This window comes from Pseudomonas sp. LS-2, assembly GCF_003605735.1.
Lineage (GTDB): Bacteria > Pseudomonadota > Gammaproteobacteria > Pseudomonadales > Pseudomonadaceae > Aquipseudomonas.
Map to the genome: position 1 here is coordinate 1 of NZ_QXTJ01000009.1, position 110,586 is coordinate 110,586.

Genomic DNA, 110,586 nt, shown 5'->3' on the forward strand with positions numbered 1-110,586 from the left:
GTGAGAGTAGGTCATCGTCAAGATTAAATTCCGAAACCCCATCTGCGAAAGCAGATGGGGTTTTGTTTTTGCGCGCGAAAAATGCGCATGCACTCTGCGATCAGGCGGCTGATTCTATGCATCGACAAGATGCATGGCTATTATGCGTCCCTTACTGACAGGCGTGATACGAATGCAAACGTTGTTGAGGCTTCTAAGCGATGGGGAATTCCACTCGGGCGAGGATTTAGGGGCTCTGCTTGGTATAAGCCGCAGCGCTGTCTGGAAGAAGCTGCAGCAGCTCGAAGTAGAGACCGGTATCGAGATTCACAAAGTGCGGGGGCGAGGCTATCGGTTGGCGCATTCCCTGTCTTTATTGGATCGAGATCGTTTGAGGGAAGGCCTGGGCGGTGCTAACTGGTTTGTCCATGCATACGACGCTATCGGTTCCACAAACGCCGAAGCCATGCGTCTGGTCGATCGAGGTGATTCTCTACCTCTTATCGTGCTCGCAGAACGGCAAACCGCTGGGAGGGGGCGTCGTGGCCGCAAATGGGTCAGTCCTTTTGCTGAGAACCTTTACTACAGCCTGGCGCTTCGCATTGAAGGCGGAATGCGCCAGTTGGAGGGGCTTAGCCTGCTTGTGGGGCTCGCCGTGGTAAAAATGCTACGTGAGATGGGAGTAGATAACGCCGGTCTAAAGTGGCCTAACGATATCTTGGTGGGTAACCGGAAGCTCGCAGGCGTACTGCTTGAGCTGACAGGTGATCCTGCGGATGTCTGTCACGTAGTGATCGGGATTGGAATTAACGTCAACATGCGAGCTGCCACTGAGGTGGATCAATTATGGACGTCGATGATGCTGGAGACTGGGCACCACCAGGATCGAAATCAGGTCGCTATAAGTCTGAGCCAAAATCTGGACGTGTATCTGGCCCTTCACTTGGAAAAGGGATTCTCCGCTTTCAAGGAGGAATGGGAGGCCAGTCACCTTTGGCAGGGTAAGCCGGTAACACTGCTCGCGGGTGTAAATTCTATAGATGGGATTGTGTTGGGGGTGGACCCTGTGGGAGCGCTCCGTTTGCTCGTAGCAGATCAGGTGAAAACCTTCAGTGGGGGAGAGCTAAGTCTACGGCTCCGCTCCGTCGCCGATCAGTGATTCGCTGTTCCTCCATCTTGGTTGTAAGGACTTTGTGAGTGTGGCGGTGATGCTGCTGGCGTCTCAGGTGTCGTGGGCGATGAGGTTGTTATGCGTTGGGTCTTTTTATTGTTGGTGATGTTAAACGCGTTCTATTACTTATGGCATCAGCAGGAGGCGCCATTGCGCCCTAAGGAGGTCGCACCCTTGTCGCTCTACAAGAGTGACAAAAATGACATTCAGCTCCTTAGCGAGTCGAGTGCAGCGCGATCTGCGAGCAGTCAGTGTGTGTACATTGGAGGCGATATTCAGCAGGGTGAGGCGAGGATTATCGAGCAGCGCCTGACAAGTCTGGATATCCAAACTCAATTTGGTAAGCGTCTGGATGAAGCGGGTTCGGTGTTTTGGCTAAAGGTGGCGCCTGATAGCCGTCGTCTGGTTGATGAATCGCTGTTAGGTGGGTTGAAGCAGGACTTTCCGCAATTAAAAAGTAAAATAATGTCATGTGAAGGCATTGCAACTGCCGATTAGTTTGCATAGAATGGCGCCCGCTTCGCAGTGCAGGACAAACTGAAATGCACGCGAAACGAAGGTCAACGTTTGTAACCTCAAGTTTTTATTGAGAAAAAGGTTGACAGAAGGCTGGCATGATATAGAATGCCGGCTCGCTTAGGAGGGGTTCCCGAGCGGCCAAAGGGATCAGACTGTAAATCTGACGTCTACGACTTCGAAGGTTCGAATCCTTCCCCCTCCACCAAATTTTCGAGCGTAAGCAGCATGCTCGGCGGGTATAGTTTAGTGGTAGAACCTCAGCCTTCCAAGCTGATGATGCGGGTTCGATTCCCGCTACCCGCTCCAAGTTTTGTTGGTTGTGCAATGCGTTTTGCTCTTGTAGCTCAGTTGGTAGAGCACACCCTTGGTAAGGGTGAGGTCAGCGGTTCAAATCCGCTCAAGAGCTCCATTAATAAAGGCAGATATGAAAGTATCTGCCTTTGTTTTAGGCGGTTGGTTGGGTTCGGTGTTTCGGCTTCAAGCCTGGGCCGCAATCAGTCGCTAGCAGTGATTCGGTAGGGTGGAGAGTGTGGCCTTGCCGAATAGCTGTTGAAATCTTCTTGTCGGGTCCGCATAATGGTCGGCCTGATTTTGCTTTTAGGTCAGTAGCTCAATTGGCAGAGCGACGGTCTCCAAAACCGTAGGTTGGGGGTTCGATTCCCTCCTGACCTGCCAGATTCGCTTAACGTATCTGGCTTTCTTTTCACAGGATTTTAGTAGATGAATCCAAAGGCTGAAGCCCCAGACTCCCGTTTTGATCTCGTCAAGTGGCTCGTTGTAGTCCTCTTGGTCGTAGTGGGTGTCGTCGGAAATCAATACTACTCGGCGCAGCCAATCCTGTATCGCGTGCTTGCCTTGCTCGTGATTGCCGCTGTTGCAGCCTATGTGGGGTTGCAGACTGGCAAGGGCAAGGCTTTCTTCGTGTTGGCCAAGGAAGCTCGCGCTGAGATTCGTAAAGTCGTATGGCCTACTCGTCAAGAAACCACCCAGACTACCCTCATTGTGGTGGCTGTGGTTCTGGTTATGGCGCTGCTGTTGTGGGGGCTAGATTCCCTGCTCGGCTGGCTTGTTTCCTTGATCGTCGGCTAAGGGTGTCCCGTGGCTAAGCGTTGGTACGTTGTGCATGCCTACTCGGGTTACGAGAAGCATGTTATGCGCTCTCTGATCGAGCGTGTAAAGCTGGCAGGCATGGAAGATGGTTTTGGCGAAATTCTGGTCCCTACCGAAGAAGTGGTAGAGATGCGTAACGGCCAGAAACGCAAAAGCGAGCGTAAGTTCTTCCCTGGTTATGTGCTTGTTCAGATGGACATGAATGAGGGTACTTGGCACTTGGTCAAGGACACCCCTCGTGTCATGGGCTTCATCGGTGGAACAGCGGATAAGCCGGCTCCTATCACTGATAAGGAGGCTGAGGCCATTCTCCGTCGTGTTGCTGATGGTAGCGACAAGCCGAAACCCAAGACTCTGTTTGAGCCAGGTGAAGTGGTTCGTGTTACCGATGGTCCGTTCGCGGATTTCAACGGTACGGTTGAAGAAGTTAACTACGAAAAGAGCCGGATTCAGGTCGCGGTGCTCATTTTCGGACGCTCTACTCCGGTAGAGCTCGAGTTCAGTCAGGTCGAAAAGGCATAGCTGAGCTGGAAATCCCATACCCCGCAGCCTTGGGCTGTGGGGTTTTTTCGTCACTGGGATAAACGCGCAAGTAACCGGGGAGCCTTTTGGGGCGTTTGAACCCGTAATTGGAGTGCCTCATGGCCAAGAAGATTACCGCTTACATCAAGCTTCAAGTGAAAGCCGCTCAGGCTAACCCAAGCCCACCTGTTGGCCCGGCTCTGGGTCAGCATGGCGTGAATATCATGGAATTCTGCAAGGCTTTCAACGCCCGTACTCAGGGTCTTGAGCCAGGTCTGCCGACTCCTGTGATCATCACTGTTTACAGCGACCGTAGCTTCACTTTTGAAACCAAAAGCACCCCTGCTTCGGTTCTTCTGAAGAAAGCAGCTGGCCTGACCAGCGGCTCGGCTCGTCCGAACACCGTTAAAGTTGGCACTGTTACCCGTGCTCAGCTGGAAGAGATCGCTAAAGTCAAAAACGCGGATCTGACTGCTGCTGACATGGAAGCTGCCGTGCGTACCATCGCCGGTTCTGCTCGTAGCATGGGCCTTAACGTGGAGGGTGTGTAATGGCTAAGCTGACCAAGCGCCAAAAGGCAATCGCTTCGAAAGTTGAAGCTGGCAAGTCCTATAGCTTCAACGACGCAGCTGCTCTGCTGACCGAGCTGTCGACCGTTAAATTCAGCGAGTCCGTGGACGTAGCTGTAAACCTCGGTGTTGACCCGCGTAAATCCGACCAGGTTGTTCGCAGCGCTACCGTGCTGCCACACGGCACTGGCAAGACTGTTCGCGTTGCTGTCTTCACTCAAGGCCCAGCAGCTGAAGCAGCTCTGGCTGCCGGCGCTGATCGCGTTGGTATGGACGACCTAGCTGCCGAAATGAAAGGCGGCGACCTGAACTATGACGTGGTCATTGCATCCCCGGACGCAATGCGTGTTGTAGGTCAGCTGGGTCAGATCCTCGGTCCACGTGGCCTGATGCCTAACCCGAAAGTCGGCACGGTGACTCCAGACGTAGCTAACGCGGTCAAAAACGCAAAAGCTGGTCAGGTTCGTTATCGCACCGACAAGAACGGCATCATCCACACCTCCGTTGGCAAAGTCGGTTTTGATGCTGACAAGCTGCGCGAAAACGTTGAAGCCCTGATCGCTGACCTGAAGCGGATCAAGCCGGCTTCCTCGAAAGGTATCTACGTCAAGCGCGTTACCCTGAGCACCACTATGGGCCCAGGCCTGGTCATCGACCAGGGTTCGTTGAACGCGTAAGACCGCAGGGTGCGGGTAACCGCACCTTTGCAAGTATTGGGGTCCCTGCCTGGCGGGGGCTATCCAAGACCGTAGGCGGCGACAGTCTTAAAACACAAGCCTACGCAGATGGTGCTCCCGGTTCCTTACCGAATCAGACACCAAAACGACATCCGGCTTCGGTCAGATGAAACGGTAACAAGCAGGAGTTAAACCCGTGGCAATTAAACTCGAAGACAAGAAGGCCATCGTCGCTGAAGTCAACGAGGCTGCCAAAGTCGCTCTGTCCGCTGTCGTGGCTGATGCCCGTGGCGTAACAGTAGGCGCGATGACCGGACTCCGTAAAGAGGCTCGTGAAGCTGGCGTTTACGTACGTGTCGTACGTAACACCCTGCTCAAGCGTGCCGTTGCTGACACTGAATACAGTGTTCTCAACGACGCATTCACCGGCCCGACCTTGATCGCTTTCTCCAACGAACACCCTGGTGCTGCTGCCCGTCTGTTCAAAGAGTTTGCTAAAGGTCAGGACAAGTTCGAGATCAAGGCAGCTGCGTTCGAGGGCAAGTTCCTCGCAGCGAATCAGATCGACGTGCTGGCAACCTTGCCGACCCGTGACGAAGCAATTTCCCAGCTGATGAGCGTGATTCAGGGCGCTACCAGCAAATTGGCTCGTACTCTGGCGGCAGTTCGCGAACAGAAAGAAGCTGCTGCAGCCTAAGGCCGCACACCTCTTTTCGCGTATTTTTGTTTATTTCGAAGGCCGCATAGGCCCTCACACAATTCAGGAATTAGAGTCATGTCTATCTCTCAAGACGATATCCTCAACGCCGTAGCTGAAATGTCCGTTCTGCAGGTTGTTGAACTGATCAAAGCTTTCGAAGAAAAATTCGGTGTCAGCGCTGCTGCTGCTTCCGCTGGCCCAGCTGCTGCTGCTGCCGTGGTTGAAGAGCAAACCGAATTCAACGTCATGCTGACCGAAGCTGGCGAGAAGAAAGTTAACGTCATTAAAGCAGTTCGTGAACTGACCGGTCTGGGCCTGAAAGAAGCCAAGGCAGTCGTTGACGGCGCTCCAGCAATGGTTCTGGAAGCAGTGGCGAAAGACGCTGCAGACAAAGCCAAAGCTACTCTGGAAGAAGCAGGCGCTAAAGTCGAGCTGAAGTAAGCATCGACTTTGCGTCTCCAGCCCGAGCGTTTAGCGAAAGGCTGATGGCTGGTGGCTTCTGCCACCGGCCTTTTTCCGTTCTTGGTGATCGATTAGATCGGCGCCATTAACGTGCTTCAACCGCCTCGAACGGTGGCGCAAACCATGGGGTTTGCAAGATTTTCTGGCCGCTCCCGTCGGGGGAGGCCAAACAAGCAGGTGACCAAGCTGGGGAACGCTGATGGCTTACTCATATACTGAGAAAAAACGTATCCGCAAGGACTTTAGCAAGTTGCCGGACGTCATGGATGTGCCTTACCTCCTGGCCATCCAGCTGGATTCGTATCGTGAATTCTTGCAAGCGGGAGCGACTAAAGATCAGTTCCGCGACGTGGGCCTGCATGCGGCCTTCAAATCCGTTTTCCCGATCATCAGCTACTCCGGCAATGCTGCTCTGGAGTACGTCGGTTATCGTCTGGGCGAACCGGCTTTTGATGTCAAGGAATGCGTGCTGCGCGGTGTGACGTACGCCGTACCTTTGCGGGTAAAAGTGCGCCTGATCATTTTCGACAAAGAATCGTCGAACAAAGCGATCAAGGACATCAAAGAGCAAGAAGTCTACATGGGCGAAATCCCCCTGATGACTGAAAACGGTACCTTCGTTATCAACGGTACCGAGCGTGTGATCGTTTCCCAGCTGCACCGTTCCCCGGGCGTGTTCTTTGACCACGACCGCGGCAAGACGCACAGTTCTGGCAAGCTGTTGTACTCCGCTCGCATCATTCCTTACCGTGGTTCGTGGCTGGACTTCGAGTTCGATCCAAAGGACTGTGTATTCGTCCGTATCGACCGTCGTCGCAAGCTGCCTGCATCGGTGCTGCTGCGTGCTCTGGGCTACACCACTGAAGAAGTGCTGGACGCTTTCTACACCACCAACGTTTTCCACGTTCAGGGGGAATCCCTGAGCCTGGAGCTGGTGCCTCAGCGCCTGCGTGGTGAAATTGCCGTTCTGGATATCCAGGATGACAAGGGGAAAGTAATCGTTGAGCAAGGCCGCCGAATTACCGCGCGCCACATCAACCAGTTGGAAAAGGCCGGTATCAAGGCGCTTGAGGTTCCGCTGGATTACGTTCTTGGCCGTACTACCGCCAAAGCAATCGTGCATCCGGCTACCGGCGAAATCATTGCTGAGTGCAATACCGAGCTGAACACTGAAATCCTGGCGAAGATCGCCAAGGCTCAGGTTGTTCGCATCGAGACGTTGTACACCAACGACATCGACTGCGGTCCGTTCATCTCCGACACCCTGAAGATCGACTCGACCGGCAACCAGCTGGAAGCTTTGGTCGAAATCTATCGCATGATGCGTCCTGGCGAGCCGCCAACCAAGGATGCCGCGGAGACGCTGTTCAACAATCTGTTCTTTAGCCCAGAGCGTTATGATCTGTCGGCCGTAGGCCGAATGAAGTTCAACCGTCGTATCGGTCGCACCGAGATCGAAGGTTCGGGCGTGCTGTGCAAGGAAGACATCGTTGCGGTCCTCAAGACCCTCGTTGATATCCGTAACGGCAAGGGCATCGTCGATGATATCGACCATCTGGGTAACCGCCGTGTTCGCTGCGTAGGCGAGATGGCTGAAAACCAGTTCCGCGTTGGCCTGGTGCGTGTTGAGCGTGCGGTCAAAGAGCGTCTGTCGATGGCTGAAAGCGAAGGTCTGATGCCTCAAGACCTGATCAATGCCAAGCCGGTTGCTGCTGCGGTCAAGGAGTTCTTTGGTTCCAGCCAGCTTTCGCAGTTCATGGACCAGAACAACCCTTTGTCCGAGATCACCCACAAGCGTCGTGNCGCAGGCTTCGAAGTCCGTGACGTACACCCGACGCACTACGGTCGTGTTTGCCCGATCGAAACGCCGGAAGGTCCGAACATTGGTCTGATCAACTCGCTCGCTGCTTATGCCCGTACCAATCAGTACGGCTTCCTGGAAAGCCCGTACCGCGTGGTAAAAGAAGGTCTGGTTACCGACGAGATCGTGTTCCTGTCCGCTATCGAAGAAGCCGATCATGTGATCGCGCAGGCTTCGGCGGCGATGAACGACAAGGGTCAGCTGATCGATGAGCTGGTTGCTGTACGTCACCTGAACGAATTCACTGTCAAGGCGCCGGAAGACGTCACCTTGATGGACGTATCGCCGAAGCAGGTAGTTTCGGTCGCAGCGTCGCTGATTCCGTTCCTGGAGCACGACGATGCCAACCGTGCGTTGATGGGTTCGAACATGCAGCGTCAGGCTGTACCAACCCTGCGTGCTGACAAGCCGCTGGTCGGTACCGGCATGGAGCGCAACGTAGCCCGTGACTCCGGCGTTTGCGTCGTTGCCCGTCGTGGCGGCGTCATTGACTCGGTAGATGCCAGCCGTATCGTTGTGCGTGTTGCTGATGACGAAGTAGAGCCGGGCGAAGCCGGTGTCGACATCTACAACCTGACCAAGTACACCCGCTCGAACCAGAACACCTGCATCAATCAGCGTCCGCTGGTGAGCAAGGGTGATCGTGTTCAGCGTAGCGACATCATGGCCGATGGTCCGTCCACCGACATGGGTGAACTGGCTCTTGGTCAGAACATGCGCATCGCGTTCATGGCATGGAACGGCTTCAACTTCGAAGACTCCATTTGCCTGTCTGAGCGCGTCGTTCAAGAAGACCGCTTCACCACGATCCACATTCAGGAACTGACCTGTGTGGCGCGTGATACCAAACTGGGCCCTGAGGAAATCACCGCTGACATCCCGAACGTGGGTGAAGCAGCGCTGAACAAACTGGACGAAGCCGGTATCGTTTACGTAGGTGCTGAAGTAGGCGCTGGCGACATTCTGGTTGGTAAGGTCACCCCGAAAGGCGAGACCCAGCTTACTCCAGAAGAAAAACTGCTGCGTGCGATCTTCGGTGAGAAAGCCAGTGACGTCAAAGACACCTCCCTGCGCGTACCTACCGGTACCAAAGGTACTGTTATCGACGTACAGGTTTTCACTCGCGACGGCGTTGAGCGTGATGCTCGTGCCCTGTCTATCGAAAAGAGCCAGCTGGACGAGATCCGCAAGGATCTGAACGAAGAGTTCCGAATCGTTGAAGGCGCGACCTTCGAACGTCTGCGCTCCGCGCTGGTAGGTCGTACTGTCGAAGGTGGTGCCGGCCTGAAGAAAGGTCAGGAAATCACCGATGAAGTCCTCGATGCTCTTGAGCACGGTCAGTGGTTCAAACTGCGCATGGTCGAAGACGCACTGAACGAGCAGCTCGAGAAAGCTCAGGCTTACATCGTCGATCGTCGTCGTCTGCTGGACGACAAGTTCGAAGACAAGAAGCGCAAACTGCAGCAAGGCGATGACCTGGCTCCTGGCGTGCTGAAAATCGTCAAGGTCTACCTTGCCATTCGTCGCCGCATCCAGCCGGGCGACAAAATGGCCGGTCGCCACGGTAACAAAGGTGTGGTCTCCGTGATCATGCCGGTTGAAGACATGCCGCACGATGCCAATGGCACGCCTGTGGATATCGTCCTCAACCCGTTGGGTGTACCTTCGCGTATGAACGTTGGTCAGATTCTCGAGACGCACTTGGGCCTCGCGGCCAAGGGTCTGGGCGAGAAGATCAACCGTATGCTCGAAGAGCAGCGTAAAGTCGTTGAACTGCGCAAGTTCCTGAACGAGATCGGCGGTCGTCAGGAAAACCTGGACGACCTGTCTGATCAGGAAGTTCTCGATCTGGCGAAGAACCTGCGTGGCGGCGTTCCAATGGCAACTCCGGTGTTTGACGGTGCCAAGGAAAGCGAAATCAAGGCCATGCTGCGCCTGGCGGACATGCCGGACAGTGGCCAGATGCAACTGTTCGACGGTCGTACCGGTAACAAATTCGAGCGTCCGGTAACTGTTGGCTACATGTACATGCTGAAGCTGAACCACTTGGTGGACGACAAGATGCATGCGCGTTCCACTGGTTCCTACAGCCTGGTTACCCAGCAGCCGCTGGGTGGTAAGGCGCAGTTCGGTGGTCAGCGTTTCGGGGAGATGGAGGTCTGGGCGCTGGAAGCATACGGCGCGGCATACACTCTGCAAGAAATGCTCACAGTGAAGTCGGACGATGTGAACGGCCGTACCAAGATGTACAAAAACATCGTGGACGGCGATCACCGTATGGAGCCGGGCATGCCCGAGTCCTTCAACGTGTTGATCAAAGAAATCCGTTCGCTCGGTATCGATATCGATCTGGAAACCGAATAACACGTGACGCGAATCGAGGGTGGGTCGGTATGAACACCCTCTGCTCCGCCAGGAGGAAAGGCCTTGAAAGACCTACTGAATTTGCTGAAAAACCAGGGTCAAGTCGAAGAGTTCGACGCCATCCGTATCGGATTGGCATCGCCTGAGATGATCCGTTCGTGGTCGTTCGGTGAAGTTAAAAAGCCGGAAACCATCAACTATCGTACGTTCAAACCTGAGCGTGACGGCCTGTTCTGCGCCAAGATCTTTGGCCCGGTAAAGGATTACGAGTGCCTGTGCGGTAAGTACAAGCGCTTGAAGCATCGTGGCGTGATCTGCGAGAAGTGCGGCGTTGAGGTTGCACTGGCTAAAGTCCGTCGTGAGCGTATGGCTCACATCGAGCTGGCTTCGCCGGTTGCTCACATCTGGTTCCTGAAATCGCTGCCGTCCCGTATCGGTTTGCTGATGGACATGACCCTGCGTGATATCGAGCGTGTTCTCTACTTCGAGAGCTATGTCGTTATCGATCCAGGCATGACCACCCTTGAAAAAGGTCAGCTGCTGAACGACGAGCAGTACTTCGAAGCCCTCGAGGAGTTCGGTGACGACTTCGACGCCCGCATGGGTGCCGAGGCTGTCCGCGAGCTGCTGCATGCTATCGACCTGGAGCACGAGATTGGCCGTCTGCGCGAAGAGATTCCGCAAACCAACTCCGAAACCAAGATCAAGAAGCTGTCCAAGCGCCTGAAGTTGATGGAAGCCTTCCAGGGTTCCGGCAACTTGCCAGAGTGGATGGTGTTGACCGTTCTGCCGGTTCTGCCGCCAGATCTGCGTCCACTGGTTCCACTGGATGGCGGTCGTTTCGCGACATCCGACCTCAACGATCTGTATCGTCGAGTGATCAACCGTAACAACCGTTTGAAGCGCCTGCTGGATCTGTCCGCTCCGGACATCATCGTGCGCAACGAAAAGCGCATGCTGCAGGAAGCTGTGGACGCGTTGCTCGACAACGGCCGTCGCGGCCGTGCGATCACCGGTTCGAACAAGCGTCCTCTCAAATCCCTGGCTGACATGATCAAGGGTAAGCAGGGTCGTTTCCGTCAGAACTTGCTCGGTAAGCGCGTTGACTATTCGGGTCGTTCGGTAATCACCGTAGGTCCGACCCTGCGTCTGCACCAGTGCGGCCTGCCGAAGAAAATGGCTCTCGAGCTGTTCAAGCCGTTCATCTTTGGCAAGCTGGAAATGCGCGGTCTCGCGACCACCATCAAAGCGGCCAAAAAAATGGTCGAGCGCGAACTGCCAGAGGTCTGGGACGTTCTCGCTGAGGTGATTCGTGAACATCCAGTGCTTCTGAACCGTGCGCCGACTCTTCACCGTCTGGGTATCCAGGCGTTTGAACCGGTGCTGATCGAAGGCAAGGCTATTCAGCTGCACCCGCTGGTCTGTGCTGCGTACAACGCCGACTTCGACGGCGACCAGATGGCCGTTCACGTTCCGCTGACGCTGGAAGCCCAGCTCGAAGCGCGCGCGCTGATGATGTCGACCAACAACATCCTGTCGCCAGCCAACGGTGAGCCAATCATCGTTCCTTCGCAGGACGTTGTACTGGGTCTGTACTACATGACTCGTGAAGCGATCAACGCTAAGGGCGAAGGTCGTGTGTTCGCGGATCTGCAGGAAGTTGACCGTGTATTCCGCGCCGGCGAAGCCGCGCTGCATGCCAAGGTTAAGGTGCGGATCAACGAAACGGTCAATGACCGTGACGGCGGCAGCGTGAGCGGCACCCGTATTGTCGATACCACCGTCGGCCGTGCATTGCTGTATCAAGTTGTGCCAAAAGGTCTGTCGTACGACGTCGTCAACCAGCCTATGAAGAAAAAGGCGATCTCCAAGCTGATCAACCAGTGCTATCGCGTGGTTGGTCTGAAAGAGACCGTGATCTTCGCTGACCAGTTGATGTACACCGGTTTTGCGTACTCGACGATTTCGGGTGTTTCCATCGGCGTTAACGACTTCGTTATCCCGGATGAAAAAGCTCGCATCATCGACGCCGCGACCGAAGAAGTTAAAGAGATCGAAAGTCAGTACGCCTCCGGCCTGGTAACCCAGGGCGAGAAGTACAACAAGGTGATCGACCTCTGGTCCAAGGCGAACGACGAAGTCTCCAAGGCGATGATGTCCAACCTCTCGAAAGAGAAGGTTGTCGACCGTCATGGCGAGACTGTGGATCAAGAGTCCTTCAACTCGATGTACATGATGGCTGACTCCGGTGCGCGGGGTTCCGCAGCACAGATTCGTCAGTTGGCCGGTATGCGTGGTCTGATGGCCAAGCCGGATGGCTCGATCATCGAGACCCCGATCACTGCGAACTTCCGTGAAGGTTTGAGCGTACTTCAGTACTTCATCTCTACTCACGGTGCTCGTAAAGGTCTGGCGGATACCGCGTTGAAAACCGCGAACTCCGGTTACCTGACTCGTCGTCTGGTAGACGTGGCGCAAGACTTGGTCGTTACCGAAGTCGATTGCGGGACCGAGCAAGGCCTGCTCATGACGCCCCACATTGAAGGCGGCGACGTAGTCGAGCCGCTGGGTGAGCGCGTACTGGGTCGAGTGATCGCCCGTGACGTGTTCAAGCCTGGCACTGAGGACGTGATCGTTCCGGCAGGTACTCTGGTAGACGAGAAGTGGGTCGAATTCATCGAGCTAAACAGCATCGACGAAGTGATCGTACGCTCGCCGATCAGCTGTGAAACCCGCTATGGCATCTGCGCCAAGTGCTACGGTCGCGATCTGGCCCGTGGTCACCAGGTGAACATCGGTGAAGCTGTCGGCGTAATCGCGGCACAGTCCATCGGTGAGCCGGGTACCCAGCTGACCATGCGTACGTTCCACATCGGTGGTGCGGCAAGCCGTACTTCCGCAGCTGACAGCGTTCAGGTGAAGAACGGCGGTATCGTCCGTCTGCATAACCTGAAGCACGTAGAGCGTCTGGACGGCAACCTGGTCGCCGTNAAACTGCCTTACGGTGCAGTGATCGCGGTGAAGGAAGGCGACAAGGTCGACGCTGGCTCTATCGTAGCCAAGTGGGATCCGCACACTCACCCGATCGTTACCGAAATGAAAGGTACCGTGACCTACGTGGGCATGGAAGAAGGTATTACGATCAAGCGCCAGACCGATGAACTGACCGGTTTGACCAATATCGAAGTACTGGATGCCAAAGACCGCCCTGCAGCCGGCAAGGACATCCGTCCTGCGGTGAAGATGGTAGGTATCGATGGCAAGGATCTGCTGCTGCCGGGTACTGACGTACCGGCTCAGTACTTCTTGCCTGCCAACGCTCTGGTCGGTGTGGCGGACGGTGCTCAGGTGGGCGTGGGTGACGTTATCGCCCGTATTCCACAAGAGACTTCCAAGACCCGTGACATCACCGGTGGTCTGCCACGCGTTGCTGACTTGTTCGAAGCGCGTCGCCCGAAAGAAGCGTCGATCCTGGCGGAAGTCAGCGGTACGATCGCATTCGGTAAAGAGACCAAAGGCAAGCGTCGCCTGGTGATTACGCCAAACGACGGCAGCGATCCGTACGAAGAGCTGATTCCGAAATGGCGTCACCTGAACGTCTTCGAGGGTGAGCAAGTGAACCGCGGTGAAGTTATCTCCGACGGTCCTAGCGATCCGCACGACATCCTGCGTTTGTTGGGTGTCAGCGCTCTGGCGAAATACATCGTCAATGAGATTCAAGACGTTTACCGTTTGCAAGGCGTGAAGATCAACGACAAGCACATCGAAACGATCCTTCGTCAGATGCTGCGCAAGGTTGAGATCTCCGAGTCTGGCGACTCGAGCTTCATCAAGGGCGACCAGATGGAGTTGACGCATGTTCTGGTTGAGAACGAGCGCCTCGCACAGGACGAGAAGTTCATCTCGAAGTTCACTCGTGTGCTGCTCGGTATTACCAAGGCGTCGCTGTCCACCGAATCGTTCATCTCGGCGGCCTCCTTCCAGGAGACTACTCGTGTACTGACCGAAGCGGCGGTAACCGGCAAGCGCGATTACCTTCGCGGCCTGAAAGAAAACGTGGTTGTGGGTCGTCTGATCCCTGCCGGTACCGGTTTGGCCTACCACAGCGAGCGCAAGCGCCGTCGTGAAGCAGACAAGCCGTTGCGTGTGAGTGCGAGCGAAGTTGAAGCCGCGCTGACCGAAGCGTTGAACTCAAGCAGTAATTGAGAGCAGGGCCCTGATCGTGATGTCCCTCCGCAACTGACAGGCTTGTTCCTGTGAGCGGGTGGGCATTGCGGTCGGGGCTTTGCCTTGACTGGGGGCAGGATCCTCTTTAGACTCTTGTACCCCTAAATCTGGCGGGACTCATGTCCTGCCATTTTGCTTTTCTTGTAAGACAATAGCGTCGCAAGACAACAGTGGAGCTAGTAGATGGCAACTATCAACCAGCTGGTACGTCAGCCGCGTAAGCGTATCGTCGAGAAATCCGACGTACCTGCGCTGCAGAACTGCCCGCAACGTCGTGGTGTGTGCACCCGTGTGTACACCACCACGCCGAAGAAACCTAACTCGGCACTGCGTAAAGTATGCCGTGTGCGTCTGACCAACGGTTTCGAGGTTTCCTCGTACATCGGCGGTGAAGGCCACAACCTGCAAGAGCACAGCGTCGTACTGATTCGTGGCGGCCGTGTAAAAGACTTGCCGGGTGTTCGTTACCACACCGTTCGCGGCTCCTTGGATACTTCCGGCGTTAAAGGTCGTAACCAGGGTCGTTCGAAGTACGGTACCAAGAAGCCTAAGTAGTAGCGGCTTTTTGAAACAACTGAATCATCTTATTTTCTGAGTCGATAAGAGTAAGGTCGGAGGCGTCCCGAAAGGGCACCGATTCCGAGCGAACCTGAAGACCGTTTGAGGGCTTATCCATGCCAAGAAGACGCGTAGCAGCCAAGCGCGAAGTGCTTGACGATCCAAAATACGGAAGCCAAATCCTGGCCAAGTTCATGAACCACGTGATGGAAAGCGGCAAAAAAGCCGTTGCCGAGCGTATCGTTTATGGCGCGCTGGACAAGGTTAAAGAACGCAAGAACAGCGACCCCCTGGAAATCTTCGAGAAAGCTCTCGACGCCATCGCTCCGCTGGTCGAAGTAAAGTCGCGCCGTGTAGGCGGTGCTACTTACCAGGTTCCGGTTGAAGTTCGTCCGTCTCGTCGTAATGCTCTGGCAATGCGCTGGCTGGTAGACTACGCGCGCAAGCGCGGTGAGAAGTCTATGGCTCTGCGTTTGGCTGGCGAACTGTTGGACGCCGCTGAAGGCAAAGGTGCTGCGGTTAAGAAGCGTGAAGACGTGCACCGTATGGCTGAAGCCAACAAGGCTTTCTCGCACTACCGCTTCTAATTTCAGCGTCACTAATTTTGCGAGGGCTTTATGGCTCGTACTACACCGATCAACCGCTACCGTAACATTGGTATCGTTGCTCACGTGGATGCTGGTAAAACCACCACCACCGAGCGCGTCCTTTTTTACACTGGCAAAAGCCACAAGATGGGCGAAGTGCATGACGGCGCTGCGACCACTGACTGGATGGTTCAGGAGCAGGAGCGTGGTATTACCATTACTTCTGCTGCCATTACCGCCTTCTGGCAGGGTTCGGCCAAGCAGCACAAAGACCAGTACCGCTTCAACGTCATCGATACCCCGGGTCACGTAGACTTCACCATTGAAGTTGAGCGTTCCCTGCGTGTACTCGACGGCGCTGTCGTTGTGTTTTGTGGCACTTCCGGCGTTGAGCCGCAGTCCGAAACCGTATGGCGTCAAGCCAATAAATACGGTGTTCCACGTATCGTTTACGTGAACAAGATGGACCGTGCTGGCGCCAACTTCCTGCGCGTGATCGCTCAGATCAAGCAGCGTCTGGGTCACACCCCGGTGCCAATCCAGTTGGCTATCGGTTCCGAAGACAACTTCCAGGGTCAGATCGATCTGATGACCATGGAAGCGGTTTACTGGAACGATGCTGACAAGGGCATGACTCCACGCCGCGAAGCTATCCCTGCAGAACTGCAGGAGCTGGCTGAAGAATGGCGCAGCAACATGGTTGAGGCTGCGGCCGAAGCCAGCGAAGAGCTGATGAACAAGTACCTGGAGGGTGAAGAGCTCACCATCGAGGAAATCAAGGCCGCTCTGCGTCAGCGTACTATCGCTGGCGAAATCGTCTTGGCTGTTTGCGGTTCTTCTTTCAAGAACAAGGGCGTTCCGCTGGTTCTCGACGCCGTTATCGACTACCTGCCGGCTCCAGTCGACATTCCTGCTATCAAGGGTTCCAACCCTGATAACGAGGAAGAAGAGATGGAGCGTCATGCAGACGACAACGAGCCGTTCTCGGCTCTGGCGTTCAAGATCGCTACCGACCCATTCGTGGGTACCTTGACCTTCGTCCGCGTTTACTCGGGCGTATTGGCCTCCGGCGACGGCGTGATCAACTCGGTTAAAGGCAAGAAAGAGCGCGTGGGTCGTATGGTGCAAATGCACGCAAACGCCCGTGAAGAGATCAAGGAAGTGCGCGCTGGTGACATCGCGGCCCTGATCGGCATGAAGGACGTCACCACTGGTGAAACCCTCTGCAACGCTGACAAGCCAATCATCCTGGTTCGCATGGACTTCCCGGAACCGGTTATTTCGGTTGCCGTTGAGCCAAAGACCAAGGATGACCAGGAAAAAATGGGTATCGCACTGGGCAAGCTGGCTCAGGAAGACCCTTCTTTCCGCGTTAAGACTGATGAAGAGACTGGTCAAACGATCATCTCTGGCATGGGCGAGCTGCACCTGGACATCCTGGTTGACCGGATGCGCCGTGAGTTCAACGTCGAAGCCAACATCGGCAAGCCTCAGGTTTCCTATCGTGAACGCATCACGAAGAACTGTGAAATCGAAGGCAAGTTCGTTCGTCAATCCGGCGGTCGTGGCCAGTTTGGTCACTGCTGGATCCGTTTTGCACCTGCTGACGAAGGTCAGGAAGGTCTGCAATTCGTGAACGAAGTAGTGGGTGGTGTGGTTCCTAAGGAATACATCCCGGCTATCCAGAAGGGTATCGAAGAGCAGATGAAGAACGGCGTTGTTGCCGGCTATCCGCTGATCGGCCTGAAGGCTACCGTGTTTGATGGTTCTTACCACGACGTCGACTCGAACGAGATGGCGTTTAAGGTGGCTGCCTCCATGGCGACCAAGCAGCTAGCCCAGAAGGGTGGTGGTGAGTTGCTTGAGCCGATCATGGCGGTAGAGGTTGTTACGCCTGAAGACTATATGGGTGACGTGATGGGCGACCTTAACCGTCGTCGCGGCATGATCCTGGGTATGGAAGACACGGTTTCCGGCAAGGTAATTCGCGCCGAGGTTCCGTTGGGTGAGATGTTCGGTTATGCGACCGACGTTCGCTCCATGTCCCAAGGTCGCGCAAGCTACTCTATGGAATTCAAAAAATACAATACAGCGCCGTCGCACATCGTCGAAACTGTAACCAAAAAACAAGGCTGATTCAGCGCCTTTAGGCTAGGAGTTATTTGTCGTGGCTAAAGAAAAATTTGAACGTAACAAACCGCACGTCAACGTTGGCACCATCGGTCACGTTGACCACGGTAAAACCACTCTGACCGCTGCTCTGACTCGCGTCTGCTCCGAAGTTTTCGGTTCGGCTAAAGTCGATTTCGACAAGATCGACAGCGCGCCAGAAGAGAAAGCTCGTGGTATCACCATCAACACTGCTCACGTTGAATACGATTCGGCCGTTCGCCACTACGCGCACGTTGACTGCCCAGGTCACGCCGACTACGTAAAAAACATGATCACCGGTGCTGCTCAGATGGATGGCGCTATCCTGGTTTGTTCGGCTGCTGATGGTCCGATGCCGCAAACCCGTGAGCACATCCTGCTGTCCCGTCAGGTTGGCGTTCCGTACATCGTTGTCTTCCTGAACAAGGCTGACATGGTTGACGACGCTGAGCTGCTGGAACTGGTTGAGATGGAAGTTCGTGACCTCCTGAGCACTTACGAGTTCCCAGGCGACGACACTCCGATCATCATCGGTTCGGCTCTGATGGCTCTGAACGGCCAAGACGACAACGAAATGGGTACCTCGGCTGTCAAGAAGCTGGTTGAGACTCTGGACAGCTACATCCCAGAACCAGTTCGTGCTATCGACAAGCCTTTCCTGATGCCAATCGAAGACGTGTTCTCGATCTCGGGTCGCGGTACTGTTGTTACTGGTCGTGTTGAGCGTGGCATCATCAAGATCCAGGAAGAAGTCGAAATCGTGGGTCTGCGTGACACCACCAAGACTACTTGTACTGGCGTTGAGATGTTCCGCAAGCTGCTGGACGAAGGCCGTGCTGGCGAGAACTGCGGCGTTCTGCTGCGTGGTACCAAGCGTGACGACGTTGAGCGTGGTCAGGTTCTGGTCAAGCCGGGCACTGTTAAGCCACACACTCAGTTCGAAGCTGAAATCTACGTTCTGAGCAAGGAAGAAGGCGGTCGTCATACTCCGTTCTTCAAAGGCTACCGTCCACAGTTCTACTTCCGTACTACCGACGTAACTGGTAGCTGCGAACTGCCGGAAGGCACCGAAATGGTTATGCCAGGTGACAACGTTAAAGTTTCCGTCACTCTGATCAAGCCAATCGCAATGGAAGACGGTCTGCGTTTCGCTATCCGTGAAGGCGGTCGTACCGTCGGCGCTGGCGTCGTAGCCAAAATCATCGCCTAAGCGTTGATTTAAGAAAAAGCCCCCGCTCGCGGGGGCTTTTTTATTGGGTTGACACTCTGTTAGCTCGTCTATAGAATTGCGCCTCCTTTTAACGGGCGTATTGCGCTCGGTGGGAAGTAGCCTGGAGTCTGAAATCCAATGCAAAATCAGCAAATCCGTATCAGGTTGAAGGCTTTTGACCATCGCCTGATCGACCAATCCACCCAGGAAATCGTGGAAACCGCGAAACGTACTGGTGCTCAAGTGCGTGGTCCTATTCCACTGCCTACCCGTAAAGAGCGGTTCACCGTTCTGGTCTCTCCGCACGTCAACAAAGACGCGCGTGACCAGTACGAGATCCGTACTCATAAGCGTGTACTGGACATCGTCCAGCCAACGGATAAAACCGTTGATGCGCTGATGAAGCTTGATCTTGCGGCAGGTGTGGAAGTGCAGATCAGCCTCGGCTAAGACTTGGGTCTTAGTCGTGTAACGCTCTGAAATGGGCGGCCATAGCGGGTGAAAGCCCCGTACACTCATGAGGTTTACAACATGACTATTGGTGTAGTCGGTCGTAAATGCGGTATGACCCGTATTTTCACCGAAGAAGGTGTCTCCATTCCGGTCACGGTCATTGAGATCGAGCCGAATCGCGTCACCCAGTTCAAAACCGAAGAAAGCGATGGCTATCGTGCAGTGCAAGTCACTGTTGGTGAGCGTCGTGCTTCGCGTGTGACTGCTGCTCAGGCAGGTCACTTCGCTAAAGCGAACGTTGCCGCTGGTCGCACTGTTCTGGAATTCCGTCTTGAAGAAGGCGAATACCAGGCTGGCGATCTGATCAATGCTGAAATCTTCGCTGCTGGTCAGCTGGTCGATGTGACCGGTCAGTCCAAGGGTAAGGGTTTCGCAGGTACTATCAAACGCCACAATTTCCGCGGCCAAGATAATACCCACGGTAACTCCGTTTCCCACCGCGTCCCAGGCTCTATCGGCCAGTGCCAGACTCCTGGTCGTGTATTCAAGGGCAAAAAAATGTCCGGTCATATGGGCGCTGAGCGCGTGACCGTGCAGTCCCTGGAAGTAGTGCGCGTGGACGCTGAACGCAATCTGTTGTTGGTCAAGGGCGCCGTTCCTGGCGCTACTGGCGGCAATCTGGTTGTACGTCCAGCAGCCAAGGCTCGCGGTTAAGGGGAAGCTGACATGCAATTAAATGTAAATGACGCTCAAGCGATCGAAGTTTCCGAACTGACATTTGGCGGCGAGTTTAACGAGACGCTGGTTCACCAAGCAGTCGTGGCCTACATGGCTGGCGGCCGTCAGGGCAGCAAGCAGCAAAAGACCCGTTCCGACGTTTCCGGTGGCGGCAAGCGCCCATGGCGTCAGAAGGGCACTGGCCGTGCTCGTGCCGGTACTATCCGTAGCCCAATCTGGCGTGGCGGTGGTACCACATTCGCAGCGCGTCCTCAGGATCACTCTCAGAAGCTCAACAAGAAAATGTATCGCGCAGCACTGCGCTCCATTCTTGCTGAACTGGTTCGTACTGATCGTCTGGTCGTGGTTCAGGATTTCGCGGTTGAATCGCCGAAAACCAAAGACCTGCTGGGCAAGCTGAACGACATGAGCCTGACCGACGTTCTGATCGTGTCTGACGCTGTTGACCAGAATCTGTACCTGGCTGCTCGCAACCTGCCGCACGTAGATGTACGTGACGTTCAAGGTTCCGATCCAGTTAGTCTGATCGCATACGACAAAGTGTTGATCACTGTGTCGGCCGTGAAGAAATTCGAGGAGCTGCTGGGATGAACCAGGAACGCGTATTTAAAGTTCTGCTTGGCCCGCACGTTTCCGAGAAGGCTACGGTTCTGGCAGACAAGAAAGGTCAGTTCGTTTTCAAGGTTGCTACTGATGCAACCAAGCTGGAAATCAAGAAGGCCGTCGAAAGCCTGTTCAGCGTGAAAGTAGAGCGTGTGACTACCCTGAACGTTCTGGGTAAGACCAAGCGCACTGCTCGCGGTCTGGGCAAGCGTAATGACTGGAAGAAGGCAGTTATCTCCCTTCAGCCAGGCCAAGATCTCGATTTCAGCAGCAGTGCTGAGTAAGGAAGGGGTGCATCATGGCAATCGTTAAATGCAAACCGACTTCCCCTGGCCGCCGTTTTGTGGTCAAGGTGGTCAACCAGGAGCTGCATAAAGGCGCTCCTCACGCACCGCTGCTCGAGAAAAAATCGAAGTCTGGTGGTCGTAACAACAATGGCCGCATCACTACACGTCACGTTGGTGGTGGTCATAAGCAGCATTATCGTTTGGTCGATTTCCGTCGCAATGACAAAGATGGCATCGCTGCCACTGTCGAGCGCATCGAATACGATCCAAACCGTACTGCTCACATCGCACTGCTGCTGTACGCAGACGGCGAGCGTCGTTACATCATCGCGCCTAAAGGCGTGAGTGCTGGCGACCAGCTGATTGCAGGCGCTCTGGCTCCAATCAAGCCAGGCAACTCCCTGCAGCTGCGCAACATCCCAGTGGGTTCCACTGTTCACGGTATCGAGCTGAAGCCTGGTAAAGGTGCTCAGATCGCTCGTTCCGCTGGTGCTTCGGCTCAGCTGATCGCTCGTGAAGGTGTGTACGTGACCCTGCGTCTTCGCTCCGGTGAAATGCGTAAAGTCCTGTCCGAATGCCGTGCAACTCTGGGTGAGGTTTCGAACTCCGAGCACAGCCTGCGTTCGCTGGGTAAAGCTGGTGCCAAGCGCTGGCGTGGCGTTCGCCCAACCGTTCGTGGTGTTGCCATGAACCCGGTTGACCACCCACATGGTGGTGGTGAAGGTCGTACCTCTGGTGGTCGTCATCCGGTATCGCCGTGGGGCTTCCCGACTAAGGGCGCGAAGACTCGTGGTAATAAGCGTACCGACAAAATGATCGTCCGTCGTCGCAAGTAAATAGAGGGATACGACAGTGCCACGTTCTCTGAAAAAAGGTCCTTTTATTGATCTTCACCTACTGAAGAAGATCGAAGTGGCGGCGGAAAAGAACGATCGCAAACCAGTTAAAACCTGGTCGCGTCGTTCGATGATCCTGCCACAAATGGTCGGTTTGACCATTGCTGTGCATAACGGTCGTCAGCATGTTCCTGTTCTCGTGAACGAAGACATGGTCGGCCACAAACTGGGCGAGTTTGCCGGTACCCGCACTTATCGTGGGCACGTGGCAGACAAGAAAGCCAAGCGTTAAGGGGTAAGGAACGATGGAAGTAGCCGCTAAGTTGTCGGGCGCTCGAATCTCCGCCCAGAAAGCCCGCTTGGTCGCCGACCAGATCCGCGGGAAGAAGGTGGGCGAAGCGCTCAACCTGTTGGCTTTCAGCAGTAAGAAAGCCGCCGAGATCATGAAAAAAGTGCTGGAGTCGGCCGTAGCCAACGCCGAGCATAACGAAGGCGCAGACGTTGATGACCTGAAGGTCTCCACCGTTTTCGTCAACGAAGGGCGTTCGCTGAAGCGCATCATGCCACGTGCCAAAGGCCGTGCTGATCGCATCGTCAAGCGGTCTTGCCATATCACTGTCAAGGTTGCTGACAAGTAACGGAGTCGAAGAGATGGGTCAGAAAGTACATCCCATTGGCATTCGCCTGGGAATCGTCAAGGAGCACACCTCCGTCTGGTACGCAGACGGTCGGACTTATGCGGACTACTTGTTCGCTGATCTGAAGGTGCGTGAGTATCTCCAAGACAAACTAAAAAGCGCGTCCGTAAGCCGTATCGATATCCATCGTCCGGCTCAGACTGCACGTATCACCATCCACACCGCTCGTCCCGGCATCGTGATCGGCAAGAAAGGTGAAGATGTTGAGAAACTGCGTCAGGACCTGACCAAGCAAATGGGTGTGCCTGTGCACATCAATATCGAAGAGATCCGCAAGCCGGAACTCGACGGTATGCTGGTTGCGCAGAGCGTAGCTCAGCAGCTGGAGCGTCGCGTAATGTTCCGTCGCGCTATGAAGCGCGCAGTACAGAACGCCATGCGCATTGGTGCCAAAGGCATCAAAATCCAAGTGAGCGGTCGTCTCGGCGGTGCTGAAATCGCACGTACTGAATGGTATCGCGAAGGTCGTGTGCCTCTGCACACCCTGCGTGCCGACATCGACTATGCCAACTACGAAGCTCACACCACTTACGGTGTGATCGGTGTAAAGGTTTGGATCTTCAAAGGCGAAGTAATCGGTGGGCGCCAAGAAGAGCAGAAGCCACAAGCACCAGCGCCTCGTAAAAAAGCTGCTAAGTAAGGGGTACGCCAAATGTTGCAACCTAAGCGTACGAAGTTCCGCAAGCAGATGACCGGCCACAACCGTGGTCTGGCACTGCGCGGTAGCAAAGTCAGCTTCGGCGAGTATGCGCTGAAGTCTGTTGCTCGTGGTCGTCTCACCGCTCGTCAGATCGAGTCAGCGCGTCGTGCTCTGACCCGTCACGTAAAACGTGGCGGCAAGATCTGGATCCGTGTATTCCCGGACAAGCCTATATCCAAAAAGCCCCTCGAAGTTCGTATGGGTAAAGGTAAGGGTAACGTCGAATACTGGGTTGCCCAGATTCAGCCAGGCAAAGTCCTGTATGAAATCGAGGGTGTTTCCGAAGAGTTGGCGCGTGAGGCTTTCGCCCTGGCTGCTGCAAAGCTGCCGCTCGCCACCTCCTTTGTTAAGCGGACGGTGATGTGATGAAAGCGAATGAACTTCGTGAAAAATCAGCACAGCAACTGAACGAGCAACTGCTCGGCTTGCTGCGCGACCAGTTCAATCTGCGTATGCAGAAAGCAACTGGCCAGTTGGGGCAGTCTCACCTGCTCTCGCAAGTTAAGCGTGACATCGCTCGCGTGAAGACTGTGCTCAACCAGCAGGCAGGTAAGTAATCATGGCTGAAGCCGAAAAAACCGTCCGTACGCTGACTGGCCGTGTTGTCAGCGACAAGATGGACAAGACCATCACCGTTCTGATCGAACGTCGCGTTAAGCACCCGATCTACGGTAAATACGTTAAGCGTTCGACTAAGCTGCACGCGCACGACGAAACCAACCAATGCCACATCGGCGACAAGGTCACTATTCGTGAAACTCGTCCGATGGCCAAGACCAAATCTTGGGCCCTGGTTGATGTTCTCGAACGCGCTGTGGAAGTCTAAGGGCTAGGGGTCGGAGAAATTATATGATTCAGACTCAATCCATGCTCGATGTGGCCGATAACAGCGGCGCTCGCCGCGTTATGTGCATCAAGGTGCTTGGTGGCTCTCATCGTCGTTACGCTGGTATCGGTGACATCATCAAAGTGACCGTCAAGGAAGCGATTCCGCGCGGTAAGGTGAAAAAAGGCCAAGTGATGACTGCTGTTGTAGTCCGCACTCGCCATGGTGTACGTCGCGCAGACGGCTCCATCATCCGCTTCGATGGCAACGCTGCTGTTCTGTTGAACAACAAGCAAGAGCCGATCGGCACCCGTATCTTTGGGCCAGTGACCCGTGAACTTCGTACTGAGAAGTTCATGAAGATCGTCTCGCTCGCCCCAGAAGTGCTGTAAGGAGATCCGACATGCAAAAGATTCGTCGTGACGACGAGATCATCGTGATCGCCGGCAAAGACAAAGGTAAGCGCGGTAAGGTGCTCAAGGTTCTCGCTGACGACCGTTTGGTCGTTGGTGGGATCAACCTGGTGAAGCGTCATACCAAGCCTAACCCGATGTCGGGCGTACAGGGCGGTATCGTCGAGAAAGAAGCGCCACTGCACGCTTCCAACGTCGCCATTTTCAACGGCGCAACCAACAAGGCTGACCGCGTTGGTTTCAAAGTTGAAGACNATGCTTGAACACTGCTAGGTAGAAGACCATGGCACGACTGAAAGAGATTTACTGGAAGGAAATCGCACCCAAGCTTAAGGAAGAACTTAAGCTTGCTAACGTGATGGAAGTTCCACGCGTAACAAAGATCACCCTGAACATGGGTCTGGGCGAAGCGATCGGCGACAAAAAAGTCATCGAGCACGCTGTTGCTGACCTGGAAAAGATCACCGGTCAAAAAGTCGTTGTGACTTACGCTCGGAAATCCATCGCTGGCTTTAAAGTCCGTGAAGGATGGCCGATCGGCGTCAAAGTGACTCTCCGCCGTGAGCGTATGTATGAATTCCTGGATCGTCTGCTGTCGATCTCCCTGCCTCGGGTTCGCGACTTCCGCGGCCTGAATGCCAAGTCCTTCGATGGTCGTGGTAACTACAGCATGGGCGTGAAAGAGCAGATCATTTTCCCGGAAATTGACTACGACAAGATCGATGCTCTCCGCGGTCTGGACATTACCCTGACCACCACTGCCAAGAACGATGACGAAGGCCGCGCTTTGCTGCGTGCATTCAAATTCCCGTTCCGCAACTGATTGGAGTAGGAAAATGGCTAAGAAGAGCATGAAGAACCGTGAGCTGAAGCGTCAGCTCACCGTTGCCAAGTACGCTACCAAGCGTGCAGCACTGAAAGCGATCATCGTCGACCTGAACGCAAGTCCAGAAGCACGTTGGGAAGCAACAGTTGCCCTGCAGAAGCAACCACGTGACGCAAGCGCTTCGCGCATGCGTAACCGTTGCCGCTTGACTGGTCGTCCGCACGGCGTCTATCGCAAGTTCGGCCTCGGTCGTAACAAGCTGCGTGAAGCTGCAATGCGTGGTGACGTGCCAGGTCTGGTTAAAGCCAGCTGGTAAGCCGCATTTCTCGTTCCGCGCCGGCCGGTTTCCTCGGAAAGCGACCAGCGTGGGGCCTGAATTTGAATCAAGCCCCTTTTGGGGCTTGATTCGTTTCTGGCGTACGTCTAGAATTGCCGGCTCGCCTGAGTCCGTGTTTTTTACGTGCCCGAGTTTTTTGGCGACAAGCAGTAGCCGCAAGGCTAATTATTTTGTATTAGGAGCGTCTAGCCCATGAGTATGCAGGACCCGTTAGCGGACATGCTAACTCGTATCCGTAATGCCCAGATGGCTGAAAAGCCCGTCGTAAGCATGCCATCCTCCACTTTGAAGGTGGCTGTAGCTAAAGTCCTGAAAGACGAAGGCTACATTGCGGGTTATCAGATCAGCAGTGAAACCAAGCCCTTGCTGTCTATCGAGCTGAAATACTTCGAAGGCCGTCCGGTCATCGAGGAAGTCAAGCGCGTTAGCCGTCCAGGCCTGCGTCAGTACAAGTCCGTCGATGATCTGCCGAAAGTTCGTGGCGGTCTCGGTGTGTCTATCGTCTCCACCAACAAGGGTGTGATGACGGATCGTGCTGCGCGCGCTGCCGGTGTCGGCGGCGAAGTGCTTTGCACTGTGTTCTAAGGGGGGATAAGCATGTCACGCGTAGCTAAGAACCCCGTTAAGTTGCCAGCAGGCGTCGAAGTCAAACTCGTCGGCCAGCAGCTTTCGGTGAAGGGTGCCAAGGGTACTCTCGACCTGAACATTCATTCGTCCGTTGAAATCGTTGAAGAAGCTGGTGAGCTGCGTTTTGCTGCTCGCAATGGCGATCAACAGACTCGCGCAATGGCCGGTACCACTCGTGCGTTGGTAAACAACATGGTCCAGGGCGTAAGCCAAGGCTTCGAGCGTAAGCTCCAGCTGGTCGGTGTTGGTTACAAAGCGCAAGCAAAAGGCACGGTGCTGAACCTGGCCCTTGGCTTCTCGCACCCAGTGGACTACGAATTGCCAGCAGGCATCACCGCTGAGACCCCCAACCAAACCGATATCTTCATCCGTGGTATCGACAAGCAGTTGGTTGGTCAAGTGGCCGCTGAGATCCGCGACTTCCGCCGTCCAGAGCCATACAAAGGCAAAGGCGTGCGTTACGCGGACGAAGTCGTCCGTCGTAAAGAAGCCAAGAAGAAGTAGGGCATAGCAAATGACCGTCAAAAAAGTTACCCGACTGCGTCGCGCTCGCAAAGCACGCCTGAAAATGCACGAACTCGAAGTCGTGCGTCTCTGCGTGTACCGCTCTTCGCAGCACATTTATGCCCAGGTCATTTCGGCCGACGGCAGCAAAGTCCTGGCGAACGCCTCGACTTTGGACAAAGAACTGCGTGATGGCGCCACTGGCAACATCGACGCGGCCACTAAAGTTGGCCAGCTGATCGCTGAGCGTGCGAAAGCCGCAGGCGTATCGCAAGTGGCTTTTGATCGTTCTGGCTTCAAGTACCACGGTCGCGTCAAGGCGCTGGCTGATGCTGCTCGTGAAGGCGGGCTGGAGTTCTAAGTTATGGCAAATAACGACCAAAAACGCGACGAAGGCTACATCGAGAAGCTGGTTCAAGTTAATCGCGTAGCAAAAACCGTAAAAGGCGGCCGTATCTTCACTTTCACCGCGTTGACCGTGGTGGGTGATGGTAAGGGCCGTGTTGGCTTCGGCCGTGGCAAGTCGCGTGAAGTGCCTGCTGCGATCCAGAAGGCAATGGAAGCTGCGCGCCGCAACATGATCCAGGTTGATCTGAACGGCACCACTCTGCAATACGCCATGAAGTCCGCCCACGGCGCTTCGAAGGTTTACATGCAGCCTGCTTCTGAAGGTACTGGCATCATCGCCGGCGGCGCAATGCGTGCTGTCCTGGAAGTTGCTGGTGTTCAGAACGTTCTGGCCAAATGCTACGGCTCGACCAACCCGGTAAACGTTGTTCACGCAACGTTCAAGGGTTTGAAGGCCATGCAGTCTCCTGAGTCCATCGCTGCCAAGCGCGGCTTGAACGTTGAGGAGATCATCTGATCATGGCTACCGTAAAAGTTACTTTGATCAAAAGCATGACCGGCCGCATCCCTAACCACAAACTGTGCGTTAAGGGTCTGGGTCTGCGTCGCATCGGTCACACTGTAGAAGTCGTTGATACCCCGGAAAACCGTGGGATGATCAACAAGGCTTACTACATGCTGCGAGTCGAGGGTTAATCGATGAAACTCAATGATCTGAGTCCAGCGCCGGGTTCCCGTCGCGAGAAGCATCGTCCGGGCCGTGGTATCGGTAGTGGTTTGGGCAAGACCGGTGGCCGCGGCCACAAAGGTCAGACCTCCCGCTCCGGTGGCACCATCGCTCCGGGCTTCGAAGGCGGCCAACAGCCGTTGCATCGTCGTCTGCCTAAGTTCGGCTTCGTCTCTTTGAAAGCTATGGATCGTGCAGAAGTTCGCACCTCCGAGCTGGCTAAAGTAGAAGGCGTTGTAACTGTGCAGTCCCTGAAGGATGCCAACGTGATCAACCAAAACGTACAGCGCGTCAAAATCATGCTGTCCGGTGAGGTTACTCGCGCGGTCACCCTCAAAGGTATCGCAGCCACCAAAGGTGCGCGTGCGGCTATCGAAGCAGCTGGCGGCAAGTTCGAGGAATAAATGGCTAAGCAAGGTGCTCTCTCAGCGCTCAGCAAAAGCGGCGGGTTGTCCGAGCTCTGGGCTCGACTGCGTTTTCTGTTCCTGGCGATTATCGTCTACCGGATCGGTGCGCATATCCCAGTTCCAGGTATCAACCCTGACCGGCTGGCGGACCTGTTTCGACAGAATGAGGGGACCATTCTTAGCTTGTTCAACATGTTTTCCGGTGGTGCGCTGGAGCGCATGAGCATCTTTGCACTGGGGATCATGCCGTACATCTCGGCATCGATCATCATGCAGCTCATGACCGCTGTCAGCCCACAGCTGGAGCAGTTGAAGAAGGAAGGTGAGGCTGGTCGTCGCAAGATCAGCCAATACACCCGCTATGGCACCGTCGTTCTGGCCTTGGTTCAAGCTATTGGCATGTCCATTGGCTTGGCCGGTCAGGGCGTTGCTTTCTCTGCAGATATCGGCTTCCACTTCGTGGCGGTCACCACCTTTGTGGCTGGTGCGCTGTTCATGATGTGGCTGGGCGAGCAGATCACAGAGCGCGGTGTTGGTAACGGTATCTCGATGTTGATTTTTTCGGGTATCGTCGCCGGTCTTCCGAGAGCGATCGGGCAGTCCTTCGAGTCTGCGCGTCAAGGTGATATCAACATTTTCGCTTTGGTCGCCATCGGTTTGCTGGCAGTAGCGATTATCGGTTTCGTGGTGTTCATTGAGCGTGGTCAGCGTCGTATTGCTGTTCACTACGCCAAGCGTCAGCAGGGCCGTAAGGTCTTCGCTGCGCAGACCAGCCACTTGCCGCTGAAAGTGAACATGGCTGGTGTTATTCCGGCCATTTTTGCGAGCAGCATCTTGCTGTTTCCGGCTTCGTTGGGTGCCTGGTTCGGTCAGTCTGAAGGTATGGGCTGGTTGCAGGACATCTCGCAGTCGATCGCTCCTGGTCAGCCGTTGAATATTCTGCTGTTTAGTGCAGGGATTATTTTCTTCNAACCTGAAGAAGTCCGGTGCCTTTATTCCGGGCATTCGTCCTGGTGAGCAGTCTGCGCGCTATATTGATGGCGTTCTGACTCGTCTGACCATGTTCGGTGCTCTTTATATGATGGCCGTGTGCTTGCTGCCCCAGTTCCTGGTGGTTGCTGCAAACGTGCCGTTCTACCTTGGCGGGACCTCGTTGCTGATCGTGGTCGTGGTTGTGATGGACTTCATGTCCCAAGTGCAATCTCACCTCGTTTCGCACCAGTATGAATCCCTGATGAAGAAAGCCAACCTGAAGGGCTACGGCAGCGGCATGCTGCGCTGAAGCACCCATAAGGTTCGAGGAGTTGGTGATGAAAGTTCGTGCATCGGTGAAAAAGCTGTGCCGTAACTGCAAGATTATTCGCCGCGAAGGTGTTGTTCGAGTAATTTGCAGCGCGGAACCACGTCACAAGCAGCGCCAAGGCTGAGTGTGATCTGTGCTAAAAGCCCAGCAGCTAGTGCGCTGCTGGGTTGATTATTTGTTATTACAGCGATATTATCTCGCGCCCTATTTCTTGGCTTCCGGGGCGTAGGTAGCTGTCAATTGGAGTCCCACTGAATGGCCCGTATTGCAGGCGTTAACATTCCAGATAACAAGCATACTGTTATCTCGCTGACCTACATCTATGGTGTTGGTCGCACGACTGCACAGAAAATCTGTGCTACCACCGGGGTTAACCCGGCGGTAAAGATCAAAGATCTGAGCGACGAGCAGATTGAACAGCTGCGTGGCGAAGTCGCGAAGTTCACCACTGAAGGTGATCTGCGTCGCGAAATCAACATGAAAATCAAGCGCTTGATGGACCTCGGTTGCTATCGCGGTCTGCGTCATCGTCGTGGTCTTCCAGTACGCGGTCAGCGTACCAAGACTAACGCGCGTACCCGTAAAGGTCCGCGTAAGCCGATCCGCAAGTAATCGCCCCAGCGAATCGACAGGAATTAAATCATGGCAAAACCTGCTGCTCGTCCTCGTAAAAAAGTTAAAAAGACAGTGGTTGATGGCATCGCCCACATCCATGCATCTTTTAACAACACCATCGTGACCATTACCGACCGTCAAGGTAACGCTCTTTCCTGGGCTACTTCTGGTGGTTCGGGTTTCCGCGGTTCCCGCAAGTCCACCCCGTTCGCTGCTCAAGTAGCTGCTGAGCGTGCTGGTCAAGCTGCGCTGGAATACGGCCTGAAAAACCTCGACGTCAACGTCAAGGGTCCAGGTCCAGGTCGTGAATCTGCAGTTCGTGCTTTGAACGGCTGTGGCTACAAGATCGCCAGCATCACCGACGTGACGCCGATCCCGCACAACGGGTGCCGTCCGCCGAAGAAGCGCCGCGTGTAATCCAGGAGATTGTAAAGAATGGCTCGTTACATTGGTCCAAAATGCAAACTCGCTCGTCGCGAAGGCACCGATCTCTTCCTGAAGAGCGGCGTGCGCGCGATCGAATCGAAGTGCAACATCGAAGCTGCACCAGGTATCCACGGCCAGCGCCGCGGTCGCCAATCCGACTACGGCACCCAGCTGCGTGAAAAGCAGAAAGTCCGTCGTATCTATGGCGTTCTCGAGCGTCAGTTCAGCGGTTACTACAAAGAAGCTGCCGGCAAGAAAGGCGCTACTGGCGAGAACCTGCTGCAACTTCTCGAATGCCGCCTGGACAACGTCGTATACCGTATGGGTTTCGGTTCTACTCGTGCCGAATCTCGTCAGCTGGTATCGCACAAGTCGGTTAGCGTAAACGGCAAAACCGTTAACGTTCCGTCCTACCAGGTTCGTGCCGGTGATGTGGTCGCTATTCGCGAAAAAGCGAAAAACCAACTGCGTATCGTCCAGGCTCTCGATCTGTGTGCCCAACGTGGCCGCGTAGAATGGGTAGAAGTAGACACTGAGAAGAAATCTGGCGTTTTCAAAAGCGTTCCAGCTCGCAGTGATCTGTCCGCCGACATCAACGAAAGCCTGATTGTCGAGCTCTACTCCAAGTAAGGGCTAGAAAATAGGTGCATCCATGCAGATTTCGGTAAATGAGTTCCTGACACCCCGCCACATTGATGTGCAGGTTGTCAGTCCAACCCGCGCCAAGATCACTCTCGAGCCTCTCGAGCGTGGTTTTGGCCATACCCTGGGCAACGCGCTGCGCCGCATCCTGTTGTCCTCCATGCCCGGCTGTGCAGTAGTCGAGGCCGAGATTGACGGTGTACTCCATGAGTACAGCGCTATCGAAGGTGTACAGGAAGACGTCATTGAAATCCTGTTGAACCTTAAAGGTCTCGCTATCAAGCTGCACGGTCGAGACGAAGTTACGCTGACCTTGTCGAAGAAGGGTTCGGGGGTGGTTACCGCTGCCGATATTCAGCTGGATCATGATGTCGAGATCGTTAACCCCGATCACGTAATCGCTAACCTGGCGTCTAACGGCGCCCTGAACATGAAGCTCGTTGTAGCTCGTGGTCGCGGTTATGAACCAGCAGACTCGCGTCAGAGCGATGAAGACGAAAGCCGCAGCATCGGTCGCTTGCAGCTCGACTCTTCGTTCAGCCCGGTTCGCCGCATCGCATACGTGGTGGAAAACGCCCGTGTCGAGCAGCGTACCAACCTGGACAAACTGGTTATTGATCTGGAAACCAACGGTACTCTGGATCCTGAAGAGGCAATCCGCCGCGCTGCAACCATCCTGCAACAGCAGTTGGCTGCGTTCGTCGACCTCAAAGGTGACAGTGAACCAGTGGTAGTCGAACAGGAAGACGAGATCGATCCGATCCTGCTTCGTCCGGTTGACGATTTGGAACTGACTGTACGTTCGGCCAACTGCCTTAAGGCGGAGAACATTTACTACATCGGCGATCTGATTCAGCGCACCGAAGTAGAACTGTTGAAGACTCCGAACCTGGGCAAGAAATCCTTGACTGAAATCAAGGACGTTCTGGCTTCTCGTGGTCTCTCCCTCGGCATGCGCCTCGACAACTGGCCGCCTGCAAGTCTTAAGAAGGACGACAAGGCGACTGCCTGATCGTCGTAATCACCGAACGTAGTGTTTGGTAAGGAATGAACCATGCGTCATCGTAAAAGTGGACGTCACCTGAGCCGTACCAGCTCTCACCGTAAGGCCATGTTTCAAAACATGGCGGTGTCGCTGTTCGAGCACGAGCTGATCAAAACTACCCTGCCGAAAGCCAAGGAACTGCGCCGCGTTGCCGAGCCGCTGATCACCCTGGCCAAGGAAGACAGCGTTGCTAACCGTCGTCTGGCTTTCGACCGTACTCGTTCGAAAGAAATCGTTGGTAAGCTGTTCAACGATCTGGGCAAGCGCTACGCCACCCGTCAGGGCGGTTACCTGCGCATCCTGAAGTGCGGTTTCCGCGCTGGCGACAACGCGCCAATGGCGTACGTCGAGCTGGTTGATCGTCCTGTCGGTGGTTCTGTAGAAGCCGCTGAATAAGACATCAGTCTTTACAAAGAACCGGGCCTAGTGCCCGGTTTTTTGTTGCCCGCTCGCCAGCTAAATACAACGCGTTATCAGTTACTTTGTGCATTTATTGCGCGAACTCTAAGTGATAAACAGAACTTCCCTCATTTACCCGATTTTTCGGCACCAAATGTCAGAAAATCGCGTTTTATCTTCGCTTTTCTGCCTCTCGCCGAGTGACCTTCGAACGATGTTGGTTCAAACTATCGTCTTTCATGAAGGAGATTCACGGCGATGCAAGGCCACCCGGACGTCATCGATTACCTCAACACGCTGCTGACCGGCGAACTGGCTGCACGCGACCAGTATTTCATACATTCCCGCATGTATGAGGATTGGGGGTTCAGCAAGCTGTATGAGCGCATCAACCATGAGATGGAAGAAGAGGCGGGGCACGCCGATGCCTTGATGCGTCGGATTCTGATGCTTGAGGGGACGCCGCGTATGCGTCCAGATGACCTGGACGTAGGCACTACCGTCCCTGAGATGCTCGCCAGCGATCTTCGGCTGGAATACAAGGTACGTGCCGCCCTGTGCAAAGGCATCGCTCTCTGTGAGCAACACAAGGACTATGTCAGTCGCGACATTTTGCGTGTTCAACTCGCGGACACCGAAGAAGATCACACCTATTGGCTTGAGAAGCAGATCGGCCTGATCAAATCCATTGGCCTGGATAATTACCTGCAATCCCAGTTCTGAATTTGGGTCAATTAAAAGCCCCCGCCACGATCCTCGTGACGGGGGCTTTTTCATTTTGACGAGCGCTTAATTCATCAGGCGCGATCCCGCTCTAGCAGCGGCTTCAAGTAGTGGCCGGTGTAGGATTGTTTCATCTCGGCAACCTGCTCGGGCGTGCCCGTGGCAATGATCTGGCCTCCTTTGGAACCGCCTTCCGGCCCAAGATCAACCAACCAGTCAGCAGTCTTGATCACGTCGAGGTTATGCTCGATCACCACGACGGTGTTGCCGTGGTCTCGCAGACGGTGCAAAACGTCCAGCAGCTGTTGAATATCGGCGAAATGCAGTCCAGTGGTTGGCTCGTCGAGGATATAGAGCGTCTTGCCGGTATCGCGTTTGGACAGCTCACGTGACAGTTTCACCCGCTGCGCTTCACCGCCGGAGAGGGTTGTCGCGGACTGACCGAGCTTTATGTACGAAAGCCCGACATCCATCAGCGTCTGGAGCTTGCGCGCCAGTGCAGGGACCGCGTCAAAGAATGCCCGTGCCTCTTCAATAGTCATTTCCAGCACTTCGTGGATGTTCTTGCCCTTGTATTTGATCTCAAGGGTCTCGCGGTTATAGCGCTTGCTCTTGCAAACATCGCACGGCACGTAAATGTCCGGCAGGAAGTGCATTTCGACCTTGATCAAGCCATCGCCTTGGCAAGCCTCGCAACGGCCGCCTTTGACGTTGAACGAAAACCGGCCCGGGCCGTACCCGCGCGAGCGTGACTCCGGTACTCCCGAGAACAATTCGCGAATCGGCGTGAACAAGCCGGTGTAGGTTGCCGGGTTGGAGCGGGGTGTGCGTCCAATTGGGCTCTGGTCGATGTCCACGACCTTATCCAGATGCTGCAACCCATCGATACTGTCGTGTGTGGCGGCCTCGAGGGTAGTGGCCCCGTTCAGCTCGGTCGCGCTGAGAGGGAACAATGTGTTGTTGATCAGCGTCGATTTACCTGAGCCCGATACACCCGTTACACAGGTCAGCAGGCCGATCGGGATTTCCAGGTCGACATTGCGCAAGTTGTTGCCGCGCGCGCCCTTGAGCTTGAGCGACAGTTTCTTGTTGCGCGGGGTGCGTTTGGCAGGCACTTCAATCTTCACGCGCCCGGAGAGGTATTTTCCGGTCAGCGAATCTGGATGATCCATGACTTCCTGTGGCGTGCCCTCAGCGACGATGTTGCCGCCGTGGACACCAGCTCCGGGGCCGATATCGACCACATAGTCAGCCAGACGAATCGCATCCTCGTCGTGCTCGACGACGATCACTGTGTTGCCGATGTCGCGAAGGTGGCGCAGCGTATCCAACAGACGATCGTTGTCGCGCTGATGCAGTCCGATGGAGGGCTCATCGAGGATGTACATCACACCTACAAGACCCGCGCCGATCTGGCTGGCGAGACGAATGCGCTGAGCTTCGCCACCCGATAACGTGTCCGCACTTCGATCCAGAGTCAGATAATCCAGACCCACGTTGACCAGGAATTGCAGACGTTCGCGTATTTCCTTAAGGATCTTGTCGGCGATTTCGCCGCGTCGGCCGGTGAGCTTCAAGCTACCGAAATAGTCTGTGGCGTCTCCGATTGGCAGGTTAGTCACGGCAGGAAGCGTTTTCTCGCCGACCCACACGTGGCGGGCCTCACGACGCAGACGAGTGCCTCGGCAATCAGGACAGGGCTGGGTGCTCAGGAACTTGGCCAGTTCTTCCCGGACGGACGCCGATTCGGTTTCACGGTAACGGCGTTCAAGATTCGGCACGATGCCTTCGAACGGGTGCGCACGCTTGACGATGTCGCCCCGATCATTCAGGTAGCGGAAATCGACATTCTGGCTGCCACTGCCATTGAGGAGAATCTTCTGCTGGTCGGCGGGAAGCGCTTTGAACGGGACTTCCAGGCTGAATCCATAATGCTTGGCAAGCGACCCAAGCATCTGGAAGTAATAAACGTTGCGCCGGTCCCATCCGCGGATCGCTCCTTCTGCGAGCGTGAGGTCTGCATTGACCAGACGCTTGATGTCGAAGAATTGCTTCACGCCCAGACCGTCGCAGGTAGGGCATGCGCCGGCAGGGTTGTTAAAGGAGAACAACTTGGGTTCCAGCTCGCTGATGGCATGACCACAGATGGGACAAGCGAAGCGGGCGGAAAAGATCATTTCTTCGCCGGGCTCGTCATCCATCGGCGCGACCAGTGCAATACCGTCCGCCAGCTTCAGCGCTGTTTCAAAGGATTCTGCCAGGCGCTGCTGCAGATCGGCCCGGACCTTGAACCGGTCGACAACGACGTCAATGGAGTGCTTCTTCNTGCGCGCACGAAGCCTTGAGCGCGCAACTCTTCGAACACTGCCAGATGCTCGCCTTTGCGTTCTCTAACCACAGGTGCGAGCAGCATCAGCTTGCTGCCTTCCGGCTGGGCCAGCACCAAATCGACCATCTGGCTTACGGTCTGGGCTTCCAGCGGAATATCGTGGTCCGGGCAACGCGGCTGACCTACGCGTGCATAGAGTAGACGCAGGTAGTCGTAGATTTCGGTGATGGTGCCCACGGTCGAGCGCGGGTTGTGGGACGTCGACTTCTGCTCAATGGAGATGGCAGGTGACAGACCTTCGATGGTGTCGACATCAGGCTTTTCCATCATCGACAGGAACTGCCGCGCGTAGGCCGACAGCGATTCGACATAGCGACGCTGGCCTTCGGCGTAGAGCGTATCGAATGCCAGAGACGACTTGCCTGAACCGGAGAGGCCGGTAATGACGATCAGCTTGTCGCGCGGCAGGGTCAGGTCGATGTTCTTCAGGTTGTGGGTTCGAGCCCCACGAATCAGGATCTTGTCCAAGGTGGCCTCGCACGGCGGGCGTCAAAACGCAGAAGTATACGGCCAAATACTGGATGGATGCACACTATCGAAGTGCATGGCTTTAGCGAAGGCGAAAAGAAAATTCCCGCGATGCGCGGCAATGCGTCGTATGTGCTGTACATCGATGGGACTGGTAGAATCGCCGCCGGTTCACATGAGGTTCTTCCATGCACGATTCTCACAGCGAGCGCATGAGTGGCAGCGAAACCCGCGCGGCGGGCGGTCTGGCGCTGGTTTTCGCGTTCCGTATGCTTGGCATGTTCATGGTGCTGCCGGTGCTGGCAACCTATGGCATGGACCTGGCTGGCGCCAGCCCCGCACTTATAGGCCTGGCGATTGGCGCTTACGGCCTGACTCAAGCAGTGCTGCAAATTCCGTTCGGCATCATTTCCGACCGCATCGGGCGTCGCCCCGTGATTTATCTAGGGTTGATCGTATTCGCGCTGGGCAGTGTGCTGGCCGCTCAATCCACGTCGATCTGGGGCGTCATCGCCGGCCGGGTTCTGCAAGGTGCTGGTGCGATCTCCGCAGCGGTAATGGCGCTGCTGTCCGATTTGACCCGCGAACAACACCGAACCAAAGCGATGGCCATGATTGGCATGACCATTGGCGTATCGTTTGCCGTCGCCATGGTGATCGGCCCGATACTGACCAGCGCGTTTGGGCTGTCCGGGCTGTTTCTCGCCACTGGCGGGATGGCGCTGATCGGCATTGTGATCGTTGCGTTCGTCGTTCCGAAATCGACCGTGACCTTGCAGCATCGTGAATCCGGCCTTGCACGGCAGGCGCTTGGCGCGACCCTTCGTCACCCGGACCTGCTGCGGCTGGATTTGGGTATCTTTGCGTTGCACGCCATGCTGATGTCCAGTTTCGTAGCGTTGCCGCTGGCGCTGGTTGAGAAAGCCGGTTTGCCCAAAGAACAGCACTGGTGGGTCTACCTGACCGCCTTGCTGATCTCCTTCTTCGCGATGATCCCTTTCATCATTTACGGTGAAAAGAAGCGTCAGATGAAGCGTATTTTGCTCGGTGCCGTATTGGTGCTAATGCTCACTGAACTATTCTTCTGGGAGTTCGGCGACACGCTTCGGGCGTTGGTGATCGGCACCGTGGTGTTTTTTACCGCATTCAATCTGCTGGAGGCATCGCTGCCTTCGTTGATCAGTAAGGTTTCTCCGGCGGGCGGTAAAGGCACGGCAATGGGGATTTATTCCACCAGCCAGTTCCTCGGTTCCGCCGCAGGTGGCATCCTCGGCGGTTGGCTGTTTCAGCACGGAGGATTGGGAGTCGTGTTCCTCGGCGGGGCTGGTCTGGCCGCCCTCTGGTTGGCGTTTGCTGTTACCATGCGCGAACCTCCGTACGTGACCAGCCTTCGCCTGCCGTTGTCGCCCGAGGCTCAACGTGACACAGGCCTTGCCGATCGCGTGTTGGCCGTACGTGGAGTAACAGATGCAGTAGTGGTGGCCGAAGAGGGCGCCATCTATATCAAATTTGACAAAGAACTGTTGGATCGGGCGTCTTTCGACGAAGTGGTCAATCCAGCGTCGGAAACGTGTGAAGCCTAGGAGAACGTTATGGCCCGTGGGGTTAACAAAGTCATATTGGTCGGCACGTGCGGCCAGGATCCCGAAGTTCGCTACTTGCCTAACGGTAATGCCGTGACCAACCTGAGTCTGGCGACAAGCGAGCAGTGGACCGACAAGCAGACCGGTCAGAAAGTCGAGAAGACTGAATGGCACCGTGTTTCGATGTTCGGCAAGGTCGCAGAGATCGCCGGCGAGTACCTGCGCAAAGGTTCGCAGGTCTACATCGAAGGCAAGCTGCAGACCCGCGAATGGGAAAAAGACGGTATCAAGCGTTACACCACTGAAATCGTTGTGGACATGCAGGGCACCATGCAATTGCTGGGCGGTCGTCCACAGGGCGACGCTCAACAAGGTCAAGGCGGTGGCGGGTACCAGAATTCCGCACCTCGTCCACAGCAATCGCGTCCGCAGGCTGCTCCTCAGCCGCAGCGCGAGTCTCGCCCGGCTCCGCAACAGGCGCCACAACCGGCTCCTGATTTCGACAGCTTCGACGACGATATCCCGTTCTGATCCCACGGGATCGAACGCGGTAGCGATCAAAGCAAAAGCCCCCGAACAGTTGCGCCTGTCGGGGGCTTTTTTTTGAAGTCTGCGCGCGGATTACAATCCCAGATCCGACAGTCCAGGGTGATCATCCGGGCGACGGCCCAGCGGCCAGTGGAACTTACGCTCGGACTCCTTGATTGGCATGTCGTTGATACAGGCAAAACGGTTGGCCATCAGCCCGTCTTCTNCGAAACCAGTTGCCCGAGTCGTCGTGCCATTCGTAGGCATAACGCACGGCGATGCGGTTGTCCGTAAAGGCCCACAGTTCTTTGATCAGGCGGTAGTCGAGTTCCTTTTTCCACTTGCGGGTCAGGAAGGCCTTGGCTTCTTCGCGATCGGTGGCGAACTCAGCGCGGTTACGCCATTTGGTATCGAGGGTGTAAGCCAGCGAAACCTTTTCAGGATCACGACTGTTCCAGCCATCTTCGGCCAGGCGGACCTTTTCGATGGCCGATTCGCGGGTGAAAGGGGGAAGTGGCGGGCGAGTTTGGGCATTGGATGACATAGCGAAGCCTCCAGACAGTAGTGAGTTTGGCGATGAGTGATGCGTTTTTTGAACTCCAGGCCCCTAAGGCGAGGCCTGTTTCAGCAACATCTGCGCAACGTCCTTTGCGCCGTCGGCGGCAGTGTAGTCGCCCATGACGCGGGCCACCGTGATGGCGCCTTCCATCAAAATCAGCAGCTGTTTAGCCAGAACTGAAGGCTGCTCGATTTCTAACTGCTCGCACAGTTCGAGCGTGTAGTTGAATAACTTCTGTTTGTGCAGCTTGGCGATCAGCCGAATCGGGTCATTCGGATTGCCAACCTCTCCCGCTGTATTGATGAAAGCGCAGCCGCAAAATCCTTCGGATTCAAACCAGCCCTTGAGCACAGTGAACATGTTCAGAATGCGGGATCGGGGCGTTTCAGCCTTGTTCGACTCCGTTCTGAACCACTGCATCCAGCGAACATCGCGTGCGTTGAGTGCGCAGGCTGCCACTTCGTCTTTCGTGGCGAAGTGGCGATAGATACTTTTCCTGGCAACTCCGGAAGTCTTCACCAGAAGATCCATGCCCATGGCGTGAATGCCGTTCTGGTAAATCAGGGATTCGGCGGTCGCGAGGATTTTTTCTCGTGTGTCGGTTGTAGTCGTATTCATTGGGTTTAAGGTAGAACGGTCATTCTCTATGGTCAAGCGACTTGCTGAAAATAACTTTCCCCATTGGTCGGCGAGACGAGGCGCAGATGAAGCTTTCCCCGTGCCGGCGAACTTGCCGGACCAAATTCGATCAGTTTCTTTGCGCCTTGTTTGGGCGCCCCCAAGACTGAAAGGAGTGACCTGAGTTTTGTCTAACTTCAAATCCGTCCTGCTGTTATGCCTGACGCTCTGCGCTGGCAGTTTCAATGTTTTGGCGGCCGACGCACCTGCTGCAAGCACTGCGCAATCGGCAGCGTCCACTGATTCGGCTCCCGCCGCTGACCCTGCAAAACCGGAGATCCTCGTCAAGGGCGGGTTGCTCGGCGTGATCAGTACCAGTATCGACAGCGTGCAAGACAAACTCGATCTGGACAGTCATTTTCTTGACTCCTGGAGATTGCGTGCTGACCGAGCGGCCGACGAGTTGGACACGTTGGTCAACAAGCCTCTGGCGCGAACACCCTGGAGCATCGCCAGTGATTTCCTGATCCTTTCGGTGGTGTGGATCGGGACGTTTTTGATCTTGAACCGTCTTGCGACATTCATGGTCGGACGCATTTCGCGGCGACCGTTGTTGCTCAAGCGGGAACGGGTTCAGGGTGTCTTGGGCTATGTCCTGCCGTTCACGATTCCAGCTGTGATCTGTTTACCGCTGACGTTGTACGCCAGTCATTTCATGTCGCCATCGATAGGACGTGCGCTGGCGCTGTGTCTGGCGTATTCGACCAGCAGCGGTATTTTTTCCACATCAGTGCTGATGTCGGTCATCGTGTTGTTCAACGCCGGACACAAGCGCACGGCGGTGCGGATCATTCGTGGATACGCGCCCCATCCACTATTCATCATCGGATTTCTCGCGGCGTTGAGCGATGCGCTGACCAGCCCGCAGATTGCCCGTCAGTTTGGGGGCAACGTCACCACCAGTGTTGCGGCGTTTACCGGCTTGATGGCTTCAGTGATGTTCTGCATCGTGGTCATCCGCATGCGCCGTCCTGTGGCGCACCTGATTCGTAACCGGTCTCTGAGCGCACGCCTTGCGCGCCCGGCTTTGCAACAGACGCTGAAAATCTTTTCGAGCCTTTGGCACCTGCCGATTCTGCTGATGATTCTGGTGTCGGCGGTCAGTCTGATCGGCGCTGGCGAGGACAGTCAGGAAGCTCTGCGGTGTGCCTTGCTGACCACGGTTCTGCTGATCGGCACGGTGTTTCTCAGCACTCTATTCCAGCACATGTTCAAACCTGCCGAAACGCATACCGGGCGGGTTTACAAAGAGCGTTTGCTGAGCCTGCTACACGCCGTTTTACGCATCGCGCTCGCGGTCGGGTTTATCGAACTGCTGGGGCGGATCTGGGGCTTTTCGCTGTTCGAATTCGCACAGCGCAATGCACTGGGCAAGGTGATCAGCGATTCGCTGAGCAGCATCGGGCTGATCTTCCTGGTGACGTGGTTACTGTGGGTGGTGATGGACACCGCAATTCAGGAAGCTCTCAAGCCGCCGGCGAACAATCGTTCCACGCGGCAGCCGAGCACGCGGGTCAAGACCATCCTGCCGCTGCTGCGTAATGCGATCAAAATCATTCTGGTGGTGATTTGCACCATCACGACGATGGCGAATCTGGGAATCAACGTAGCGCCACTGCTGGCGGGCGCCGGGGTAGTCGGTCTGGCAATCGGTTTCGGCTCGCAGCAATTGGTTCAGGATGTGATCACCGGTCTGTTCATCATCGTCGAGGACACCATCTCCATCGGCGACTGGGTGGTGCTGGATTCCGGCCATGCGGGTACGGTGGAAAGCCTGACCATCCGTACGCTGCGTCTGCGGGACGGCAAGGGTTTTGTGCATTCGGTGCCGTTCGGGCAGATCAAGGCGGTGACGAACCAGTCCCGTCAGTTTGCCTATGCATTTTTCTCCTTCCAGTTCACCTATGACTCGGATGTGGATTCTGCGACTTCGCTTATCCGTGAAGCGGGGCAGGAAATCAGCGATGACTTCTTGCTGGCGAGCAAGCTGCAAGGGCCGCTGGAAGTGTTCGGTCTGGATCGCATGGACATGAACGGGATCGTGATCACTGCGCAGTTCAGGACTTCTTCCGGCGGGCAGTATGCGGTGAGCCGTGCATTCAACGACAAACTCAAACGTCTTGTGGATAAGTCGACTGACGTACGCTTCGCCCAAACTTATCCACAACTGGTGATGAGTCCGCATAAAGGGCAGTTGCCGCTGATGGACGAGGGCGATGAGCAACAGCCTGTGCCGGGCAAGGCTTCGGTGGTTAACAAGGATGGGTCCGAGAGCCCGGCGTAATCAGTAAACCTTCGACGGTGAGAGCCGGCAAGCCGGCTCTCACGAATCAGTTCATGCTGCGGTCTTGCATTCACCTGAACAACCGATCCCGCACTTGCAGCATCACCGGTGCATCCAGTTCTCCCCAGTACTGCGGTTTGCCTGCGACCACTGCGGCGATGGGTACGCCATCGCGATAGACCAAACGATTGCCGACCACCGCGGGCACTTTCGCGCCCGGTAACAACGTACCGGCCAGATTCAGCGGGTCGACGCCGCTCACCCCGATCAAACTCCCATCCAGCGTGCGCTTGCGCACCTCCCGCAGCAGAGGAATCGCCTCGGGCAGAGCGAACTGCTCGCCTGCCAACCCCGCGACGAAACGACCGCCACGGATGTCACCTCGTGCTTCGAGGCGATGGAACGTCCTCAGCAATTCGCGCCAGCTCGGGAGCCAGTCTGCCTCGCGCTCCAGCAAACGCCAGAACACCACGCCGTAGCGACGCAACAGGGTCATGGCGATGTGTTCCAGAGTGTCGCTGTCGAGACGCGGGGAGGGCGATGCAGCGTTGGCGGGCGCTCGTCGCAACAAGGCCCATCGCCCGGCATCATCCATCCCGCCGATGAAGGCCCCGCGATTGCGTCGGCTGGTGTGCGCCGCGCGTTTGCTGGCGGGGGTAACCAAGGCGCGGAGTCCGGCGAAGCTGTCGGCGTTCACCAGCCCGGCGCCGACCAGTTCCTGCAAGGCGTTTTCCAGTTCTGTGCGCAGCAGGTGGGCTTCGCTGGTCAACTCGTCGAAAAACATAGCGCCATGGGTGCAAAGGACTTCATGCACCTTCTGCGCGCGCAATGACAATTCGGTGGGCGCAGGTTGTTCGGTCAGGCCGCTCCACAGACGCACCTGAGGGCGCGGCAGCAGCACAATCGGCGTACTGCGCAAAGCGGCGCTGCCCACTTTGTTGCGGCTGGTCAGACGCATCCATACCACTTTGCCGGACCGGCACAGGTCATCCAGCCAGCTTTGGGAATAGTCCATCAGGCGCGCGGGAAGAATATCGCTGTCCCATGCGCCTGCGGCTGCGGAGAATCCCTCGAGCTGATCGACCACCTCTGGCAACGCAGCCTTGCCCCGGCTCTGTGTGGCGGAGGAAAGGTGCTGCCAGTCGAAAAGAAAACGCGTGAAGTCTTGCAGCGACACCGGTTCGATCTCTCGACGCAGCCGCTTGACCGTGTAGCGATGAATGCGTGAAAGCAGATGCCGCTCGCACCATTGTTCCTCATGGGCGCCGGGACTGAAGCGACCTCGCAGGACATAGCCTTCATTTTCCAGCTGAGACAATGCCTGAGTGACCTCGCCGGGCGGCAATGCCAGTGGCTCGGAGATATCTGGCAATGTCAACGGCCCGAAACCACTCAAACGCGCCCGGACGATCTCGACCCTTGCGTCATCCTCGTTCCAGGTCTCATCGAAACCCTCCATGGCAGCCAGCGGAGGGTGCATTTCAGCAGCAGGGTAGATAGCGTGCAGACAGGTGAGGCGTTCCAGTGGAATCCACAGGGCCTGTTCGGGCGACACCTGAAGGCGAGTGGCGCGGCCCGAGCGAGCGAGACTTTCCAGCCAGTTCATCCACTCTCGTTGATCCCGCGCTTCCGCACCGCTGACGCACCCCAGACTCATCAAGGCCTCATGCATCTCGTCGATGTTCTGCGGTCGCGGCCACGCCTCGTCGCTGACAGCCACGATGGCGTCGGCGTCGAGAGCACCCAGGTCATCGGCGGACTCGGGGTCGCTCCAGCGCCGGTTGAGTACGGCCTGGGTCCGGCGTTCCTCCAGCGGCGCGTCGTCGAGGAAGCTGTAAGGCTTGGCGTTCAGGATCTCGGCGGCCAAAGGGGAGGGCGCAGGCAGGTCACGGCTGATCAGGCGCACTTCGCCTTTTTCCATGCGTCGCAGCAATGCCAGCCAACCGTCGGCGTCCATGGCTTCGTGCAGGCAGTCGTCCAGGGTTTGTTCGACCAGCGGATGCGCCGGGACTTCCCGTTCGCCGACCAGATTTTCAAGGCAGGCAATTTGATCGGGGAAGACTGTCGCTATCAAGTCCTCACTTTTCATGCGCTGCAGTTGTGGTGCGACCTTGCGACCGCCCGTGTAGCGTGGCAAGGCCAGCGCAACGCCCGCGTTCCAGCGCCAGCGGACGCCGAATAACGGCGCGTCGAGCACGGCTTGAATCAGCAGATGCTCGGCGGTGTTGGAATTGAGGTAGCGCCAGACTTCCTCCAGCGCAAAGCTGTGGCTGGTGGACAGTGACAGGACGATGGCATCCTCGCTGGCAGCGGCCTGCAATTCAAAATTGAAGGTACGGCAAAAACGCTTGCGCAGTGCCAGGCCCCAGGCCCGATTAACGCGGCTGCCGAACGGGGTATGAATCACCAGTTGCGTGCCGCCGGATTCGTCGAAGAAACGCTCCATCACCAGCGTGTCCTGCGATGGCAAGGCACCCAGGGCCGAGTGGGCACGGGCCAGATAGTCGACGATCTGCTCGGCACTGGCGCAGTCCAGCCCCAAGGTGCTGATCAGCCAATCGATGCATGGCCGCAGATTGCCCGGATGAGCGCTGAACTGCTGATCGATGTCCGATTGCAAGCGAGCGACGGCAAAGGAGAGTTCGTCGCTGCGCCCCGGCGCTTCGCCCAGCCAGAACGGAATGTTCGGAGGTACGCCTTGGGCGTCTTCGACGCGTACGCGACCGGCCTCGATACGCAGGATCCGGTACGAGGTATTACCGAGCTGAAAGATGTCTCCGGCGATGCTTTCCACAGCGAAATCTTCGTTGACCGTGCCGATGTTCAATGCCTGGGGTTCGAGGATCACGCTGTAGTCGGCGTTGTCCGGGATCGTCCCGCCGCTGGTGACAGCCGTCAGCTTGCTGCCGCGTCGTCCGCGCAATGTGCGGGTCACGGCATCGCGATGGAGGTAGGCGGCGCGCACGCCCTGACGCCCGCTGTAACCTTCGGCGAGCATGCTCAGCAGCGCCTGATAATGGCCTTCATCGAGTTCGGCATAGGGCCAGGCCTTGCGAAACAGATCCAGCAAGGCCTGCTCCTGCCATTCCTGACAACTCACCTCGGCAATGATCTGCTGGGCCAACACATCCAGCGGCGCCTTGGGGATGACCAAGGTGTCGAGTTCGCCCCGTCGCACGCAGTCCAGCAGCGCTGCGCATTCGATCAAGTCGTCACGGGACACTGCAAACAGCCGACCCTTGGGCGTTCCACCGACCTGGTGGCCAGAGCGCCCGACCCGTTGCAGGAATGCGGCGATAGAACGTGGTGAACTGATCTGACAGACCAGATCGACATCGCCGATATCGATACCCAGCTCCAGCGACGCCGTGGCGATCAGGACCTGCAAGTCGCCGCGCTTGAGGCGCTGCTCCGCGTCCAGACGCTGCTCCTTGGCGAGGCTGCCGTGGTGCGCCGCCACGGCCTCTTTGCCAAGACGCTCGCTCAGATGCCGAGCCATGCGCTCGGCCAGCCGCCGAGTATTAACGAAAATCAGTGTGGTGCGATGTTCCCGCGCTAGCTCGGCCAGGCGGTCATAGACCAACTGCCAGACATCGTTGGCCATAACGGCGGTCAGCGGCACGGGCGGAACTTCGATGGCCAGATCCCGAGGCCGGGCATGGCCGATGTCGACAATGGCGCAAGGGCGGCTGACCGGGTCGCTGCCCACCAGAAAGCGTGACACCCGCTCGATGGGTTTTTGCGTCGCCGAGAGCCCGATTCGCAACAAAGGCTTTTCACACAGCCCCTGCAGGCGTTCGAGGCTCAACGCCAGGTGACTGCCGCGCTTGCCGGCAGCAATGGCGTGGATCTCGTCGACGATCACCGTTTGCGTGCTCGACAGCATGCGACGACCCGAATCCGAACCCAGCAGCACATACAGCGATTCCGGGGTGGTCACCAGAATATGCGGTGCCGTTTTGCGCATCGACGTGCGGTCTTTTTGCGGGGTGTCGCCGGTACGCACGGCCGTACTGATCCGAAGTTCAGGCAGACCCTGTTGTACCAACTGCTCGGTGATGCCGGTCAATGGATTTTGCAAGTTGATCTGAATATCGTTGGACAAGGCCTTGAGGGGCGAGATGTACACCACGAAGGTCTGGTCCGGCAATTCGCCGCCCGTCTTCAGCCCCTGATGAACCAGATCGTCGATCACTGCCAGGAAAGCCGTAAGGGTTTTCCCGGAGCCGGTGGGCGCTGCGATCAGCGTGGACTGGCGTTGCTTGATCAGCGGCCACGCCTGAGCCTGAGCAGCAGTAACCGCCGGGAACGTGTTGCGAAACCAGGCGCTCACGGCCGGGTGAAAGCCGTCGAGGACTGGGTCAAGCGTCTGGGAAACATTCATGGGTAAATTTATGCGGGCGCAAGGCTAAGGATGCAAGGGCCGGTGATCGGGGGCTTTGCCGGTAGACCTGTTGGGACTTATCCACTGACGTGTTATGTTTGCGAGCGTTTTTCACCTATTTTTTCTAAAGACTGAGCCTGCTGACTCTATGCGAATGCGCCTTATGCTGTTGGGCGGCGGGAATGCCCTTGGGCAGGCGTTGATTCGTCTGGGTGCCGAGGAGGACATTGGATTCCTCGCACCGCGTCCACCGCAAGACGGTTGGGATGCGGCAAGCCTGACGCAACTGCTCGATGACACCCGCCCGGATGCCTTGATCAATCTCGCTTACTACTTCGACTGGTTTCAGGCGGAGAGCGTGAGCGCAGAGCGGCTGAACACTCAGGAACGCTCGGTCGAGCGCCTCGCTGAACTGTGCCAGCACCACAACATCGTTCTGGTCCAGCCTTCCAGCTATCGCGTGTTCGATGGCTCGCGGGCCACTGCCTACAGCGAAAAGGACGAACCTGTTCCGCTGGGCTACCGTGGTCAGGCACTGTGGCGCATCGAACAAAGTGTGCGTGCCACCTGTCCGCAACATGTGCTGCTGCGTTTTGGCTGGCTGCTCGACGACAGCGCCGACGGCGTACTCGGGCGCTTTCTGACTCGCGCCGAATCCCCTGACGAACTGCTGATGGCCGATGACCGCCGCGGCAATCCGACACCGGTCGACGATGCCGCACGCGTCATCATCTCCGTGCTCAAACAACTGGATTGCGCCGCGCCGCTGTGGGGCACCTATCACTATGCCGGTCACGAGGCGACCACGCCGCTGGCGTTGGGGCAGGCTATCCTGACGGAGGCTCGTCTGATGCGTCCGTTGGCGGTCGAAGCCCCGACGGCTCAGGCTCATGCGGCGAGTCCCGACGTTGCCGAAGAGCCGCAGAACGCCGTGCTCGCCTGCAAGAAAATCCTTCACACCTTTGGTATCAAGCCTCGCGCATGGCGTGCCGGTTTGCCCAGCCTACTGGACCGCTATTACCGCCATGTCTGATGCTCCTGTCCTGATCACCGGCGGTGCCGGTTTCATTGGTTCCCACCTGGTCGACGCCCTGCTCGCCAAGGGTTACTCGGTGCGCATCCTCGATGACCTGTCCACCGGCAAACGCAGCAACCTGCCGCTGGACAATCCCAGGGTCGAACTGATCGAAGGCGATGTTGCCGATGCTGCCCTGGTGGCGCGCGCTGCAATTGGATGTCAGGCGGTTGCGCATCTGGCGGCTGTGGCTTCGGTACAGGCGTCGGTCGACGATCCGGTAAAGACGCATCAGAGCAATTTCATCGGCACACTGAATGTCTGCGAAGCCATGCGCCAGGCGGGCATCAAGCGTGTGGTGTTTGCGTCGAGCGCTGCGGTCTACGGCAACAATGGCGAAGGCGAAGCAATCACCGAAGACACACCGAAAGCGCCCCTGACGCCTTATGCGTCGGACAAGCTGGCCGGCGAGTACTATTTCGATTTCTACCGTCGCCAGCATGGTCTGGAACCGCTGGTATTTCGTTTTTTCAACATCTTCGGGCCGCGCCAGGATCCGTCATCGCCGTATTCCGGTGTGATCAGCATTTTTGCCGAGCGCGCCGAGAAAGGCCTGCCGATCTCGGNCCTGGTCGATCTTGTTGTGCAGGGTTTCGAACTGCCAGTGGTGGAGGCGGGTGCGGTGAACGTCGGGTTGAACGCGACCACTTCGCTCAATGAACTGCTGGCGGCGTTCGAGCAGGTGGTCGGCAGTCTGCCCCCGGTCACCTATCTGCCTGCGCGATCAGGGGATATCAAGCATTCCCGAGCCAACAATCAACGGCTGCTGGAGCGCTTCAACGTGTCAGAGCCGACACCGCTGAAAGTCGGGCTGGCGCGGTTGTTGGGGCGCTGAATCCCGCAACGCAAAAAGGCACCCTCAAGGTGCCTTTCACGTTTGCGGACAACTGAATTCCAGCAGCAGTCCGGCTTGCCGGCGGTGGGGTTTTCGAAATCGCGAACGCCCGGGAGCCAGATTGCTACAGAGAGCCATCAACCCGGGGTGGTGACGTGCCTCAGAACTTGTAACCAAACCCCACCATGTAAACCCATGGATCGACATCCACGTTGACCTTGGTGCGTCCCACACCCAGCGCCGATGGGCCATCCAGCGACGCTTGAGTGTCGATGTCGACGTACCACACTGCAGCGTTGACCATGACTTTGTCGGTCAGCATGTAGTCCATCCCGACTTGCCCCGCCCAACCCCATGAATTCTTGATGTGCAGGTTGTTCATGCCCTGACCTTTGCGGTCAGTGCTCAGGTTTTCATCGTAGAACCAGGTGTAGTTCACACCCAGACCGGCGTAGGGCTGGAACTTCGAGTTCGCTTCCATCGGGTAGTACTGCAGAGACAGCGTTGGAGGCAACTGTTTGACGTCCGCCAATTTGCCATCAAGGCCGGCGCCCAGGCCCTTGAGGGCGACGGTGTGTTGGAACGGCGTGGAAGCCAGCAGTTCCACCCCAACGTGATCCGTCAGCATATAGGCGAAGGTCAGGCCCAGTTGGGTATCGCTGTCCAGCGTCGCTTTGGTGCCCGGGGCCTTTACACCGTCGAACTTCAGATTGCCGCTGTCTTCGTTGGGCGCGGTAGTGGCCGCCCCCGCGCGAACAATGATGTCACCGGCCTGGTGAGCGTGGGCAATGAGAGGGACGCCGAGTGCGAGCGCAACGAGCGATGCGCCGAGCAGGGACTTGTTCATGGGGGCTCCGTAAAGGCATTGGAAAGGGATGCCTTGATGTTACGGAGTCCATGAAGCGCGGGTTTTGACCTGGCTCAATGAAACGTTGATCAGAACGCACGTAGCGGCACGGCTTGCGGGCGGAGGGGGCCTTGAAATCACCACCGTCGGCAAGCCGTGCTGCTACAAGAATTGTTCGGTGAGTAGTCGCTCACTGGTCCGGCAGCTCATACACCAGAATCTTGTCGGCCTCCATTTGATACCCGGCATCGGCCAGCTCGCTGGTCGATGATTTGACCTGCATTGGCCCCTCGATCCAGTAGGGTTGGTACAGTTCGTCGACCTTCACGCCCAGCTCGCTGGTGACGTGGACGATCTGGTTCGGCGGCGGCGGTGGGACGTGGATGCAGGCGCCGAAGTAAGGCACCAGCAGAAACTCCGTTACCCGGCCTTCTTCGCTGACCTCCAGCGGCACGATATAGCCCGGCAGCCGCACCATCTGGCCATCCAGCGATTTGACCACCGGTGCATGGGGTGCCAGTTGATGTGCCGCAGGGGCTGATTCCACTGAAAGCGCGTCGGCCATTTTCGACAGGTCGTGAATGGGCGCCGTGATCAGCTTCACCGGCGGCGCATCGGGCGGGATCATCTCCTGCCAGGTCAACACGCGCAGGTCCTGCGCCCATATCGGGGTCACGATCAACAATGACAACAGCACCCACAACGCTCGCATCAGAACATCCTCACAAACGAATCGACAGGCCATCGGCCAACGACTGGCGATACGCGCGCCAGGCTGGCACCACGCCCATCAGCAGTGCTGCGCCTAGAATGCCACCCAGCAGCGTCCATTCATAAGCGCTGGGCAGGGACAGCGGCAAGTACAAACCGTAGTTGGCCTGCACGTAACCTTGAGCGGCGGCGATGCCGACGTACAGCAACGCCAGACCGCTGACCGCGCCAGCCAGTGCCAGGGCGAAGGCTTCCAGAATCAACAGACTGGCGATATGCCAAGGCCGAGCGCCGACAGAACGCAGAATGGCCATTTCCCTACGACGCTCGTTCAGGCTGGTGAGAATCGCCGTCAGCATCCCGATCAGGCCCGTCAGCACCACGAACAGAGAGATCACGAACAGGGCTTTCTCGGCAGTGCCCATCAGGCTCCACAGTTCCTGCAACGCCACGCCGGGGAGAATCGCGAGCATCGGTTCGCCGCGGAATTCGTTGATCTCCCGCTGCAGGGCGAAGGTTGAGATCTTGTTGTTCAGCCCAAGCATGAACGCAGTGATCGCGGTAGGTGTGAGGTCCATGTTGCGCGCCTGATCGGCCGTGATCCTTCCAGCGCCTTGAGCGGGAACGCCGTTATGCCAGTCGATGTGAATCGCTTCCATGCCGCCGAGACTGATGTGCAACGTGCGGTCCACCGGCGTGCCGGTGCGCTTGAGAATGCCGACGACGGTAAATGGCTTATCGTCATGTTTGACCAGGCTCACCACCGCCACACCATGGGCCAGCACCAGTTTGTCGCCGAGTTTGTAATGCAGTGCATCGGCCACTTCTGCGCCCAGTACCACCTCGAAAGGGTCGGTGGCAAAGGGGCGGCCATCGGCCATTTCCAGATGCTGCTGGCGGCCGTACTGGTAATGCTCGAAATACGATTCGTTGGTGCCCATCACCCGATAGCCGCGATGGCTGTCGCCCAGGGAAATCGGGATCGCCCATTTCACCTGTCTGCTGTTGGCAAAATGCTCGAAGCTGTGCCAGCGAATGTTGTTGGTGGCGTTGCCGATGCGAAACACCGAGTACAGCAACAGATTCACCGATCCCGAACGCGCACCCACGATAAGGTCGGTGCCGCTGATGGTGCTGGCGAAGCTGGCGCGGGCTTCGGTGCGCACGCGCTCCACCGCCAATAACAGGCAGACCGACAAAGCGATGGCGAAGGCCGTGAGAAAAGCGGTAAAGCGGCGGTTGGCGAGACTGGCCAGCGCCAGGCGAAGAAGATACATCTCAAACCTCGGTGACGACGGCGGCGCGATTGAGTTCGGCCAGCGACAGATGACGGTCGAACAGCGGTGCCAGGCTCTGATCATGGCTGACGAACAACAGGCTGGCGCCCGCCTCGCGGCATTCGGCGAACAACAACTGGAGGAACGCTTCGCGGGCGTCGGCGTCGAGGGCCGACGTGGGTTCGTCAGCGATGACCAGTTCAGGCTGACCGATCAGTGCGCGCGCGGCGGCGACCCGCTGTTGTTGGCCGATGGACAGCGAGTCGGCGCGACGGCCGAGCAATTGCGGATCTTTCAGGCCCAGATGCGCGAGCAACGTCGCGGCGGCCACATCGACGCTGCCATGGCGTTGCGTCGCCCTTTGCGCACGCAGTTTAGAAAAGTGGCAGGGCAACTCGACGTTCTCGCGCACCGACAGAAACGGCAGCAGGTTGAACTGCTGGAAGATATAACCGGTGTGATCGACCCGGAAGCGATCGCGGGCGCCCGCCGACAGTTGCGTCAGTTCCTGGCCAAGCAGACGAATGCTCCCACGGTTGGGTGTCTGTACGCCGCCCAGCAATCCCAGCAACGTTGTTTTGCCGCTGCCGCTTGGGCCTTTGAGAAAAAGCGTTTCGCCAGCTTCCAGACGAAATGCCGGTACATCCAGCAACTCTGGATGGCCCGGCCAGGCAAAGCCGAGATTGGACAGTTCGATAAGTGCTTGAGTCATGGCCTCAGTCGCTTCTCAATAGTGAACGACCGGGAAGTCCCGGTCGCATGTGAAGCCATGTTGGTTAAAACTTGACCACTGGGTTGCTCGGGCGAACTTCCGCGCCCATCTGGCGTTTCGGTGTCACCAGTTGTACCTGAATGGTCTGAGTGGCCGGGAAGCTTTTGAACAGTTGGGTCAGGTCCAGTTTGTTCAGCACTGCCGGGACGTTGCAGGTGAACTGGTAGTGACCGTGGATTTCGCTGTGCTCGTGTTCGTCAGCATCGCCGTCGTCGTCCTTGTCGCCAAACAGCGGGCTTTCCAGCTTCTGTTTGGTCACCGTGCAACCTGCCGCTTCGGGAATGCTGAACAGACCGTGGGGCTTGAGCAACGTTTCGCGTGCCTGCGCCAGGGTCGCCTTGTCTGCATCGGAAGTGGCGGCATGTTCGAAGCCGACGATGTTCATCGCCGGAGTGTCCAATTCCAGCTCCAGCGTACGGCCGTCAAGCGCCATGTCCAGTCGCGCGACGCCGTGCACATGCGCGCCGAGGCTGCCGTGCTCATGATCGTGGTCATGTTCATCGGCAGCGTGAGCGAGAGCAAGGGGCAGTAGCGCGAAGGGCAGGGCGAGAAACAGACGACGCATAGGGGAGGGCTCCGAAGAAGAATGGAAAAGTTGTTATGTGATCTTATAACAAGCAGTCACGCCGTTTATTAACTTTTTTGCCATGGCGCAGCATCAGGTGATTACGTGCAGCGTGGGGAGTCCTGTGGGACCATGCCGCTCAGTCAACCAGAGGACACACATCATGCTGCGAATCCGTGGAACCGTCGGCGATCTGGCCGTGGATCTGACCGTGGAAATGGACGAAAGCGATTGGGCTCGGCTGGGCACGCAACTGGCCGTGCAATTGCAGGAAAGCAAACCCGCAAGCGAGTCAGCGACCAAGCCGGTTGCGAGTCGCAACGACGCGGTCTGGGATATTGCTCAGGACCTGCTGCGCAAGGCTGGGCACATGAGCGGGCCGGACCTGCTCGGGCAACTGGAAGGGCTGGCGGGAAGTACGGCGGCGGGCAAGCGCCTGATGGTGCGCATGCGCCATAGCGCCAACGTGAAGGTTGAGAGCCATGGCGATGCGCCGGAGTATTACTGGGTCGATCAGTAAAGCGCGGCAAACAACTTGCGGCGGTAGGTCGTGACCAGCGGGTGATCGTTGCCCAGCAGGTCGAATACCTGCAGCAAGGTCTTGTGTGGCTGACCTTCGTTGTAGCTGCGATTGCGGATGAACAGCTTGAGCAGACCTTCCAGCGCAGCGTCGTATTGCTGACGGGACAATTGATGAATCGCCAGTTGATGCGCGGCTTCGTCGTCCTGCGGGTTCTGCGCCAGGCGGGTCTTCAGGTCGGCCACATCAGGCAAGGATCTGGCTTCGCCGAGGAAGGTCAGTTGAGCTTTCGCACCGGCCAGCGCGGCCTTGTGATCGTCGCTCTTGACCGCATCCAGCACGGTACGCGCTTCGTTCAGCTCGCCGCGCTCAGCCAGGCAGCGTGCGTATAGAATCAACGCGGCGGCGTTGGTGTTGTCCTCGGCCAGAATGGTCTGCAGCACCGCTTCGGCTTCAGCGAAATGGCTGGCGGCGAACATCTCCTGAGCGGTTTGCAGCGGATCGGCCGCAGCGGGTGGCGGCATCTGCACATGAGGTTCGAGCAGCGCGCGAATTTGCGATTCAGGCTGCGCGCCGGCAAAGCCGTCCACCGGCTGACCATCCTTGAACAGCACCACGGTCGGCAGGCTGCGAATGCCGAAGCGGGCAACGATGTCCTGCTCGGCGTCGCAGTCGACCTTGGCCAGCAGCAACTCGCCCTGATAGCTCTCGGCGATTTGCTGCAGCAGCGGCATCAGCACTTTGCACGGCGCGCACCACTCGGCCCAGAAATCCACCAGCACTGGTTTGTGAAAGGAGTTCTCGATGACCAACTGATCGAAAGTGGCAGTGGTCGCATCGAAGATGTACGGCGTGTCCTGGCTCATCGTAACTCTCGAAAAAAGGCTCAATGGCGCCAACTATAAAGGGCTGGCGGGATTGTCGGAAGCGGGGTGGGGGTATCTGCGCGTAATACGTGTCCTGCGCAGTGGCTTTTGATTCTGGCCGAAGGCCGTAGGAGCAAGCTTGCTCGCGATCTGCCGAGAACCGGCAGTAAAACCGGACAATCTGGCGGCTCAGGCATACCGCATCTGCCGGGATTGCTGCCGGTTCCCGGCAGATCGTCGGCAAGCCGGACTCCCACGGCCTCTGGCCAGAGTCAAAACCGGCGCAATCAGGTCAACGCACCGCGTGATACAGGCTCACGTTGCGAAACTCCCAGGGCTCCGCCAGATCCGGCAAGGTCAGCGCTTCAAGAATCCCCAGTCGCTCATAAGCCGCATGCTGAAAATCCCGCACCCGTGAATCCGCCACCAGCGCCTGTTTGCCGCGACTCAGAAACTGGTCCAGCAACGGCAGGTTAGCGCGGTCGTACAGCACGTCGGCCACCAGAATCAGATCGAAACGGTCGTCTTCGGCGAAGAAGTCCGCCGAGTAATTGAGCGTGACGCCGTTGAGTTCAGCGTTGGCCTTGCACGATGCGATGGCAACGGGATCAAGATCGCATGCCACCACTTCCAGCGCGCCCGCCTTCATCGCGGCGATTCCCGCAACACCCGAGCCCGCGCCAAAATCCAGCACGCGCTTGCCCTCGACCCAATGCCGATGCGCGGCCAGAAAACGTGCCATTGCCAGGCCACTGGCCCAGCAGAAACTCCAGTAGGGTGGTTCCTCGAGGATGCGCCGTGTCTCTTCCGGGCTGAAGGCACGGTCCATATTGTCCGCGTCGATCAGCCATAATTTGAGATTGGTCCCCGGTAGCGGCTCTGCAACCAGTCTGGCGTCGCCCAACAAATCGCTCAGTGCCGCCTGCAGATGGGGCGGGGGTGTCATGGTGCGGTGACGAATTGCAGCTGGCCCAGCGATTGGGTGTCAGGCTTGGCGATCAACACCGACGGCAAATGGAGGATCAACTGCCCCGACTGGCTGGCGCGGCCACGCAGTTCAACGCGCGCGCCTTGCGGAAAGGCTTCCGGGTTGAAGCGCAACTGGAACGGCAGCGACTGGTTGTTCCCCGTCAGCTTGGTGCTGCTCAGCAGTTTTTGCGGGCGATTGCGGTCGTCGATGACCAGCAAGGCCAGTTCCACCTCCGCGCCTGCTGGCACGCCGAGCAGTTGGCCGCTCAATTCGCGCTGATAAGGCAGCAGCGGGCCCGGACCTTCCGGCAGTTTGATCGCATTGGGCGCAGGTTTGGCGGGGGTGGCGGGCTTGGGCGGCTCAGCGGTGCTACAGGCGGCGAGCAGGCCGACCAGGCTGATTACAGCGAGCGAACGTAGCGTCATGAACGGCTCCGGCAGAAACAGAATCGATTGGGATATGCGAGATATGACGCAGTATCGCCGAGGGTGACAGCTTTCGCTGCACCGGATGCGCGTCTATATACCTCAAACCCCAAGACTTGTCTTGCCGGCGGGATGCGCTACCATGGCCCTCCCTTTTTTTGTTGCCTGCCACCATGCACTGTCCCTTTTGCGGTGCCAACGACACCAAAGTCATTGACTCGCGCCTCGTTGCCGAAGGCGATCAGGTTCGCCGCCGTCGTGAATGCGTTGCCTGCGGCGAGCGTTTCACCACTTTCGAAACCGCTGAACTGGTTCTGCCCCGGCTGATCAAGCAGGACGGCAGCCGACAGCCCTTCGATGAAGAGAAGCTGCGGGCCGGCATGCAGCGAGCGCTGGAAAAGCGCCCCGTCAGCGTCGAGCGTCTCGAGGCGGCCCTGGCCCATATCAAAAGCAAACTGCGCGCAACCGGCGAGCGTGAGGTCAAATCCTTGATCGTCGGTGAGCTGGTGATGGGCGAGCTGCAAAAACTCGACGAAGTGGCCTATATCCGCTTTGCTTCGGTGTATCGGCGGTTCCAGGATCTCAACGAGTTCCGCGAAGAAATCGATCGACTGGCCCGCGAGCCGGTTAAAGAGTGAGCATGTCCTCCACAGAGCAAAGCGTGCTCGACGCCTTCTACATGGCGCGAGCGCTGGAACTGGCGCGCAAGGGCGTCTACTCGACGCACCCCAATCCTCGGGTCGGTTGCGTGATCGTGCGCGATGGCGAGGTGGTTGGCGAGGGCTGGCATGTCCGTGCCGGCGAGCCCCACGCCGAAGTCCACGCTTTGCGTCAGGCGGGTGACAAGGCCCGTGGCGCGACCGCCTACGTCACCCTCGAACCTTGCAGCCACCATGGACGCACACCGCCCTGCGCCGAAGCGCTGGTCAATGCCGGTGTTGATCGAGTGGTCGCCGCGATGCAGGACCCCAACCCCGATGTCGCCGGACGCGGCCTGCTGCGTTTGATGAGCGCCGGTATCGCGGTGCAGAGCGGCGTGCTGGAGACCGAGGCTCGGGCCATCAACAAGGGGTTTCTCAAACGCATGGAGCACGGCCTGCCGTATGTGCGGGTCAAGCTGGCGATGAGTCTCGATGGCCGCACGGCCATGGCCAGTGGAGAAAGTCAGTGGATCACCGGCCCCGAAGCGCGCTCGGCGGTGCAGCGTCTGCGTGCCCAATCCAGCGTGGTGCTGACCGGAGCCGACACGGTACTCGCCGACAACGCGCGTCTCACTGTTCGCCCCGATGAGCTGGGCCTGAATGCCGAACTGACGGCGCTGGCCATGACCCGTCCGCCGTTGCGCGTGCTGATCGACGGGCGCCTGCGGGTGCCACTGGACTCGCCGTTTTTCAAGGCGGGCAGTGCGTTGGTCGCGACCTGCGCGGCAGCCTCAGCCCGCGAGCGATATCACGACGAGGGCCATGAAATGCTGGCGCTGGCGAGCAGCGGTGGGCATGTCGATCTGCGCAAGTTGCTGGTCGAACTGGCCGCTCGTGGCGTCAACGACGTGCTGGTCGAAGCCGGTCCCAAACTCGCAGGCGCGTTCACTCGTCTGGGTCTGGTCGATGAGTTCCAGATTTTCATTGCGGGCAAGTTCATGGGCTCGTCAGCCCGGCCATTGCTGGACCTGCCACTGGCGCAAATGAACGAGGCGCTCGAACTGAAGATCGTCGAAATGCGCGCAATCGGAAATGACTGGCGAGTCATCGCAATACCTGCGGCGAGCGCGAGCGTATAATTTTCGGCCATCGTATCTACGCTGGCCCTGTTCTCCCGGAGGACCCATGTTTACCGGCATTATCGAATCCATCGGCAGCATCCGCGCCATTACTCCCAAAGGCGGCGATGTCCGCGTTTATGTAGAGACCGGCAAACTCGACCTTTCCGACGTCAAGCTGGGCGACAGCATCGCCGTCAACGGCGTCTGCCTGACTGCAGTCGAACTGCCCGGTGACGGTTTCTGGGCTGATGTCAGCCGCGAAACCCTGGACGTCACGGCCTTCGTCGATCTGAAAACCGGCAGCCGCGTCAATCTGGAAAAAGCCCTGACGCCGACCACTCGCCTGGGCGGTCATCTGGTCAGCGGCCACGTCGATGGCGTCGGCGAGGTTCTCTCCCGCGAAGAAAACGCCCGTGCGATTCAGTTCCGCATGCGCGCCCCCCGTGAGCTGGCCAAGTACATTTCCCACAAGGGCTCGATCACTGTCGATGGCACAAGCCTGACCGTGAACGCCGTCAACGGCGCCGAGTTCGAGCTGACCATCGTGCCGCACACCCTGGCCGAGACCATCATGGGCGACTACCGCCCGGGTCGTAAGATCAACCTGGAAGTCGATCTGCTGGCGCGTTACCTGGAGCGCTTGCTGCTCGGTGACAAGGCTGCCGACCCGACGCCTGCCCAGGGCGGCACCATCACCGAAAGCTTTCTGGCCGCCAACGGCTACCTCAAATCCTGAATCGAAGGGGGTGCCGCGTGGCGCTCAATAGCATCGAAGAACTGGTTGAAGACATTCGCCAAGGCAAGATGGTCATCCTCATGGATGACGAAGATCGCGAGAACGAAGGCGATCTGATCATGGCCTCCGAGTGCGTCAAGGCCGAGCACATCAACTTCATGGCGCGTTATGCCCGTGGCCTGATCTGCATGCCGATGACCCGCGAGCGCTGCGAAGCCCTGAAGCTGCCGCTGATGGCACCGCGCAACGGTTCGGGGTTTGGCACCAAGTTCACCGTTTCCATCGAAGCTGCAGAAGGCGTGACCACCGGCATTTCCGCCGCTGACCGTGCGCGCACCGTCCAGGCTGCCGCCGCCAAGGACGCCAAGGCCGAAGACATCGTCAGCCCTGGCCACATCTTCCCGTTGATGGCCCAGGCCGGCGGCACCCTGTCTCGCGCTGGCCACACTGAAGCGGCGTGCGATCTGGCGCGAATGGCCGGTTTCGAGCCAACGGGTGTGATCTGCGAAGTGATGAATGATGACGGCACCATGTCCCGTCGTACAGAACTGGAAGCCTTCGCTGCCGAGCACAACATCAAGATCGGCACCATCGCCGACCTGATCCATTACCGGATGATCCACGAACGTACCGTTCAGCGGATAGCCGAGCAGCCGCTGGATAGCGAGTTGGGCCACTTCAATCTGGTCACCTATCGTGATTCGGTCGAAGGTGACGTTCACCTGGCGCTGACCCTGGGCAAGATCTGCGCTGAAGAGCCGACCCTGGTTCGCGTCCACAACATGGACCCGCTGCGCGACCTGCTGATGGTCAAACAGCCCGGTCGCTGGAGCTTGCGCGCCGCCATGAGTGCGGTTGCAGAGGCGGGCAGCGGTGTGGTTCTGCTGCTCGGTCACCCGCTCGATGGCGACGCGGTACTGGCCCATGTGCGTGAAACCGCAGGCGCGGCACCGGTCAAGACACCGACCACTTACAGCACGGTCGGCGCCGGTTCGCAGATCCTTCGCGACCTGGGTGTGCGCAAAATGCGTCTGTTGAGTTCGCCAATGAAGTTCAACGCGATATCCGGTTTCGATCTGGAAGTTGTAGAATACGTGCCCTCCGAATAAAGACCGGCAGGTCATGTACCGTGCAAACCTCGGGTTTTCACGGTTTTTGTCCCTGCGGTCGCCGATTCGTGGCCTAAAATCCCTGCAAGCGCGCCTGATGCGCGCTTGCTTGCTCTTTAATACGAAACACGAGACTCAGCCGAATGACCCTGAAGACCATCGAAGGTACCTTCATCGCCCCCCAAGGTCGCTATGCCCTGGTGGTTGGCCGCTTCAACAGCTTCGTCGTGGAAAGCCTGGTGAGCGGTGCCGTTGATGCCCTGGTTCGCCATGGCGTGAGCGAAAGCGACATCACCATCATCCGCGCGCCGGGTGCTTTCGAAATCCCGCTGGTTGTGCAGAAAGTCGCTCAGCGCAGCGAATTCTCCGCGATCATCGCCCTGGGCGCCGTGATCCGTGGTGGCACTCCGCACTTCGAATACGTGGCGGGCGAATGCACCAAGGGCCTGGCTCAGGTTTCCATGGAGTTCGGCGTTCCGGTCGCCTTCGGCGTGCTGACGGTCGATTCCATCGAGCAAGCCATCGAACGTTCCGGCACCAAAGCCGGTAACAAAGGTGCCGAAGCTGCCCTGTCCGCTATCGAGATGGTCAGCCTGTTGGCGCAGTTGGAGGCCAAGTGATTAACGACGAAAGCGATCAGTTCAATCCGCGCGAACCTCGCCCGGCCGACGCTGGCAAACCATCGAAGAGTGAAAAGCGCCGTGCTGCGCGCAAGCTTGCGATGCAGGCGCTCTACCAATGGCACATGGCCAAGCAGTCGCTGAACGAGATCGAAGCCCAGTTCCGTGTCGACAACGACTTCAGCGATGTCGACGCCGCCTACTTCCGTGAAATCCTGCATGGGGTTCCTGCGAAGAAGGCTGAGATCGATGTCGCGCTGACGCCATGCCTGGACATCACCATCGACGAGCTGGACCCGGTTGAACTGGCCGTATTGCGCCTGTCCACCTGGGAGTTTCTGGAGCGCATCGATGTGCCGTATCGCGTGGTAATCAACGAAGGCATCGAGCTGGCTAAAGTCTACGGTTCGACCGACGGCCACAAGTTCGTCAACGGTGTTCTCGACAAGCTGGCTCCGCGTCTGCGCGAAGTCGAAGTCAAGGCCCACAAGCGCTGAGGCGTCTGGATTTCTCCAGAACCTTGAGCTGTCCAGAACATTGGAAACGTGCGACGCCATGGGCGAGTTCGAGCTGATCCGCAACTACTTCGCCGCTGCGCCATGTGCGCAGCCTGGCGAAGGTGTCGCGTTGGGGATCGGCGACGACTGCGCCCTGTTGTCGGTAGACGCCGGCGAGCAATTGGCGATTTCTACCGACACGCTGGTCGCCGGGGTGCATTTTCCCGACGGCTGCGATCCTTTTCTGTTGGGCCAGCGAGCCCTGGGCGTCTCTGCCAGCGATCTGGCGGCGATGGGCGCCAAACCCCTTGCACTCACCCTTGCCCTGACCTTGCCGGACGTGTCCGCCGACTGGCTGCAGGCGTTCGCCCGTGGTTTGAACGCAATGGCCCAAGGCTGCTCGATGCGCCTGATCGGCGGCGATACCACTCGCGGACCGCTGAGCCTCACCGTCACGGTGTTCGGTTCGGTGCCGGCGGGGCAGGCACTGAAGCGCAGCGGCGCACGCCCGGGTGATTTGCTGTGCGTAGGCGGTCCACTCGGTGACGGCGCGGGCGCCCTACCGCTGGTGTTGAACCAGCGCAGCACCGAGGCGTCTACCACACAGGCTCTGCTGGCGCGCTACTGGTCGCCGCAACCGCAGCTCGAGCTGGGCATGGCGTTGCGCGGCAAGGCTACGGCGGCGCTGGATATCTCTGACGGGCTGCTTGCCGACTGTGGACATATCGCGGTGGCATCAGGTGTACGGTTGCTGGTCGAGCGTGACAAAGTGCCGATGTCTGACGCGCTGCGGGCGTTCTTCGATCCTGAAGCGGCGCTGAATGCCGCGCTCAGTGGTGGAGACGACTACAGACTGGCGTTCACACTGCCGGCATCATTGCTGGCCGATCTGGTCTGCGCTGGCTGGCCGGTCTTCGTGATCGGTCAGGTGGTCGAGGGGCAGGGCGTAGCGCTTATCGATGAATATGGACAGGACGTCACTCCGTTGACTCGGGGTTATCAACATTTTCGGGAGACACGGTGACAGACCATCCTAATCAGGTCCCGGCGGAAAACGTTCCGCCGTCGGTATGGACCAACCCCTGGCATTTCCTGGCCTTCGGCTTCGGTTCCGGCACCTTGCCCAAGGCGCCCGGCACGTGGGGTTCCATGGTCCCCGTGCCGTTCATTCCACTGTGGCAAATGCTGCCGGATTGGGGCTACTGGCTGATGCTGGGGCTGACCATGCTGTTCGGCTTCTGGCTGTGCGGCAAGGTGGCGGACGATCTGCGCGTGCACGACCATGAAGGCATTGTCTGGGACGAAATGGTCGGCATGTGGATCACTTTGTGGCTGGTTCCCGAAGGCTGGGTCTGGCTGCTGGTGGGGTTCCTGGTGTTTCGCTTCTTCGACATTCTCAAACCGTGGCCCATTCACTGGATCGACAAGCACGTTCACGGCGGCGTCGGCATCATGCTGGACGATGTTCTGGCGGGGGTTTTTGCGTGGGTGGCGATGCAGGGGCTAGTCTGGGTGTGGGGAGTGATATAGGAAACCTCTCATGGGCCGCATTGGGATGAAATGTCTCCCTGGCGTGGTGATCTTGTTGGGGTGCTGGATGGCGAGCGTCGCAGTCGCCGCCGACGTGCCCGCAGACAAGCCCGACGACATCGTGCTGGTGAGCGAGCAGTGGATCGCCTACACCAAAGCGAACGGCACCGGCCTGGGTTGGGACTTGATGCGCGAGGTGTTCGAGCCCGCCGGTATCAAGGTTGCCTTGCGAACCGAACCTTACACGCGGGCTGTCGGTCTGGTGCAACGTGGCGAGGCCGATGCCTGGGTGGGCGCTTACCAGGATGAGGTCGAGGGCACGCTCTATCCCAAATGGCACTACGACACCGACGAGATCTATGCGCTGGGCCTGGCCTCCAAGCCGGCTCCGACGTTGAAGACCCTGGGCAATTACCGTCTGGCCTGGGTACGCGGTTACGAGTATCAGCACTACCTTCCCAACGTGCTGCATTTCAATGAAGTCGCCAGACGCGATCACATTCTGTCGATGCTCGATCACGCCCGCGCTGATCTGTACATCGATGCCAGGCCCGAAGTGGACTTCATCCTTGGGCAGACCAAGGAACCGCAACGTTTTCGTATGACGTATCTGACCGCGATCCCGCTGTTTCTGAGCTTTGCCGACAATGCCCGAGGACATTTCCTGCGTGATCTGTTCGATCAGCGCATGGCTCAACTGGTGCGCTCCGGCAAGCTGCGGCCGATTTTCGCTCGCTGGAAACAACCTTATCCGTTCAATGCAGATGAAAGTACGGGCAAGACCGGGGCCATTCAATGATCAAGCTTCCTGATCTGAATGGCCGACAATTCAGCCTAAGCGCCTGCGGGAACCTGCTGTTACAATGCTGCCTTGCTAATCTCCAGCCCTCATACTGATCAGGAGCACACGGTGCCCGTCGTATTTGTCGCGGCTTCCAAGCTGCCTACCCCTTTTGCCACCTTCAAAATGAACGGCTTTCTCGAGCAGGAAACTGGTCGCGAGCACGTAGTCCTTACCCTTGGCGATGTATCGGATGGCGCCCCTGTTCTCGGTCGTGTGCATTCCGAGTGTCTGACTGGCGATGCCTTGTTCAGCCAGCGTTGCGATTGCGGCTCTCAGCTCGAAGCTGCGTTGCGTGCCATTGCTGCCGAAGGCCGGGGTGTTCTGTTGTACTTGCGTCAGGAAGGACGCGGCATCGGTTTGATGAACAAGATCCGTGCCTATGAATTGCAGGATGGCGGTGCTGATACCGTCGAAGCGAACGAACGTCTGGGGTTCGCCGCTGACCAGCGCGATTACGCCATTTGCTCGCCGATGCTCGAGCATCTGGGCATCAAGTCGCTGCGTCTTATGACCAACAACCCGCGCAAGGTCAAAGCCTTGACCGACATGGGTATCACCGTTGCCGAGCGCGTGCCGCTGCACACCGGCCACAACCCGCACAACAAGCTGTACCTGGCGACCAAAGCGGGCAAACTCGGCCACATGATGGGCAACGAGCATCAGAGCGAGGTCGATCCGGCGTGACACGCGGCAACGTGCGCCGTCGTCTGGCGCTGGCGTGGTGGCGGCAACTGGCATTGACGCTGGGGCCGCTGGTGGTGGTCTGCGTGTTTTTCGGCGGCGACACGGCGAGCACTCCGTCAGTGTTCGCCATGCCACTGTTCATCGCAGGCATCGCCTCAATGTTCCTCAGCCTCAAGCCATTCGGCGTCTACATGCGATCTTTGATCACTACCCAGAAAGCGCTCGATAGCCCTGAAGAGCCCACTGCCTGGCTACGCCTTGCAGCTGATCGACGCATGGCATTCCTGTATGCCGGTCTCCCTGCATGGATCGCTGCGCTGGCCGTGTTCGCCGATCTGGAAGCCGTTGCACTGGCTTTGCTGGCGCTGTCCAGCGTCGTTCTCCTTTACCTCTATCGCATTCCACGCCAGTTAGCCTGATGCGTCTGCTCATCGCCTCTGTGCTGTTGCTGATGGCCGGGCAGAGTCTTGGTGCCGAGCGCGTGATCAGCCTTGCGCCTTCGCTGACTGAAATCGTCGTTGAGCTCGATGCCGCGGACCTGCTGGTCGGCGTGCTCGATGGTGGACAGCGTCCGGCTCAGGTCGCGGCAGTGCCGACGGTTGGGCATTACGGGCAGCTGGAAATGGAGCGGTTGCTGAGTTTGCAGCCCGATCTTTTGTTGCTCTGGCCGGGCAGTGTCAGCGTTGCCCAGCGCGATCAGTTGCGCCGCATGAACATCCCGACGTTCACGGCCGAGCCGCATTCGCTGTACCAACTGGCAGATCAGATCGAGCAGATTGGTGAACGTCTGGGGCGTGGCGAGCGCGGGCGCCAGGTCGCGGGAGATTTTCGTCAGCGCTTGACCGAGTTGCGCCAGCGCTATCACCGCGACGTGCCGATGAGCGTGTTCTATCAGGTGTGGGACCAGCCGCTATATACGGTGGGTGGCGGACAGATCATCAGTGACGCGTTGAGCGTTTGTGGCGCACGTAATGTGTTTGCCGATCTCAGTCAGCCAGCGCCGCAGGTGAGTCTGGAAGCGGTTTTACAGCGCGATCCTGAGTTGATCCTGGCGAGCGATGCCCGGTTGTTGAAGGCCTGGAACAACTGGCGGCAGCTAAAGGCCGTCAAAACGCAGCATCTGTTGGCGGTGCCAGACAAAGGCCTGGAGCGGGCCAGTGGGCAGATGCTGGAGGCGGTGGCGAAGTTGTGTGAAATCCTTTCGCCAAACCGCTGATATCGACTGTAGGAGCGAGCTTGCCCGCGATTTCGGTTCACCCGTTGGCGCATTCGTCGCAGACCCACCACCATCGCGGGCAAGCGCGTTCCTACAGGTGAACAGTCACAGTTCCGGCGTCCAAGTCACGCCGAACATCCAGGTCCGGCCTTCTTCGCGATACCCGTAATTGCTGCCGTCATAGCTGTACAGCGTGCGGCTGTAGTGCTTGTCCAGCGCATTGTCCAGCTTGAACTCCGGCCTCACTTCGTCACTGGCCTTCCAGCTGCTGCGCAACCCGAACAGCGGGTAACCGCCGATGCGCTGGGTGTTGGCTTCGTCGTTGTAGCTGTCGCTGACCGCTTGCCAGCTGGCGCCGATGCCAAGGCGATCAAACTGACGATCAAGATCAAGATTCATCGTACGGCGCGCCCGGCGATTGAGCGTGTGGCCGGTGTCGCGGTCTCGAGGGTCGATGATCGAAGCGCCGAGTTTGCCGGTCCAGCCGAACAGTCGCTGCTCAAGCGACGCTTCCAGGCCGTTGATTCGCGCTGATCCAATGTTCTGCGGGGTGAAATCCGCGTCTAGCGCAATCGCGTCTTTCAGATCGGTGCGATACAGCGACGCTTCAAGTTTGCTAGTGTCGCTCAGCCGACTGCGCCATTGCACTTCGTAGCTCTTGGAGTGCTCGGCCTTGAGATTCGGGTTGCTGAACCCCGGGTAATACAGATCATTGAACGTGGGCGCGCGAAAGCCTTCGCTGTAGGAAAGCAGCACATCGTTAGCTTCGTTGAGTGGCACTGTCAGCGTGCCGCTCCAGGTGTTCTGGCTGCCGAACTGCTGGTTGTCGTCGTGGCGCAGCCCCAGTTCGGTGGAAAACCCTTTGCCCTTGTAACGATGCTGAATGAACGCGGCCCGGTTCCAGCGGCTGTCTTCGTCGAATGGCGTGCTGCTGTTGACCCGGTCTTCGTACCAATCGCCGCCCAGCATCAAGCTGTTGCGATCATTGAGGGTCAGGTCGTTCTGCCAGTTCACCGAATCTCGGTAGGTGTTGAACACGTAGCGGTCGTCGCTGAGCTTGTCGAAGGTCTTCTCGCGGTTTTCGCTGTGGCCGAGTTCAAGGCGGGTTTTCCAGCGGTCGTTGATTCGCGCATCCAGGTAGGTGCCGAGCGTGCTCAGTTCGAAATCACTGTATTGCTGCTGGCCGACGCTGTTGAACGTGACGGGGTCGAACAGACCGAACGGGTTGTCGAATTCGGTTTTGCCCTTGTTATCCAGCGCGTTGAAGCCGATTTCCACATCGTCGGTCAGCCAATGGCTGAGGTTCACGCTGTAGGACTTGTTGCGATAGGCATCGTGGTCTGCATCGCTGGAGAAGGAAGGTCCAGTGCGGTCGATGCCGGCGGTTTCGTCGAGGCTGGTGCTGAGATTGAAGTGGGTCTGCTCATCGCCACCGGATACACCCAGGCTCTGCTGCCAGGTGTCACGGTTGCCAAACCCGCTGTGCAGTCGCGCCTGGAGGCCCTGATCGGCGCCGCGCCGGGTGAATATCTGAATGACCCCGCCGATGGCGTCCGCCCCATAGATCACCGAGCGCGAACCACGCAGGACTTCCACACGCTCGATCTGGTCGACGTTGAGGTACTGCAAGGCGCTGTCGGCGGAAGTGGCGTTGGCGATGCGCTGCCCGTCGACCAACACAAGACTTTGCGCCGCTTTGGTCCCGCGAATGTAGATCCCCGGCAGACTGCCCCGTCCGCCGGTTGGTGAAACCTGAACGCCCGGCACGCGATTGAGCAGGTCGGTCACGTTGCTGGGTTGCAGGCGCTCGATGTCGTCGCGGGTGAACACGGTGTTGGCGGCCGTACTGGCGTCGCGCGGCTCAACCTGACGGTTGGCACTGATGACCACATCGGACAGTTTCAGGGCCTGTTCCCGATCAGGCAGATCGGCGAAGGCTTGGGTGACGGGTAGCAGCGAGAGGGCAAAGACGAGGCGGTGCAGGTTCATGTTCGTTCGTTTCAGTGATCGTTCCCACGCTGCGCGTGGTAACGCTGCCCCGGGCGCTCTGCGTCCAGCGCAGAATGACGCGGAGCGTCATGGGATGCATTCCCACGCAGAGCGTGAGAACGATCAGATCAGGGGTTAGATTTTCCGCAGGCGCTCGGTGATGGACGCTTCGATCCCTTCCGCATCCAGTCCACACTCAGCCAGCATCTGTGCAGGCTTCGCGTGTTCGACGTACACATCCGGCAAGCCCAGATGCAGCACCGACTTGAGAATGTTCTCCCGCGCCAGAAACTCGCTGACCGCAGCACCCGCGCCGCCCATGATGGCGTTTTCTTCGATGGTCACCAGCAGGTCGTGGCTGGCGGCCATTTCGCGCACCAGCGCCTCGTCCATGGGTTTGACGAAACGCATGTCGACGACGGTGGCATTGAGCTTTTCAGCGACCTTGAGCGCGTCGGCCAGCTGTACGCCGAACACCAGCATGGCGACTTTGCTGCCTTGACGGCGGATGATCCCCTTGCCGATTTCCAGCGGCTCGAGGCTGCTGTCGATCACGGCGTTCGGGCCGGTGCCACGCGGATAGCGCACGGCGGCCGGGCCATTGAACAGGTGACCGGTGCTGAGCATTTTGCGCAGTTCGTTCTCGTCACTCGGTGTCATCACCAGCATGCCGGGGATGCAGCGCAAGTAGGACAGATCGAAGCTGCCCGCATGGGTCGGGCCGTCTTCGCCGACCAGACCGGCGCGGTCAATGGCGAACAGCACGTCGAGGTTCTGCACCGCGACGTCGTGAATGAGTTGGTCGTAACCGCGCTGCAGGAAAGTCGAATAAATCGCCACCACCGGTTTGGCGCCTTCACAGGCCATGCCTGCGGCCAGCGTCACGGCATGCTGCTCGGCGATGGCGACGTCGAAATAGCGCTCCGGATAACGTTCGCTGAACGCCACCAGATCAGAGCCTTCTTTCATCGCCGGGGTAATGCCGACCAGACGCTCATCGGCGTCGGCCATGTCGCACAGCCACTGGCCGAACACACCGGAATACTTCGGTCCGCTGGCCTTTTTCGGCGCGGCGGGAGCATCCAGCGGGTCGAGCTTGGTGATGGCGTGGTAGCCGATCGGATCGACTTCGGCTGGCGCGAAACCCTTGCCCTTCTTGGTGACCACATGCAGGAACTGCGGGCCCTTGAGGTCGCGCATGTTGCGCAGGGTGGCGATCAGCGTCGGCAAATCGTGGCCGTCGATAGGGCCGATGTAGTTCCAGCCCAATTCTTCAAACAGGGTGCCGGGCACCAGCATGCCTTTGGCGTACTCTTCGGTGCGACGGGCGATTTCCCAGGCGCCGGGAAGGCGCGACAACACTTTCTTGCTGCCTTCGCGCATGCTGGCGTAAGTGCGGCTGGAAAGAATTTTCGCCAGATAGTTCGACAGCCCGCCGACGTTGCGCGAGATCGACATGTCGTTGTCGTTGAGGATCACCAGCATGTCAGCGTTGACCTCGGGGGCGTGGTTCAACGCCTCGAAGGCCATGCCCGCGGTCAGCGCGCCGTCACCAATGACGGCGATGGACTTGCGTTCGCTGCCTTGCAGCCGGGCGGCAATGGCCATGCCCAGCGCGGCGCTGATCGAGGTGCTGGAGTGACCGACGCCAAAGGTGTCGTACTCGCTCTCGCTGCGACGCGGGAACGCCGCCACGCCGCCTTTCTGACGCAGGGTCGACATCTTTTCACGGCGACCGGTAAGGATCTTGTGCGGATACGCCTGATGCCCGACGTCCCAAACCAGCCGGTCATCGGGGGTATCGAAGACGTAATGCAGGGCAACGGTCAGCTCAATGACACCAAGGCCGGCACCGAAGTGTCCCCCGGTCTGGCCAACGGTATAGAGCAGCTCCAGGCGCAGTTCATCAGCCAGGGCTTCGAGCTCTGCTTCACCTAACCGGCGCAGGCCGTCCGGCGTCGCTGCTTTGTCGAGCAGTGGCGTGGACGGGCGCTCGCGGGGAATCTCTTTGAACGTCGTGGGCATCAGGCGAATCGTTATAAGTAAAAGAGGCGGCAGTTTACCTGATGCATCGCAAGCTGCACATGAACAGCCGCCGATGGATGATCAAATCTGCGTGGTTGGAATGCAGCATGCCTTGTAGCAGCACGGCTTGCCGGCGGTAGCGATCTTACGGACGAGACCGCCAGCAAGCCGTGCTGCTACGGGGCGTGTTTGCCGGGTCATTGTTTGATGAGCGCCGGGACAGGGTGCAGCCGAACGATCAGTTGCGGCGTTCGACGATATAGCGCGCCAGTGCGCGCAGCGGCTCTGCGGCCGCGTCGAAAGGTCGCAGGGCCACCAACGCCTGATCGCGCAGCTCCAGCGCGTATTGCTTGGCTTCTTCGAGCCCCAGCAATGCAGGATAGGTCGGCTTGTCACGGGCAATATCGGCGCCCTGGCGTTTGCCGAGGGTCGCGGTATCGCTTTCGACGTCGAGAATGTCGTCCTGCACCTGAAACGCCAGGCCGATGGCGCGGGCGTAGATCTGTAGAGAGTCGAGTTGAACCTGCGTTGCCTGACCGCTGGCCAGGGCGCCGAGTTTGACGCTCGCTTCGATCAATGCGCCGGTCTTGTGCCGGTGCATGAATTCCAGCGCCCTCTGATCGAGCTTCAGGCCTACCGAACCCAGATCGATGGCTTGCCCGCCGACCATGCCGGCAGGGCCTGCGGCGTGGGCGAGGGTGGCGACCATCTTGAGCCGCGTATTGGCGTCCTGGGGTGTCAGCTTGCTGTCGGTCAGCACGCTGAACGCCAGGCTTTGCAGGCCATCACCGGCCAGAATCGCGCAGGCTTCGTCGAAGGCCTTGTGAGTGGTCGGCAGGCCGCGACGCAGATCGTCGTCGTCCATGGCTGGCAGGTCGTCGTGTACGAGCGAATACGCGTGAATCAATTCAACCGCGCAGGCTGCGCCGTTGGCGTGCTCTGCATCACCACCCAGAGCTTCGCAGGCGGCGTAGACCAACAACGGACGCACGCGTTTGCCGCCATTGGTGACGCTGTAGCGCATGGCTTCGTAAAGGCGGTTCAGTTCGGGGGCCGGGGCGTTGAACAGGCTGTCGAGCGCCGCGTTGACGCGAGCCTGACTGAGGGCCTGATATTCGGCGATCATTCGGGTTGTTCCGCGTCGAAGGGTTCCTCTGCCAGTTCGCCATCGCGCTCCAGCAGTACCTGGACCTTCTGCTCGGCCTGCGCCAAGGCGCTCTGGCATTCGCGGGTCAGGCGAATTCCTTGTTCAAAGGCCGTCAACGAATCTTCCAGCGACAGCTCGCCGTTCTCCAGACGCTCGACCAGCGTTTGCAAATCCGTGAGGGACTGTTCGAAATCCAGTGCAGCTTTCTTGCGGGCCATGGCGGCTATCCCGGTAGACGTTAAACCGGCGCGACACTAGCAGAGCGAGGGCATTGGGGCAAATGAGAGGTGCCGGGTGGAATGGGTAGTTCGCGCCAAACAACCGCTCGCCAGCGACTTCACTGCGTAGCAGCACGGCTTGCCGGCGGCGGCGTTCTCAAGATCGATACCGCCGGCAAGCCGTGCTGCTACGCCATTACAGATTCATAGATAGGTAAACACCGTCTCGGCCGGCAGACGCGACTTCGGCAGCTTGGCGTTGAAGTCGGTGTCGCTGCGATACCCCAGCGCGACGATGACCAGACTGGTGAAACCCTTCTCGCGCAGGCCCAGTTCGGCGTCGAGTTTCTTGAAGTCGAATCCTTCCATCGGCGTGGCGTCCAGACCCAGCGATGCAGCGCCCAGCAGCAGGGTGCCGAGGGCCAGATAGGTCTGCTTTTCCATCCAGTGCTGTACGTCTTTGAGGTCATGCTTGTGCATGTTCACGTAGCCACGACGGCTGTTGTTCTGTCCGGCCTTGGCGTCGGCATTCGGGAAACGCCCGTCCTGCTCCTCTTGCGCGAGCACGCTTTGCAGGTGCTCTTCCGTCATTTCAGTACGAGTGCACAGGACGATGGCGTGGGAGGCATTGAGGATCTTGGCTTCGTTGTAGGCAAATCCCCCTTCTGCACCCTTTGCCAGACGTGCCTTGCCCTGCTCGTCAGACGCGACGATGAAATGCCATGGCTGGGAGTTCACCGATGAAGGGCTGTGACGCAACTGGTCGAGCAGGCTCTCGATGGTTTCCTGCGGAATCTTGCGGCTGTTGTCGAACGCCTTGGTGGTGTAGCGGGATTTGGCAAGTGCGGTAAGTTGCACGGGTGATCTCCTGAGTAAAAAGTGCCGAAGTGAGAAATGAGGGGCGAAAGCCGGCGCCGACGGGGCGCCGATCTTCACATGCAGCAAGTTGGATGAACAGTTGGATCAGAACCCTTCGAGCACGATCTTGCCGCGGGCCTTGCCGCTTTCGATCACAGCGTGGGCGCGACGCAGGTTTGCGGCGTTGATGGCGCCGAAGTGCTCGCCCAAAGTGGTCTTGAGCACGCCTTGGTCGATCAGGGCCGATACGCGATTGAGCAGCTCATGCTGGGCGATCATGTCCGGGGTTTCATACAGCGAGCGGGTGAACATCAGTTCCCAGTGCAGCGACAGCGCCTTGCGTTTCATCGGCACCACGTCGAGGGTTTTCGGGTCGTCGATCAGCGCCAGTTGCCCTTGTGGACGCAGGGCTTCGATCAGCTGCGGGAAGTAGCAGTCGGTGTGGGTAAGGCTGGCGACATGGCTGACCTGGCCGACGCCGATCTTTTCCAGCTGCTCCACCAGCGGTTGGCTATGGTCGATCACGTGATGTGCGCCAAGGCTTTTCACCCACTCCTGGGTTTGCGGGCGTGAAGCGGTGCCGATGACGGTCAGTCTGGTCAGTTGACGGGCCAGTTGGACCAGAATCGATCCCACGCCACCGCCTGCGCCGATGATCAGCAGGCTGTCGCCTTCACCACCACCTTCCTTTACGCCAAGGCGGTCGAACAGCAACTCCCAGGCGGTGATCGAGGTGAGCGGAAGTGCAGCAGCGTGGGCATTGTCGATGGATTTGGGCTTGCTGCCGACGATGCGCTCATCCACCAGGTGGAATTCGCTGTAGTTGCCGGGGCGTGCAATGGAGCCTGCGTAGAAGACCTCGTCTCCGGCCTTGAACAGCGTGACGTCGCTACCGGTTTCGCGAACGATTCCGACCGCGTCCCAGCCCACAACCTTCGGATCAGTGGCCGCCGAGCCTGCACGGATCTTGGTGTCCACCGGGTTGACCGAAATTGCGCGGACTTCGACCAGCAGATCGCGGGGGCCGGGCGTCGGTTTTGGAAGGTCCATGTCCATCAGTGATTTGGGATCTTCGATGGGCAGACCGTGCTGGGTAAAAGCGATGGCTTTCATGGCGTTCTCTTGTGAATGCAAATGGCTAAAAGTTGGGTCTATCTTGTTCTTCTCCATCGCTGGGAAAAACCCGCACAATGCGTCAACACTTTCACAGCTGGAGTGAAAATGATCCGCATTGATGATCTGGCGCTATTCCTTCGTACCGCTGCGCTGGGCAGCTTTTCCAATGCGGCGCGAGAAGTGGATCTGTTGCCGGGGCAGGTGGCTGCTGCTATCAAGCGTCTGGAGCGCGAGCTGGACATTCGCCTGTTCGCCCGCTCCACCCGCAGCCTGCGCCTGACCGCTGAAGGCGAGCAATACTTGCCGACCGCGCAGGCCGTGCTCGACGCCTTGAGAGAGGGGCGGGAGAAGCTGCGTCGCGAGAGTTCGGAACTGCAAGGCTCGTTGCAAGTGGCGATGCCGTCCGATCTGGGGCGCAATGTGATGTTGGAGTGGCTGAGCGATTTTCGTCGGCAGCACCCCGCGCTGACGCTGCGCCTGTTCGTCTCCGATCAGGTGGCTGACATTTTTCGGGATCCGGTGGATGTGGCGATTCGCAGCGGCGTGATCGAAGACGCCAACTACATTGCCTTGCCGCTCGCTGCGTGGAATCGCCGGGTGCTGGTGGCATCGCCCGACTACCTGGCGCGCAAGGGTCGCCCGCAGGTGTCCGATGATCTGCTGCGCCACGACTGCCTCATGTACATCCTCCATGGGCGGGTCTATGACAAATGGCCGGTGGGCGGTCGGGTCTTTAGCGTTTCCGGCCCACTGCTCACCGACGACGCGGATCTGGTGCGTCGATGGGCGGTGGCTGGCGAGGGCATCGCGTACAAGTCGTGGGTGGACGTGCGGGAGGACGTGCTGGCGGGAAGGCTCGAATTGTTGCTCCCGGATTATCCCGGCGAACCCGCGCCAGTGAATCTGGTTTATCCACACCGCAAACAGTTTTCGCCCGCCGTGCAGCAGTTGCACTCGATGTTGAAGGCAAAGTTTGTGGGGATGGAGAAGGGGTTGCCGAAGATGTTGTAAATGGCTCAATCGCAAGATCGAGCCGAATCCTATAGGCGCGCGCTTGCCCGCGAAGACCGGGTCCATTCGACGTATTGTTGTCGATAGATGAGTCTTTCAAAGGCAAGCGCGCTCCTGCAGGTTGTTGGTGCAGTCCGATCAAACCGGCTGGCTCAATGCGAATGCCGAGGCTCGCCGCTTCTGGCGATCACTCGCAAATGCAAGGTTGCCGGCTCCAGGCAACCTCCGGTGGATAACTGCCCGACCAGCTGCCGGTACAGCTCCTGCCAAGGGGTTTGCGAAGCAGGCATTTTCGGTTCGAACTGCGCGCGGCGCTCGGCCATTTCTTCGTCGCTGACCAGCACGTTGACGCTGCGGTTGTTCAAGTCCACACGCAGCCGGTCGTTGGTTTTCAGCAGCGCCAGCCCCCCTCCGACGGCTGCCTCTGGCGACATATTGAGGATCGACGGGCTGGCCGATGTGCCGCTCTGACGACCATCGCCCAGGCACGGCAATGAGTCGACACCGCGCTTGATCAGCTCGGCCGGTGGCGCCATGTTCACCACTTCCGCACTGCCCGGGTAGCCCACCGTGCCGGCACCGCGAATCACCAGAATGCAGCGCTCATCGATGTCCAGCGAAGGATCGTTGATGCGTGCGTGATAGTCCTCGGGGCCTTCGAACACAATCGCTCGCGCTTCGAAGCTGTTCTCCGCGCCGGGCTCCGACAGATAGGTCTTGCGAAACGCCTCGCCGACCACCGCCATCTTCATGATCGCGCTGTCGAAGAAGTTGCCGCTGAGCACGATGAAACCGGCGCGGTGCTTGAGCGGATCTTCGTAGGGGCGAATCACGTCGGCGTCATGGGCAACGGCATTGCGCACGATCTCACCGATGGTTTTTCCCGAGACCGAGCCACAGTCTTCATGCAGCTTTCCGGCTTTTTGCAGTTCGTGCATCACGGCCGGAACGCCGCCGGCGCGGTGGAAACCTTCCCCCAGGTATTTCCCGGCGGGCATGCAATTGACCAGCAACGGGACGTCTTCGCCGATGCGCTGCCAGTCGCTCAGGCTCAAATCCACGCCCATGTGGCGCGCGATGGCGATCAGGTGGGGCGGACAGTTACTCGATGCGCCCAACGCCGAGGCCACCGCAATCGCGTTCTCGAACGCTTCGCGGGTCATGATCTGCGAGGGACGAACGTCCTCGCGCACCAGATCACAAATGCGTTTGCCGGTCATGTAGGCCATCTGGCCGCGCTCGCGGTAAGCCGCTGGAATGCTCGCGCAGCCGGGCAATGACATGCCCAGCGCTTCGGCCAGCGCGTTCATCGACAGCGCTGTACCCATGGTGTTGCAGTGGCCCACCGAAGGCGATGCTGCGGTGGTCATCTCCATGAAGCCTTCGTAATTGATCTCGCCCGCCGACAGCAGATTGCGCGCATGCCAGAGCACCGTCCCGGAACCGATCAGTTCACCTTTATGGCGGCCGTCGAGCATCGGCCCGCCGGACAGCACGATGGCTGGCAGGTCAGTGGTGGCGGCGGCCATCAGACAGGCCGGGGTGGTTTTGTCGCAGCCAGTGGTCAGAACTACGCCGTCGAGTGGGTAGCCATGGAGGATTTCGACGAGGCCCAGATACGCCAGATTTCGATCCAGCGCAGCGGTCGGACGGCGCGTTTGCTCGGCCATGGGATGCACCGGAAACTCCATGGGAATCCCGCCCGCATCGCGAATCCCGGCCTTTACCCGTTGAGCAAGCTCCAGGTGATGCCGATTGCACGGCGCAAGGTCGCTGCCGGTCTGGGCGATGCCGATGATCGGGCGGCCGGATTGCAGTTCTTCGCGGGTCAGGCCGTAGTTCATGTAGCGCTCGACATAGAGCGCGGTCATGTCGGCGTGATCCGGGTCGTCGAACCATTGCTGGCTGCGCAGGGGGCGTTTGGGCGTATCGGACATGATTCGGGTCTCTCTTGGAATTGTGGGTCGTGCGATGTCCCTTGGCGGTCAGCGCGTCAGCAGATCGCGCGCCGCGAGGTTGCGAATCAACGCGCCAACCCCGAAGGTCCACGGCGTCGCCTGACTGCTGTGGGTCACTTCATTGTGCAGACCGCCGAGCAGGCGACTGCTGATACTGACCTGATCCCCGAGCTTGTGGGTGAAACCGCCGCCGACGTGATCGCGATCTTCTGTCGGAGCGAAGAGAGTGCCCAGATAGAGCAGGAAGCCATCGGGATATTGATGGTTGGCGTTCAAGGTCTGTGCGGCAATGTCTTCAGGATCGCGGCTGATCTGCGACATCGAGCTCGAACCCTTCATGACGTAGCCATCGTCGCCTTTGACCTGCAGATCCACGACGCAGTTGCGCACATCGTCCATGGAAAACGTTTCGTCGAACAGGCGAATGAACGGGCCGATTGAGCATGAGGCGTTGTTGTCCTTGGCTTTGCTCAAGAGCAGCGCGCTGCGGCCTTCGAAATCACGAAGATTGACGTCGTTGCCCAGGGTTGCGCCATGAATCGTGCCGCGGCTGTTCACGGCCAATACCACTTCTGGCTCCGGGTTGTTCCATTCGGACTTGGGATGAATACCGATCTGACTGCCGCTGCCGACTGCCGCAAGCACCGGTGCTTTGGTGAAGATTTCCGCGTCCGGGCCGATGCCCACTTCCAGGTATTGCGACCACATTTTCTGCTCGATCAGCAACGCCTTGAGTGTGCTGGCCTGCTCGGAGCCCGGCTTGATGCTGCGCAGGTTGTCGCCAATTGCGTTGTGCACGATGGCGCGCACGTTTTGCGCTTTGGCCGGGTCGCCTGCGGCCTGTTCTTCGATGACCCGTTCGATCATGCTGGCGGCGAAGGTCACCCCGGCCGCCTTGATGACTTGCAGGTCGGCGGGGGCGAGCAGGAAAGGCTTGCTTGTATCAGGACTGGCGGTCGAATTGGCCAGCAGTTCTTCAACGCTGGCGATCAACGTGCCCTGGGTTTCGCGTACCGCCTTGAGTGGGGACTCGGATTCCAGCAACTCGCTCAGGGTCGCGAAGCGCGCCGATAAATCGAACACCCCGTCACTGCGCAACACCACGGGCGAAGGCCCGCTGACCTTGCCGGGCACCCAGGCACGGCCAATCAACGTGCCGTTCAGGCCGTCGGCTGGCAAGGTATTTTCAGGGGTGAGATGAATGGGCATGGGCGAGTCCTCAATGATTTTTATGCTTGTTCTGCCGACACTAATCAGCCGCGCCGATAAACTCCAATGACATCTGCTCAATTATCGATAACACTGGGTTATCGCGAATTGAGGCGCTCTCATGTCTGACATTTCCTTCTCGACGGTCTGTAATTGGCTGAAGTTCAAGCATCTGGTGCTCATCGACACGTTGGCGCGTACCCGCAACATGCACGCAGCCGCGCAGCACATGAACCTCAGCCAGCCTGCGGTCAGCAAGATGCTGCGCGAGATCGAGCGGTTGATGGGCTTCGATCTGTTCGAGCGCTTGCCGCGCAATATGCCGCCCACGGCACTGGGCGAGCATGTGGTGCGCTACGCGCAGATCGCGCTGAACGACGCGAACAAATTCGTCGATCAGATCAGCAGCCTGCGCGAAGGCGGGCATGGGTTTCTCAAGGTGGGTGCGATCTTCGCGGCCACCGCGGTGGTGTTGCCGGATGCCATCGTCCAGCTCAAGCAGCGCTGGCCGCTGTTGTCCATCGAGATCGTTGAGCAGACCAGCGATCACCTGATGGAGATGCTGGACGACAAGAAGCTCGATCTGGCGGTGGCCCGTTACACCGATGAAAACCAGCAGCAGGTCTATGATTTCCAGGCGCTGGCGCCAGAGCCGTTCTGCATGGTGGTCAACAGTCGTCATCCCTTGACGGAACTGGAGCAAACGCCGTTGCAGGAGCTGGGCAAATGGCCGTGGATTCTCTACCCGGTGGGTACGCCGATTCGCGCTCGCATGGAGCAGGCCTTTGCCCAAGCCGGCATCCCTACGCCAAAGAACACCATCGATACCATCTCCATGCAGACCTTCCTGCAGGTCCTGCAGTCCGGCCCGATGATCGCCATGCTGCCCGCTTCCATGGCTCAACCACATCTCGACACCGGGCTGCTGAAAGTGCTGAACACGCCGCTGAAACTGGCGCCCCAGGATTACGGAATTCTGACGCGCCGAGGTGAGCCGCTTCTGGGCGCCGCGTCGGAGTTTGCCGAGATCCTGCTGGCGAATGCGCAGTCTTCGGGCGAGAGCGTGCTCCCCTTGTAGTTGCCATCGCCATCCGCGATGGCAGGCTCGCCAATGCCTGATATACGCCCTTTGTCGTCACTCCTAACATCGGTCGCACTTGACCCCTCGCCCCAGGCGAAATGAAAGGAGCACTTCATGAAAAACTTTCGAATCGGCCAAATCGTCCCCAGCTCCAACACCACCATGGAAACCGAAATTCCGGCGATGCTGACCTCGCGCTATTCGCTGTTTCCGCAAGAGCGTTTCACGTTCCATTCCTCGCGCATGCGCATGATGCATGTCAGCCCCGAAGAGCTGAAAAAGATGGACATCGACAGCGACCGTTGCGCGCTGGAGCTGAGCGATGCGCGTGTGGATGTCATGGCCTACGCGTGTCTGGTGGCGATCATGTGCCAGGGCGCGGGGTATCATAAAGTCTCGCAGGAGCGCCTCGGCAAAACTGTCGTTGGCAACAAGTCGAATGCGCCGGTGCTCAGCTCTGCTGGCGCTCTGATCGACAGCCTGAACCTGCTGAACTACAAGAAGGTCTCGATCATCACGCCGTACATGAAACCGCTGACCCAACAGGTCATCGACTACATCGAAGCGGCCGGTATCGAAGTGGTCGATTCCATTAGCCTGGAAGTTTCAGACAACCTTGAGGTCGGCCGTCTGGACCCCATGAACCTGGTCGCCCATGCCGACAAGTTGAACATCGGACAAGCCGATGGCGTGGTGCTGTCGTGCTGTGTGCAGATGCCGTCTCTGCCTGCTATCCAGGTCGTACAGGATCGTCTCGACAAGCCAGTGCTGTCGGCGTCGGTCGCCACTGTCTATCAGATGCTCAAGACCCTCGGTCTGAAGGCCCAGGTGCCGAACGCAGGGCATCTGTTGTCCGGCGCGTTCTGAGTCGATGACGGACGAGGTACTATGGCGGCCATTCTGGCCAGCACGCCCGGTACCTCACATGAAGCTCGATCCCGTCTCGTTGCGCCTGTTCGTCAGTGTCGTCGAAGAAGGCACCATCGCAGCCGCCGCCAAGCGAGAACACATTGCGGCGGCAGCGGTGAGCAAGCGACTGAGCGAGCTGGAAGAGTTGCTCGACTCTCGACTGCTCAACCGCACCAACAAGGGCATCACGCCGACTGACGCGGGTCTGTCGTTGCTGTTCATGGCCCGCAGCGCCCTGAACAACCTCAACGAAATCGTCGTGCAGATGCGCGACTACTCCCATGGGCGTCGCGGCTCGGTCCATGTGCTGGCCAACATTTCCGCGATCACCCAGTTCATGCCGAGCCTGATCAAATCGTTCATGGCGCTGTATCCGCTGATCAACGTCGGCCTTGAAGAGCAGCAGAGCCTGGCGATCACCAAAGCCGTGGCGGAAAACCGCGCTGACATCGGCATCTTCACGCGCCTGCCCCATGGCGCCGACATTGAGGTCTTCCCGTTTCGCACCGACCGCCTGGTCTTGCTGGTGCCCAACGATCACCCGCTGGCCGGGAGAGAATCCGTCGGTTTCAACGAAACCCTGGACCACGAATACGTCACGCTGCGCAGCGGCACGCACCTCAACTTCCAGCTGATCAAAGCGGCCAATGATCTGGGCCGCTCGCTGAAAATCCGTATGGAAGTTTCGAGCTATGACGCGCTCTGCCTGATGGTTCAGGCCGGTGTCGGAATCGGCATCATGCCGGCGGGGAGCGTGGAGATTTACAAGATGGACGGCGCGACCGCCGTGCATTTGAACGAGGACTGGGCCAGCCGCGAGCTCTCAGTGTGCGTGAGATCGCGGGCAGGTTTATCCACAGCGGCGCAGCTGTTTCTGGAGCATTTGTTGGGCGGATAGTCGTGGCTACGCGAAGCCGCGGGAGCGACTCTGCGAGTTACTCATAAAGCCAGGGCTTCAACTCATCCAGATTCTTCACCACGATCTGCTGCGCTGCAGCTTTCGGGTCGAGCTTTTTCGGATCGATCTGGAATCGCTGCAACACATACTTCACCAGCGCCCGACGCGTCGGAATCTCCAGCACGCCGTTCTGCATGCCGAAATCGGCTTCGATGATCGCCTTCTGCTCCGGCTTTAGGCGCGAGTCAGGCTCGATGATCACCGCGACCTCAGTCTTCCAGTCCTCATCCGCATCGATCAGGTTTTCGGTCTTGTGTTCGTACTCGGGGCGTCCGCGCAACCGGCTCAAGACGAAATCGCGGTACATGCGGTTCTTCTCGCAATAGGCCCGAACGTGCCAGCGCATGCCGGTATAGATGAGCGTGTGCGGCGCGATCAGGCGGGTTTCCGGAATCGGATTGGCGAGTGACACGTACTCCACCGAAATCACCTCACTGTCCCGGCAGGCCTTGAGCAGCGGGCGCAGGACTTCGGGCCGTATGGTGCGATCCGGCACCTCCAGCACCTTGGTATGCGCATACGCCAGCGCCAGGCCTTCGATGTGCGGCGCGCGGGAGTGGGTCTGATTCAGCAGGTGCAGGTAGGCGTTGGCACTGTCGTCGATGAACAGCGGCGTGAAGTCTTCACTCGGTACATAGCCCTTCAGTTTCTTGTCATATGTAAGATTTTCAGACGCATGTTCGTTGATGTACGTATTGATGTCTTTCGACGCCTGCTGACGGCTGATTCCGAAGCTCTGGATCAGGTGTCCCGTGGTCAGCCGGCCTTCCCACCATGCAACGGTCTCGATCAAGCGGTAGCGAAGTGCCATATCCCAGCGAACCTGCTTGATGTCTTGCGTGCGTTTCATGACCGCTCCATGTGCGTGATTTGTTTACCTGTATAAGTCTACATTCTATACGTGTAAGGAAACACTACATATTCTTGGCTCGTCTTCGCGATGAAGCGAACCGGTAAAAAGGAAGTGGACATGACAACGTCGGATGCGATTTCGACAGGGGCTTTGTTGACGATGGCGGCGATCGCCGCAGTGATGCTGATTCAGTATCTGAAGCTGCAGGACATCTGGCAGTTGCTCCTGGACTGCAAAACCTCCACCCGCTGGGCGCAGATACAGGAAGTGGAGAACAAGGAACTGCGTTCGGCGCTGCGTGCGGAAAAGGCCCACGTCGAACAGTTGAGAAGAAAGCTGGAGTTGTTGCAAGCACTGATTCCGGCAGCGTAAGGAAACACACATGAACAGACTCGAACGGATCAAAGGCTGCCTGCTCGGTGGCGCAGTGGGCGACGCATTGGGCGCGCCCGTCGAATTCCTCGAATGGAATGCCATCCGTGCCACCTTCGGCGCACAGGGCATCCGCGACTTCACGCCGGCATACGGTCGCGTCGGCGCCGTCACGGACGACACACAAATGATGCTCTTCACCGCCGAAGGCCTGCTGCGCGCTTATGTGCGCGGTAGTTCACGCGGCATTTGCCACGTCCCGAGCGTCATTCACCACGCGCTGCTGCGCTGGCTGATGACCCAGGATTACCCGCCGGCCACCCACGTCAGCCTCAATGGCTGGCTGGTGAACGAGCGCGCGCTCTGGTCCCGTCGCGCCCCCGGCAACACCTGCATCAATGCGCTCAAAGCCAGCAAACACTTCGGCTTCCTCGCCGAGAACAACAGCAAAGGCTGTGGCGCAGTCATGCGTGTCGCCCCCTGTGCCTTTTTTGGCAACGCCTTCGACTACGCCGCCGATTCCGGTCGTCTGACACACGGGCACCTAACCGGCTACCTGGCCGCTGGCCTTTTTGCCGACATCCTTCAGCGAATCGCCGACCGCCAGGACAGCCTCGAACACGCCATCACCGAAAGCCTCGCCGAGCACGGCGACAAACCCGGCCTGGAAGAAACCCGAACCCTCCTCGAACGCGTGCTCTTTTACTACTACGAAGGCTATCGACCGACTCCCGAACGCATCGACGAATTCGGCGCTGGCTGGATCGCCGAAGAAGCCCTGGCCATCGGCGTCTGGTGCGCGCTGACAGCGACATCGTTCGAGCAAGGCGTGATCAGCGCGGTAAACCACAGTGGCGACAGCGACAGCACCGGCCTCATCGCCGGGCATCTGCTCGGGATTCAGTACGGGCCAGAAGCGATTCCAGCGCGTTGGCTGGAGAAGCTTGAACTGCGCGGCGTGATCGAGAAAGTTGCTGAGGATATTGAACGCGTGCCCCGGGATTATTCAGGGTATGGCGGGGAGTTCGATCAGGTCATCGAAGCGGAGTATCCAGGGGATTGAACATGCCGGTAAGACCTCAGCCGTTCACCTTCGAATGCGGCGATTGTGGTTGGAAAAAGACCGTGGCACCGCAGAGCGATTGCCTGCGACCGGGGGAGTGGGTTGCGACGTGTCGGAAGTGTGGAAACGAACACTTGAAGATGCGTGCGGCTAGCAGGTTAGAGCGGTTTTTGATTGGGGAGTGGGTGCGTCGATAGAACGCCTTTCCACCGGATCTGCCAGCCAGCGCACGGCGCTGGCTGGCACGGATCAGACCACTTTGTATTCGCCCTCGATCACTGATTGCTCACCAAACGCTTGGCGCAGGTGCGCGTCCAGTTCAGACAGCTGCTGGCCTCGCGTACTCAGTCTTTGAAGATTTTCCTGTTGCTCCAGCAGAATTTTTTCGAAAATCCTGATTTGCGGAGCAAAAGTGTCTAGAACTTTTTCCTGATCCATCAGGATTTTCATTGGCTCGGCGAAGTGGCTTTTCACTACTTCAGCCAAATCACCTTGCAGCGCCTTGAGCTCATTTTCTGCGCGCTGCTGTTGGGCCACGGCGATGACATCGGTTAGCACCTGAATGCCAGCACCGATGGGACCTGCCCATTTACTGATATTGGCTGCCAGTTTGGTGGCTTCCCATGGCTTGAACTTGTAAACGTAGCCAGTAAGATTTTTCAGCGTTTCCCGGGCCAGGAATACGCCGCTCTTGATGCTTTCCACCGGGATTTTGGACACAGCACCCAGCGCCTTGCTCGACGCTGACAGCGCTGAAGCAGTAATGCTGTCTGCAAAATCGGACGAGATGTCGAGTTGATGTTCGATGCTCGCGCTAATGCCATTCATGATCGACGAGGACTGATTAAACGCTGTGCTGAACAGGTGATTGATACGAAAACGCAGCTTTTCTCCAATGTCTGTTTTCGAGTACCCGATCTCAGCCTCAAGAAAACCGTGAACCTGGTCCCGTGGCAAGGTACGGATGCTGTTAAGCAGATCCTTTTCCATGTTGTTCAGTTCTTGGTAAAGATCCCCGACGGTGGCGATGATCTTGCGTTTCCCTTCATCGATGTCTTCTGTGATACGCGCCGAGTCACGGGCCTGGTTATCGGCCAGCAACTTGAACTTGATCAGCTCGTCTTGAGCGACCGCGATCTTTTTGGACAACACGTCGCGTACGACATCGATGCCTGTCTTTCGGATCAGAGTTTCACGCCCGCTGCCATCGAGGACCTGCTGAGTGATCTGTTTGAGCTCGCTGATTCTTGAACGCTGGTCATAGAGATCTTTTTGCTCCAGCCAGAACTCAAGTCCTCGACTGTTCGGATTGGAGGCGACGCAAACGACGTTGATCGCCTGGCGCTCAGTTGGGGTCAGGTCTACAAAACGCTGCAACTTATCGAGCAGGTTGTTTTTCTTGATGCTGCTCTGCTCTGCAAACTCTTCTGCATCGCGCAGATCCGCGACCTCGTCCATTTTGTTGATGACGAAAATGGTGGAGCTCAGTTTGTTGAGGTCACGCAGGACCCATCGAACGATATCCTGATGGCTCTCTTTGAGGGGGTTGGTGGCGTCGACGACATAAAAGATGAGATGCGCTTCGGAAATATAATTCTTGGTGATGTCTCCGTATTGCACGAGCGCACCGCCATCGATGGTTTTTTCCTTGTCACCAAACAGCCCGGGGGTGTCGACGATTTCGCATTTGTCCTGGAGGTTGTCAGGCCGGTAGATGGCCAGTGCATCCGAAGATTCGTTGGTGTCGATCTTCATGTCTTTCATGACCTGGCCGAGCCATCCGGCCACCACACTGGTCTTACCGTCAGAGAATGCACCGAGCAGGGCAATCCGTAGCGCGTCCGATTCAACGTCGCCAATGGCTTTTTTGATCTTCGTGATGTCTTGGGAAACGTCCAGCCCCAGTCTTTCAAGCGATTCGACAAGTGTGTTTAGGTTGTCCAGTGACTTGATGACTTCGGACTTGCTGGCGTTGAATTGCTTAAATTGTTCCATAAGGCTTGGCTTCCACTTGGTTTCTGAGTGCCTGAATAGAGGCAATTTTGTCGTCGAAAAGAGCACTCACTTCCCGCATGTTGCGGCGCTCATCGTCCAGTTGGCTTAACGTTGAGCCCTCGATCTGCTCGCTGATTTTGGCAAGCATCGACCGCGTATCGTCTTCAAACGACTTCTTGCTCTTTAGGCGCTCGGCCTTGATCGCCTCCGTCACCTTGCTTTGAGCCTCGGCGATTTTTTTGTTGCGTCCACCGAAAAAGTAACTCAACCCCGCCGCAAGCAGCCCGATGACACTCCCCACGACAGCTCCGATTATGTTGCCGACCCCGGGAATCACAGAACCGATGGCAAAACCACTCATGGCGTATCCGCCGACGCTGAGCAGCAAACCGCCCACATCGGAGAAATTGAAACTGATAGCCTCCATTGCGCTGGAAAATGAAATTGAACTGTTGGCTGCCTGGCTCAACCGCTGTTGAAAACTCACTCGCTCGGCGTTTTCCTGAAGGCGCTTAAGGGCGCGCTCAATACTTTCCGACAATTGATTAAACAGCCGCTGCTGACTTTGCTCCACGCGATCCGCAAGCTGAGCCTGACCCGTAACTATGAACTCCTGGATCGCCCGTTCTACATCATCCTTGTCGGTGAAATGCTCTTCCACCGCTTCACGTGCCGCATCAGTCAAATCGTTGAAGAATTGATCAAGTGCGTTATTTCGCTGCTTGGTGAAGTTGCTCTTTAGCTCTTCGAAGCTGCTACGAATAGACTTCTGACACTCCGCAATTTCGGCATCTATCTTATCTGAGAAAACCGTGTGCTCATCTCGTTGCTGCTTCAGGTCATTGAGTGTGTCTTGCAGGAGGCGCAGCACTTTGCGCTTGTTACTTTCTACGATGTCTACTTCAAAATTTGCGCAGCCGTTCCCGATGACTTGGTGGAGCTGATCCAGTTGACTGAACTCGCGCATCGCTGTCTGGCTGACAAAGTCCTGCTTGTAGCTTCTTTGCGACTTCAGCAAGTCGGCTCGGCTTGGGTGGATGCTGGTCAGGCCACGCTCATCGAAAGCCACGCCAGTGAACCCCAGCAATCCTTGTAGACTCTGACAACCGCTGACCAATTCCGGCCCCAGAATGTCCTCAAGTACACCACGGGTTTGCTCCCGGGTGGCGACAGCGTCTTTGTGTGTTCGCTCAAGTGATTCACGATCCGTCTCGAACTCGTACGAGTCTGCTTTGCCCCGCAGATTGCAGATGGCGTAGACCTTGGCGTCGCGGTTGAGGTAGTGCTTGATTTTCTGAGCGGTTTCCGCCTCGGGCTTTTTGTTGGTGCCATTGACATAGAAAACCAGATGCGCCTTGGCGATGGCAGCCTGAACCATTGCTTCATACTTCGATTCATTACCTTCGATACCCGGTACATCGATCAGATGAAAGTTCTTCCCCTGATGGTTGAACTCGTAAATCACGTTGTCTTGGGTGAAGTCCGCCCGGCCGGTCCCGACGATTGCCCCGTCGACCTGTTGCGCCGTGCGTTGATGATGTTCCAGTTCTTTTTGTTGTTTCAGCAGGGTCGGCAACCTCTCGCTGACCAACTCGCTCAGTGAATGCTGTTCGCGCATAGGTGGGTCTCGGTTTGACTAGGAGGAAAGGTGCTAAAAGAAGCGCCATCGGCTCACAGCAGGTGTGCACAACCCAGTGCACCTGCGATGGCGCCAATAGCCGCGCCCGCCACCAGCCCAACCCATAACTTCACTTTTGCCTGACGTTCAAGCGACGTTCGCATCTGCTCGGCCTGACTCTGGCTTTCCACCAATTGCGACTGACACGCCTGAAACTGCGCGCTCTGTTCCGCCAACTGTTGCTGGCTGATCAAGAAACCGTTACGCAAGGTTTGCAGTTGTTCAGCCGATTGCTGCAACTCTGCCTGTGCTTGCGTGAGGTTTTTCTGGGTGTCGCCAAGGCGTGATTCCGCGCTCGCGAGCGAATGGCGCGCGTTTTCCAGCTCACCCGATGCATGGCTTAGCCGATCCTTACAGTAGTTGTACTCCTGCTGCGTGCTATCGAGTTGTTGCCGGGTACGTTGCAGGTCACGTTGGGTTTGATTGACCAGTGCGCCGATATCGTCTCCCAAGGTCGCAATGTCCTCACAAAAACTGACATATCGCGTACTCAGTTCATCGATCAGCGCGTCACTCTTCTCGGAAAACACTTCGCGGATGTCGGAGGCAGAAGCCTGATTTTTCTCGATGAGCGCTTGGCGTTTCTTCTCTTGGAAAAGAATGCGCAGGCTTTCGATGATAGTGCTCTTTCCAGCGTTCGTTTCGCCGAAGAACGCGATAGTGAAGTTATCCCATTCAGCATGCTTCTCAAGATATGAGATCTCACCATCGAAGCGGGCCTTCATCTCGCCGAGCTTTTCCTTGACGTTGGCGAGGTGAGCGTTGCCTTTGTCATTGCTCACATCCAGTCTGGACACGTCATCCAGCGCGGTGGCGATATCGCTGGCCACTCTGGCGTACAACTTGGAGAAGTCCTGAGCCTTACTCATATCTATCCCTAATTGATTTCTGACTGCACACATTCGAATAGTCGTAAATCGCATTTTGCCATCATGGCTGTCAAGTCAGGTGCTCTAAATCGTGGCCCGCGCAGACACGTTTGTCGCATAGGCAAACTCCTCATAACGGGCGCCAAGCGAGCTGAGCATCGTCGTACGTTATCGAATGAAAGGTCCGTCCTGTTCTGTGCAGCAAACGTTACGCCGGATACGGCTCCCATTGGATTTCTCGGCGGCGTTTGTGTCAGTCTCCCATGCATCTCACGGATACCCGGCTTCCCCATGTTGATCTTCGACTGCACCCAAGCCGCCTGCGACTTTTTTTCCAGCAAGGTCAAAGGCAAACGCATCAGCTATGTTGAACCCGCGTCCGCGGCTGAGGCGCTTGAAAATGGAAGCGCTGTCTGGCCAGCAGTTGATCGTTGGCAACTGCACTGTGTGAAATTCGGACGAACCAATGTATTGGTCGCCGCCCAGATCGACACGCGCTTCGCCATGATGTTCGCCAAGCTGAAGCCCGGGGACGTCAAAGGATTTCTGGAGCAGTTCTGCGGCCGCTATCAGGCTGAAATCCTGGCACTCGCACTCAATACCCAAGTTCCGCTGCCGCCTCAGCCTGACCGTCAGCGGCATCTCATATCGTGGGGGGAGAGCCTGTCGCCTGCGTACTTCTTCAAACGAAATGATCGCAGCGTGCAAGGGCATATCAACCAAGTGCTGGAAATCGCGGACTTCTACGCTTTTGAAAAAGGGCAAGGTTTGCCGGTTGAGGCGCAAGATTTGATCGCTTTCGACGAGCGCATCAATCGGCACCTACGCCAGATCGCTGGCAAGGGCGATTACTTCCATCCGGATGAGGAAATGCTTCTGCGGGTTTATCCGGTTTTGGGAGGGGCGCTTTCGTCTGATGAAGTGAAGAGCCTTTACAGACAGGCGAGGCGGGCTTGATTTAATAGCTCCGGAGTTCAGCGATTCAAGACCTCTGGATACCTACATAAAGGATTAAAAAGCCGGCTTGTGGCCGGCTTCTCGGTGACAGGTTTGGTTAGTTTTTGGCTATCCGCACCCATCCGCAAAAGTGCGCGCTACGAAGAGGCGCTTGTGAGGTAAACCAGGCGGGGCCTTGGGCGATCGCCAGGTCTGTCACCCACCAGCGGGTAGCCGATGGGTGTTGAAACGAAGGCGTGCAGGATACTCATGTTTGCCGCATCTGCCCACCCTTGATCCGCTGCCATTTGTCCTTTTCCTTTTGGATCAAGGCATTGTCGCAGGGTGGCGGCGGTTGTTGAGGGTGGACCACCAGAAGATCCAGCCGAGGATGTGGATGTTCTGTTCGTGGATCTGTTCGGCGGTGAAGATTTCGTCCGGGTATTCGGTGGCGTTGTGGCTGCGCAGGCGCAGGGCGCCGCCGGGAAGGCGGTAGAGGTATTTCACGCGCAGCATGCCGTCGTGTTCGAGGGCGTACATTTCGCCGTCGATGACGTGGGTGCGGCCGCGGTCTACGCCGATGAGCGAGCCGTCCTGAATCTTGTCGGCCATGCTGTTGCCGACCATGGCGACGCAGATGGCGTTGTGTTGTTCGACGTCCATAGCTTCTAGCACGCGCCGGGCTAGCCGGACTTTGTGGTTGGGGATTTCGCTCACGGCGCTGCGGCCGGGGCTCTGGGTTTGCAGTTCGGTGTAGACGGGCATGTCCAGTTCGTCGCGCCCGTTGATGCGTTCGGGGCGTGGGTTTGACAGGCCGTTCATGGCGGGTCTGTAGCGGCCTTCTCCGGGGTGTTTCGGGCCGTCGCCACTGCGCAGCCAACGCACGTTGACGCTCAGCAGTTCGGCGACTTCCTCCATGCGCGCCATGGGGATGCCGCGTTTGAACCAGTTGTTCACGTGTTGCGGCGTCACCTTGCGATTGGCGGCGAAGTCTGTCGCGGAGAGATGGCACTCCCGCAGAAGGATGCGTAGTCGATCACCTGATGTATTCATGGGTCGAATTTTACGGAAGGTTCAAGTTTGTTTAAATGAACGAAGTGTTCAAATGAGTGGAGTGTCAATGTTGCGTTTGTGGGTTTGTATTACAGCGGCAGACAGTGCATGTAGGCCGATTCTTCAATTGTTTTGTTTTGAATCAACAGTGCCGTAGTGCTTTGCAAGTGGCAGAAATACGGGCTGATCTTGATTGAAGCCGCTATTCAGGGCGGTCGGGGAAAGTTTAACTAACGAGGAGGCACACCGTTTGTTGTCAGAAAGAGAAACGGACTTTAATGGGTTAAACAGAGTGTTTGCGTTGAAAAATATTTAAACGTCTGGCGCTTATTAAGTGCCGAAAAAAGCTGCGGTGATGGTTGGCGAGGGAGTATCAGGGGGAGTGCAGGGCGGGGAGCAGCCCTTCAGAACGCTCAAGACGAGCGTTCTGAAGGGTGCGAATCGAATCAGCCTTTGTAGGCAGCGACCGATTTGGTGATGGCTTCGCGAGCGGCGTCTGCGCCGGCCCAGCCTTCGATCTTCACCCATTTGCCTTTTTCGAGGTCTTTGTAGTTAGCAAAGAAGTGCTCGATCTGCTGGATCAGCAGCGGTGGCAGGTCGGTGTATTCCTTCACGTCGACGTACAGCTGGGACAGCTTGTCGTGTGGGACTGCGATGACTTTGGCATCGCCGCCGCCGTCGTCGGTCATGTTCAGGATGCCGACTGGACGGGCGCGGATGACCGAACCTGGGGCAACCGGGTAAGGGGTCACGACCAGCACGTCGAGGGGGTCGCCGTCGTCAGCCAGGGTGTTCGGGATGTAACCGTAGTTGGCCGGGTAGAACATCGGGGTGGCCATGAAACGGTCAACGAACAGGCAGTCGCTTTCTTTGTCGATTTCGTACTTGATCGGCGCGTGGTTGGCCGGGATCTCGATTGCGACGTAGATGTCATTCGGCAGGTCTTTGCCGGCCGGAATCTTGCTGTAGCTCATTGGGCTTTGCCCCCTTGGTTGACCATTCAGAATCTGGCGTGCAACACCCATGTGCGACGCCAAAAGTGGGCCGGATTATAGGCATATTTGGTACCGGTTACCACGTGCGCCGATCGGCCATGGACGTTGGCAGAAGCATGATAGACCGGCGTCTTAGCCTAAAGTGCCGGCCTGAAGTGCCGTCAGGCGCGCCAATGGGTCCTGGCGATAGAAAGCCTGCAACTGTCGATAGACCTCTGGATACGCCTCGACCAGCAGATCCGGGGCGCTGAAGAAGTATTCGCTGGTCACGGCGAAAAACTCGGCGGGGTTCTCGGCGGCGTAAGGATCGATGGCAGTTTGCGCATCGGGATCGGCGTCCAGTTGACGGTTGAGGTCGTCATAGGCGCTTTGCATCACGCTCGCCCAGTCACTGACGCGCATGTTGTTGTGCAGCGGTGGGTGGCCGTTGGCGTCGCCGTTGAGCATGTCCAGCTTGTGCGCCAGTTCATGGATGACCAGGTTGTAGGCTTCCCACCCGCCGCTCGACAACACGCCCGGCCAGGCGAGGATGACCGGACCTTGCGACCAGGCTTCGCCGCTGTGTTCACCGTCCCACTCGTGCTCGATGCCGTTGGCATCGCGGTGTTTTTGCGGGCTGATGAAGTCATCGCCGTACAGGATGATTTCGTGAAATCCCTGATACCAGTTCAGGTCGTCCAGCGCCAACAGGGGCAGTTGAGCCTGCGCGGCGAGGAACAGCCGGGACTCATCGTCGAGGTTGACGCCTTCCAGCGCGGTGAGGTGTTTGGCTTGCAGAAACAGCACGCAGCTGTCGAGCAGGTGGCGATCCTCGTCGGCACTCAAACCGTCGAGGATCGGCAGTCGCTGGCGCACCCGTTCCCACAGCTGCGGGTCGACGGGGTTGCGCGCCAGTGTGCGGCGGTTGAGCCAGCCGCGCAGCGACCATCCCATGAATCAGCGCGCTTCGGCGGAACGGCCCATGCGGCTGCGGACCAGGCCGATGATCATCGGCAGTAGTGACAGCAGAATGATCGCCAGTACCAGCAGGGTCAGGTTCTTCTTGATGAACGGGATATTGCCGAAGAAGTAGCCCAGGGTCACCAGACCACCGACCCAGAGGATCGAGCCCAATACGCTGAAGCCCAGGAAACGCAGGTACGGCATCTTGCCCAGCCCGGCCACAAAGGGGGCAAAGGTGCGGATGATCGGCAGGAAGCGCGCCAGGGTCACGGTCTTGCCGCCATGGCGTTCGTAGAATTCGTGGGTTTTGCTCAGGTAGTCGCGGCGGAAGATTTTCGAGTCGGGGTTCTTGAACAGCTTGTCGCCGACCGTTCGGCCAATCACGTAGTTGGTGCTGTCGCCCAGAATCGCCGCCGCCATCAGCAGACAGCCCAGCAGCACAGGGTCCATGGCGCCGCCCGCAGCAACGGCACCGGCGATGAACAACAGGGAATCGCCCGGCAGGAACGGCATCACCACCAGACCGGTTTCGCAGAAAATGACCAGAAAGAGAATGGCGTAGACCCAGGTGCCGTAGTTGGTCACCAGCATGTCGAGGTAGACGTCGAGGTGAAGAATCAGGTCAAGCGGGTTGAAATCCATGTACGGCACCTGGTTGAGAGACCCGGACGGGGTCATGCGCGGGGTCGATAAGTAAGGCCGATGTGGGCCGCATTATAGAGGGAAGAAACAGGATGTTGCTCAGAGCCATGTCGCGATAGAAACATTTGGTAGTGATGGAGCGGCAGACCCATTGTAGGAGAGCGCTTGCCCGCGATTGCGGCGTGCCCGCAACGCAGATGTTGATCGACCCGGCGCCATCGCGGGCAAGCGCGCTCCTACGCCTGAGACCGGCGCAATTTCCTTAATTTATCGGCAACACATAGTTCTTGAACTGGGTGTCTTCACGAAAACCGATCGACTCGTAAACCTTCTGCGCGACGTCGTTGTTGGCGCTGGTGGAGACGCGCATGCGCACGGCCTGGGTTTCCCGGGCCATCTTCTTGGCTTTCTGGATCAGGTGATCGGCGACCAGTTGGCGGCGGGCGTCTTCGGCGACGTAGATGTCGTTGAGGATCCACACGCGCTTGAGCGAGAGCGAGGAATAGCTTGGATACAGCTGACAGAAACCGAGCAACTTGCTGTCATCGTCGTCATGCAGGGCCAGATAAATGACCGATTCGTCGCGGCGCAGGCGTTTTTCGAGAAAGGCGCGGGAGGAATCGGGGAAGGGCAGCTCGCCATAAAATTCGCGGTATTTGACGAACAGAGGGGTCAACAGGTCCAGGTGCTCCAGAGTCGCTTGGATGATCCGCATGGTTGGGCCTCAGCTTCATTGTGCAATTCATGAACGGGGGAGGACGCGCCTGGCACGGGGACAGACGGTTCTGACTGTGCCTAAGCGGTTTAGAAAGCGCAATCCAAAGTGGCGGTGCTGCGGCTGACAGGAACTGATGACCCCTATGCATTGCCCTCTGTAGCAGTCCGGCTTGCCGGCGGTAGCGATAGCAAGGACGCCACCGCCGGCAAGCGGGACTGCTACAGGGGCCGTGCTTTAGCTTCTGAAATAAAAACGGCCTCCGAAGAGGCCGTCATCTTTGCGGGCTAACGCTGAATCAGAAGAAACCCAGCGGGTTGATGTCGTAGCTCACCAGCAGGTTTTTGGTCTGTTGGTAGTGCTCGAGCGCCACCTTGTGGGTTTCGCGGCCGACGCCGGATTTCTTGTAGCCGCCGAACGCAGCGTGCGCCGGGTACAGGTGGTAGCAGTTGGTCCACACACGACCGGCCTTGATCGCGCGTCCCACGCGGTAGGCACGGTTGATGTCGCGGGTCCACACACCTGCGCCCAGACCGAATTCGGTGTCGTTGGCGATGGCGACGGCTTCGGCTTCATCTTTGAAGGTGGTGACGCTGACCACCGGGCCAAAGATTTCTTCCTGGAACACGCGCATCTTGTTGTTGCCTTTGAGCAGCGTCGGCTGGATGTAGTAACCAGTCGCCAGCGAGCCTTCCATTTTCTCGACCTTGCCACCGGTCAACAGCTCGGCGCCTTCGCCCTGGGCGATGTCGAGGTACGAAAGAATCTTGTCGAATTGCTGCTGCGACGCCTGAGCGCCGACCATGGTGTCGGTGTCGAGCGGGTCACCGCGTTTGATTTTCAGGACCTTCTGCATCACCACTTCCATGAACTGCGGATAGATCGACTCCTGAACCAGGCAGCGCGACGGGCAGGTGCAGACTTCGCCCTGGTTGAAGAACGCCAGCACCACGCCTTCTGCGGCCTTGTCGATGAACTCGGGCTCGGCGCTCATCACGTCTTCGAAGTAGATGTTCGGCGACTTGCCGCCCAGCTCGACCGTCGACGGAATGATGCTGTCGGCAGCCAGTTTCATGATGTGCGACCCCACCGGCGTGGAGCCTGTGAACGCAATCTTGGCGATGCGCTTGCTGCTGGCCAGCGCTTCACCGGCTTCGCGGCCATAACCTTGCACCACGTTCAGCACGCCTTTGGGCAGCAGATCGCCGATCAGTTCCATCAGCACACTAATGCCCAGCGGTGTTTGTTCGGCAGGTTTAAGCACGATGCAGTTACCGGCTGCCAGTGCAGGGGCGAGTTTCCACGCGGCCATCAGCAGCGGGAAGTTCCACGGAATGATCTGGCCGACCACGCCCAGCGGTTCGTGAATGTGATACGCCACGGTGTTGCCATCAATCTCGGCTGCAGTGCCTTCCTGAGCACGCAGCACGCCTGCGAAATAGCGGAAGTGGTCAACAGCCAGCGGGATGTCGGCGTTGAGGGTTTCGCGTACGGCCTTGCCGTTGTCCCAGGTCTCGGTGACGGCGAGCAGTTCGAGGTTCTGCTCGATGCGGTCGGCGATCTTCAGCAGGGTCAGCGAGCGTTCCTGAACGGAAGTCTTGCCCCACGCATCGGCAGCGGCGTGGGCGGCATCCAGGGCTTTATCGATGTCTTCGGCAGTGGAGCGAGGGAATTCGGCGATCAGCTTGCCGGTGATCGGCGAGGTGTTTTCAAAATACTGGCCTTTGACCGGCGGCACGAACTCGCCACCGATGTAGTTGCCGTATTGGGTCTTGAAGGTGACGATCGAGCCTTCAGTACCGGGATGGGCATAACGCATGGTGAATATCTCCTTGCTCTTGTGATTGTGTGGGGATAACGCGCTGCTGCACTTGATGTAACGACGCTTGATGAAAGCGTAGAGCAAAGCGCGGGCCATTGCCGTGTAGCGCCCGGTTTATAAGGGGTTTGGCTGGGAAACGGACGCCTGGCGGGTGTCCTTGTGCCAGCCTCGGGACGGCGAGGGTGACAGTTTGTATCGAATGTGGGACAGGCGACCGGCTTGCGGCTTTGGAATCATTGCAATGCACAGAATCGAGGAGGATGCTGGTCGGCAACTCCCCGGGAGCAAACCTTGGAAGAACAATAAAAATGCACAGCAATCCGTTCGCTCGACATGCCCAGCAAGTCCTGACCGTTGCCCAGGGCAAGGCTCATCATCAATACGGCCCCGGCGCCGACCCCTCGATTGCCCGCTCATGGTTGCGATGCCTGGAGGACTATCACCTTGACCCCGCCCAGGCGGTCGCGCCCACTGTGCTGGAACATGCCCGCGTGCTGGAAAGCCGCGAGCGCCTGCAGCAGGTGCTGACCATTGCCGGTGGCGAGATGAACAGCCTGCATCAGCAACTCTCGGGCGGGAACGCGGTGCTGTTGACCGACGCGCGTGGCGTGATCCTCAACTGCGTGACCGAGCCCGGCGAACGCAGGATTTTCGAGCGTGCCGGGTTGTGGCTGGGTGCTGACTGGAGCGAGGCGCGGGAAGGCACCAACGGCATCGGCACCTGTCTGGTGGAGCGCCAGTCGGTGACCATTCATCGTGACGAGCATTTTCGAGGGCGTCACACCGGGCTGACGTGTTCGGCCAGTCCCGTGTTCGACCCTCACGGCGACCTGCTTGCGGTGCTCGATGTTTCCTCCGCGCGGCATGACGTCTCGCGGCAGAGCCAGTTTCACACCATGGCGCTGGTCAATCTTTCGGCAAAGATGATCGAAAGCAGCTACTTTCTGCGCCATTTCGATGATCAGTGGCTGCTGCGTTTTCATCTTCAGGCAGGGTCGGTGGGGCTGTTCAGCGAAGGATTGCTGGCGTTTGACGGGGAAGGGCGGGTTCGTGCCCTCAACCAGAGTGCGCTGAATCTGCTGAGCCTTGGCCGGGCAGATGTGATCGGACAGCCGGTCGAGGCGTTGTTCGATTGCTCGCTCGATGAGTTGATGGGCCGGGCGTCCCCGGACGCGGCCACAAGTTGGCCACTGCGGACCCGGGACGGGCGAGGATTCTTCGCACTGCTGCGTGGGCAGACGCGTCCTGCGCTGAAAATCCTTCCTGCTCCAATTGTCAGCAAACCTGTGTCGAAGCCTGCGCCAAGCGGGATCTGCCTGGGCGATCCTTCGCTGCAATCTGCCTTGCGCCGTGCGGTGAAGGTCTTCGAGCGCGATGTGCCGTTGTTGATCAACGGTGAGACCGGCTCCGGTAAGGAAGCGTTCGCCAAGGCTGTGCATCACGCTAGCCAGCGAGCAGAAAAACCGTTCGTGGCACTGAACTGTGCGGCGATTCCCGAGAGCCTGATCGAGAGTGAGTTGTTCGGCTATCGCGGCGGCAGCTTCACCGGTGCACGCAAGGAAGGCATGCGGGGCAAGTTGCAGCAGGCCGACGGCGGAACGTTGTTTCTCGATGAAATAGGCGACATGCCGGTGGCGTTGCAAACGCGGTTGTTGCGGGTGCTGGAAGACCGGCTGGTGGTGCCGATCGGGGGTGAGCCGCAGCCTGTGGACGTACGAATCATCAGCGCGACGCACCGGCATTTGTTGGGACGTGTGGAGGATGGCAGTTTTCGGGAGGACCTCTACTATCGCCTCAATGGCCTGGAAATCGCGCTGCCGCCGTTGCGCGAGCGAAGCGACAAGTCTCAGTTGCTGGATTTTCTTCTGGAAGAGGAGGCGGGAGGACATCCGGTCGTCCTCGATGCCGAGGCACGGCTGGCGCTGCTGGATTTCCATTGGCCTGGCAATGTGCGACAGATGCGTAATGTTCTGAGAACCCTGGCGGCGTTGTGTGAGGACAATCAGATCGTTCTCGCCGATTTGCCGTCGTTGGTTCGTCACGGCAGCCTTCAGACGCCGACCACCGCTGAGCAAACCGATTCGCCGCTGGATGACGCAGAACGCTCGGCATTGCTCGCGACCCTCGAGGCCCAGCGCTGGCACATGACCCATGCGGCGAAAGAGCTGGGGGTCAGCCGCAATACCCTTTATAGAAAGCTGCGCAAGCATGGGATCAGTAGATAACGAATACCCGATGTAGGAGCGCGCTTGCCCGCGATTGCAACCTTTCTGTGACCAAAATATGCCTGACCCACCGTAATCGCGGGCAAGCGCGCTCCTACAATTGTCCGCGCTTCGCATTGCCCTCCTTCTAAGCTAACCTGCGCCAATGTTTTAAGAGGTCGGTCATGCACATTCATATTCTGGGTATCTGCGGCACGTTCATGGGTTCGCTGGCGGTTCTCGCCAAGGATCTGGGCCACAAAGTCACTGGCTCCGATGCCAACGTCTATCCGCCGATGAGCACGCAGCTTCAGGCGCAGGGCATCGAGCTGATGCAGGGTTACGACCCTTCGCACATGGATCCGGCGCCGGATCTGGTGGTGGTCGGTAACGCCATGTCCCGCGGCAACCCCGCTGTCGAATACGTTCTCAATAAAGGCCTGCCGTACGTTTCCGGCCCACAATGGCTGGCCGATCACGTGCTGCGCGGTCGCTGGGTGCTGGCGGTTGCCGGTACTCACGGCAAAACCACCACCAGCAGCATGCTCGCCTGGGTCCTGGAGCACGCGGGCATGAGCCCGGGCTTCCTGATCGGTGGCGTGCCGCAGAACTTCGCGGTGTCCGCACGCTTGGGCGACACGCCGTTTTTCGTGGTCGAGGCCGATGAATACGACAGCGCCTTCTTCGACAAACGCTCAAAATTCGTCCACTACGGCCCACGCACCGCGATCCTCAACAACCTTGAGTTCGATCACGCGGATATCTTTCCCGATCTGCCGGCTATCGAACGTCAGTTCCACCATTTGGTGCGCACCATCCCGAGCGAAGGCCTGGTGATCCACCCGACGACCGAGCCTGCGCTGCAGCGTGTGATTGAAATGGGTTGCTGGACGCCGGTGCAAACCACCGGGCAAGGCGGTCAATGGCAGGCGAAGCTGCTCAGCGAAGACGGCTCGAAGTTCGAAGTGATCTTCGAGGGCGTTGCGCAAGGTGTCGTCGATTGGGGAATGACCGGGCAACACAACGTTGCCAACGCACTGGCCACGCTCGCGGCAGCGCGACATGTCGGCGTGGTGCCGCAGCAGGGCGTTGAAGCCTTGAGCGCCTTCAAAAGCGTGAAGCGCCGCATGGAGAAAGTCGCTGAAGTGCGCGGCATCACCATTTACGACGATTTCGCGCACCACCCGACCGCCATCGCGACCACGCTGGATGGCCTGCGCAAGAAGGTCGGTGAGGCGCCGATCATTGCTATCGTCGAGCCGCGCTCCAACTCAATGAAGCTCGGCGCGCACCGCGACGGTCTGCCGGAAAGCGTGGAGCAGGCCGATCAGGTGGTGTGGTACTCCCCGGCGAATCTGGGTTGGGATCTGGGCGCCACAGCGGCTCAGTGCACGGTGCCCGCAGTGGTCTGCGACTCGCTGGAAGGCATCATCGAACGCGTGAAAAGCCAGGCCCAGCCCGGCACCCATGTGGTGATCATGAGCAACGGCGGCTTCGGCGGCCTTCATGGCAAGCTGGCCGAGGCGCTGAAATGAGCGGGCCGGAACGCATCACGCTGGCGATGACCGGCGCGTCCGGCGCGCAATACGGGCTTCGCCTGCTCGATTGTCTGGTGCGCGAAGATCGCGAAGTGCACTTCCTTATTTCCAAAGCCGCGCAGTTGGTCATGGCCACGGAAACTGACGTCACGCTGCCACCAAAACCTCAGATGATGCAGGCTTTCCTGACCGAGTACACGGGGGCCGCCGATGGGCAGATTCGTGTATATGGCAAGGAAGACTGGATGTCGCCGGTGGCGTCGGGTTCGGGTTCGCCCGCGGCGATGGTCGTCGTTCCGTGCTCGACCGGCACGTTGTCGGCCATCGCTACCGGGGCCTGCAACAACCTGATCGAGCGCGCCGCTGATGTCACCCTCAAGGAGCGCCGTCAGTTGATTCTGGTGCCCCGCGAGGCGCCGTTTTCCAGCATTCATCTGGAAAACATGCTCAAGCTGTCGAACCTCGGCGCGGTGATTCTTCCGGCATCGCCCGGTTTCTATCACCAGCCGCAAACGATCGATGATCTGGTCGATTTCGTTGTGGCGCGCGTCCTCAATCTGCTGAATATCCCACAGGACATGTTGCCGCGCTGGGGCGAGCATCATTTTGGCGCCGATGAATAAGAAGCTGTTTGTCCTCACCGTCGGCCTGTTGCTCGCCACCGGCTGCTCGACTGTCCGCACACTGGACGCCAATCAACCGGGCGCGCCGGTGGTGTATTCCGGCACTCGGCTGGATCTGTATGCGATTCAGGGCGGCTGCTGCGAGAAAGACCGTTTTGGTGCCGAGGCTCCGAAGTATCCGATGCTCGACCTGCCGGGCAGCGCGTTGCTCGATACCTTGCTGCTGCCGTTGTCGGTTCTGACGGTGCTGGGTGTGGGATTTCAAGCGTCCGGGGGGATGTAGAAGCCCCGTTGCCTCCCGTAGCAGTCCGGCTTGCCGGCGGTGGCGTTCGCACAAGCGCTACCGCCGGCAAGCCAGACTGCTACAGGGTATCTGGCCAGCCAATATGGGCGGTTTATCTCCCCAGACGCCGCAAATCATCCGATTCCACGACCCGCACCCCGTCCTGTTCTTCCAACGCCAGGCGCCAGAGTGCGCGGGCCAGCTGGCACGCTTCGATGCCGCCGTATTTGCCGGGTATCAATTTGGCGATCGGTGCAGCGAGCTGCTCCACCAGGCGCTGATCCAGACGTTCGCCAATCAGCAGTGAGGGCCGGGCGATGGTCAATTGCGGCCAGTTCTGGTCTTTGAGCGCTTCTTCCATTTCGCCTTTGACGCGGCTGTAGAAAATGCTCGATTCAGGATCGGCATTCACCGCGCTGATCACCAGCAGGTGCCGAGCGCCCAACTCCCGGGCCCGCTTGCCGAAGGCCACCACCATGTCCATGTCGACGGCGCGAAAAGCGTCTTGAGAGCCGGCCTGCTTGATCGTGCTGCCCAGACAGCAGAAGGCGATATCCACACGTCCGCCAAGCTCTGCGAGCAGCGAAGTAAAGTCGCCTACCGGGTTTTCCAGGTGGGGGTGATCGGCGAGCGGACGGCGGCTGGGGGCCAGTACGCGGCTGACGGTGGGTTCGTTGAGCAAGCGATCGAGCAAGTGTTCGCCCGTCAGTCCAGTCGCTCCGGCAAGCAGGATGTGTTGCGGCGTCAAGTACATGGTCTTTCTCCCTTGATACGACACAAGCATAGGCGCTCTAAGGAAACAGACTGCGCTGGGACGACGCTTGTTTCACAAAACTCACGAATTTTTCATCACCCGTACAGCTACAGGAAAGGCAATGGGCGGCGAATCAATGACCGACCGCCGCTTTGATGCCCTTACCGACCGATACGGTATTCAACGCCCGCTCCGCCTGGCTTTTGCGCAGCTTCTGCCAATGTGCGATCACGCCCTTGGGGGCCCAGATCTGTGGTTCGGACGGGTCGAAGTTTTCCTCGGTTTCCCGTTGCGCGACGATTGCCTTGGCGTCTTCAAAGGCTTGTAGCAGGTCGTCGGTTTCCACCAGCGCCTTGCCGAACAACGCTTCGCCGAAATAAGTGAAATCCGCTTCTTCCGAACAGCCGAACGACACCCGATCCTCCCTCGACGCGGTGATCACCAGGGTGCGTTCGTCCTTGATCGCCGGAATGAACCCTCCGGAATAACAGGCCGAAATCACGACCACTTTGTCACGGTTCTTCAGGGGCGCCAGCACGCCCGCCATTTCATTGGCAGGCAGATCCGACAGCTCCAGACGCGGCTGGTCGAGCACCAGTTCATGCTCGTGTGTGCCGTGACTGGTGAGATAGATGAAGATCAGGTCTTCCGGGCCGCTGCGTTGAGCGAGGGTCTGCACGGCGCGGCTGATGTTTTCGCGGGTCGCCATTGGACGATCAGTCATGTGGTCGCGATGATTGACCAGCGAAACCTGGCCGAAGGCGCCGAATCGTGTGGACAGCAGTTTGTTGACGTAGTCCGCTTCGCGCAAGAATACGCTCTGCTTGCCATCGCCCCCCACGACCAGGCTGTACAGCTCGATGGCCGGGGTGGAGGCAGGCACTGCGGCGAGGGCTTTTTCCAGCAGCGGCCCTTGAGCGAGCAAACCTATCTCCAGTGGGTCGGGAAGCACCTTGCCCGTCGCGTCACGTATGCGCTGTCCATTGGCCCAGGTGCCGCTCTGCACACTGCCGTCGGCTGACGTGAGACTTCCAGCCCCGTGATAGTTGTCGTTCTCGAACTGCCCGACATAGCGGCTGCCGTCCGGCATCTTCAAGCGACCCTCGCCAACGAACCGCCAGTTGCGAAACTGCCCCTGATAGTTGGTGCCGTCTGATCCGATCAGCTCACCCTTGCCGGTGAAGGCGCCATCCTTGAACTGCCCGGACCAGACATCGCCATCAGCGTTTTCATAGCGCCCGCGACCGTTCAACTGGTTGTTGTGAAAACCGCCCACGTACTGATCGCCATCGGCGCTGGTGAAGTTGCCGGTGCCCTCAAGCTGGCCGTCGACGAACCTGCCGCTGAATTGATTGCCCGCCGCATCGCTGCGTTGGCCTTCGCCGTTGGGTTTGCCATTGGCAAACTCGCCTTGATACTCGCTGCCGTCTNCCTTGAACTCGCCGCGGTAGCTCATGCCATGCTCTTTGAGCGTGCCTTCGCCATCGCGCCGCCCCAGTTTGTAGCCGCCAACGTAGCTGCCGCTGCTGGTGGTCAGGGTGCCCTGCCCCTGGAACAGACCGTCCTGAAAGCCACCCTTATAGACATCGCCGTTGCTGGCGTGCCACTCGCCCTGGCCGTTCCACTGCCCGTTGCTGAACTCCCCGGCGTACCAACTGCCATTGGGGTAGTCGATGCGGCCCTTGCCCTGCAGGACGCCATTGACCACGTCGCCACGGTAGCGGCCGCCATCAGGCAGGCGAGCGTCCGGCGGCAGCAGGGATTCGCCGTCACCGCAAGCGGTAAGCAGAAAGGTAAGGGCCAGAGGGGCAAGCGCGCGCATGGTAAATCCCGAAAATGAGGTATTTCGGCGTGATCGGATTCGCGTACTTGTATCGAGTCGCTCACACAGCCGCAGCGAGTATGCCGCAGCCGGGAAGTGTCATGAAACAGTCAGTTACGACTGTTTCATGTTTTATGAGGTTTACACGAAGGCGAGGGAAAGTGGTTCAGCGATGAACGCCGGCTTGTCCTGACCCTCGATCTCAAGGGTCGCTGTGGCTTTGAGCAGCCATTGGCCGGGTTTCTTCTCGGTGACTTCGGTGAGCGCAACTTTTAGACGAACGCGCGAATCGACCTTGACCGGTTGAATGAATCGCACGCTGTCCAGGCCATAGTTCACCACCATCTTCAGCCCTTCGGGCAGTACCAGCAGCGACTCCATGAGTTTGGGGATCAACGACAACGACAGAAAACCATGAGCAATAGTGGAGCCGAACGGCGTCTGCGCGGCCTTTACCGGGTCAACGTGAATGAACTGGAAATCGCCGGTGGCTTCGGCAAACAGATTGATGCGTGCCTGGTCGATGGTCAGCCAGTCGGAACTTCCCAGTTCCTTGCCTTCATAACTCTTGAGCTCTGCAACAGGTACATACGGCATCGATACTCTCCTTGTGAATCGTCTTCGTCTTGCGGTTTTGTTTTTTCGGGGTTCTGCGGCTATAGGCTCTTTTATTGCTTCCTCTGTAGGCGTGAGCTTGCTCTTCGTCCTGTAAGAGCGCGCTTGCCCGCGAAGGCGGTGTTTCAATCACCATTCAGGCGGCAGACAGATTGCTATCGCGGGCAAGCGCGCCCCTACGGATGCATGTGATCCGGTTTGAAGATCAGCATGCCGCAGAGCGTCGGTCAAGAGAGGGAAAGCTTGCGAATACCGAACCATAGCCGCAGAAGCTGCATGCTTATAATGTCGCCGCGAATTTGCTGGAGTTTTTTATGTTGTTAAGAGGCCTTACCTGGCTGGTGCTGTTCCAATTGGTGGGAACGGCGCTCAATCATCTGTTTCTGTCCGTTCTGCCGGGGCCGATCATCGGGCTGGTGCTGTTGATGATTTATCTGATGGTGCGTGGCGAAGTCAGCGAACCCATCAGCCTCGCCGCCGGCAGTCTGCTGCGTTACCTGCCGTTGTTGCTGGTTCCGCCAGCGGTTGGCGTCATGGTCTATGCCGGTCAGATCGCTGATGATTTCTGGGCCATTGTAGGGTCGCTGGTGCTTTCATTAATGATCTCGCTCACGTTTGCTGGCTGGCTGATGCAGAAACTCATCGACCGCCAGATCAAGCGCCGGGAGCCATCATGAGTCTGGATTGGCAGGGGGCCTGGCTGGCCGTGATTCATCATCCGCTGTTCGGCATCGCCATCACCCTTGGGGCCTACCAGGTGGTGCTGGCCGGTTACGAGAAAACCCGCTGGGTGTTTCTGCAGCCGGTGCTGGTGTCGATGCTGGTGGTCATCGGCGTGCTGGTCAGTTGCGGGCTGGATTACGCCGAATACCGCAAGAGCACCGAAATTCTCAGCATTCTGCTGGGCCCTGCCACGGTGGCGCTGGCGGTGCCGCTTTATCTGAATCTGCGGCGTATCCGGCAGTTGTTCTGGCCGGTCTTGACTACGCTGGTGATTGGCGGCGTGTTTGCAACGGCGCTCTGCGTGGGGCTGGGCTCTGTGTTGGGCGCCGATCACATGATCCTGATGACCATGGCGCCCAAGTCGGTGACGTCGCCGATCGCCATGCTGGTGGCAGAGCAGATTGGAGGCGTGGCTGCGCTGGCTGCGGTCTTCGTGTTGATCACTGGCGTCATTGGCGGCATATTCGGCCCCGGTCTGTTGACGCTGGCAGGTGTGCAAAGCCCGGAAGCAAGGGGCATGGCCCTCGGGCTGACCGCCCACGCGGTGGGTACTTCGGCGGCCTTGCAGGAAGGTGAAGAATGCGGTGCCTTCGCGGCGCTGGCGATGAGTTTGATGGGTGTCGCAACGGCCTTGTTCCTGCCGTTGGCGGTGTCTCTGGTTGCTTGAGGGTGGGTCTATGTCGTTGCCGTTGTTTCCGCTGAACGCTGTGCTGTTTCCGGGGTGTGTCCTCGATTTGCAGATTTTCGAGGCGCGCTACCTGGACATGATTAGCCGCTGCATGAAACAGGGCGAGGGTTTCGGTGTGGTCTGCATCACTGAAGGCAGTGAGGTGGGTGATGTGCCGGAAGGGTTTTCGCAGATCGGTTGCGAAGCGCTGGTCACCGACTTCCAGCAACAGGACAACGGCCTGCTCGGCATCCGGGTCGTGGGCGGCCGGCGGTTTCGCGTGGTCGAGGCCCAGGTTCAGCGGGACAACCTGTTGATCGCCGAGGTCGAATGGCTGGAAGACCCCGACGAGAAGCCGCTTCAGGAAGAGGACGAGGATCTGGTCGCGTTGCTGGCCGCGCTCGCCGAGCACCCGATGGTGGCCGCGTTGAATATGGGGCTGACCGCCAGCGGTCAGCAGTCGCTGGCCAATCAACTGGCCTACCTGCTGCCGTTCGCCGAAGAAGACAAGATCGAGCTGCTAGAAATCGACGACGCCGAAGAGCGGCTCGATGCCATTCAGGATCTGTTGGACGAGATGCAGGGCGACATGCAGGCTTGATCAGGCTCAACACGGAATCTGTAGCAGTCCGGCTTGCCGGCGGTTGCGTATCTGGAATCGCCAACGCCGGCAAGCCGGACTGCTACAGGTCATGTGTATGACATCCCTGCTCGTAGATTCAATACTCATACCGAATCAGCCCATGGGTCAGCGAGTTAAAGGCAAACCCGCCCAGCAGCGCGACCATCGCCGGTAGCAGCAGCCACCACACACGCAGCGGCAGGGCGGGCAGTGTTTGCTTGTTTTGCACGAAGGACAGGCTTGCGGCACAGGCGAAGAACGCCAGCAACATCCCCGCCAGCACGTCGGTTGGCCAGTGAACTCCCAGATAGACGCGCGACATGGCAATCGACGCCGCAGGGATCACGCCCAGTAACAGCCAAGTCAGCCGCAACCGCACAGGCTGCCCGCGACCGGCCAGCACGGCCAGGGTCATGAACAGCGCAAACGACGCAGAAGAATGTCCACTCGGCATGCTGTAGGTGGTCAGCGGTTCGGCGAGCACTTCCGGGCGTGCGCGAGCGAAGGTCTGTTTCATGCCTTGGTTGATGACCGCCGACCCAAGGGTCGTTGCGCAGGCGAAGATCGCGTGTCGCCACTGTCGCGTGACCAACAGAATGATCAACAACAGCCCGGCCGCATAGAACTGAGTTCTGAAATCGCCGAGACCCGTAACCAGCACCACGAAATTTTCCGCTGCTGCGCTTCGATGCTCCTGCACCAGCGTCATTACGCCCTGGTCCAGATGGGTCAGATACGGCCAGCCCAGAAACACCGCGATCAACATGATCAGGCAGGTCAGGGCGATCAATTTGGTGGCGTAGCGCTTGGCCCGCAGGCTGCTCTGAATCGCCACACCCAGAAGCATGGCAAGCCCTGCGGCAACGACGGCAGCTTCTGGCCAGAAGCCCTCCGGCAGCGGTAGACGAATCACCGCGCCCGCCGCCCAGCCCGGCAGAATGTAGGCGAACGACCAGCCCGCCGCAGCGATCACGCTGACCCCGGCGAAGCGCACGAACGGCATGTCGCACATGCCGGCGACCATGGGCAGCATCGGGCGCAGCGGCCCGATGAAGCGTCCCACCAGCAGGCTGGCGATGCCGTACCGCTGGAAATAGGTTTCGGCGCCGCTCATCCATTCCGGATGATGGCGCAAGCCAGGCAGGCGGCGGATGTTCTGGTGGAAACGTCGCCCCAGAAAGTAGGAAACGAAGTCGCCGAGCAAGCCCCCCAGAAAGCCCAGCAACAAGGCCTCACTCAACGGCAGGATGCCGCTGCCAGCCAGTGCCGCGATGGCGAACAGCGCCACGGTGCCGGGTACGATGATTCCGGCAATCGCCAGGCATTCCAGGCACGAAACCAGAAAGATCGCCGCGCCGAGCCACGACGGGTTGACGGTCAGCCACGCAGTGATGCTGTCGAGCCATGCGCCCATGGGTCAGTTTCCTTGCTCGATGATGAGGTAATCGCGACCTTCGACTTGCCCGCGACGAACCGGGTTCCGCGTACAGAAGCGCGCATAGCCCGCATCCACGAAGCGGTACATCAGGTGTTCGTCGCGTCCGGCGGGAATGCCCAGTCGGGTGGTCTGGATGATCTGCGAGGGGGGAGAGCCGACGTCTTCGACAAAGATTTGCTCAGGGTCGAAACGCTTGGCATCCCACATGGGTACTTTGAGGCCCAAGGCTTTGCACAGCAGTGTCTGGCCGGCACACAGCCGCTCGGGCGGGCGCAGATTACCGCTCGCGTCGGGGTTGTTCAATTGCATCTGCGCCAGACTGTTCTGGTCCGAGAAGGCATCGACCCACGGGTAGGCCGATTTGATCAGCACTGCGTTGCCCGGTCCGCCCGCGCTGAAGTTCAGCGAGTCGCCGCCCCGTGCGTAGTACATATAGATGTGGCCGCCATCCAGAAACAAAGCCTTACGCTTTTCCGTGTAGCCGAGGGATGCATGGCTGCCTTTTTCCTCGAGGTAGTAGGCTTCGGTCTCTATGATGCGCGCCGATAGCCATAATTCACCGACCTTGTGCCGAACGACCTTGCCCAGCAAGTCCCGGGCGAGCGTCTGCGCATCGCGGTTGAAGAAACTGTCGGGGAGAGCGCGGGATGGCTGGTCGGGCATGGCTTGATAAAGTCCAGGGGCGGCTGGCGATGATAGCAATCTCGGGCTTAATTGCAGCTGAATGGCGAGGGAGCTTCTGCATGGTTTCTTTGTACAAGCGCGCTTGCCCGCGATGGCGTGTTGTCAGGCAACGCGCCCCGCGCAGGCCGATCGTATCGCGGGCAAGCGCGCTCCTACACCTGAGAGAGTGGGTTTCACCCAACAAATCCGGCTTATATCGACCATCCGCCTGTCGCCGCTGTCGTTCGTCACGCCCGGCAGCTATAATCGGCCGCTTTCCTCTCTGCCAAGACCTCATGAGACCATGACTGAGTCCGTTCTTGACTACATGACCCGTCTGGGTCGCGCCGCCCGCGAAGCTTCGCGCGTGATCGGTCGCGCCAGTACCGCGCAGAAAAACCGCGCGCTGGCGGCTACCGCTGCCGCGCTGGACGCTGCCCGTGACGAACTCACCGCCGCCAACGAGCAGGATCTGGTCGCTGGCCGCGTCAATGGTCTCGAACCTGCCCTGCTTGAGCGCCTGGCCCTGACCCCGGCTCGCATCGACAGCATGATCGCCGGTTTGCGTCAGGTCGCCAGTCTGCCTGACCCCGTCGGTACCCTGCGCGACATGAACTTCCAGCCCTCGGGCATCCAGGTCGGCAAGATGCGCGTGCCGCTGGGCGTGGTCGGCATCATCTATGAGTCGCGCCCGAACGTGACCATCGACGCTGCCAGCCTGTGCCTCAAGTCCGGTAATGCGACCATCCTGCGCGGCGGCTCCGAAGCCATCCACTCCAATCGTGCCATCGCCGCCTGCGTTCAGCGGGGACTGGCTGAAGCCGGTCTGCCCGCTGCTGTTGTGCAAGTGGTCGAAACCACGGATCGCGCCGCCGTTGGCGCACTGATCACCATGCCCGAGTATGTGGACGTCATCGTTCCTCGCGGTGGCAAGGGGTTGATCGAGCGCGTCAGTCGTGAAGCCAGGGTGCCGGTGATCAAGCATCTGGATGGCATCTGCCACGTTTATGTCAGTGCCCATGCCGATCTGGTCGCGGCGCAGCGCATCAGTTTCAACGCCAAGACCTACCGCTACGGCATCTGCGGCGCCATGGAAACCCTGTTGGTGGATCAGGCGATTGCCGCGGATTTCCTCCCGCAGATGGCAGGGCAGTTCCGCGAGAAGGGCGTCGAGTTGCGTGGTTGCGAGCGTACCCGCGACTTGATCGACGCGATCCCGGCGACCGAAGAAGACTGGCACACCGAATACCTGGCGCCGATCCTGTCGATCCGCATCGTGACCGGTCTGGATCAGGCCATCGAGCACATCAACCACTACGGTTCGCATCACAGCGACGCCATCGTCTCCGATTCTCAGGCTCAGACTCGCCGCTTCATGGCCGAAGTCGACTCCAGCTCGGTGATGGTCAACGCACCGACCTGTTTTGCCGATGGCTTCGAGTACGGTCTGGGCGCGGAAATCGGGATTTCCACCGACAAGATTCACGCCCGTGGCCCGGTAGGGCTGGAAGGCCTGACCTGTGAGAAATACGTCGTCGTGGGCGACGGCACCCAGTTGCGCGGTCAGGCCTGACTTGGCCGATAGCCGCCGGCACACAGGCAAGAGTGCAAGTACGGTGAGCGAAGTGGCCGGCAAATCGGGCCAGGCTGCACGCATGCCGAAACGTATCGGCATGCTGGGCGGCACTTTCGACCCGGTGCACATTGGCCATTTGCGCGGCGCGCTGGAAGTCGCCGCGCTGCTTGAGCTCGATGAGTTGCGTCTGACGCCCAGCGCCAGGCCGCCTCATCGCGATATGCCGGGCGTATCTGCGCAGGACCGATTGGCAATGGTCCGGAGCGCGGTACAGGGGGTATCGCCATTGACGGTGGACGACCGCGAACTATTGCGGGACAAACCGTCGTATACCATCGACACGCTGGAATCGATGCGCGCTGAACTGGCGCCCGATGACCAGCTGTTCTTGTTGCTGGGATGGGACGCCTTTTGCGGGCTGCCGACCTGGCATCGTTGGGAAGAGTTGCTGGAGCACTGCCATATCGTGGTGCTGCAACGCCCGGACGCCGACAGCGAGTCGCCGGACGCCATGCGTAACCTGCTGGCGGCGCGCGCAGTCAGCGATCCGAAAGCCCTGAAGGGGCCTGGCGGACACATTACATTCGTCTGGCAGACACCGCTCTCGGTGTCTGCCACCCAGATCCGCCAACTGCTGGCCAGCGGGAAGTCGGTACGTTTTCTGGTGCCAGACGCAGTACTGGCCTACATCGAGGCGCACGGACTGTACCGTGCGCCCAATTGAACTGAATGAGTTTTTTATGACAAAGCAAAAAATTTCCGTTTCCGGCGAAGAGCTGGTTGAACTGACCAAGGCCGCGCTGGAAGACGTCAAGGCTCAGGACATCCTGGTCATCGACGTCAAAGACAAGCACAGCCTGACCGACTACATGGTGATCGCCACCGGTACGTCGAACCGTCAGATCAACGCGATGCTCGACAAGGTTCGCGAGAACGTCAAGGCCAAGGGCGCACAGCCGCTGGGCGAAGAAGGCAAGGGCGAAAGCGACTGGGTGCTGCTGGACCTGGGTGACGTGATCGTGCACATGATGACCGCCGCTGCCCGCCAGTTCTATGACCTGGAACGTCTGTGGCAGGGCGCCGAACAGAGCCGTGCAGCCAGCGGTGCGCATCACACGCCAGGCAACGAATAAGGGCTCATCGTGCGTCTGCGTCTGATTGCTGTCGGTTCACGCATGCCCAAGTGGGTGGAAGAGGGGTGGCATGAGTATGCCAAGCGTCTGCCATCCGAACTGGCCCTGGAACTGGTAGAGATTCCGCTCAATACCCGAGGCAAGAACGCCGACGTGGCACGCCTGATCCGTCAGGAGGGTGAGGCCATGCTGGCGAAGGTGCAGCCGGGTGAGCGGATCGTCACCCTCGAGGTTCACGGTAAACCGTGGAGTACCGAGCAGCTGTCGGTCGAGCTCGATCGCTGGCGCCTCGATTCGCGCACGGTGAACCTGATGGTCGGCGGCCCCGAGGGGTTGGCGCCGGAAGTCTGTGCCCGTGCCGAGCAGCGTTGGTCGTTGTCACCCTTGACGTTGCCGCACCCGTTGGTGCGCATCCTCATCGGTGAGCAGATTTATCGTGCCTGGACCGTGTTGTCCGGTCACCCTTATCACAAGTAGCGCCGCTGCCTTCACTGTGAACACGCCCTAAATGTCTCAGCCGATTCGCCTCAAAGACCACGAAAAGGACGCACGCCTGGTGCGCAGCCGAGTCGTGGTCGGTGCCGTGGCCGTCATCGTGCTGATCTGCGTGTTGGTTGCTCGGCTGTATTTCCTGCAGGTGATCCAGTACGACTATCACTCGACCCTGTCGGAGAACAACAGGGTTCATGTGCAGCCGATTCCGCCCAGCCGCGGCTTGATCTTCGACCGAAACGGCGTGGTCATCGCCGATAACCGCCCCAGTTTCAACTTGAGCATGACCCGCGAACGCTCGGGCGGTGACTGGGCCCAGGTCCTGGACACGATCATCGAAGTGCTCGAGCTGACCCCCGATGACCGGATCATCTTCGAAAAGCGCATGAAGCAGGGCCGTCGCCCGTTCGAGCCGGTGCCGATCCTTTTCGAGCTGACCGAAGAGCAGATTGCCCGGATCGCAGTCAACCAGTTCCGCCTGCCGGGCGTTGAAGTGGTGGCGCAGCTGATTCGACATTACCCGCAGGGCGCTCATTTTGCGCACTCGGTGGGCTACATGGGGCGGATCAACGAGAAAGAACTGAAAAGCCTCGATCCCGTGAATTACAGCGGCACCCACCACATGGGCAAGACCGGTATCGAGCGCTTCTACGAGCCTGAACTGCACGGCCAGGTCGGCTACGAAGAGGTCGAGACCAACGCCCGTGGCCGAGTGCTGCGGGTCTTGAAACGGACCGATCCGGTGCCGGGCAAGGACATCGTGCTCAGCCTCGACATTCAACTTCAGGAAGCCGCCGAAGCTGCACTGGGCGGCAGGCGCGGCGCTGTCGTGGCGCTGGACCCGAACACGGGCGAAGTGCTGGCTATGGTCAGTCAGCCGAGTTTCGACCCGAACCTGTTCGTCACCGGTATCAGCTTCAAGGCGTACTCCGAACTTCGCGATTCGGTGGACCGGCCGCTGTTCAACCGGATTCTGCGCGGCTTGTATCCACCGGGTTCGACCATCAAGCCTGCCGTCGCCATCGCCGGTCTCGATACCGGTGTCGTGACCGCCAGCACCCGGGTGTTCGACCCCGGCTATTACATGCTGCCCAATTACGACCACAAGTACCGTAACTGGAACCGCACGGGAGACGGCTGGGTCGATCTGGACACCGCCATCATGCGTTCCAATGACACCTACTTCTACGATCTGGCGCACAAGGTCGGCATCGATCGGCTATCCACCTACCTGAACAAGTTCGGCATCGGACAGAAGGTCTCGCTGGACATGTTCGAGGAGTCGCCGGGCCTGATGCCGTCCCGCGACTGGAAGCGCATCACCCGCCGCCAGGCCTGGTTCCCGGGCGAAACGCTGATTCTGGGGATCGGCCAGGGCTACATGCAGGCCACACCCCTGCAACTGGCTCAAGCCACTGCGCTGGTGGCGAACAAGGGCAAGTGGAATCGTCCGCACCTGGCCAGAACCATCGAGGGGCAGAAGCCGGTGGACGAAAACCCGATGCCCGATATCGTCCTGCGTGATCCGTCCGACTGGGGCAAGGTCAACCACGGCATGCAGCAGGTGATGCACGGCGCTCGCGGTACTGCACGAAAGGCGGCTATCGGCGCGCAATATCGAATCGCGGGCAAAAGCGGGACGGCGCAGGTCGTGGCGATTCGTCAGGGCGAAAAATACGATCGCTCGAAAGTGCAGGAGCGCCACCGCGACCACGCGTTGTTCGTGGGTTTCGCGCCGGCCGATAACCCGAAAATCGTCGTCGCTGTGATGATCGAGAACGGCGAGTCCGGTTCGGGGGTGGCAGCGCCCGTCGTTCGTCAGGTCATGGATGCCTGGCTGTTGGATCCTCAAGGCCATCTGAAACCCGAATACGCCAGCAATACACTGCCTCCGGAGACCGCGGCCCGTGAAGAGTAATTTCGACCGCATCCTCTCCAGCGAAGATGTGATGCGCCGTCGCGCCACCTTCCTGCAGAAAATCCATGTGGACGGCCCGCTGCTGATCCTGCTGCTGACGCTGGCCGCCGGCAGCCTGTTCGTCCTTTATTCGGCCAGCGGCAAGAGCTGGGACTTGCTGATCAAGCAAGCGACCTCCTTCGGTATCGGGCTGGTGTCGATGTTCGTCATCGCCCAGCTGGAGCCTCGCTTCATGGCGCGCTGGGTGCCAATCGCCTACGTCTTCGGCGTTCTGCTGCTGGTGGCGGTGGACGTCATGGGCCACAACGCCATGGGTGCAACGCGCTGGATCAACATTCCGGGGGTGATTCGCTTCCAGCCCTCGGAATTCATGAAGATCATCATGCCGGCGACCATCGCCTGGTACCTGTCCAAGCGCACGCTGCCACCGCATCTGAAGCACGTCGCGGTCAGTCTCGGGCTGATCGGGCTGCCGTTCATCCTCATTGTGCGCCAGCCGGACCTCGGTACTTCGCTGCTGATTCTGGCCTCCGGGACCTTCGTGCTGTTCATGGCCGGCCTGCGCTGGCGCTGGATCATCGGCGTGATCGCCGCGGCGGTGCCGGTCGCGGTGGCGATGTGGTTCTTCTTCATGCACGACTACCAAAAGCAGCGGATCCTGACGTTCCTTGACCCAGAGAGCGATCCGCTGGGCACCGGCTGGAACATCATTCAGTCCAAAGCGGCCATCGGCTCGGGCGGTGTGTTCGGCAAGGGCTGGCTGCTGGGTACCCAGTCTCATCTGGACTTCCTGCCCGAAAGCCACACCGACTTCATCATCGCGGTTCTGGGCGAAGAGTTCGGCCTGGTGGGCATCTGTGCGCTGCTTCTTATCTATCTGCTGTTGATCGGTCGCGGGCTGGTGATCACCGCACAGGCGCAGACGCTCTACGGCAAGCTGCTCGCGGGCAGCCTGACCATGACGTTTTTTGTTTATGTTTTCGTCAACATCGGTATGGTCAGCGGTCTGTTGCCGGTCGTGGGGGTGCCATTGCCCTTCATTAGCTACGGCGGAACTTCGCTGGTGACGCTGCTGTCAGCGTTTGGGGTTTTGATGTCGATCCATACACATCGAAAATGGATCGCTCAGGTTTGATTACAGTGATTAACCAGTCAGGTTTAAAGGTCAGGAACTCAATGCAAGTAGTGCGTGGCTGGGCTGCTCGATATGCGCCGCT

Annotated in this window: 114 protein-coding genes, 4 tRNA genes and 10 pseudogenes (1 of these 128 only partly in view); 90 read left to right on the top strand and 38 right to left on the bottom strand. The window is 58.5% G+C overall.

Annotated features, from left to right (window positions below; all coding sequences use genetic code 11):
• Nucleotides 1-172 precede the first annotated feature (172 nt).
• The 50 genes and pseudogenes from birA (at nucleotide 173) to bfr (ending at nucleotide 33,150) form a co-directional block, all read left to right on the top strand.
• A complete protein-coding gene (gene birA, locus D3M70_RS05865) occupies nucleotides 173-1,138 on the top strand; it encodes a bifunctional biotin--[acetyl-CoA-carboxylase] ligase/biotin operon repressor BirA (protein ID WP_120124967.1) in 966 nt (321 codons plus the stop codon).
• 90 nt (nucleotides 1,139-1,228) lie between these two features.
• The gene (locus D3M70_RS05870; protein WP_120124968.1) at nucleotides 1,229-1,648 is read left to right on the top strand and encodes a hypothetical protein; all 420 of its coding nucleotides are present in this window, start codon (nucleotides 1,229-1,231) and stop codon (nucleotides 1,646-1,648) included.
• Between the two features lie 141 nt (nucleotides 1,649-1,789).
• Nucleotides 1,790-1,874 (top strand) — tRNA-Tyr (locus D3M70_RS05875).
• A gap of 27 nt (nucleotides 1,875-1,901) precedes the next feature.
• Nucleotides 1,902-1,975 (top strand) — tRNA-Gly (locus D3M70_RS05880).
• 27 nt (nucleotides 1,976-2,002) lie between these two features.
• Nucleotides 2,003-2,078, top strand: a tRNA-Thr gene (locus D3M70_RS05885).
• Between the two features lie 190 nt (nucleotides 2,079-2,268).
• Nucleotides 2,269-2,344, top strand: a tRNA-Trp gene (locus D3M70_RS05890).
• A 45-nt stretch (nucleotides 2,345-2,389) separates the two neighbouring features.
• Entirely contained in the window at nucleotides 2,390-2,758 is a 369-nt protein-coding gene (gene secE, locus D3M70_RS05895) for a preprotein translocase subunit SecE (RefSeq protein ID WP_081569200.1), read from the top strand.
• A gap of 9 nt (nucleotides 2,759-2,767) precedes the next feature.
• Nucleotides 2,768-3,301, top strand: coding sequence for a transcription termination/antitermination protein NusG (gene nusG, locus D3M70_RS05900; protein ID WP_002555501.1), 534 nt, complete (start codon nucleotides 2,768-2,770; stop codon nucleotides 3,299-3,301).
• Between the two features lie 119 nt (nucleotides 3,302-3,420).
• Nucleotides 3,421-3,852 carry a 50S ribosomal protein L11 gene (gene rplK / locus D3M70_RS05905; RefSeq protein WP_081569201.1) on the top strand — a complete coding sequence of 144 codons (432 nt, stop codon included), beginning with the start codon at nucleotides 3,421-3,423 and terminating at the stop codon, nucleotides 3,850-3,852.
• Nucleotides 3,852-4,547 carry a 50S ribosomal protein L1 gene (gene rplA, locus D3M70_RS05910; RefSeq protein WP_062384458.1) on the top strand — a complete coding sequence of 232 codons (696 nt, stop codon included), beginning with the start codon at nucleotides 3,852-3,854 and terminating at the stop codon, nucleotides 4,545-4,547. Before rplK ends, rplA begins: the two co-directional genes overlap by 1 nt.
• A gap of 196 nt (nucleotides 4,548-4,743) precedes the next feature.
• On the top strand, nucleotides 4,744-5,244 hold the full coding sequence (rplJ, locus tag D3M70_RS05915; protein ID WP_062384462.1) for a 50S ribosomal protein L10: 501 nt from the start codon (nucleotides 4,744-4,746) through the stop codon (nucleotides 5,242-5,244).
• A gap of 78 nt (nucleotides 5,245-5,322) precedes the next feature.
• Nucleotides 5,323-5,688: a 50S ribosomal protein L7/L12 gene (gene rplL, locus D3M70_RS05920; protein ID WP_005791984.1), complete on the top strand. Its 366-nt coding sequence runs from the start codon at nucleotides 5,323-5,325 to the stop codon at nucleotides 5,686-5,688.
• 220 nt (nucleotides 5,689-5,908) lie between these two features.
• Nucleotides 5,909-7,511, top strand: a pseudogene (gene rpoB, locus D3M70_RS32715) (DNA-directed RNA polymerase subunit beta); the annotation flags it as partial.
• 1 nt (nucleotide 7,512) lies between these two features.
• A pseudogene (gene rpoB, locus D3M70_RS32720) lies at nucleotides 7,513-9,934 on the top strand (DNA-directed RNA polymerase subunit beta); the annotation flags it as partial.
• Nucleotides 9,935-9,997: 63 nt separating this feature from the next.
• The coding region (gene rpoC, locus D3M70_RS05930) for a DNA-directed RNA polymerase subunit beta' (RefSeq protein WP_256659735.1) at nucleotides 9,998-12,924 on the top strand (2,927 nt) is incomplete at its 3' end.
• Nucleotide 12,925: 1 nt separating this feature from the next.
• Nucleotides 12,926-14,140: pseudogene (locus D3M70_RS32725) on the top strand (DNA-directed RNA polymerase subunit beta'); the annotation flags it as partial.
• A 204-nt stretch (nucleotides 14,141-14,344) separates the two neighbouring features.
• Entirely contained in the window at nucleotides 14,345-14,716 is a 372-nt protein-coding gene (gene rpsL / locus D3M70_RS05935) for a 30S ribosomal protein S12 (protein ID WP_002555494.1), read from the top strand.
• A gap of 119 nt (nucleotides 14,717-14,835) precedes the next feature.
• Nucleotides 14,836-15,306 (top strand): 30S ribosomal protein S7, encoded by a 471-nt coding sequence (gene rpsG, locus D3M70_RS05940; RefSeq protein ID WP_073269011.1) that lies wholly within the window; start codon nucleotides 14,836-14,838, stop codon nucleotides 15,304-15,306.
• A gap of 30 nt (nucleotides 15,307-15,336) precedes the next feature.
• Nucleotides 15,337-17,442, top strand: coding sequence for an elongation factor G (gene fusA, locus D3M70_RS05945; RefSeq protein WP_060541895.1), 2,106 nt, complete (start codon nucleotides 15,337-15,339; stop codon nucleotides 17,440-17,442).
• A 31-nt stretch (nucleotides 17,443-17,473) separates the two neighbouring features.
• Nucleotides 17,474-18,667 (top strand): elongation factor Tu, encoded by a 1,194-nt coding sequence (tuf, locus tag D3M70_RS05950; RefSeq protein ID WP_110948918.1) that lies wholly within the window; start codon nucleotides 17,474-17,476, stop codon nucleotides 18,665-18,667.
• 138 nt (nucleotides 18,668-18,805) lie between these two features.
• Nucleotides 18,806-19,117, top strand: a complete 312-nt coding sequence (gene rpsJ / locus D3M70_RS05955) for a 30S ribosomal protein S10 (protein ID WP_003186070.1) — start codon at nucleotides 18,806-18,808, stop codon at nucleotides 19,115-19,117.
• Nucleotides 19,118-19,198: 81 nt separating this feature from the next.
• The gene (gene rplC, locus D3M70_RS05960) at nucleotides 19,199-19,834 is read left to right on the top strand and encodes a 50S ribosomal protein L3 (protein ID WP_120124971.1); all 636 of its coding nucleotides are present in this window, start codon (nucleotides 19,199-19,201) and stop codon (nucleotides 19,832-19,834) included.
• 12 nt (nucleotides 19,835-19,846) lie between these two features.
• A complete protein-coding gene (gene rplD / locus D3M70_RS05965; RefSeq protein ID WP_037017717.1) occupies nucleotides 19,847-20,449 on the top strand; it encodes a 50S ribosomal protein L4 in 603 nt (200 codons plus the stop codon).
• Nucleotides 20,446-20,745, top strand: a complete 300-nt coding sequence (rplW, locus tag D3M70_RS05970; RefSeq protein WP_008374165.1) for a 50S ribosomal protein L23 — start codon at nucleotides 20,446-20,448, stop codon at nucleotides 20,743-20,745. The genes rplD and rplW overlap by 4 nt, the downstream gene beginning before the upstream one ends.
• Nucleotides 20,746-20,759: 14 nt before the next feature.
• Nucleotides 20,760-21,584, top strand: coding sequence for a 50S ribosomal protein L2 (gene rplB / locus D3M70_RS05975; protein WP_120124972.1), 825 nt, complete (start codon nucleotides 20,760-20,762; stop codon nucleotides 21,582-21,584).
• A 16-nt stretch (nucleotides 21,585-21,600) separates the two neighbouring features.
• Entirely contained in the window at nucleotides 21,601-21,876 is a 276-nt protein-coding gene (gene rpsS, locus D3M70_RS05980) for a 30S ribosomal protein S19 (protein WP_002555486.1), read from the top strand.
• Between the two features lie 13 nt (nucleotides 21,877-21,889).
• The gene (gene rplV / locus D3M70_RS05985) at nucleotides 21,890-22,222 is read left to right on the top strand and encodes a 50S ribosomal protein L22 (protein ID WP_003103908.1); all 333 of its coding nucleotides are present in this window, start codon (nucleotides 21,890-21,892) and stop codon (nucleotides 22,220-22,222) included.
• Nucleotides 22,223-22,235: 13 nt separating this feature from the next.
• Complete coding sequence (rpsC, locus tag D3M70_RS05990) at nucleotides 22,236-22,922, top strand: 30S ribosomal protein S3 (RefSeq protein ID WP_120124973.1); 687 nt, start codon at nucleotides 22,236-22,238, stop codon at nucleotides 22,920-22,922.
• Nucleotides 22,923-22,934: 12 nt separating this feature from the next.
• Complete coding sequence (gene rplP, locus D3M70_RS05995; protein ID WP_019409905.1) at nucleotides 22,935-23,348, top strand: 50S ribosomal protein L16; 414 nt, start codon at nucleotides 22,935-22,937, stop codon at nucleotides 23,346-23,348.
• Nucleotides 23,348-23,539, top strand: a complete 192-nt coding sequence (gene rpmC / locus D3M70_RS06000) for a 50S ribosomal protein L29 (protein WP_002555481.1) — start codon at nucleotides 23,348-23,350, stop codon at nucleotides 23,537-23,539. The genes rplP and rpmC overlap by 1 nt, the downstream gene beginning before the upstream one ends.
• 2 nt (nucleotides 23,540-23,541) lie before the next feature.
• Complete coding sequence (gene rpsQ, locus D3M70_RS06005; RefSeq protein WP_003194644.1) at nucleotides 23,542-23,808, top strand: 30S ribosomal protein S17; 267 nt, start codon at nucleotides 23,542-23,544, stop codon at nucleotides 23,806-23,808.
• A 23-nt stretch (nucleotides 23,809-23,831) separates the two neighbouring features.
• Entirely contained in the window at nucleotides 23,832-24,200 is a 369-nt protein-coding gene (gene rplN / locus D3M70_RS06010; protein WP_002555479.1) for a 50S ribosomal protein L14, read from the top strand.
• An 11-nt stretch (nucleotides 24,201-24,211) separates the two neighbouring features.
• The coding region (gene rplX / locus D3M70_RS06015; protein ID WP_133306441.1) for a 50S ribosomal protein L24 at nucleotides 24,212-24,475 on the top strand (264 nt) is incomplete at its 3' end.
• 29 nt (nucleotides 24,476-24,504) lie between these two features.
• Complete coding sequence (rplE, locus tag D3M70_RS06020) at nucleotides 24,505-25,044, top strand: 50S ribosomal protein L5 (protein WP_062384487.1); 540 nt, start codon at nucleotides 24,505-24,507, stop codon at nucleotides 25,042-25,044.
• A 13-nt stretch (nucleotides 25,045-25,057) separates the two neighbouring features.
• The gene (gene rpsN / locus D3M70_RS06025) at nucleotides 25,058-25,363 is read left to right on the top strand and encodes a 30S ribosomal protein S14 (RefSeq protein WP_003228726.1); all 306 of its coding nucleotides are present in this window, start codon (nucleotides 25,058-25,060) and stop codon (nucleotides 25,361-25,363) included.
• A gap of 213 nt (nucleotides 25,364-25,576) precedes the next feature.
• Nucleotides 25,577-25,969: a 30S ribosomal protein S8 gene (gene rpsH, locus D3M70_RS06030; protein WP_020290698.1), complete on the top strand. Its 393-nt coding sequence runs from the start codon at nucleotides 25,577-25,579 to the stop codon at nucleotides 25,967-25,969.
• Between the two features lie 12 nt (nucleotides 25,970-25,981).
• Complete coding sequence (gene rplF / locus D3M70_RS06035; RefSeq protein WP_074758964.1) at nucleotides 25,982-26,515, top strand: 50S ribosomal protein L6; 534 nt, start codon at nucleotides 25,982-25,984, stop codon at nucleotides 26,513-26,515.
• 10 nt (nucleotides 26,516-26,525) lie between these two features.
• A complete protein-coding gene (gene rplR / locus D3M70_RS06040; protein ID WP_037017727.1) occupies nucleotides 26,526-26,876 on the top strand; it encodes a 50S ribosomal protein L18 in 351 nt (116 codons plus the stop codon).
• A gap of 3 nt (nucleotides 26,877-26,879) precedes the next feature.
• On the top strand, nucleotides 26,880-27,380 hold the full coding sequence (gene rpsE, locus D3M70_RS06045; protein WP_093468883.1) for a 30S ribosomal protein S5: 501 nt from the start codon (nucleotides 26,880-26,882) through the stop codon (nucleotides 27,378-27,380).
• 2 nt (nucleotides 27,381-27,382) lie between these two features.
• Nucleotides 27,383-27,559, top strand: a complete 177-nt coding sequence (gene rpmD / locus D3M70_RS06050) for a 50S ribosomal protein L30 (protein ID WP_028621547.1) — start codon at nucleotides 27,383-27,385, stop codon at nucleotides 27,557-27,559.
• Between the two features lie 3 nt (nucleotides 27,560-27,562).
• On the top strand, nucleotides 27,563-27,994 hold the full coding sequence (gene rplO, locus D3M70_RS06055) for a 50S ribosomal protein L15 (protein ID WP_037017733.1): 432 nt from the start codon (nucleotides 27,563-27,565) through the stop codon (nucleotides 27,992-27,994).
• A pseudogene (secY, locus tag D3M70_RS06060) lies at nucleotides 27,995-28,966 on the top strand (preprotein translocase subunit SecY); the annotation flags it as partial.
• A gap of 1 nt (nucleotide 28,967) precedes the next feature.
• Nucleotides 28,968-29,279: pseudogene (secY, locus tag D3M70_RS32730) on the top strand (preprotein translocase subunit SecY); the annotation flags it as partial.
• Between the two features lie 28 nt (nucleotides 29,280-29,307).
• Nucleotides 29,308-29,424 carry a 50S ribosomal protein L36 gene (gene rpmJ / locus D3M70_RS06065; RefSeq protein WP_002555468.1) on the top strand — a complete coding sequence of 39 codons (117 nt, stop codon included), beginning with the start codon at nucleotides 29,308-29,310 and terminating at the stop codon, nucleotides 29,422-29,424.
• Between the two features lie 131 nt (nucleotides 29,425-29,555).
• Nucleotides 29,556-29,912 (top strand): 30S ribosomal protein S13, encoded by a 357-nt coding sequence (gene rpsM / locus D3M70_RS06070; RefSeq protein WP_002555467.1) that lies wholly within the window; start codon nucleotides 29,556-29,558, stop codon nucleotides 29,910-29,912.
• 30 nt (nucleotides 29,913-29,942) lie between these two features.
• The gene (rpsK, locus tag D3M70_RS06075) at nucleotides 29,943-30,332 is read left to right on the top strand and encodes a 30S ribosomal protein S11 (RefSeq protein ID WP_002555466.1); all 390 of its coding nucleotides are present in this window, start codon (nucleotides 29,943-29,945) and stop codon (nucleotides 30,330-30,332) included.
• Between the two features lie 18 nt (nucleotides 30,333-30,350).
• Nucleotides 30,351-30,971 (top strand): 30S ribosomal protein S4, encoded by a 621-nt coding sequence (gene rpsD / locus D3M70_RS06080; RefSeq protein WP_037017742.1) that lies wholly within the window; start codon nucleotides 30,351-30,353, stop codon nucleotides 30,969-30,971.
• A gap of 22 nt (nucleotides 30,972-30,993) precedes the next feature.
• A complete protein-coding gene (locus D3M70_RS06085; RefSeq protein ID WP_007970428.1) occupies nucleotides 30,994-31,995 on the top strand; it encodes a DNA-directed RNA polymerase subunit alpha in 1,002 nt (333 codons plus the stop codon).
• Between the two features lie 42 nt (nucleotides 31,996-32,037).
• The gene (rplQ, locus tag D3M70_RS06090; protein ID WP_002555463.1) at nucleotides 32,038-32,424 is read left to right on the top strand and encodes a 50S ribosomal protein L17; all 387 of its coding nucleotides are present in this window, start codon (nucleotides 32,038-32,040) and stop codon (nucleotides 32,422-32,424) included.
• 261 nt (nucleotides 32,425-32,685) lie between these two features.
• Nucleotides 32,686-33,150 (top strand): bacterioferritin, encoded by a 465-nt coding sequence (gene bfr / locus D3M70_RS06095; protein ID WP_120124975.1) that lies wholly within the window; start codon nucleotides 32,686-32,688, stop codon nucleotides 33,148-33,150.
• A gap of 74 nt (nucleotides 33,151-33,224) precedes the next feature.
• Here bfr and uvrA read toward each other — a convergent pair.
• Both uvrA and D3M70_RS32735 read right to left on the bottom strand, forming a co-directional pair.
• The coding region (gene uvrA / locus D3M70_RS06100) for an excinuclease ABC subunit UvrA (protein ID WP_256659731.1) at nucleotides 33,225-35,475 on the bottom strand (2,251 nt) is incomplete at its 5' end.
• A 1-nt stretch (nucleotide 35,476) separates the two neighbouring features.
• Nucleotides 35,477-36,007 (bottom strand): annotated as a pseudogene (locus D3M70_RS32735) (excinuclease ABC subunit UvrA); the annotation flags it as partial.
• A 188-nt stretch (nucleotides 36,008-36,195) separates the two neighbouring features.
• Here D3M70_RS32735 and D3M70_RS06105 point away from each other — a divergent pair.
• Nucleotides 36,196-37,590: an MFS transporter gene (locus D3M70_RS06105; protein ID WP_120124976.1), complete on the top strand. Its 1,395-nt coding sequence runs from the start codon at nucleotides 36,196-36,198 to the stop codon at nucleotides 37,588-37,590.
• Between the two features lie 9 nt (nucleotides 37,591-37,599).
• Nucleotides 37,600-38,121, top strand: a complete 522-nt coding sequence (locus tag D3M70_RS06110) for a single-stranded DNA-binding protein (RefSeq protein ID WP_120124977.1) — start codon at nucleotides 37,600-37,602, stop codon at nucleotides 38,119-38,121.
• A 90-nt stretch (nucleotides 38,122-38,211) separates the two neighbouring features.
• Here D3M70_RS06110 and D3M70_RS32740 read toward each other — a convergent pair.
• The 3 genes and pseudogenes from D3M70_RS32740 to D3M70_RS06120 all read right to left on the bottom strand — a co-directional run.
• Nucleotides 38,212-38,344 (bottom strand): annotated as a pseudogene (locus D3M70_RS32740) (DUF1348 family protein); the annotation flags it as partial.
• A gap of 1 nt (nucleotide 38,345) precedes the next feature.
• Nucleotides 38,346-38,662: pseudogene (locus tag D3M70_RS06115) on the bottom strand (DUF1348 family protein); the annotation flags it as partial.
• Between the two features lie 63 nt (nucleotides 38,663-38,725).
• Nucleotides 38,726-39,295 (bottom strand): TetR/AcrR family transcriptional regulator, encoded by a 570-nt coding sequence (locus D3M70_RS06120; protein ID WP_120124978.1) that lies wholly within the window; start codon nucleotides 39,293-39,295, stop codon nucleotides 38,726-38,728.
• A gap of 187 nt (nucleotides 39,296-39,482) precedes the next feature.
• Between D3M70_RS06120 and D3M70_RS06125 the strand changes: the two genes are divergently transcribed.
• Complete coding sequence (locus D3M70_RS06125; protein WP_120124979.1) at nucleotides 39,483-41,639, top strand: mechanosensitive ion channel family protein; 2,157 nt, start codon at nucleotides 39,483-39,485, stop codon at nucleotides 41,637-41,639.
• A gap of 70 nt (nucleotides 41,640-41,709) precedes the next feature.
• Here D3M70_RS06125 and D3M70_RS06130 read toward each other — a convergent pair whose 3' ends face one another.
• Nucleotides 41,710-46,023, bottom strand: coding sequence for a DEAD/DEAH box helicase (locus D3M70_RS06130; RefSeq protein WP_120124980.1), 4,314 nt, complete (start codon nucleotides 46,021-46,023; stop codon nucleotides 41,710-41,712).
• A gap of 148 nt (nucleotides 46,024-46,171) precedes the next feature.
• Between D3M70_RS06130 and D3M70_RS06135 the strand changes: the two genes are divergently transcribed.
• The 3 genes and pseudogenes from D3M70_RS06135 to D3M70_RS32745 all read left to right on the top strand — a co-directional run.
• Nucleotides 46,172-47,056 carry a sugar nucleotide-binding protein gene (locus tag D3M70_RS06135; protein WP_120124981.1) on the top strand — a complete coding sequence of 295 codons (885 nt, stop codon included), beginning with the start codon at nucleotides 46,172-46,174 and terminating at the stop codon, nucleotides 47,054-47,056.
• On the top strand, nucleotides 47,049-47,664 hold a 616-nt coding region (locus tag D3M70_RS06140; protein WP_256659732.1), incomplete at its 3' end, for an NAD-dependent epimerase/dehydratase family protein. The genes D3M70_RS06135 and D3M70_RS06140, both read left to right, overlap by 8 nt.
• A 1-nt stretch (nucleotide 47,665) precedes the next feature.
• A pseudogene (locus tag D3M70_RS32745) lies at nucleotides 47,666-47,933 on the top strand (NAD-dependent dehydratase); the annotation flags it as partial.
• 160 nt (nucleotides 47,934-48,093) lie between these two features.
• Here D3M70_RS32745 and D3M70_RS06145 read toward each other — a convergent pair.
• The 5 genes from D3M70_RS06145 to D3M70_RS06165 all read right to left on the bottom strand — a co-directional run bounded on the left by D3M70_RS06145 (nucleotide 48,094) and on the right by D3M70_RS06165 (nucleotide 52,105).
• Nucleotides 48,094-48,780 (bottom strand): OmpW family protein, encoded by a 687-nt coding sequence (locus D3M70_RS06145; protein WP_120124983.1) that lies wholly within the window; start codon nucleotides 48,778-48,780, stop codon nucleotides 48,094-48,096.
• A gap of 190 nt (nucleotides 48,781-48,970) precedes the next feature.
• Nucleotides 48,971-49,492, bottom strand: coding sequence for a DUF3299 domain-containing protein (locus tag D3M70_RS06150; RefSeq protein WP_165869746.1), 522 nt, complete (start codon nucleotides 49,490-49,492; stop codon nucleotides 48,971-48,973).
• 10 nt (nucleotides 49,493-49,502) lie between these two features.
• A complete protein-coding gene (locus tag D3M70_RS06155; RefSeq protein WP_120124984.1) occupies nucleotides 49,503-50,768 on the bottom strand; it encodes an ABC transporter permease in 1,266 nt (421 codons plus the stop codon).
• 1 nt (nucleotide 50,769) lies between these two features.
• Nucleotides 50,770-51,480: an ABC transporter ATP-binding protein gene (locus D3M70_RS06160; RefSeq protein ID WP_120124985.1), complete on the bottom strand. Its 711-nt coding sequence runs from the start codon at nucleotides 51,478-51,480 to the stop codon at nucleotides 50,770-50,772.
• A 64-nt stretch (nucleotides 51,481-51,544) separates the two neighbouring features.
• On the bottom strand, nucleotides 51,545-52,105 hold the full coding sequence (locus D3M70_RS06165; RefSeq protein ID WP_120124986.1) for a DUF2796 domain-containing protein: 561 nt from the start codon (nucleotides 52,103-52,105) through the stop codon (nucleotides 51,545-51,547).
• A gap of 163 nt (nucleotides 52,106-52,268) precedes the next feature.
• On the opposite strand from D3M70_RS06165, the gene D3M70_RS06170 reads away from it, so the two are divergent.
• Entirely contained in the window at nucleotides 52,269-52,625 is a 357-nt protein-coding gene (locus D3M70_RS06170; protein WP_120124987.1) for a hypothetical protein, read from the top strand.
• Here D3M70_RS06170 and trxA read toward each other — a convergent pair.
• From trxA to D3M70_RS06185, 3 genes are all read right to left on the bottom strand, one after another.
• Nucleotides 52,619-53,491, bottom strand: a complete 873-nt coding sequence (gene trxA, locus D3M70_RS06175; RefSeq protein WP_120124988.1) for a thioredoxin — start codon at nucleotides 53,489-53,491, stop codon at nucleotides 52,619-52,621. The two genes, D3M70_RS06170 and trxA, sit on opposite strands and share 7 nt — an antisense overlap.
• A 292-nt stretch (nucleotides 53,492-53,783) precedes the next feature.
• Nucleotides 53,784-54,437: a methyltransferase gene (locus tag D3M70_RS06180; RefSeq protein WP_120124989.1), complete on the bottom strand. Its 654-nt coding sequence runs from the start codon at nucleotides 54,435-54,437 to the stop codon at nucleotides 53,784-53,786.
• Entirely contained in the window at nucleotides 54,434-54,886 is a 453-nt protein-coding gene (locus D3M70_RS06185; protein ID WP_120124990.1) for a YbaY family lipoprotein, read from the bottom strand. Before D3M70_RS06185 ends, D3M70_RS06180 begins: the two co-directional genes overlap by 4 nt.
• 173 nt (nucleotides 54,887-55,059) lie before the next feature.
• On the opposite strand from D3M70_RS06185, the gene nrdR reads away from it, so the two are divergent.
• From nrdR to D3M70_RS06245, 12 genes are all read left to right on the top strand, one after another.
• The gene (gene nrdR / locus D3M70_RS06190; protein ID WP_165869747.1) at nucleotides 55,060-55,524 is read left to right on the top strand and encodes a transcriptional regulator NrdR; all 465 of its coding nucleotides are present in this window, start codon (nucleotides 55,060-55,062) and stop codon (nucleotides 55,522-55,524) included.
• A gap of 2 nt (nucleotides 55,525-55,526) precedes the next feature.
• Nucleotides 55,527-56,666, top strand: a complete 1,140-nt coding sequence (gene ribD / locus D3M70_RS06195; RefSeq protein ID WP_165869748.1) for a bifunctional diaminohydroxyphosphoribosylaminopyrimidine deaminase/5-amino-6-(5-phosphoribosylamino)uracil reductase RibD — start codon at nucleotides 55,527-55,529, stop codon at nucleotides 56,664-56,666.
• Nucleotides 56,667-56,712: 46 nt separating this feature from the next.
• Nucleotides 56,713-57,384 carry a riboflavin synthase gene (locus tag D3M70_RS06200; protein ID WP_062384719.1) on the top strand — a complete coding sequence of 224 codons (672 nt, stop codon included), beginning with the start codon at nucleotides 56,713-56,715 and terminating at the stop codon, nucleotides 57,382-57,384.
• Between the two features lie 17 nt (nucleotides 57,385-57,401).
• Entirely contained in the window at nucleotides 57,402-58,493 is a 1,092-nt protein-coding gene (ribBA, locus tag D3M70_RS06205) for a bifunctional 3,4-dihydroxy-2-butanone-4-phosphate synthase/GTP cyclohydrolase II (protein ID WP_120124992.1), read from the top strand.
• A gap of 143 nt (nucleotides 58,494-58,636) precedes the next feature.
• Nucleotides 58,637-59,113, top strand: a complete 477-nt coding sequence (gene ribE, locus D3M70_RS06210) for a 6,7-dimethyl-8-ribityllumazine synthase (RefSeq protein WP_074756916.1) — start codon at nucleotides 58,637-58,639, stop codon at nucleotides 59,111-59,113.
• Nucleotides 59,110-59,610: a transcription antitermination factor NusB gene (gene nusB / locus D3M70_RS06215; RefSeq protein ID WP_120124993.1), complete on the top strand. Its 501-nt coding sequence runs from the start codon at nucleotides 59,110-59,112 to the stop codon at nucleotides 59,608-59,610. The genes ribE and nusB overlap by 4 nt, the downstream gene beginning before the upstream one ends.
• A gap of 58 nt (nucleotides 59,611-59,668) precedes the next feature.
• The gene (gene thiL / locus D3M70_RS06220; protein ID WP_120124994.1) at nucleotides 59,669-60,634 is read left to right on the top strand and encodes a thiamine-phosphate kinase; all 966 of its coding nucleotides are present in this window, start codon (nucleotides 59,669-59,671) and stop codon (nucleotides 60,632-60,634) included.
• Entirely contained in the window at nucleotides 60,631-61,140 is a 510-nt protein-coding gene (locus tag D3M70_RS06225) for a phosphatidylglycerophosphatase A (protein WP_120124995.1), read from the top strand. The genes thiL and D3M70_RS06225 overlap by 4 nt, the downstream gene beginning before the upstream one ends.
• A gap of 67 nt (nucleotides 61,141-61,207) precedes the next feature.
• Complete coding sequence (locus D3M70_RS06230; protein WP_120125050.1) at nucleotides 61,208-61,939, top strand: ABC transporter substrate-binding protein; 732 nt, start codon at nucleotides 61,208-61,210, stop codon at nucleotides 61,937-61,939.
• A 111-nt stretch (nucleotides 61,940-62,050) separates the two neighbouring features.
• Complete coding sequence (gene ribA, locus D3M70_RS06235) at nucleotides 62,051-62,668, top strand: GTP cyclohydrolase II (protein ID WP_120124996.1); 618 nt, start codon at nucleotides 62,051-62,053, stop codon at nucleotides 62,666-62,668.
• On the top strand, nucleotides 62,665-63,087 hold the full coding sequence (locus tag D3M70_RS06240) for an MFS transporter (protein WP_120125051.1): 423 nt from the start codon (nucleotides 62,665-62,667) through the stop codon (nucleotides 63,085-63,087). The genes ribA and D3M70_RS06240 overlap by 4 nt, the downstream gene beginning before the upstream one ends.
• Nucleotides 63,087-63,884 (top strand): cobalamin-binding protein, encoded by a 798-nt coding sequence (locus D3M70_RS06245; RefSeq protein ID WP_177418368.1) that lies wholly within the window; start codon nucleotides 63,087-63,089, stop codon nucleotides 63,882-63,884. The genes D3M70_RS06240 and D3M70_RS06245 overlap by 1 nt, the downstream gene beginning before the upstream one ends.
• Nucleotides 63,885-63,989: 105 nt before the next feature.
• Here the strand turns inward: D3M70_RS06245 and D3M70_RS06250 are convergent, their stop codons facing one another.
• From D3M70_RS06250 to D3M70_RS06275, 6 genes are all read right to left on the bottom strand, one after another.
• The gene (locus tag D3M70_RS06250; protein ID WP_120124997.1) at nucleotides 63,990-65,873 is read right to left on the bottom strand and encodes a TonB-dependent receptor domain-containing protein; all 1,884 of its coding nucleotides are present in this window, start codon (nucleotides 65,871-65,873) and stop codon (nucleotides 63,990-63,992) included.
• A 135-nt stretch (nucleotides 65,874-66,008) separates the two neighbouring features.
• On the bottom strand, nucleotides 66,009-67,898 hold the full coding sequence (gene dxs / locus D3M70_RS06255) for a 1-deoxy-D-xylulose-5-phosphate synthase (RefSeq protein WP_120124998.1): 1,890 nt from the start codon (nucleotides 67,896-67,898) through the stop codon (nucleotides 66,009-66,011).
• 238 nt (nucleotides 67,899-68,136) lie between these two features.
• A complete protein-coding gene (ispA, locus tag D3M70_RS06260; RefSeq protein ID WP_120124999.1) occupies nucleotides 68,137-69,024 on the bottom strand; it encodes a (2E,6E)-farnesyl diphosphate synthase in 888 nt (295 codons plus the stop codon).
• The gene (locus D3M70_RS06265; protein ID WP_062384761.1) at nucleotides 69,021-69,263 is read right to left on the bottom strand and encodes an exodeoxyribonuclease VII small subunit; all 243 of its coding nucleotides are present in this window, start codon (nucleotides 69,261-69,263) and stop codon (nucleotides 69,021-69,023) included. Before D3M70_RS06265 ends, ispA begins: the two co-directional genes overlap by 4 nt.
• A gap of 204 nt (nucleotides 69,264-69,467) precedes the next feature.
• On the bottom strand, nucleotides 69,468-70,121 hold the full coding sequence (gene nfsB, locus D3M70_RS06270) for an oxygen-insensitive NAD(P)H nitroreductase (protein WP_120125000.1): 654 nt from the start codon (nucleotides 70,119-70,121) through the stop codon (nucleotides 69,468-69,470).
• A gap of 105 nt (nucleotides 70,122-70,226) precedes the next feature.
• Nucleotides 70,227-71,234 (bottom strand): zinc-binding alcohol dehydrogenase family protein, encoded by a 1,008-nt coding sequence (locus D3M70_RS06275; protein WP_120125001.1) that lies wholly within the window; start codon nucleotides 71,232-71,234, stop codon nucleotides 70,227-70,229.
• A 108-nt stretch (nucleotides 71,235-71,342) separates the two neighbouring features.
• On the opposite strand from D3M70_RS06275, the gene D3M70_RS06280 reads away from it, so the two are divergent.
• A complete protein-coding gene (locus tag D3M70_RS06280; protein ID WP_120125002.1) occupies nucleotides 71,343-72,248 on the top strand; it encodes a LysR family transcriptional regulator in 906 nt (301 codons plus the stop codon).
• 152 nt (nucleotides 72,249-72,400) lie between these two features.
• Here the strand turns inward: D3M70_RS06280 and D3M70_RS06285 are convergent, their stop codons facing one another.
• The gene (locus D3M70_RS06285; protein WP_120125003.1) at nucleotides 72,401-74,185 is read right to left on the bottom strand and encodes an IlvD/Edd family dehydratase; all 1,785 of its coding nucleotides are present in this window, start codon (nucleotides 74,183-74,185) and stop codon (nucleotides 72,401-72,403) included.
• A gap of 48 nt (nucleotides 74,186-74,233) precedes the next feature.
• Nucleotides 74,234-75,415, bottom strand: a complete 1,182-nt coding sequence (locus D3M70_RS06290; RefSeq protein WP_120125004.1) for a fumarylacetoacetate hydrolase family protein — start codon at nucleotides 75,413-75,415, stop codon at nucleotides 74,234-74,236.
• Between the two features lie 121 nt (nucleotides 75,416-75,536).
• On the opposite strand from D3M70_RS06290, the gene D3M70_RS06295 reads away from it, so the two are divergent.
• The 3 genes from D3M70_RS06295 to D3M70_RS06305 all read left to right on the top strand — a co-directional run bounded on the left by D3M70_RS06295 (nucleotide 75,537) and on the right by D3M70_RS06305 (nucleotide 78,303).
• Entirely contained in the window at nucleotides 75,537-76,493 is a 957-nt protein-coding gene (locus D3M70_RS06295; protein ID WP_120125005.1) for a LysR family transcriptional regulator, read from the top strand.
• Nucleotides 76,494-76,610: 117 nt separating this feature from the next.
• Nucleotides 76,611-77,363, top strand: a complete 753-nt coding sequence (locus D3M70_RS06300; protein ID WP_120125006.1) for an Asp/Glu racemase — start codon at nucleotides 76,611-76,613, stop codon at nucleotides 77,361-77,363.
• A gap of 58 nt (nucleotides 77,364-77,421) precedes the next feature.
• Nucleotides 77,422-78,303: a LysR family transcriptional regulator gene (locus D3M70_RS06305; protein WP_120125007.1), complete on the top strand. Its 882-nt coding sequence runs from the start codon at nucleotides 77,422-77,424 to the stop codon at nucleotides 78,301-78,303.
• A 37-nt stretch (nucleotides 78,304-78,340) separates the two neighbouring features.
• Here D3M70_RS06305 and D3M70_RS06310 read toward each other — a convergent pair whose 3' ends face one another.
• Nucleotides 78,341-79,213, bottom strand: coding sequence for a WYL domain-containing protein (locus D3M70_RS06310; RefSeq protein ID WP_120125008.1), 873 nt, complete (start codon nucleotides 79,211-79,213; stop codon nucleotides 78,341-78,343).
• Between the two features lie 120 nt (nucleotides 79,214-79,333).
• Here D3M70_RS06310 and D3M70_RS06315 point away from each other — a divergent pair, with 120 nt between their 5' ends.
• Together D3M70_RS06315 and D3M70_RS06320 are read left to right on the top strand one after the other, a co-directional pair.
• A complete protein-coding gene (locus tag D3M70_RS06315; protein WP_120125053.1) occupies nucleotides 79,334-79,588 on the top strand; it encodes a hypothetical protein in 255 nt (84 codons plus the stop codon).
• Between the two features lie 10 nt (nucleotides 79,589-79,598).
• Entirely contained in the window at nucleotides 79,599-80,651 is a 1,053-nt protein-coding gene (locus D3M70_RS06320; RefSeq protein WP_120125009.1) for an ADP-ribosylglycohydrolase family protein, read from the top strand.
• Between the two features lie 249 nt (nucleotides 80,652-80,900).
• On the opposite strand, the gene D3M70_RS06330 is transcribed toward D3M70_RS06320, so the two are convergent.
• The 3 genes from D3M70_RS06330 to D3M70_RS06340 are packed head-to-tail and all read right to left on the bottom strand — an operon-like array spanning nucleotide 80,901 to nucleotide 85,247.
• Nucleotides 80,901-82,646, bottom strand: coding sequence for a LeoA/HP0731 family dynamin-like GTPase (locus D3M70_RS06330; RefSeq protein ID WP_120125011.1), 1,746 nt, complete (start codon nucleotides 82,644-82,646; stop codon nucleotides 80,901-80,903).
• Nucleotides 82,633-84,264, bottom strand: a complete 1,632-nt coding sequence (locus D3M70_RS06335) for a GTPase (RefSeq protein ID WP_120125012.1) — start codon at nucleotides 84,262-84,264, stop codon at nucleotides 82,633-82,635. Before D3M70_RS06335 ends, D3M70_RS06330 begins: the two co-directional genes overlap by 14 nt.
• A 53-nt stretch (nucleotides 84,265-84,317) precedes the next feature.
• A complete protein-coding gene (locus D3M70_RS06340) occupies nucleotides 84,318-85,247 on the bottom strand; it encodes a hypothetical protein (RefSeq protein WP_256659733.1) in 930 nt (309 codons plus the stop codon).
• A gap of 237 nt (nucleotides 85,248-85,484) precedes the next feature.
• Here D3M70_RS06340 and D3M70_RS06345 point away from each other — a divergent pair, with 237 nt between their 5' ends.
• Nucleotides 85,485-86,150, top strand: coding sequence for a DUF6933 domain-containing protein (locus D3M70_RS06345; RefSeq protein ID WP_120125014.1), 666 nt, complete (start codon nucleotides 85,485-85,487; stop codon nucleotides 86,148-86,150).
• Between the two features lie 306 nt (nucleotides 86,151-86,456).
• Here D3M70_RS06345 and D3M70_RS06350 read toward each other — a convergent pair whose 3' ends face one another.
• The 6 genes from D3M70_RS06350 to D3M70_RS06375 form a co-directional block, all read right to left on the bottom strand.
• Nucleotides 86,457-87,182, bottom strand: a complete 726-nt coding sequence (locus tag D3M70_RS06350) for an XRE family transcriptional regulator (protein ID WP_120125015.1) — start codon at nucleotides 87,180-87,182, stop codon at nucleotides 86,457-86,459.
• A 446-nt stretch (nucleotides 87,183-87,628) separates the two neighbouring features.
• Nucleotides 87,629-88,156: an inorganic diphosphatase gene (gene ppa, locus D3M70_RS06355; protein WP_120125016.1), complete on the bottom strand. Its 528-nt coding sequence runs from the start codon at nucleotides 88,154-88,156 to the stop codon at nucleotides 87,629-87,631.
• A gap of 153 nt (nucleotides 88,157-88,309) precedes the next feature.
• Entirely contained in the window at nucleotides 88,310-89,110 is an 801-nt protein-coding gene (locus tag D3M70_RS06360) for a zinc-dependent peptidase (protein ID WP_120125017.1), read from the bottom strand.
• 3 nt (nucleotides 89,111-89,113) lie between these two features.
• A complete protein-coding gene (locus tag D3M70_RS06365) occupies nucleotides 89,114-89,761 on the bottom strand; it encodes a DedA family protein (RefSeq protein WP_120125018.1) in 648 nt (215 codons plus the stop codon).
• A 262-nt stretch (nucleotides 89,762-90,023) separates the two neighbouring features.
• On the bottom strand, nucleotides 90,024-90,476 hold the full coding sequence (locus tag D3M70_RS06370; protein ID WP_120125019.1) for an N-acetyltransferase: 453 nt from the start codon (nucleotides 90,474-90,476) through the stop codon (nucleotides 90,024-90,026).
• 298 nt (nucleotides 90,477-90,774) lie between these two features.
• Nucleotides 90,775-92,295, bottom strand: coding sequence for an aldehyde dehydrogenase family protein (locus tag D3M70_RS06375; protein ID WP_120125054.1), 1,521 nt, complete (start codon nucleotides 92,293-92,295; stop codon nucleotides 90,775-90,777).
• Nucleotides 92,296-92,606: 311 nt separating this feature from the next.
• Here D3M70_RS06375 and D3M70_RS06380 point away from each other — a divergent pair, with 311 nt between their 5' ends.
• The 4 genes from D3M70_RS06380 (at nucleotide 92,607) to D3M70_RS06395 (ending at nucleotide 96,946) form a co-directional block, all read left to right on the top strand.
• Complete coding sequence (locus D3M70_RS06380; RefSeq protein WP_120125020.1) at nucleotides 92,607-94,523, top strand: sigma-54-dependent Fis family transcriptional regulator; 1,917 nt, start codon at nucleotides 92,607-92,609, stop codon at nucleotides 94,521-94,523.
• A 164-nt stretch (nucleotides 94,524-94,687) separates the two neighbouring features.
• Nucleotides 94,688-96,037, top strand: a complete 1,350-nt coding sequence (mpl, locus tag D3M70_RS06385; RefSeq protein ID WP_120125021.1) for a UDP-N-acetylmuramate:L-alanyl-gamma-D-glutamyl-meso-diaminopimelate ligase — start codon at nucleotides 94,688-94,690, stop codon at nucleotides 96,035-96,037.
• Nucleotides 96,034-96,663: a flavin prenyltransferase UbiX gene (gene ubiX / locus D3M70_RS06390; RefSeq protein WP_120125022.1), complete on the top strand. Its 630-nt coding sequence runs from the start codon at nucleotides 96,034-96,036 to the stop codon at nucleotides 96,661-96,663. The genes mpl and ubiX overlap by 4 nt, the downstream gene beginning before the upstream one ends.
• Entirely contained in the window at nucleotides 96,656-96,946 is a 291-nt protein-coding gene (locus tag D3M70_RS06395; RefSeq protein WP_120125055.1) for a YceK/YidQ family lipoprotein, read from the top strand. Before ubiX ends, D3M70_RS06395 begins: the two co-directional genes overlap by 8 nt.
• Nucleotides 96,947-97,058: 112 nt before the next feature.
• On the opposite strand, the gene D3M70_RS06400 is transcribed toward D3M70_RS06395, so the two are convergent.
• The 4 genes and pseudogenes from D3M70_RS06400 to D3M70_RS06410 all read right to left on the bottom strand — a co-directional run bounded on the left by D3M70_RS06400 (nucleotide 97,059) and on the right by D3M70_RS06410 (nucleotide 100,119).
• Nucleotides 97,059-97,700 carry an NAD(P)H-binding protein gene (locus tag D3M70_RS06400; protein WP_120125023.1) on the bottom strand — a complete coding sequence of 214 codons (642 nt, stop codon included), beginning with the start codon at nucleotides 97,698-97,700 and terminating at the stop codon, nucleotides 97,059-97,061.
• A gap of 133 nt (nucleotides 97,701-97,833) precedes the next feature.
• The coding region (locus D3M70_RS06405) for a C13 family peptidase (RefSeq protein ID WP_256659734.1) at nucleotides 97,834-99,130 on the bottom strand (1,297 nt) is incomplete at its 5' end.
• Nucleotide 99,131: 1 nt separating this feature from the next.
• Nucleotides 99,132-99,522, bottom strand: a pseudogene (locus D3M70_RS32750) (peptidase C13); the annotation flags it as partial.
• 141 nt (nucleotides 99,523-99,663) lie between these two features.
• Nucleotides 99,664-100,119: a MaoC family dehydratase gene (locus tag D3M70_RS06410; RefSeq protein ID WP_120125025.1), complete on the bottom strand. Its 456-nt coding sequence runs from the start codon at nucleotides 100,117-100,119 to the stop codon at nucleotides 99,664-99,666.
• Between the two features lie 332 nt (nucleotides 100,120-100,451).
• Here D3M70_RS06410 and D3M70_RS06415 point away from each other — a divergent pair, with 332 nt between their 5' ends.
• From D3M70_RS06415 to D3M70_RS06425, 3 genes are read left to right on the top strand one after another with little or no spacing between them, the layout of a single operon-like run.
• The gene (locus D3M70_RS06415; protein ID WP_120125026.1) at nucleotides 100,452-100,814 is read left to right on the top strand and encodes a CidA/LrgA family protein; all 363 of its coding nucleotides are present in this window, start codon (nucleotides 100,452-100,454) and stop codon (nucleotides 100,812-100,814) included.
• Complete coding sequence (locus tag D3M70_RS06420; protein ID WP_120125027.1) at nucleotides 100,811-101,527, top strand: LrgB family protein; 717 nt, start codon at nucleotides 100,811-100,813, stop codon at nucleotides 101,525-101,527. Before D3M70_RS06415 ends, D3M70_RS06420 begins: the two co-directional genes overlap by 4 nt.
• A 10-nt stretch (nucleotides 101,528-101,537) precedes the next feature.
• Nucleotides 101,538-102,128: an LON peptidase substrate-binding domain-containing protein gene (locus D3M70_RS06425; RefSeq protein WP_120125028.1), complete on the top strand. Its 591-nt coding sequence runs from the start codon at nucleotides 101,538-101,540 to the stop codon at nucleotides 102,126-102,128.
• A gap of 118 nt (nucleotides 102,129-102,246) precedes the next feature.
• Here D3M70_RS06425 and D3M70_RS06430 read toward each other — a convergent pair whose 3' ends face one another.
• Together D3M70_RS06430 and D3M70_RS06435 are read right to left on the bottom strand one after the other, a co-directional pair.
• Nucleotides 102,247-103,563 carry a bifunctional DedA family/phosphatase PAP2 family protein gene (locus D3M70_RS06430; protein ID WP_120125029.1) on the bottom strand — a complete coding sequence of 439 codons (1,317 nt, stop codon included), beginning with the start codon at nucleotides 103,561-103,563 and terminating at the stop codon, nucleotides 102,247-102,249.
• Nucleotides 103,564-103,566: 3 nt separating this feature from the next.
• Nucleotides 103,567-104,250, bottom strand: coding sequence for a DNA-3-methyladenine glycosylase (locus D3M70_RS06435; RefSeq protein ID WP_120125030.1), 684 nt, complete (start codon nucleotides 104,248-104,250; stop codon nucleotides 103,567-103,569).
• Between the two features lie 304 nt (nucleotides 104,251-104,554).
• On the opposite strand from D3M70_RS06435, the gene D3M70_RS06440 reads away from it, so the two are divergent.
• The 7 genes from D3M70_RS06440 to mltB form a co-directional block, all read left to right on the top strand.
• Nucleotides 104,555-105,823 carry a glutamate-5-semialdehyde dehydrogenase gene (locus D3M70_RS06440; RefSeq protein ID WP_120125031.1) on the top strand — a complete coding sequence of 423 codons (1,269 nt, stop codon included), beginning with the start codon at nucleotides 104,555-104,557 and terminating at the stop codon, nucleotides 105,821-105,823.
• An 82-nt stretch (nucleotides 105,824-105,905) separates the two neighbouring features.
• A complete protein-coding gene (nadD, locus tag D3M70_RS06445) occupies nucleotides 105,906-106,550 on the top strand; it encodes a nicotinate-nucleotide adenylyltransferase (RefSeq protein ID WP_120125056.1) in 645 nt (214 codons plus the stop codon).
• A 16-nt stretch (nucleotides 106,551-106,566) separates the two neighbouring features.
• Complete coding sequence (gene rsfS, locus D3M70_RS06450; RefSeq protein ID WP_081569285.1) at nucleotides 106,567-106,959, top strand: ribosome silencing factor; 393 nt, start codon at nucleotides 106,567-106,569, stop codon at nucleotides 106,957-106,959.
• 9 nt (nucleotides 106,960-106,968) lie between these two features.
• Nucleotides 106,969-107,436: a 23S rRNA (pseudouridine(1915)-N(3))-methyltransferase RlmH gene (gene rlmH, locus D3M70_RS06455; RefSeq protein ID WP_062384870.1), complete on the top strand. Its 468-nt coding sequence runs from the start codon at nucleotides 106,969-106,971 to the stop codon at nucleotides 107,434-107,436.
• A 31-nt stretch (nucleotides 107,437-107,467) separates the two neighbouring features.
• The gene (mrdA, locus tag D3M70_RS06460; protein WP_120125032.1) at nucleotides 107,468-109,369 is read left to right on the top strand and encodes a penicillin-binding protein 2; all 1,902 of its coding nucleotides are present in this window, start codon (nucleotides 107,468-107,470) and stop codon (nucleotides 109,367-109,369) included.
• Between the two features lie 31 nt (nucleotides 109,370-109,400).
• Complete coding sequence (gene rodA, locus D3M70_RS06465; RefSeq protein ID WP_062384967.1) at nucleotides 109,401-110,504, top strand: rod shape-determining protein RodA; 1,104 nt, start codon at nucleotides 109,401-109,403, stop codon at nucleotides 110,502-110,504.
• A gap of 41 nt (nucleotides 110,505-110,545) precedes the next feature.
• Nucleotides 110,546-110,586 carry the beginning of a lytic murein transglycosylase B gene (gene mltB, locus D3M70_RS06470; RefSeq protein ID WP_120125033.1) on the top strand. Its footprint extends 970 nt past the window's final position, so only the first 41 of its 1,011 coding nucleotides appear in the window; it begins with the start codon at nucleotides 110,546-110,548; its stop codon lies beyond the right edge, outside the window.

Bases quoted from the DNA above. Each gene is read 5' to 3' on its own strand.
- birA (WP_120124967.1), top strand. From the start codon at position 173: ATGCAAACGTTGTTGAGGCTTCTAAGCGATGGGGAATTCCACTCGGGC.
- D3M70_RS05870 (WP_120124968.1), top strand. From the start codon at position 1,229: ATGCGTTGGGTCTTTTTATTGTTGGTGATGTTAAACGCGTTCTATTAC.
- secE (WP_081569200.1), top strand. From the start codon at position 2,390: ATGAATCCAAAGGCTGAAGCCCCAGACTCCCGTTTTGATCTCGTCAAG.
- rplK (WP_081569201.1), top strand. From the start codon at position 3,421: ATGGCCAAGAAGATTACCGCTTACATCAAGCTTCAAGTGAAAGCCGCT.
- rplA (WP_062384458.1), top strand. From the start codon at position 3,852: ATGGCTAAGCTGACCAAGCGCCAAAAGGCAATCGCTTCGAAAGTTGAA.
- rplL (WP_005791984.1), top strand. From the start codon at position 5,323: ATGTCTATCTCTCAAGACGATATCCTCAACGCCGTAGCTGAAATGTCC.
- rpsL (WP_002555494.1), top strand. From the start codon at position 14,345: ATGGCAACTATCAACCAGCTGGTACGTCAGCCGCGTAAGCGTATCGTC.
- rpsG (WP_073269011.1), top strand. From the start codon at position 14,836: ATGCCAAGAAGACGCGTAGCAGCCAAGCGCGAAGTGCTTGACGATCCA.
- fusA (WP_060541895.1), top strand. From the start codon at position 15,337: ATGGCTCGTACTACACCGATCAACCGCTACCGTAACATTGGTATCGTT.
- rpsJ (WP_003186070.1), top strand. From the start codon at position 18,806: ATGCAAAATCAGCAAATCCGTATCAGGTTGAAGGCTTTTGACCATCGC.
- rplC (WP_120124971.1), top strand. From the start codon at position 19,199: ATGACTATTGGTGTAGTCGGTCGTAAATGCGGTATGACCCGTATTTTC.
- rplD (WP_037017717.1), top strand. From the start codon at position 19,847: ATGCAATTAAATGTAAATGACGCTCAAGCGATCGAAGTTTCCGAACTG.
- rplW (WP_008374165.1), top strand. From the start codon at position 20,446: ATGAACCAGGAACGCGTATTTAAAGTTCTGCTTGGCCCGCACGTTTCC.
- rplB (WP_120124972.1), top strand. From the start codon at position 20,760: ATGGCAATCGTTAAATGCAAACCGACTTCCCCTGGCCGCCGTTTTGTG.
- rplV (WP_003103908.1), top strand. From the start codon at position 21,890: ATGGAAGTAGCCGCTAAGTTGTCGGGCGCTCGAATCTCCGCCCAGAAA.
- rpsC (WP_120124973.1), top strand. From the start codon at position 22,236: ATGGGTCAGAAAGTACATCCCATTGGCATTCGCCTGGGAATCGTCAAG.
- rplP (WP_019409905.1), top strand. From the start codon at position 22,935: ATGTTGCAACCTAAGCGTACGAAGTTCCGCAAGCAGATGACCGGCCAC.
- rpmC (WP_002555481.1), top strand. From the start codon at position 23,348: ATGAAAGCGAATGAACTTCGTGAAAAATCAGCACAGCAACTGAACGAG.
- rpsQ (WP_003194644.1), top strand. From the start codon at position 23,542: ATGGCTGAAGCCGAAAAAACCGTCCGTACGCTGACTGGCCGTGTTGTC.
- rplN (WP_002555479.1), top strand. From the start codon at position 23,832: ATGATTCAGACTCAATCCATGCTCGATGTGGCCGATAACAGCGGCGCT.
- rplE (WP_062384487.1), top strand. From the start codon at position 24,505: ATGGCACGACTGAAAGAGATTTACTGGAAGGAAATCGCACCCAAGCTT.
- rpsN (WP_003228726.1), top strand. From the start codon at position 25,058: ATGGCTAAGAAGAGCATGAAGAACCGTGAGCTGAAGCGTCAGCTCACC.
- rpsH (WP_020290698.1), top strand. From the start codon at position 25,577: ATGAGTATGCAGGACCCGTTAGCGGACATGCTAACTCGTATCCGTAAT.
- rplF (WP_074758964.1), top strand. From the start codon at position 25,982: ATGTCACGCGTAGCTAAGAACCCCGTTAAGTTGCCAGCAGGCGTCGAA.
- rplR (WP_037017727.1), top strand. From the start codon at position 26,526: ATGACCGTCAAAAAAGTTACCCGACTGCGTCGCGCTCGCAAAGCACGC.
- rpsE (WP_093468883.1), top strand. From the start codon at position 26,880: ATGGCAAATAACGACCAAAAACGCGACGAAGGCTACATCGAGAAGCTG.
- rpmD (WP_028621547.1), top strand. From the start codon at position 27,383: ATGGCTACCGTAAAAGTTACTTTGATCAAAAGCATGACCGGCCGCATC.
- rplO (WP_037017733.1), top strand. From the start codon at position 27,563: ATGAAACTCAATGATCTGAGTCCAGCGCCGGGTTCCCGTCGCGAGAAG.
- rpmJ (WP_002555468.1), top strand. From the start codon at position 29,308: ATGAAAGTTCGTGCATCGGTGAAAAAGCTGTGCCGTAACTGCAAGATT.
- rpsM (WP_002555467.1), top strand. From the start codon at position 29,556: ATGGCCCGTATTGCAGGCGTTAACATTCCAGATAACAAGCATACTGTT.
- rpsK (WP_002555466.1), top strand. From the start codon at position 29,943: ATGGCAAAACCTGCTGCTCGTCCTCGTAAAAAAGTTAAAAAGACAGTG.
- rpsD (WP_037017742.1), top strand. From the start codon at position 30,351: ATGGCTCGTTACATTGGTCCAAAATGCAAACTCGCTCGTCGCGAAGGC.
- D3M70_RS06085 (WP_007970428.1), top strand. From the start codon at position 30,994: ATGCAGATTTCGGTAAATGAGTTCCTGACACCCCGCCACATTGATGTG.
- rplQ (WP_002555463.1), top strand. From the start codon at position 32,038: ATGCGTCATCGTAAAAGTGGACGTCACCTGAGCCGTACCAGCTCTCAC.
- bfr (WP_120124975.1), top strand. From the start codon at position 32,686: ATGCAAGGCCACCCGGACGTCATCGATTACCTCAACACGCTGCTGACC.
- D3M70_RS06105 (WP_120124976.1), top strand. From the start codon at position 36,196: ATGCACGATTCTCACAGCGAGCGCATGAGTGGCAGCGAAACCCGCGCG.
- D3M70_RS06110 (WP_120124977.1), top strand. From the start codon at position 37,600: ATGGCCCGTGGGGTTAACAAAGTCATATTGGTCGGCACGTGCGGCCAG.
- D3M70_RS06120 (WP_120124978.1), bottom strand. From the start codon at position 39,295: ATGAATACGACTACAACCGACACACGAGAAAAAATCCTCGCGACCGCC.
- D3M70_RS06130 (WP_120124980.1), bottom strand. From the start codon at position 46,023: ATGAATGTTTCCCAGACGCTTGACCCAGTCCTCGACGGCTTTCACCCG.
- D3M70_RS06135 (WP_120124981.1), top strand. From the start codon at position 46,172: ATGCGAATGCGCCTTATGCTGTTGGGCGGCGGGAATGCCCTTGGGCAG.
- D3M70_RS06145 (WP_120124983.1), bottom strand. From the start codon at position 48,780: ATGAACAAGTCCCTGCTCGGCGCATCGCTCGTTGCGCTCGCACTCGGC.
- D3M70_RS06150 (WP_165869746.1), bottom strand. From the start codon at position 49,492: ATGCGAGCGTTGTGGGTGCTGTTGTCATTGTTGATCGTGACCCCGATA.
- D3M70_RS06155 (WP_120124984.1), bottom strand. From the start codon at position 50,768: ATGTATCTTCTTCGCCTGGCGCTGGCCAGTCTCGCCAACCGCCGCTTT.
- D3M70_RS06160 (WP_120124985.1), bottom strand. From the start codon at position 51,480: ATGACTCAAGCACTTATCGAACTGTCCAATCTCGGCTTTGCCTGGCCG.
- D3M70_RS06165 (WP_120124986.1), bottom strand. From the start codon at position 52,105: ATGCGTCGTCTGTTTCTCGCCCTGCCCTTCGCGCTACTGCCCCTTGCT.
- D3M70_RS06170 (WP_120124987.1), top strand. From the start codon at position 52,269: ATGCTGCGAATCCGTGGAACCGTCGGCGATCTGGCCGTGGATCTGACC.
- trxA (WP_120124988.1), bottom strand. From the start codon at position 53,491: ATGAGCCAGGACACGCCGTACATCTTCGATGCGACCACTGCCACTTTC.
- D3M70_RS06180 (WP_120124989.1), bottom strand. From the start codon at position 54,437: ATGACACCCCCGCCCCATCTGCAGGCGGCACTGAGCGATTTGTTGGGC.
- D3M70_RS06185 (WP_120124990.1), bottom strand. From the start codon at position 54,886: ATGACGCTACGTTCGCTCGCTGTAATCAGCCTGGTCGGCCTGCTCGCC.
- nrdR (WP_165869747.1), top strand. From the start codon at position 55,060: ATGCACTGTCCCTTTTGCGGTGCCAACGACACCAAAGTCATTGACTCG.
- ribD (WP_165869748.1), top strand. From the start codon at position 55,527: ATGTCCTCCACAGAGCAAAGCGTGCTCGACGCCTTCTACATGGCGCGA.
- D3M70_RS06200 (WP_062384719.1), top strand. From the start codon at position 56,713: ATGTTTACCGGCATTATCGAATCCATCGGCAGCATCCGCGCCATTACT.
- ribE (WP_074756916.1), top strand. From the start codon at position 58,637: ATGACCCTGAAGACCATCGAAGGTACCTTCATCGCCCCCCAAGGTCGC.
- thiL (WP_120124994.1), top strand. From the start codon at position 59,669: ATGGGCGAGTTCGAGCTGATCCGCAACTACTTCGCCGCTGCGCCATGT.
- D3M70_RS06230 (WP_120125050.1), top strand. From the start codon at position 61,208: ATGGCGAGCGTCGCAGTCGCCGCCGACGTGCCCGCAGACAAGCCCGAC.
- D3M70_RS06245 (WP_177418368.1), top strand. From the start codon at position 63,087: ATGCGTCTGCTCATCGCCTCTGTGCTGTTGCTGATGGCCGGGCAGAGT.
- D3M70_RS06250 (WP_120124997.1), bottom strand. From the start codon at position 65,873: ATGAACCTGCACCGCCTCGTCTTTGCCCTCTCGCTGCTACCCGTCACC.
- dxs (WP_120124998.1), bottom strand. From the start codon at position 67,898: ATGCCCACGACGTTCAAAGAGATTCCCCGCGAGCGCCCGTCCACGCCA.
- ispA (WP_120124999.1), bottom strand. From the start codon at position 69,024: ATGATCGCCGAATATCAGGCCCTCAGTCAGGCTCGCGTCAACGCGGCG.
- D3M70_RS06265 (WP_062384761.1), bottom strand. From the start codon at position 69,263: ATGGCCCGCAAGAAAGCTGCACTGGATTTCGAACAGTCCCTCACGGAT.
- D3M70_RS06275 (WP_120125001.1), bottom strand. From the start codon at position 71,234: ATGAAAGCCATCGCTTTTACCCAGCACGGTCTGCCCATCGAAGATCCC.
- D3M70_RS06280 (WP_120125002.1), top strand. From the start codon at position 71,343: ATGATCCGCATTGATGATCTGGCGCTATTCCTTCGTACCGCTGCGCTG.
- D3M70_RS06285 (WP_120125003.1), bottom strand. From the start codon at position 74,185: ATGTCCGATACGCCCAAACGCCCCCTGCGCAGCCAGCAATGGTTCGAC.
- D3M70_RS06290 (WP_120125004.1), bottom strand. From the start codon at position 75,415: ATGCCCATTCATCTCACCCCTGAAAATACCTTGCCAGCCGACGGCCTG.
- D3M70_RS06295 (WP_120125005.1), top strand. From the start codon at position 75,537: ATGTCTGACATTTCCTTCTCGACGGTCTGTAATTGGCTGAAGTTCAAG.
- D3M70_RS06300 (WP_120125006.1), top strand. From the start codon at position 76,611: ATGAAAAACTTTCGAATCGGCCAAATCGTCCCCAGCTCCAACACCACC.
- D3M70_RS06305 (WP_120125007.1), top strand. From the start codon at position 77,422: ATGAAGCTCGATCCCGTCTCGTTGCGCCTGTTCGTCAGTGTCGTCGAA.
- D3M70_RS06310 (WP_120125008.1), bottom strand. From the start codon at position 79,213: ATGAAACGCACGCAAGACATCAAGCAGGTTCGCTGGGATATGGCACTT.
- D3M70_RS06315 (WP_120125053.1), top strand. From the start codon at position 79,334: ATGACAACGTCGGATGCGATTTCGACAGGGGCTTTGTTGACGATGGCG.
- D3M70_RS06320 (WP_120125009.1), top strand. From the start codon at position 79,599: ATGAACAGACTCGAACGGATCAAAGGCTGCCTGCTCGGTGGCGCAGTG.
- D3M70_RS06330 (WP_120125011.1), bottom strand. From the start codon at position 82,646: ATGGAACAATTTAAGCAATTCAACGCCAGCAAGTCCGAAGTCATCAAG.
- D3M70_RS06335 (WP_120125012.1), bottom strand. From the start codon at position 84,264: ATGCGCGAACAGCATTCACTGAGCGAGTTGGTCAGCGAGAGGTTGCCG.
- D3M70_RS06340 (WP_256659733.1), bottom strand. From the start codon at position 85,247: ATGCGATTTACGACTATTCGAATGTGTGCAGTCAGAAATCAATTAGGG.
- D3M70_RS06345 (WP_120125014.1), top strand. From the start codon at position 85,485: ATGTTGATCTTCGACTGCACCCAAGCCGCCTGCGACTTTTTTTCCAGC.
- D3M70_RS06350 (WP_120125015.1), bottom strand. From the start codon at position 87,182: ATGAATACATCAGGTGATCGACTACGCATCCTTCTGCGGGAGTGCCAT.
- ppa (WP_120125016.1), bottom strand. From the start codon at position 88,156: ATGAGCTACAGCAAGATTCCGGCCGGCAAAGACCTGCCGAATGACATC.
- D3M70_RS06360 (WP_120125017.1), bottom strand. From the start codon at position 89,110: ATGGGATGGTCGCTGCGCGGCTGGCTCAACCGCCGCACACTGGCGCGC.
- D3M70_RS06365 (WP_120125018.1), bottom strand. From the start codon at position 89,761: ATGGATTTCAACCCGCTTGACCTGATTCTTCACCTCGACGTCTACCTC.
- D3M70_RS06370 (WP_120125019.1), bottom strand. From the start codon at position 90,476: ATGCGGATCATCCAAGCGACTCTGGAGCACCTGGACCTGTTGACCCCT.
- D3M70_RS06375 (WP_120125054.1), bottom strand. From the start codon at position 92,295: ATGCGTTATGCCCATCCCGGTACTGAAGGCTCGATCGTCACCTTCAAG.
- D3M70_RS06380 (WP_120125020.1), top strand. From the start codon at position 92,607: ATGCACAGCAATCCGTTCGCTCGACATGCCCAGCAAGTCCTGACCGTT.
- mpl (WP_120125021.1), top strand. From the start codon at position 94,688: ATGCACATTCATATTCTGGGTATCTGCGGCACGTTCATGGGTTCGCTG.
- ubiX (WP_120125022.1), top strand. From the start codon at position 96,034: ATGAGCGGGCCGGAACGCATCACGCTGGCGATGACCGGCGCGTCCGGC.
- D3M70_RS06395 (WP_120125055.1), top strand. From the start codon at position 96,656: ATGAATAAGAAGCTGTTTGTCCTCACCGTCGGCCTGTTGCTCGCCACC.
- D3M70_RS06400 (WP_120125023.1), bottom strand. From the start codon at position 97,700: ATGTACTTGACGCCGCAACACATCCTGCTTGCCGGAGCGACTGGACTG.
- D3M70_RS06410 (WP_120125025.1), bottom strand. From the start codon at position 100,119: ATGCCGTATGTACCTGTTGCAGAGCTCAAGAGTTATGAAGGCAAGGAA.
- D3M70_RS06415 (WP_120125026.1), top strand. From the start codon at position 100,452: ATGTTGTTAAGAGGCCTTACCTGGCTGGTGCTGTTCCAATTGGTGGGA.
- D3M70_RS06420 (WP_120125027.1), top strand. From the start codon at position 100,811: ATGAGTCTGGATTGGCAGGGGGCCTGGCTGGCCGTGATTCATCATCCG.
- D3M70_RS06425 (WP_120125028.1), top strand. From the start codon at position 101,538: ATGTCGTTGCCGTTGTTTCCGCTGAACGCTGTGCTGTTTCCGGGGTGT.
- D3M70_RS06430 (WP_120125029.1), bottom strand. From the start codon at position 103,563: ATGGGCGCATGGCTCGACAGCATCACTGCGTGGCTGACCGTCAACCCG.
- D3M70_RS06435 (WP_120125030.1), bottom strand. From the start codon at position 104,250: ATGCCCGACCAGCCATCCCGCGCTCTCCCCGACAGTTTCTTCAACCGC.
- D3M70_RS06440 (WP_120125031.1), top strand. From the start codon at position 104,555: ATGACTGAGTCCGTTCTTGACTACATGACCCGTCTGGGTCGCGCCGCC.
- nadD (WP_120125056.1), top strand. From the start codon at position 105,906: ATGCCGAAACGTATCGGCATGCTGGGCGGCACTTTCGACCCGGTGCAC.
- rsfS (WP_081569285.1), top strand. From the start codon at position 106,567: ATGACAAAGCAAAAAATTTCCGTTTCCGGCGAAGAGCTGGTTGAACTG.
- mrdA (WP_120125032.1), top strand. From the start codon at position 107,468: ATGTCTCAGCCGATTCGCCTCAAAGACCACGAAAAGGACGCACGCCTG.
- rodA (WP_062384967.1), top strand. From the start codon at position 109,401: ATGCGCCGTCGCGCCACCTTCCTGCAGAAAATCCATGTGGACGGCCCG.